89 protein-coding genes and 2 tRNA genes (2 of these 91 only partly in view) are annotated in these 115343 nt (G+C 46.1%); 64 read left to right on the top strand and 27 right to left on the bottom strand.

The features are described 5' to 3' along the window. The 8 genes from bamJ to secF all read left to right on the top strand — a co-directional run. On the top strand, nt 1–113 hold the end of the coding sequence (gene bamJ, locus SSED_RS17805) for a BamJ family beta-barrel-assembly machinery protein (protein ID WP_012143740.1). The gene continues 505 nt to the left of window position 1, outside the view; only the last 113 of its 618 coding nucleotides appear in the window; its start codon lies beyond the left edge, outside the window; its stop codon occupies nt 111–113. A 114-nt stretch (nt 114–227) separates the two neighbouring features. After that, entirely contained in the window at nt 228–1040 is an 813-nt protein-coding gene (gene dapB / locus SSED_RS17800) for a 4-hydroxy-tetrahydrodipicolinate reductase (RefSeq protein WP_041421781.1), read from the top strand. 177 nt (nt 1041–1217) lie between these two features. Continuing rightward, nucleotides 1218–2375, top strand: coding sequence for a glutamine-hydrolyzing carbamoyl-phosphate synthase small subunit (gene carA, locus SSED_RS17795; RefSeq protein WP_012143738.1), 1158 nt, complete (start codon nt 1218–1220; stop codon nt 2373–2375). Nucleotides 2376–2395: 20 nt separating this feature from the next. Next, on the top strand, nt 2396–5614 hold the full coding sequence (carB, locus tag SSED_RS17790; RefSeq protein ID WP_012143737.1) for a carbamoyl-phosphate synthase large subunit: 3219 nt from the start codon (nt 2396–2398) through the stop codon (nt 5612–5614). 407 nt (nt 5615–6021) lie between these two features. Next, nucleotides 6022–6498, top strand: a complete 477-nt coding sequence (gene greA / locus SSED_RS17785) for a transcription elongation factor GreA (RefSeq protein ID WP_041421779.1) — start codon at nt 6022–6024, stop codon at nt 6496–6498. A 92-nt stretch (nt 6499–6590) separates the two neighbouring features. After that, entirely contained in the window at nt 6591–7151 is a 561-nt protein-coding gene (locus SSED_RS17780) for a hypothetical protein (RefSeq protein ID WP_012143735.1), read from the top strand. 149 nt (nt 7152–7300) lie between these two features. After that, entirely contained in the window at nt 7301–9115 is a 1815-nt protein-coding gene (secD, locus tag SSED_RS17775) for a protein translocase subunit SecD (RefSeq protein WP_012143734.1), read from the top strand. Between the two features lies 1 nt (nt 9116). Beyond that, nucleotides 9117–10043 (top strand): protein translocase subunit SecF, encoded by a 927-nt coding sequence (gene secF, locus SSED_RS17770; protein ID WP_012143733.1) that lies wholly within the window; start codon nt 9117–9119, stop codon nt 10041–10043. Between the two features lie 212 nt (nt 10044–10255). Here secF and yhbY read toward each other — a convergent pair whose 3' ends face one another. Then, nucleotides 10256–10555: a ribosome assembly RNA-binding protein YhbY gene (yhbY, locus tag SSED_RS17765; RefSeq protein ID WP_012143732.1), complete on the bottom strand. Its 300-nt coding sequence runs from the start codon at nt 10553–10555 to the stop codon at nt 10256–10258. A 91-nt stretch (nt 10556–10646) separates the two neighbouring features. Between yhbY and rlmE the strand changes: the two genes are divergently transcribed. From rlmE to rpsO, 14 genes are all read left to right on the top strand, one after another. Next, nucleotides 10647–11276: a 23S rRNA (uridine(2552)-2'-O)-methyltransferase RlmE gene (gene rlmE / locus SSED_RS17760; protein ID WP_012143731.1), complete on the top strand. Its 630-nt coding sequence runs from the start codon at nt 10647–10649 to the stop codon at nt 11274–11276. 45 nt (nt 11277–11321) lie between these two features. Further along, a complete protein-coding gene (ftsH, locus tag SSED_RS17755) occupies nt 11322–13301 on the top strand; it encodes an ATP-dependent zinc metalloprotease FtsH (protein ID WP_012143730.1) in 1980 nt (659 codons plus the stop codon). Between the two features lie 135 nt (nt 13302–13436). Further along, the gene (gene folP / locus SSED_RS17750) at nt 13437–14279 is read left to right on the top strand and encodes a dihydropteroate synthase (protein WP_012143729.1); all 843 of its coding nucleotides are present in this window, start codon (nt 13437–13439) and stop codon (nt 14277–14279) included. A gap of 431 nt (nt 14280–14710) precedes the next feature. Further along, on the top strand, nt 14711–16048 hold the full coding sequence (gene glmM, locus SSED_RS17745) for a phosphoglucosamine mutase (protein WP_086022453.1): 1338 nt from the start codon (nt 14711–14713) through the stop codon (nt 16046–16048). Between the two features lie 209 nt (nt 16049–16257). After that, a complete protein-coding gene (gene tpiA, locus SSED_RS17740) occupies nt 16258–17040 on the top strand; it encodes a triose-phosphate isomerase (protein ID WP_012143727.1) in 783 nt (260 codons plus the stop codon). Nucleotide 17041: 1 nt separating this feature from the next. Next, the gene (gene secG / locus SSED_RS17735) at nt 17042–17389 is read left to right on the top strand and encodes a preprotein translocase subunit SecG (protein ID WP_012143726.1); all 348 of its coding nucleotides are present in this window, start codon (nt 17042–17044) and stop codon (nt 17387–17389) included. Between the two features lie 110 nt (nt 17390–17499). Further along, a tRNA-Leu gene (locus SSED_RS17730) sits at nt 17500–17586 on the top strand. A 103-nt stretch (nt 17587–17689) separates the two neighbouring features. Next, nucleotides 17690–17766 (top strand) — tRNA-Met (locus tag SSED_RS17725). A gap of 162 nt (nt 17767–17928) precedes the next feature. After that, the gene (rimP, locus tag SSED_RS17720; protein ID WP_041421777.1) at nt 17929–18384 is read left to right on the top strand and encodes a ribosome maturation factor RimP; all 456 of its coding nucleotides are present in this window, start codon (nt 17929–17931) and stop codon (nt 18382–18384) included. 28 nt (nt 18385–18412) lie between these two features. Continuing rightward, nucleotides 18413–19912, top strand: a complete 1500-nt coding sequence (gene nusA / locus SSED_RS17715) for a transcription termination factor NusA (RefSeq protein ID WP_012143724.1) — start codon at nt 18413–18415, stop codon at nt 19910–19912. Between the two features lie 26 nt (nt 19913–19938). Continuing rightward, nucleotides 19939–22629: a translation initiation factor IF-2 gene (gene infB, locus SSED_RS17710; protein ID WP_012143723.1), complete on the top strand. Its 2691-nt coding sequence runs from the start codon at nt 19939–19941 to the stop codon at nt 22627–22629. 88 nt (nt 22630–22717) lie between these two features. After that, nucleotides 22718–23149, top strand: coding sequence for a 30S ribosome-binding factor RbfA (gene rbfA / locus SSED_RS17705; protein ID WP_012143722.1), 432 nt, complete (start codon nt 22718–22720; stop codon nt 23147–23149). After that, the gene (gene truB, locus SSED_RS17700) at nt 23149–24114 is read left to right on the top strand and encodes a tRNA pseudouridine(55) synthase TruB (protein WP_012143721.1); all 966 of its coding nucleotides are present in this window, start codon (nt 23149–23151) and stop codon (nt 24112–24114) included. Before rbfA ends, truB begins: the two co-directional genes overlap by 1 nt. A 151-nt stretch (nt 24115–24265) precedes the next feature. Further along, nucleotides 24266–24535 carry a 30S ribosomal protein S15 gene (gene rpsO, locus SSED_RS17695; RefSeq protein WP_012143720.1) on the top strand — a complete coding sequence of 90 codons (270 nt, stop codon included), beginning with the start codon at nt 24266–24268 and terminating at the stop codon, nt 24533–24535. Between the two features lie 460 nt (nt 24536–24995). Here rpsO and SSED_RS17690 read toward each other — a convergent pair whose 3' ends face one another. Next, the gene (locus SSED_RS17690) at nt 24996–27029 is read right to left on the bottom strand and encodes a putative bifunctional diguanylate cyclase/phosphodiesterase (RefSeq protein ID WP_012143719.1); all 2034 of its coding nucleotides are present in this window, start codon (nt 27027–27029) and stop codon (nt 24996–24998) included. Nucleotides 27030–27226: 197 nt separating this feature from the next. Here SSED_RS17690 and pnp point away from each other — a divergent pair, with 197 nt between their 5' ends. From pnp to deoD, 11 genes are all read left to right on the top strand, one after another. After that, on the top strand, nt 27227–29332 hold the full coding sequence (pnp, locus tag SSED_RS17685; RefSeq protein WP_041421776.1) for a polyribonucleotide nucleotidyltransferase: 2106 nt from the start codon (nt 27227–27229) through the stop codon (nt 29330–29332). Nucleotides 29333–29503: 171 nt separating this feature from the next. Then, complete coding sequence (gene nlpI, locus SSED_RS17680; RefSeq protein ID WP_012143717.1) at nt 29504–30412, top strand: lipoprotein NlpI; 909 nt, start codon at nt 29504–29506, stop codon at nt 30410–30412. A 286-nt stretch (nt 30413–30698) separates the two neighbouring features. Next, nucleotides 30699–32279: a peptide chain release factor 3 gene (prfC, locus tag SSED_RS17675; protein ID WP_012143716.1), complete on the top strand. Its 1581-nt coding sequence runs from the start codon at nt 30699–30701 to the stop codon at nt 32277–32279. Between the two features lie 161 nt (nt 32280–32440). Beyond that, nucleotides 32441–32617, top strand: coding sequence for a DUF5363 family protein (locus SSED_RS24870; RefSeq protein WP_190273169.1), 177 nt, complete (start codon nt 32441–32443; stop codon nt 32615–32617). Nucleotides 32618–32690: 73 nt separating this feature from the next. After that, entirely contained in the window at nt 32691–33455 is a 765-nt protein-coding gene (locus SSED_RS17670) for a TatD family hydrolase (protein WP_041422273.1), read from the top strand. A gap of 177 nt (nt 33456–33632) precedes the next feature. Continuing rightward, complete coding sequence (locus tag SSED_RS17665) at nt 33633–34892, top strand: NupC/NupG family nucleoside CNT transporter (protein ID WP_012143714.1); 1260 nt, start codon at nt 33633–33635, stop codon at nt 34890–34892. Nucleotides 34893–35284: 392 nt separating this feature from the next. Beyond that, the gene (locus SSED_RS17660; RefSeq protein WP_012143713.1) at nt 35285–36121 is read left to right on the top strand and encodes a nucleoside-specific channel-forming Tsx family protein; all 837 of its coding nucleotides are present in this window, start codon (nt 35285–35287) and stop codon (nt 36119–36121) included. Nucleotides 36122–36598: 477 nt separating this feature from the next. Beyond that, entirely contained in the window at nt 36599–37372 is a 774-nt protein-coding gene (gene deoC, locus SSED_RS17655; protein ID WP_012143712.1) for a deoxyribose-phosphate aldolase, read from the top strand. A 184-nt stretch (nt 37373–37556) separates the two neighbouring features. Then, nucleotides 37557–38888: a thymidine phosphorylase gene (gene deoA / locus SSED_RS17650; protein WP_012143711.1), complete on the top strand. Its 1332-nt coding sequence runs from the start codon at nt 37557–37559 to the stop codon at nt 38886–38888. 13 nt (nt 38889–38901) lie between these two features. Continuing rightward, nucleotides 38902–40119, top strand: a complete 1218-nt coding sequence (locus SSED_RS17645) for a phosphopentomutase (protein WP_012143710.1) — start codon at nt 38902–38904, stop codon at nt 40117–40119. Between the two features lie 149 nt (nt 40120–40268). Continuing rightward, on the top strand, nt 40269–40979 hold the full coding sequence (deoD, locus tag SSED_RS17640; protein WP_012143709.1) for a purine-nucleoside phosphorylase: 711 nt from the start codon (nt 40269–40271) through the stop codon (nt 40977–40979). Between the two features lie 178 nt (nt 40980–41157). On the opposite strand, the gene SSED_RS17635 is transcribed toward deoD, so the two are convergent. After that, nucleotides 41158–41904 (bottom strand): YtjB family periplasmic protein, encoded by a 747-nt coding sequence (locus SSED_RS17635; RefSeq protein WP_012143708.1) that lies wholly within the window; start codon nt 41902–41904, stop codon nt 41158–41160. A gap of 77 nt (nt 41905–41981) precedes the next feature. Between SSED_RS17635 and serB the strand changes: the two genes are divergently transcribed. Both serB and SSED_RS17625 read left to right on the top strand, forming a co-directional pair. Beyond that, nucleotides 41982–42974: a phosphoserine phosphatase SerB gene (serB, locus tag SSED_RS17630; protein ID WP_012143707.1), complete on the top strand. Its 993-nt coding sequence runs from the start codon at nt 41982–41984 to the stop codon at nt 42972–42974. Nucleotides 42975–43204: 230 nt separating this feature from the next. Beyond that, complete coding sequence (locus SSED_RS17625) at nt 43205–44149, top strand: alpha/beta fold hydrolase (protein WP_012143706.1); 945 nt, start codon at nt 43205–43207, stop codon at nt 44147–44149. Between the two features lie 81 nt (nt 44150–44230). Here SSED_RS17625 and SSED_RS17620 read toward each other — a convergent pair whose 3' ends face one another. Next, nucleotides 44231–46645: a PilZ domain-containing protein gene (locus tag SSED_RS17620; protein ID WP_012143705.1), complete on the bottom strand. Its 2415-nt coding sequence runs from the start codon at nt 46643–46645 to the stop codon at nt 44231–44233. Nucleotides 46646–46979: 334 nt separating this feature from the next. Here SSED_RS17620 and radA point away from each other — a divergent pair, with 334 nt between their 5' ends. Then, the gene (gene radA, locus SSED_RS17615; protein WP_012143704.1) at nt 46980–48353 is read left to right on the top strand and encodes a DNA repair protein RadA; all 1374 of its coding nucleotides are present in this window, start codon (nt 46980–46982) and stop codon (nt 48351–48353) included. Between the two features lie 739 nt (nt 48354–49092). Next, the gene (locus tag SSED_RS17610; RefSeq protein WP_012143703.1) at nt 49093–51261 is read left to right on the top strand and encodes an Ig-like domain-containing protein; all 2169 of its coding nucleotides are present in this window, start codon (nt 49093–49095) and stop codon (nt 51259–51261) included. A gap of 428 nt (nt 51262–51689) precedes the next feature. On the opposite strand, the gene SSED_RS17600 is transcribed toward SSED_RS17610, so the two are convergent. Next, complete coding sequence (locus SSED_RS17600) at nt 51690–52061, bottom strand: PilZ domain-containing protein (protein ID WP_012143702.1); 372 nt, start codon at nt 52059–52061, stop codon at nt 51690–51692. Nucleotides 52062–52302: 241 nt separating this feature from the next. Between SSED_RS17600 and torR the strand changes: the two genes are divergently transcribed. Further along, nucleotides 52303–53013 carry a two-component system response regulator TorR gene (gene torR, locus SSED_RS17595; protein WP_012143701.1) on the top strand — a complete coding sequence of 237 codons (711 nt, stop codon included), beginning with the start codon at nt 52303–52305 and terminating at the stop codon, nt 53011–53013. A 222-nt stretch (nt 53014–53235) separates the two neighbouring features. On the opposite strand, the gene torT is transcribed toward torR, so the two are convergent. Further along, on the bottom strand, nt 53236–54363 hold the full coding sequence (torT, locus tag SSED_RS17590; RefSeq protein WP_012143700.1) for a TMAO reductase system periplasmic protein TorT: 1128 nt from the start codon (nt 54361–54363) through the stop codon (nt 53236–53238). Between the two features lie 150 nt (nt 54364–54513). On the opposite strand from torT, the gene torS reads away from it, so the two are divergent. Both torS and SSED_RS17580 read left to right on the top strand, forming a co-directional pair. Then, entirely contained in the window at nt 54514–57543 is a 3030-nt protein-coding gene (gene torS / locus SSED_RS17585; RefSeq protein ID WP_012143699.1) for a TMAO reductase system sensor histidine kinase/response regulator TorS, read from the top strand. Between the two features lie 131 nt (nt 57544–57674). After that, nucleotides 57675–58934, top strand: a complete 1260-nt coding sequence (locus SSED_RS17580; RefSeq protein WP_012143698.1) for a DEAD/DEAH box helicase — start codon at nt 57675–57677, stop codon at nt 58932–58934. Nucleotides 58935–59121: 187 nt separating this feature from the next. Here the strand turns inward: SSED_RS17580 and SSED_RS17575 are convergent, their stop codons facing one another. After that, on the bottom strand, nt 59122–60744 hold the full coding sequence (locus tag SSED_RS17575) for an ethylbenzene dehydrogenase-related protein (RefSeq protein WP_012143697.1): 1623 nt from the start codon (nt 60742–60744) through the stop codon (nt 59122–59124). A gap of 371 nt (nt 60745–61115) precedes the next feature. Between SSED_RS17575 and SSED_RS17570 the strand changes: the two genes are divergently transcribed. Then, nucleotides 61116–61367: a DUF3624 domain-containing protein gene (locus tag SSED_RS17570; RefSeq protein WP_012143696.1), complete on the top strand. Its 252-nt coding sequence runs from the start codon at nt 61116–61118 to the stop codon at nt 61365–61367. A gap of 116 nt (nt 61368–61483) precedes the next feature. Here the strand turns inward: SSED_RS17570 and torD are convergent, their stop codons facing one another. From torD to torE, 4 genes are all read right to left on the bottom strand, one after another. Further along, nucleotides 61484–62131: a molecular chaperone TorD gene (gene torD, locus SSED_RS17565; RefSeq protein WP_012143695.1), complete on the bottom strand. Its 648-nt coding sequence runs from the start codon at nt 62129–62131 to the stop codon at nt 61484–61486. Beyond that, nucleotides 62128–64620, bottom strand: a complete 2493-nt coding sequence (torA, locus tag SSED_RS17560) for a trimethylamine-N-oxide reductase TorA (RefSeq protein ID WP_012143694.1) — start codon at nt 64618–64620, stop codon at nt 62128–62130. The genes torD and torA overlap by 4 nt, the downstream gene beginning before the upstream one ends. Before the next feature lie 105 nt (nt 64621–64725). Next, nucleotides 64726–65904 (bottom strand): pentaheme c-type cytochrome TorC, encoded by a 1179-nt coding sequence (torC, locus tag SSED_RS17555; RefSeq protein ID WP_012143693.1) that lies wholly within the window; start codon nt 65902–65904, stop codon nt 64726–64728. A 55-nt stretch (nt 65905–65959) separates the two neighbouring features. Next, a complete protein-coding gene (torE, locus tag SSED_RS17550; RefSeq protein ID WP_012143692.1) occupies nt 65960–66130 on the bottom strand; it encodes a trimethylamine N-oxide reductase system protein TorE in 171 nt (56 codons plus the stop codon). Between the two features lie 212 nt (nt 66131–66342). Between torE and SSED_RS17545 the strand changes: the two genes are divergently transcribed. Together SSED_RS17545 and SSED_RS17540 are read left to right on the top strand one after the other, a co-directional pair. Beyond that, the gene (locus tag SSED_RS17545; RefSeq protein ID WP_012143691.1) at nt 66343–66810 is read left to right on the top strand and encodes a SecDF P1 head subdomain-containing protein; all 468 of its coding nucleotides are present in this window, start codon (nt 66343–66345) and stop codon (nt 66808–66810) included. 342 nt (nt 66811–67152) lie between these two features. Next, complete coding sequence (locus tag SSED_RS17540) at nt 67153–68583, top strand: NCS2 family permease (RefSeq protein WP_012143690.1); 1431 nt, start codon at nt 67153–67155, stop codon at nt 68581–68583. Between the two features lie 29 nt (nt 68584–68612). Here the strand turns inward: SSED_RS17540 and SSED_RS17535 are convergent, their stop codons facing one another. The 3 genes from SSED_RS17535 to SSED_RS17525 form a co-directional block, all read right to left on the bottom strand. Beyond that, on the bottom strand, nt 68613–69017 hold the full coding sequence (locus tag SSED_RS17535; protein ID WP_012143689.1) for a CBS domain-containing protein: 405 nt from the start codon (nt 69015–69017) through the stop codon (nt 68613–68615). 98 nt (nt 69018–69115) lie between these two features. Further along, entirely contained in the window at nt 69116–72790 is a 3675-nt protein-coding gene (locus SSED_RS17530) for a two-component regulator propeller domain-containing protein (protein ID WP_223295923.1), read from the bottom strand. Nucleotides 72791–72993: 203 nt separating this feature from the next. Beyond that, entirely contained in the window at nt 72994–74349 is a 1356-nt protein-coding gene (locus tag SSED_RS17525) for a YjiH family protein (RefSeq protein WP_041421772.1), read from the bottom strand. A 512-nt stretch (nt 74350–74861) separates the two neighbouring features. Here SSED_RS17525 and SSED_RS17520 point away from each other — a divergent pair. Continuing rightward, a complete protein-coding gene (locus tag SSED_RS17520) occupies nt 74862–75590 on the top strand; it encodes a hypothetical protein (protein WP_012143686.1) in 729 nt (242 codons plus the stop codon). 27 nt (nt 75591–75617) lie between these two features. On the opposite strand, the gene SSED_RS17515 is transcribed toward SSED_RS17520, so the two are convergent. Together SSED_RS17515 and ubiU are read right to left on the bottom strand one after the other, a co-directional pair. Further along, on the bottom strand, nt 75618–76478 hold the full coding sequence (locus tag SSED_RS17515; RefSeq protein WP_012143685.1) for a U32 family peptidase: 861 nt from the start codon (nt 76476–76478) through the stop codon (nt 75618–75620). A gap of 31 nt (nt 76479–76509) precedes the next feature. Continuing rightward, complete coding sequence (gene ubiU, locus SSED_RS17510) at nt 76510–77511, bottom strand: ubiquinone anaerobic biosynthesis protein UbiU (protein ID WP_012143684.1); 1002 nt, start codon at nt 77509–77511, stop codon at nt 76510–76512. A 174-nt stretch (nt 77512–77685) separates the two neighbouring features. On the opposite strand from ubiU, the gene ubiT reads away from it, so the two are divergent. From ubiT to SSED_RS17490, 4 genes are all read left to right on the top strand, one after another. After that, on the top strand, nt 77686–78198 hold the full coding sequence (ubiT, locus tag SSED_RS17505; protein ID WP_012143683.1) for a ubiquinone anaerobic biosynthesis accessory factor UbiT: 513 nt from the start codon (nt 77686–77688) through the stop codon (nt 78196–78198). Nucleotides 78199–78281: 83 nt separating this feature from the next. Next, a complete protein-coding gene (locus SSED_RS17500) occupies nt 78282–80048 on the top strand; it encodes a hydrogenase maturation protein (RefSeq protein WP_012143682.1) in 1767 nt (588 codons plus the stop codon). A 267-nt stretch (nt 80049–80315) separates the two neighbouring features. Then, nucleotides 80316–82118: an acyl-CoA dehydrogenase family protein gene (locus SSED_RS17495; protein WP_083758956.1), complete on the top strand. Its 1803-nt coding sequence runs from the start codon at nt 80316–80318 to the stop codon at nt 82116–82118. Nucleotides 82119–82271: 153 nt separating this feature from the next. Further along, nucleotides 82272–83525 (top strand): GGDEF domain-containing response regulator, encoded by a 1254-nt coding sequence (locus tag SSED_RS17490; RefSeq protein ID WP_012143680.1) that lies wholly within the window; start codon nt 82272–82274, stop codon nt 83523–83525. Between the two features lie 100 nt (nt 83526–83625). Here the strand turns inward: SSED_RS17490 and SSED_RS17485 are convergent, their stop codons facing one another. Next, on the bottom strand, nt 83626–83898 hold the full coding sequence (locus SSED_RS17485; protein ID WP_150104359.1) for a hypothetical protein: 273 nt from the start codon (nt 83896–83898) through the stop codon (nt 83626–83628). A gap of 441 nt (nt 83899–84339) precedes the next feature. Between SSED_RS17485 and SSED_RS23740 the strand changes: the two genes are divergently transcribed. After that, nucleotides 84340–87507 (top strand): bifunctional diguanylate cyclase/phosphodiesterase, encoded by a 3168-nt coding sequence (locus SSED_RS23740; RefSeq protein ID WP_012143678.1) that lies wholly within the window; start codon nt 84340–84342, stop codon nt 87505–87507. Between the two features lie 176 nt (nt 87508–87683). Here SSED_RS23740 and SSED_RS17475 read toward each other — a convergent pair whose 3' ends face one another. Then, complete coding sequence (locus SSED_RS17475) at nt 87684–87941, bottom strand: YfhL family 4Fe-4S dicluster ferredoxin (RefSeq protein WP_012143677.1); 258 nt, start codon at nt 87939–87941, stop codon at nt 87684–87686. 17 nt (nt 87942–87958) lie between these two features. Continuing rightward, nucleotides 87959–89344: a prephenate-dependent tRNA uridine(34) hydroxylase TrhP gene (trhP, locus tag SSED_RS17470; protein ID WP_012143676.1), complete on the bottom strand. Its 1386-nt coding sequence runs from the start codon at nt 89342–89344 to the stop codon at nt 87959–87961. A 292-nt stretch (nt 89345–89636) separates the two neighbouring features. Between trhP and SSED_RS17465 the strand changes: the two genes are divergently transcribed. Then, on the top strand, nt 89637–90479 hold the full coding sequence (locus tag SSED_RS17465; RefSeq protein WP_012143675.1) for an HDOD domain-containing protein: 843 nt from the start codon (nt 89637–89639) through the stop codon (nt 90477–90479). A gap of 69 nt (nt 90480–90548) precedes the next feature. Beyond that, nucleotides 90549–92051, top strand: a complete 1503-nt coding sequence (locus SSED_RS17460; RefSeq protein ID WP_012143674.1) for a putative bifunctional diguanylate cyclase/phosphodiesterase — start codon at nt 90549–90551, stop codon at nt 92049–92051. A 38-nt stretch (nt 92052–92089) separates the two neighbouring features. Here SSED_RS17460 and SSED_RS17455 read toward each other — a convergent pair whose 3' ends face one another. Beyond that, nucleotides 92090–92536, bottom strand: a complete 447-nt coding sequence (locus SSED_RS17455) for a thioesterase family protein (protein WP_012143673.1) — start codon at nt 92534–92536, stop codon at nt 92090–92092. Between the two features lie 131 nt (nt 92537–92667). Then, nucleotides 92668–93495, bottom strand: coding sequence for a substrate-binding periplasmic protein (locus tag SSED_RS17450; RefSeq protein ID WP_223295922.1), 828 nt, complete (start codon nt 93493–93495; stop codon nt 92668–92670). A 257-nt stretch (nt 93496–93752) separates the two neighbouring features. Here SSED_RS17450 and SSED_RS17445 point away from each other — a divergent pair, with 257 nt between their 5' ends. Continuing rightward, a complete protein-coding gene (locus SSED_RS17445) occupies nt 93753–96815 on the top strand; it encodes an EAL domain-containing protein (RefSeq protein WP_012143671.1) in 3063 nt (1020 codons plus the stop codon). A 52-nt stretch (nt 96816–96867) separates the two neighbouring features. Then, nucleotides 96868–98157, top strand: a complete 1290-nt coding sequence (locus SSED_RS17440; protein ID WP_012143670.1) for a DEAD/DEAH box helicase — start codon at nt 96868–96870, stop codon at nt 98155–98157. 88 nt (nt 98158–98245) lie between these two features. Here the strand turns inward: SSED_RS17440 and SSED_RS17435 are convergent, their stop codons facing one another. Continuing rightward, nucleotides 98246–99637 carry an endonuclease/exonuclease/phosphatase family protein gene (locus SSED_RS17435; RefSeq protein WP_012143669.1) on the bottom strand — a complete coding sequence of 464 codons (1392 nt, stop codon included), beginning with the start codon at nt 99635–99637 and terminating at the stop codon, nt 98246–98248. A gap of 319 nt (nt 99638–99956) precedes the next feature. Between SSED_RS17435 and SSED_RS17430 the strand changes: the two genes are divergently transcribed. The 3 genes from SSED_RS17430 to SSED_RS17420 all read left to right on the top strand — a co-directional run bounded on the left by SSED_RS17430 (nt 99957) and on the right by SSED_RS17420 (nt 103648). Then, entirely contained in the window at nt 99957–101012 is a 1056-nt protein-coding gene (locus tag SSED_RS17430) for a CobW family GTP-binding protein (protein ID WP_012143668.1), read from the top strand. A gap of 53 nt (nt 101013–101065) precedes the next feature. Next, complete coding sequence (locus SSED_RS17425) at nt 101066–102412, top strand: MATE family efflux transporter (protein ID WP_012143667.1); 1347 nt, start codon at nt 101066–101068, stop codon at nt 102410–102412. Nucleotides 102413–102559: 147 nt separating this feature from the next. After that, entirely contained in the window at nt 102560–103648 is a 1089-nt protein-coding gene (locus tag SSED_RS17420) for a TonB family protein (protein ID WP_012143666.1), read from the top strand. Nucleotides 103649–103711: 63 nt separating this feature from the next. On the opposite strand, the gene nadK is transcribed toward SSED_RS17420, so the two are convergent. Next, entirely contained in the window at nt 103712–104590 is an 879-nt protein-coding gene (gene nadK / locus SSED_RS17415; RefSeq protein WP_041422269.1) for an NAD(+) kinase, read from the bottom strand. Between the two features lie 93 nt (nt 104591–104683). Here nadK and grpE point away from each other — a divergent pair, with 93 nt between their 5' ends. Then, nucleotides 104684–105313, top strand: a complete 630-nt coding sequence (grpE, locus tag SSED_RS17410) for a nucleotide exchange factor GrpE (protein WP_012143664.1) — start codon at nt 104684–104686, stop codon at nt 105311–105313. 99 nt (nt 105314–105412) lie between these two features. Here grpE and dxs read toward each other — a convergent pair whose 3' ends face one another. The 3 genes from dxs to xseB are packed head-to-tail and all read right to left on the bottom strand — an operon-like array spanning nt 105413 to nt 108420. Continuing rightward, nucleotides 105413–107278 (bottom strand): 1-deoxy-D-xylulose-5-phosphate synthase, encoded by a 1866-nt coding sequence (gene dxs / locus SSED_RS17405; RefSeq protein WP_012143663.1) that lies wholly within the window; start codon nt 107276–107278, stop codon nt 105413–105415. 20 nt (nt 107279–107298) lie between these two features. Next, a complete protein-coding gene (ispA, locus tag SSED_RS17400; protein ID WP_012143662.1) occupies nt 107299–108180 on the bottom strand; it encodes a (2E,6E)-farnesyl diphosphate synthase in 882 nt (293 codons plus the stop codon). Beyond that, entirely contained in the window at nt 108181–108420 is a 240-nt protein-coding gene (gene xseB / locus SSED_RS17395; protein WP_012143661.1) for an exodeoxyribonuclease VII small subunit, read from the bottom strand. A 434-nt stretch (nt 108421–108854) separates the two neighbouring features. Between xseB and pomA the strand changes: the two genes are divergently transcribed. The 3 genes from pomA to thiI all read left to right on the top strand — a co-directional run bounded on the left by pomA (nt 108855) and on the right by thiI (nt 112255). Then, on the top strand, nt 108855–109622 hold the full coding sequence (gene pomA, locus SSED_RS17390; RefSeq protein WP_012143660.1) for a flagellar motor protein PomA: 768 nt from the start codon (nt 108855–108857) through the stop codon (nt 109620–109622). 4 nt (nt 109623–109626) lie between these two features. Beyond that, on the top strand, nt 109627–110604 hold the full coding sequence (locus SSED_RS17385) for a flagellar motor protein MotB (RefSeq protein WP_012143659.1): 978 nt from the start codon (nt 109627–109629) through the stop codon (nt 110602–110604). 196 nt (nt 110605–110800) lie between these two features. Beyond that, nucleotides 110801–112255, top strand: a complete 1455-nt coding sequence (thiI, locus tag SSED_RS17380; protein WP_012143658.1) for a tRNA uracil 4-sulfurtransferase ThiI — start codon at nt 110801–110803, stop codon at nt 112253–112255. A 267-nt stretch (nt 112256–112522) separates the two neighbouring features. Here thiI and SSED_RS17375 read toward each other — a convergent pair whose 3' ends face one another. Beyond that, nucleotides 112523–112750, bottom strand: coding sequence for a hypothetical protein (locus tag SSED_RS17375; RefSeq protein WP_012143657.1), 228 nt, complete (start codon nt 112748–112750; stop codon nt 112523–112525). Nucleotides 112751–112931: 181 nt separating this feature from the next. Here SSED_RS17375 and SSED_RS17370 point away from each other — a divergent pair, with 181 nt between their 5' ends. The 4 genes from SSED_RS17370 to rlmM form a co-directional block, all read left to right on the top strand. Further along, complete coding sequence (locus tag SSED_RS17370) at nt 112932–113843, top strand: transcriptional regulator GcvA (RefSeq protein ID WP_012143656.1); 912 nt, start codon at nt 112932–112934, stop codon at nt 113841–113843. Then, nucleotides 113824–114498 carry an alpha/beta fold hydrolase gene (locus tag SSED_RS17365; RefSeq protein ID WP_012143655.1) on the top strand — a complete coding sequence of 225 codons (675 nt, stop codon included), beginning with the start codon at nt 113824–113826 and terminating at the stop codon, nt 114496–114498. The genes SSED_RS17370 and SSED_RS17365 overlap by 20 nt, the downstream gene beginning before the upstream one ends. Further along, complete coding sequence (locus SSED_RS17360) at nt 114491–114880, top strand: DUF423 domain-containing protein (RefSeq protein WP_012143654.1); 390 nt, start codon at nt 114491–114493, stop codon at nt 114878–114880. The genes SSED_RS17365 and SSED_RS17360 overlap by 8 nt, the downstream gene beginning before the upstream one ends. Before the next feature lie 210 nt (nt 114881–115090). Next, nucleotides 115091–115343, top strand: partial view of a 23S rRNA (cytidine(2498)-2'-O)-methyltransferase RlmM gene (gene rlmM, locus SSED_RS17355; RefSeq protein ID WP_012143653.1) — the 5' end (the start) only. It continues 830 nt past the right edge of the window; only the first 253 of its 1083 coding nucleotides appear in the window; its start codon is at nt 115091–115093; its stop codon lies off the right edge, out of view.

The following is a 115343-nucleotide window of genomic DNA, read 5'->3' as shown; positions in this document are numbered from 1 at the left end:
AGTGGAAGTTATATGTTCCTCATCACTTAGCTTACGGCGAGCGAGGTGCTGGCGCATCTATCCCGCCATATTCGGCTCTCGTATTTGAAGTTGAATTGCTCGACATTCTGTAATTCTAAAAGCCTAAGCCAATGCTTAGGCTTTTTTTTGAATTAAATATAAGTGCTGCATCGATTCGGTCTAAGTGGCAGTGTTAAGTAAGAATGAGTTACATAAGGAAACAGATGATGAGTGAACCAGTAAGAGTGGCTATTACGGGCGGTAGTGGCCGCATGGGACGAACTCTTATCGAAGCCGCCAGACAACAACCAAGTATTTTGTTGGGAGCAGCCATCGAAAGGGCTGGTTCGACATTAATTGGTGTGGATGCTGGTGAGCTTGCTGGTGTGGGGGCAATGAATGTCGCTATTACGGATTCGCTCGATAAGGTTGTCGATGACTTCGATATCCTTATTGACTTCACTTCTCCTGAAGCGAGCATAGTCCATACCGATTGGTGTGCTAGAAACGGTAAAGCCATAGTCATTGGCACTACCGGTTTCAATCATGCTCAAAAAGAGCAGATTTCTGCTTACTCAGAATCAACACCCATTGTGATGGCACCTAATATGGCTGTCGGTGTTAACCTTATGTGGAAGTTACTTGAGGTCGCTGCAAAAGTGATGGGTGACTATACCGATATCGAAATTATCGAGGGTCACCATAGGTACAAGAAGGATGCGCCTTCAGGTACTGCGCTTAAAATGGGTGAAGTCATTGCCGAGGCCTTAGGCCGTGATCTTGAAAAATGTGCCGAGTATGGCCGGGAAGGGATCACGGGTGAGCGAGATCGTGAAACGATAGGTTTCTCTACCATTCGTGCCGGTGATCTGGTTGGTGAACATACGGCTATGTTTGCCGATATCGGTGAGCGAATAGAGATCACTCATAAGGCGTCGAGTCGAATGACCTTTGCCAATGGTGCCATGCGCGCGGCATCCTGGTTAGCTGAGGAAGATCCTGGTCTTTATGACATGCAGCAGGTATTAGGACTCAATTAGAGTCAATGAAAAACCGTCAATATGGCGGTTTTTTTATGCAAATAAAAAATAGAAAAAAATAGACGAGTCGGCCAAAAGCATATATGCTTGTCCGAATTTGTCAAAATTTCGTATTTATGCGAAAGTTGGTATTTTAAAAACAAACAAAACCATTATATTTCAGTGGCTTGGCTCTTTATGGAGGTCGCGTTGACAAAGTCTGCCTTACTCGTACTCGAAGATGGAACTGTATTCTCTGGCACAGCAATTGGTGCCGATGGACATGCTGTTGGTGAAGTGGTTTTTAACACTTCAATGACCGGATACCAGGAGATACTGACTGATCCGTCTTATTCTCGTCAAATTGTAACTCTAACCTATCCTCATATTGGTAACACAGGTACCAATGATGAAGATACAGAATCTGATTCAGTTCATGCTCGTGGTCTGATTATTAGAGATCTTCCTTTAATTGCTAGCAACTTTCGTAATAAGCAAAGCTTAAGCGATTATCTTAAAGCCAACAATATTGTTGGTATTGCAGATATCGATACACGTAAGTTGACCCGTATTTTGCGGGAAAAAGGAGCATTGGCTGGATGTATTCTGGTCGGTGAACAGGATGTGGCTAAGGCTCTTGCCGAAGCAAACGCATTTCCTGGTTTAAAAGGCATGGATTTAGCCAAAGAAGTAACGACTGAAACCAGTTATCAGTGGCGAAGTGGAAGCTGGCGTTTAGTCGGTGGTCTGCCGGATGATACGCCTGAATCTGAATTAAAATACAAAGTTGTAGCTTATGACTACGGTGTGAAACGTAATATTTTACGTATGCTTGTTGACCGTGGTTGTGATGTGACGGTTGTACCTGCAAAAACTCCTGCATCGACAGTGTTAGCCATGAATCCTGATGGGATCTTCCTATCGAATGGACCTGGCGATCCTGAGCCATGTGACTATGCCATTGCTGCAATTCAAGAGATCTTAAAGACGGATATCCCAGTCTTTGGTATCTGTTTGGGTCACCAGCTGTTGGCATTAGCCTCTGGAGCTAAAACTTCTAAGATGAAGTTTGGTCACCATGGTGCTAACCACCCCGTCAGTAACATCGAGCAAGGTAACGTTATGATCACCAGCCAGAACCACGGTTTTGCGGCGGATGAGGATAGCCTACCTGATAATATTAAAGTGACACATAAGTCGCTGTTTGATGGTTCACTGCAAGGAATACATTTGACGGATAAGCCAGCCTTTAGCTTCCAGGGACACCCTGAAGCGAGTCCGGGTCCCCATGATGCCGCTCCTTTGTTCAATCATTTTATTGAGCTTATAGAGCTGTATCGTCAACACGCCAAATAGTCCGGGAGAAGGTTTAAGAGATGCCAAAACGTACAGATATAAAAAGTATTCTTATCCTGGGTGCTGGCCCGATTGTTATCGGACAAGCATGTGAGTTTGATTACTCTGGTGCCCAGGCTTGTAAAGCGCTGCGTGAAGAAGGTTACCGGGTCATCCTCGTTAACTCTAATCCTGCAACTATTATGACCGATCCAGAGATGGCCGATGCGACTTATATCGAGCCAATTCACTGGGAAGTTGTTCGTAACATTATTGCCAAAGAACGCCCCGATGCGATTCTTCCGACTATGGGCGGTCAGACGGCACTTAACTGTGCTCTTGAGCTAGAGAGCAAAGGCGTCCTCGAAGAGTTTAATGTTGAGATGATCGGTGCGACTGCCGATGCGATTGATAAAGCTGAAGATCGTAGTCGTTTCGATAAGGCAATGAAAGCAATTGGCCTCGAGTGTCCTCGTGCCGGTATTGCCCATACATTGGATGAGGCCAACGCCGTAGTGGCAGAGCTTGGCTTCCCTTGTATTATCCGCCCGTCATTCACCATGGGTGGCAGTGGTGGTGGTATCGCCTACAACAAAGAGGAGTTCGAGGAGATCTGTTCTCAGGGTCTTGAACTTTCACCGACGAGCGAACTGCTTATCGATGAATCTTTGATTGGTTGGAAAGAGTATGAGATGGAAGTGGTACGTGATCGCAATGACAATTGCATCATCGTCTGTGCTATCGAAAACTTTGATCCTATGGGCGTTCATACCGGTGACTCTATTACGGTCGCCCCCGCACAAACCCTAACTGATAAAGAGTATCAGTTGATGCGTAATGCATCACTTGCTGTACTGCGTGAGATTGGTGTTGAGACCGGTGGGTCAAACGTACAGTTTGGTATTAACCCTGTTGATGGCCGTATGGTTATCATCGAGATGAACCCGCGTGTATCACGTTCATCTGCACTCGCGTCTAAAGCGACGGGTTTCCCAATCGCTAAAATTGCGGCAAAACTGGCTGTTGGTTTCACCTTAGATGAGCTTAAAAATGACATCACAGGTGGCAACACACCAGCATCATTTGAGCCTGCAATCGATTACGTAGTGACTAAATTACCACGCTTTAACTTTGAGAAGTTTGCCGGTGCGAATGACCGCCTCACGACTCAGATGAAGTCAGTGGGTGAAGTGATGGCCATTGGCCGTACTTTCCAGGAATCACTTCAAAAAGCCCTTCGTGGTCTTGAAGTTAGCAAAAATGGTTTAGACCCGATAATCGATATCGATGAACCAGAAGCTATGGCGCGTATTCGTCATGAACTTCAAGAGCCGGGTGCCGAGCGTATCTGGTATATCGCAGACGCATTTCGCGCCGGATTAACCGTCGATGATATCTTTGGTTTAACGAAGATTGACCCTTGGTTCTTAGTACAGATGCAAGATCTGCTTCAACTTGAATCTGAAGTGAAAGAATCGGGCATGTCTGGCATGAACGAGACATTCCTTCGCCAGTTAAAGCGTAAAGGTTTCTCTGATATTCGTCTTTCACTTTTATTGGGTGTTAGTGAATCTGAGATGCGAAAATTGCGTCACAGACATGAGATATTCCCAGTCTACAAGCGCGTCGATACCTGTGCTGCCGAATTTTCAACTGATACGGCTTACATGTACTCTACCTATGAAGAGGAGTGTGAGGCAGCACCGTCAAATCGTGACAAGATCATGATATTAGGTGGTGGGCCAAACAGAATTGGTCAAGGTATCGAGTTTGATTACTGTTGTGTTCATGCGGCGTTAGCGCTGCGTGAAGATGGTTACGAAACCATCATGGTTAACTGTAACCCTGAGACTGTATCGACCGATTACGACACTTCAGACAGACTCTATTTTGAGCCTGTTACCCTTGAAGATGTGCTGGAGATCGTCCGTATTGAAAAGCCGAAAGGTGTTATCGTTCAATACGGTGGTCAGACGCCGCTTAAGCTGGCTCGTGAACTCGAAGCCGCGGGTGTGCCTATTATCGGTACCAGCCCGGATGCGATTGACCGCGCCGAAGATCGTGAGCGTTTCCAACAGGCGATTCAGCGTCTAGAGATGAAGCAGCCTGAAAATGACACGGTTACCACTGTTGAAAGAGCTGTGATTTCTGCCGAGCGTATCGGTTACCCATTAGTGGTTCGCCCATCTTATGTACTGGGTGGCCGCGCGATGGAAATTGTTTATGATGAGCAGGACTTGCGTCGTTACTTCAACGAAGCGGTTAGCGTGTCAAATGCATCGCCTGTACTACTGGACCGCTTCCTGGATAATGCGATTGAGATCGATATCGATGCTGTCTGCGACGGTGAAACCGTTGTTGTCGGTTCTATCATGGAACATATCGAGCAAGCGGGTGTTCACTCGGGTGACTCAGGATGTTCACTACCGCCCTATAGCTTAAGCGACGATATTCAAAATCGTATGCGCGAGCAGGTTGGTAAGCTAGCGATGGAACTGGGCGTTATCGGTTTGATGAATGTCCAGTTTGCGGTGAAGGATGATGAGATCTACATGATCGAAGTTAATCCACGCGCAGCGCGTACCGTGCCATTTGTCTCTAAAGCTACGGGCGTGCCTTTAGCTAAGATTGCGGCGCGAGTGATGGCAGGTCAAAGCCTAAAGTCACAGAACTTCACCAAGGAAGTTATCCCACCCTATTACTCTGTTAAAGAGGTGGTATTACCTTTCAATAAGTTCCCGGGTGTGGATCCTCTGCTTGGCCCTGAAATGCGCTCAACTGGTGAAGTGATGGGGGTCGGTGAAACGTTTGCCGAAGCCTATGCAAAGGCTCAACTCGGTGCCACCAGCGAAGTCCCTAAGTCTGGCCGCGCGTTATTGTCTGTTCGTAACAGTGATAAGGCACGTGTTGTTGATTTAGCGGCTAAGTTAATTGGCTTAGGTTATGAGATCGATGCGACTCATGGTACCGCGGTTGTACTAGGTGAAGCGGGTATCAATCCTCGTTTGGTAAACAAGGTACATGAAGGTCGTCCACACATTCTTGACCGTATAAAGAATGATGAGTACACCTACATAGTTAACACAACCGAGGGGCGTCAGGCGATTGAAGACTCACGCCAGTTGCGTCGTGGTGCCTTGAGATACAAGGTTAACTACACGACAACCTTGAATGCTGCATTTGCGACCTGTATGGCTCACTCGGCAGATGATCGTAGTAATGTAAACTCTGTGCAAGAATTGCATAGTAAAATTAAGTGATAATAATTGCTTAATTACAAAAGGCCGCATTTGCGGCCTTTTTTGTACCTGTTTTTAACTGAGAGTTTTATCGTTAAATCCCATTTGGAAGTTAATCAATATTTTTTTAGTTATCTTTCGATTAGCAAGGGAGAGTCATGGAAGAATTTTGAATTGTTGAATCGGGTTTAAGAAAGAATGGTGAACTTGTGATTCAACTATTTTTTTGAGATGGTTTTAGCTTGATTACATCCAGAGTACTGGAATCTGTTTAAAAGGTTAGGTAGTCTCACAGATTGATTTATACCGATTGGTATTGGCCGATGGCATAGAAGGCGTTCAGCGTATAGAATGGCCTTATAGTATTTTGACCTGTGGACTCGAAGTCTACATGGCGGCTTTTGTTTTAAAGGAGACGAAAGAGGATTATGAACAAGGTTCCGATGACAGTTGTGGGTGCAGAGCGACTGCGTAAAGAATTAGATTATTTAAAGTTTGAAAAGCGTCCAGTGATCGCTCAGGCAATTGGTGAAGCGAGAGAGCTTGGCGATCTGAAGGAAAATGCCGAATATCATGCAGCACGTGAAGAGCAAGGTTTGTGTGAGGCGCGTGTACGCGATATTGAAGGCAAGCTCTCTAACGTGCAGATCATCGATGTGACTAAAATGCCAAACACCGGCCGCATCATTTTCGGTACTACGGTGACAATTTTAAACATTGATACCGATGTTGAAGTGACTTACCGCATTGTTGGTGAGGATGAAGCCGATATCAAAGAGAACCTTATTTCGGTAAGTTCACCTATTGCTCGCGGTTTGATCGGTAAAAACCTGGATGATGAAGTTAACATCGCAACACCAGGTGGTATTACCGAGTATGAAATTACCGCTGTCGAATACATTTAATCCTTAAAATGTTGTTAAAAAAACCGCTTATGTAGCGGTTTTTTTGTATCTGCTCTACTGCTGTTGCGCTGTGAACATGGTGAAAAATTCATTTGTTTCTGATTGCAACACTCTCTATCATGTATCTCTCATATAAATCTTTTTCAGGGGCGAGAGTGCTGGCTTATCTACGTTTTGGATTAATCATCTTGTTCATAGGGGGTATTTTTCTCACTCCTGTGTCGGCCGGTTTTTCTGAAAACTTAACCCTGAGCCAAGAAATTGCACAAAACGATCTCCACAATCAAACAGATAACAGCTTTACGGTTAAGGTTATAACGGCTCAATCTCTGCCGGATAGCGCTCTACTTGGAAATCAAAAACACCCGCGGAAGCGAGCTCATGGGCAAGATCAAGATGACTCAAGGTTCGTTCCCCTCATTTCACAACGGTTAATCAGTTTTGCTCAGCATGATCCTCGAGAGAGTAAGCCCGAATATTTACTCGTCTTTGAATTTGTATCACCGCCAATTCCCTCCTTTAGCATCGGCTATCGTATCGACCTACCTACAACATTAGATTGGCCCCTCCACATAGGGAGCGCGCCATCCAGAGTTTCGGGGTGGAAAGAATCCAATCTCTTGTATCGTTTTACGCAAACGACCTCATTTTAATTAGCTCTAACTAGCCATTTCTTCGATGGCTTGATTCTATTGTCTTTTTGCCTTTATAGCATTCGAATTAGGAATGCCATTTTCTGTGTCTGATCCACGGCAAAAAGAGAATTTTATAGCGCTTAGCAAATATAAAATGAGCAAGAAACATGAGAAAACGTAGCAATAACAAAGTATTAAATCATTATTCAGTGTGGAAGTATGTTGTGCTGGTGATAACTTTCATCATCATGCTTTTCAGTGCCTTACCAACCTTGTATGGAGAAGATGCGGCTATTCAAATTGGTGCCAAAGCTGGCTTAAATCTAACACCACAGGCCCTCAATAGAGTATTGACGGATGAGGGGATTCAAGTGAAAAGAATCACCCAGGCTGAAGGTGAAACGGTTGTCGTACTCGAGCAAGAAACTCAGCAGAGCCAGGCCAAAGCGCTCTTAAATAATGCCGTTGAGGATGATTCACAGCTGACACTTTCCTTGGCTCCTGCGGCACCCGACTGGCTACTCTCCATGGGTTTTACACCGATAAAACTTGGGCTTGACCTTCGTGGTGGAGTGCAGTTTTTGTTGGATGTTGAGGTTGAACCTGTATACCAGCTACATTATGACGCCTTCGTAGATTCAGTCAGACAGTTTACCCGCATGCAGGGGCTAAACGGTGTCAGTGTCCGCCTGGACAGCGAGGCGGGAGTTGTCATCACTATGCCGGATACCAGCCACAGAGGAGATATTAGGCAGTTCATTAAAACTAATTATCCGATTTGGCAGGTAACGAACTTAGAAAACCGTTCTCTGAAGGCTGATTTTAAGCCGGACGAGAAGGTTAAAATTCGCGATCTCACCGTAAAACAGAACTTGCAGATCATGCGCAGCCGAATCGAGCAGCTGGGGATCACCGAAGCCTTAGTTCAGCGCCAGGGGGAACACAGGATCAGAATCGAACTGCCTGGTGTTCAGGATCCGGCAGCGGCAAAGAGTGTTATTGGCGCGACGGCGAGCCTGGCTTTTTATGAAGTGAAAGATGCCGGGTCGGTAAACGCTAAAATCTTAAAGGATAAATCAGAACTTCCTGTCTATGTGGCCAGAAAGCCGGTACTCGGTGGGGAGCATATTGTCGATGCCAGGGCGAGTCTGGGAGAGATGGGGATGCCTGAGGTGGTGATCCATCTGGATCGAGCCGGTGGAAAAGTGATGTCCGACTTCTCTCGTGACAATATCGGTAAGCCGATGGCGACATCCTATAGCGAATACAGCCGTGATGAGCAAGGCAAGGTGACTCAAAGTACAGAGGTTATCAGCGTTGCGACGATTCAATCTCAACTTGGTGATCGCTTTAGCATCACCGGGGCAGGCGATTATTCACAGGCGCAGCAGTTAGCGTTATTACTTCGGGCCGGCTCTATGACTGCTCCGGTTACCATAGTAGAGGAACGCACCATTGGGCCGAGCCTCGGCGCGGAAAATATCACCAATGGGTTTTCCGCCTTGGGGCTGGGAATGGCGATGACCTTACTCTTTATGGGACTCTGGTATCGCCGCTTAGGTTGGGTTGCCAATGTGGCTCTGATTGCCAATATGGTGATTTTATTTGGCCTGCTGGCATTAATTCCCGGCGCCGTGTTAACCCTACCGGGTATCGCTGGTTTAGTGTTAACCGTGGGAATGGCGGTCGATACCAATGTACTTATCTTCGAGCGAATAAAGGATAAATTAAAGGAGGGAAGAGGCTTTGCTCACGCAATCGACCGAGGTTTTGATAGCGCAATTTCGACGATTTTTGATGCTAATTTTACCACTATGATCACCGCCGTGGTGCTCTACTCCATCGGTAACGGACCCATTCAAGGCTTTGCCTTAACCTTAGGGCTTGGGCTACTCACCAGCATGTTCACAGGCATTTTCGCTTCTCGAGCATTAATTAATTGGGTATATGGACGTGACTTTAGCCGCGATGTGAAGGTGTAATATGAATACAAATACAAATACAAATACAATGAACAGACTAACAAAATGGCGCTACTTTTCGAGCTGTATCTCTCTGGTATTGATGATTCTTTCCCTGACGGTAATTTCTGTCAAAGGGTTTAATTGGGGACTGGATTTTACCGGCGGTGTGGTTACAGAAGTCCGTATTGACAGTGATATTAAAGCGAACCAAATTGAAAGCTTGTTGGGTAAAATGTCCGAACAGGAGGTGAGTGTTATCTCCGCCGGTGAACCAGGCCGTTGGGTATTGCGGTATAGTCAGGCGGAAACCTCGGGGGATGTAAGTGCTAACGCCTTAGATATTGAGCAGGTGCTCGCCTCGTTACACAGTGGTGTTGAGGTACTTAACTCGAGCATCGTTGGCCCACAAGTTGGTCAGGAGTTAGCAGAGCAGGGCGGATTAGCCTTGTTGGTTGCTATGTTATGTATCTTAGGGTATCTGAGTTTTCGGTTCGAGTGGCGCCTCGCCAGCGGAGCGCTATTTGCGCTGTTTCACGACGTTATCTTTGTTCTGGCTTTCTTCTCACTGACTCAGATGGAGTTTAACTTAACTGTCCTCGCCGCAGTGTTGGCTATTTTAGGCTATTCACTCAACGACTCTATTATTATCGCCGATAGGATCAGGGAGTTATTAACTTCAAAACCTAAGATGGCCATCTCCGATGTGTGTACCAGTGCGGTGAAGGCAACCTTCTCGCGGACGATGGTAACCAGTGGTACGACGTTGATGACGGTGAGTGCACTGTGGGTGATGGGAGGTGGACCGCTGGAAAGCTTCTCTATTGCGATGTTTATCGGAATTTTGACAGGAACCTGGTCATCGATATCGGTGGGGACCTGTTTACCTGAGCTCTTTGGGGTTAACTCGGAACATTATAAGCTCATACCTATACCTGAAACGCCGTAAAGCGCGAGGGGTATACCGATTGGTATAATTGCTACAGATAAAAAAATGGAGCCACTGAATCTCAGTGGCTCCATTTTATCTTCTACTCTGACTGTTTACTTCTCAGGAAGGAGTGAAATAAACGATTAGAGAAAGAGTAAGACTGACTTTTACAAGTCAGATTAATGCAGATGAACACCCTGCATTAATCTTGGTACTGTGTTCAAAAAAGATTACTTTGCTTTTGGAATAGCAATTTTCATCTCTTCAGATTGACGAAATAGTACTAACACGTGACCGATAAGCTGTACTTTTACAGCTTGAGTTTCACGAAGAATGGCATCAACGATTGCATTTTTTAGCTCTCTGTCACCAGCAGCTACTTTCACTTTGATCAGCTCGTGATGAGTGAGTGCGCTATCAATTTCCGCCAGTACACCTTCAGTCAGACCATTGGAACCAAGCATCACTACTGGCTTTAAATTGTGCGCTAAGCCTTTTAAGTGCTGTTTTTGTTTGGTTGTTAAGTTCATTTCTACCAACTTTATGCTGAGTTACTGTTGAAAAAACGCTATTCTACCCTTATATAGTCTTTATGTAACTCTCATTTGTTGCGGATTTTGAATGTCAGGTAAAAAACGAACAGCGAGTTCCTCACGTTGGATGCAGGAACATTTTGATGATCACTATGTCAAATTAGCTCAAAAACGGGGATTTCGTTCGCGAGCCGCGTTTAAAATTGAAGAAATTCAAGAGAAAGATAAATTAATTCGACCGGGGATGACTGTGGTCGATTTAGGGGCAGCCCCTGGTGGTTGGTCTCAAGTTGCCGTTAAACTAGCTGGAGACAATGGTAAAGTTATCGCTTGTGATATTTTACCTATGGATCCAATTGTTGGCGTCGACTTTCTTCAGGGTGATTTTAGAGAGGAAAAGGTGCTCGATGCTTTGCTTACCCGAGTGGGTGATGCAAAAGTCGATGTTGTCTTATCTGACATGGCACCTAATATGAGTGGTACTGGCGGGGTCGATCAGCCTCGAGCTATGTATTTGGTCGAATTAGCATTAGATATGTGTCATCAAGTTTTGGCACCTAACGGTTGTTTTGCTGTAAAAGTCTTTCAGGGGGAGGGCTTTGAAGAGTACATGAAGTCAGTTAGAGAGGCGTTTAAAACCGTCAAAACACGTAAGCCAGACTCTTCGCGAGCTCGTTCGCGCGAAGTCTATCTTGTGGCGACAGGGTATAAGTTGTAGTACCCTAACGTCAGTAATCGCAAGACTCTATGAGGTCTAGTAATTTTGAGTGATATGGCAAAAAATTTAATTCTCTGGGTAGTCATCGCCGTTGTGTTGATGTCTGTGTTTCAGGGTTACTCCCCCTCTTCATCCACAGCGTTGAAGATGGATTATTCCGCTTTTTTAGATGATGTTCGTAGTGGACAGATAAATACTGTCGAAATAAAAAGCGATCAACGTACGATCGAAGGGACTAAGCGTACCGGAGAGAAGTTCACTACTATCATGCCTATGGAAGATAAAGATCTGATTAATGATCTCGATCGTAAAGGCATAACCATGAAGGGGCAGGAAGCTGAAGAGTCTGGGTTCTTAACTCAAATTTTCATCTCGTGGTTCCCTATGTTACTGCTCATCGGTGTATGGATATTCTTCATGCGTCAGATGCAGGGCGGTGGTGGAAAAGGCGCCATGTCTTTTGGTAAGAGTAAAGCTAAGTTGATGAGTGAAGACCAGATTAAAACAACTTTCTCAGACGTCGCCGGTTGCGACGAAGCTAAGGAAGACGTTAAAGAGCTGGTTGATTACCTGAAAGAGCCGACTAAATTCCAAAAGTTGGGTGGTCGAATTCCTACCGGTGTGCTTTTAGTCGGTCCTCCTGGTACGGGTAAAACCTTGCTGGCTAAAGCCATTGCCGGTGAAGCAAAGGTGCCATTTTTTACCATTTCAGGTTCTGATTTTGTCGAGATGTTTGTTGGTGTTGGTGCCTCTCGTGTACGTGACATGTTTGAGCAAGCTAAAAAGTCTGCCCCATGTATCATCTTTATCGATGAGATCGATGCCGTAGGTCGCCAGCGTGGTGCGGGTGTCGGTGGTGGTCACGATGAGCGCGAACAGACACTGAACCAGTTGTTGGTTGAGATGGATGGTTTCGAAGGTAATGAAGGTGTCATCGTTATTGCTGCGACTAACCGTCCGGATGTACTGGATGCTGCACTGCTTCGTCCTGGCCGTTTTGACCGTCAGGTGGTCGTTGGTTTACCTGACGTTCGTGGTCGTGAGCAGATCCTTAAAGTGCATATGCGTAAAGTGCCTCTTGCCGATGATGTTAAAGCGAGTGTTATTGCTCGTGGTACGCCCGGCTTCTCTGGTGCCGACTTGGCAAACTTAGTGAACGAAGCCGCGCTGTTTGCTGCGCGTGGTAGTCGCCGTATCGTTGGTATGGAAGAGTTTGAGAGCGCGAAAGATAAGATCATGATGGGTGCAGAGCGCCGCACTATGGTGATGTCTGAAGAAGATAAAGAGATGACGGCTTATCATGAAGCGGGCCATGCCATCGTTGGTTGCCTCGTACCTGAGCACGACCCTGTGCACAAGGTGACGATTATTCCACGCGGACGTGCCTTAGGCGTGACTTTCTTCTTGCCTGAAGCCGATGCGATAAGTCAGAGTCGACGTAAGTTAGAGAGTCAAATTTCTGTGGCTTATGGTGGACGTTTGGCCGAAGAGATCATCTATGGTAGTGAGAGAGTCTCTACCGGTGCTTCTCAGGATATTAAGTATGCGACTTCGATTGCCCGTAATATGGTGACTCAGTGGGGCTTCTCTGAGAAGTTAGGTCCGGTACTTTATGCCGAAGATGAAAATGAAGTATTTCTGGGTCGAAGCATGGGTAAGACTCAGCATATGTCTGATGAAACTGCCAGCATCATCGATGCGGAAGTCAAAACGATTATCGATAGTAACTATGAGCGAGCACAGAGCTTCCTCAATGATAATATGGACATTCTTCATGCGATGAAAGATGCGTTGATGAAGTATGAAACCATAGATTCAACGATGATCGATGATCTGATGGGGCGCCGAGAGGTTAGTGCACCAGCGGATTGGAATATGGATGATAATGGTTCAAGCAATGATGATACCGGTGGTAAGCCTGCTGAAACTGATAAAAAGGATTCATCTGAAGATGAAGTTAAACCTGAGTCAGAGCAGTGTGCCGCTCCCGATGTTAAAGACATTGATGAGTCAACGGCTAAATAATTGATATTTAGTTGAATGAAGAAAACCCCGTCATGGGGTTTTCTTGTTTTCGGGATCTATACCCAAACGACCTCGAAATGCAGAATTCAGCATTTTGAAGTGGCTTGAGTATAAGTTTTATAGGTTGAACGCTTAGTGTTTCAAATTATCAGTGGTAACAAAAGCCTCTCTCTCGAAAAGCCATTAGTGATGGGTATCCTCAATGTCACCCCCGATTCGTTTTCCGATGGTGGTGAATATTCCAGCTTCGAATTAGCATGCAAGCATGCCGATGAGATGGTCGAACAAGGTGCGAGCTTAATCGATATCGGTGGTGAGTCGACAAGACCCGGTGCCGCCGATGTAAACCTATGCGAAGAGCTTAGCCGAGTGATCCCTCTGGTTGAGTATATTGCTCAGCGTCATGATGTTTGGATATCTATCGATACCAGCAAAGCCGAAGTGATGAAGCAAGCAGTAGAAGCGGGCGCTCATCTTATCAACGACGTACGTGCGCTACAAGAACCCGGCGCTCTAGAGATGGCGGCCAAGTTACGAGTCCCTGTTTGTTTGATGCATATGCAAGGGCAACCCAGAAGTATGCAGACAGCACCTGTCTATAGCGATGTTGTGGATGAAATAAAACTTTTTTTTGAACAGCGTATTCAGGCGTGTTGCGATGCGGGACTGAAACGAGAGCAATTGCTTATTGACCCGGGGTTTGGTTTCGGCAAATCTTTAGCGCATAATTATGAGTTACTCAACAGGCTCGAGGAGTTCAAGTCATTGGGTGCACCAATACTTGTCGGCCTATCTCGTAAGAGTATGATGGGGAACCTGCTTAGCCGTGATGTGTCTGGGCGTCTTGCTGGAAGTTTGGCTGGTGCCATGCTCTCGGCTCAGCGAGGTGCGGACATTCTCAGAGTACACGATGTCCCTGAGACGGTGGATGTGTTGAAGGTGCTGGATGCGACGCGTCATTTCGGTCAGTTGCAATAGACGATTTTAATCGCTAAGTATCTACCCGCACATCGAGGCGGGTGTGGGCATTAATACCAATCGGTATAAGAAAGTGATCTACTCAGAGTTTTTTTTGCAAACTAATTCAAGGCGAATGGTTGATGGAATGGTGCTCCCTTTTGAAGTCATTCAACGCCGAAGTAGGCAGCAAAAAAACACTCCTGAAAGGCGAGTTTTAGCGCATCTGATGCAGTGTTAACGAGCTTAAACGTAGAATAACTATGTTCTTCACTCGTTGCCTTGCCTCAGAAGCGCTAAACTCTCGCTGAGCGATCACGTCTTTATACTGATTGGTATAACAATCGAGAATTTATTATTCAGCTTCAGTTATGAATGAAGCGGTAGAGTAAGAGATATTATTATTTTCATATTCCGGTTTCGGCTTTGAATCCGGAATACTTGATGGGGTTATTTACGTGAGAAAATTTTTTGGAACTGACGGCATTCGAGGTAAGGTCGGTGCGGGTAAAATGACGCCCGAATTAGCGCTAAAGCTTGGATGGGCTGCGGGGCGAGTATTATCCAGATCCGGTACTAAGAAAGTCATTATCGGTAAAGACACCCGAATTTCAGGTTATCTTTTTGAATCGGCGATGGAAGCGGGTTTATCGGCTGCCGGACTTAACGTGATGTTGATGGGCCCTATGCCCACGCCAGCGGTCGCCTACTTAACGCGTACCTTCAGAGCCGAGGCCGGTGTGGTGATCAGTGCATCTCATAACCCCTACTATGATAACGGTATTAAGTTTTTCTCAAACGACGGTAGTAAGCTCGATGATGAGGTTGAGCTGGAGATCGAACGTGAACTCGATAAGCCCCTGACCTGTGTCGAGTCGCATCTGTTGGGCAAGGTGTCACGTATAGACGATGCACCGGGACGTTATATCGAATACTGTAAGGGGAACTTCCCTGCCGAGCATACTCTGCATGGTTTGAAGATTGTTGTGGATTGTGCCCATGGCGCAACCTATCACATAGCACCAAGCGTATTTAGAGAATTGGGCGCCGAGGTGATAGCCATAGGTGATAAGCCAGATGGTCTGAATATCAACCATGAAGTGGGTGCCACTTCTATGGGGAAAATCCGTGAAACCGTTATTGGTGAAAATGCCGATCTGGGTATCGCGCTAGACGGTGACGGCGATCGGATCATGATGGTTAACCGTCATGGTAAAGTCATCGATGGTGATGAAATCCTCTATATTCTGGCTTATGATGCCCAATCGCGAGGTGTCTTGCGCGGCGGCGTGGTTGGAACACTGATGTCAAACTTAGGTCTGGACCTTGCTCTGCAGGAGCTGGATATCCCGTTTGATCGCTCTAACGTGGGCGATCGCTATGTGATGACCATGATGAAGGAGAAGGGCTGGCGTATCGGTGGTGAAAACTCGGGTCATATCTTGAATCTGGACCATGGCACTACCGGCGATGGTATCGTTGCCGGTATTTTGGTATTAGCTGCGATGCGTCGACGTAACGCCACGTTAGAGGAGCTGACCGAGAACATTAAGATGTTACCTCAGGTGCTGGTCAATGTCCGGTTCGAGGGGGCACACAACCCACTCGAGTCAGAACAGGTCCTGGCTGCAAAGAGTGAAGTCGAAGCACTACTGGGTGAACGCGGTCGTGTATTGCTGCGTAAGTCAGGAACTGAGCCCCTGATTAGGGTCATGGTCGAGGGCGATGTCGAAGCCGATGTGATAAAACACGCCAATTATATTGCCGATGCGGTTAGAAACTTAGTTTAACCGGCAATCAACCCAAATGTGATTGTTATGGCTAAACATATTCAGATATTCCATGTTTAGCCTGTTTTTGAATCACACTTGATTAATAAATGGGTCGGAGCGTGTAAAAAAACATCGTTCCGACCAGAGAATCAAAATATTACCACTTTTGCTATTGTAACTTCATGAGTGGTTCGCTATTATTCTCGCCGCTTTCAGAGGAGACAGAGATGGCACTCAGACGTCCAATGGTCGCTGGTAACTGGAAAATGAATGGCAGTGCGCAATTAGCGCTGGAGTTATTCAATAAATTCGCTACTAAGCTTCAAGATGATTCAGCGGAAGTGGTCTTATGCCCACCAAGCATATATCTAGAAAGTGTACGTCAGCAGTTAGACGCTAATAAAGACGCTTTAAATGGTTGTCTTGTCAGAATGGGCGCACAAAACCTGAGTCAACATGACTTCGGTGCTTATACTGGTGAAGTGTCAGGGCAGATGTTAAAGGATTCAGGATGCCGATATGTTATTATCGGACACTCCGAACGTCGCCGTATGTACGGAGAGACGAGTGATATCGTTGCTGAGAAGTTTGCAGCAGCACAAAAACATGGTTTGACCCCAATACTTTGTGTTGGTGAGTCCGGTCCAGCTAGAGAAGCGAGAAGAACTTTTGAAGTTATCGCCGAAGAGTTAGATGTGGTCATTGAAAAAAATGGCACCATGGCATTTGATAACGCGATTATCGCCTATGAGCCTTTATGGGCTGTAGGAACCGGTAAGAGTGCTACGCCAGAGCAGGCACAGGAAGTTCATGCGTTTATACGCAAACGCCTCTCTGAAGTGTCTCCATATATTGGAGAAAATATCAGGATTTTGTACGGTGGTAGCGTAACACCGAGTAATGCTGCAGATCTATTTGCACAACCTGATGTAGATGGTGGATTGATTGGCGGTGTGAGCTTAAACTCTACCGAGTTTCTAAGTTTATGTTCCATAGCGATGAGCGCATAATATGTACGAAGTATTAATGGTTGTTTACTTGGTGGTTGCAATTGGTCTAGTAGGACTGATTCTAATCCAGCAAGGTAAAGGTGCTGACATGGGAGCCTCTTTTGGCGCCGGTGCATCAGCTACTCTGTTCGGTTCATCAGGTGCTGGTAACTTTTTGACCCGTTCAACTGCAGTTTTAGCGATTGGTTTTTTTGCTCTTAGCCTGACTATCGGCAACTTGAGCGCTAACCATACTAAGTCTGAAGATGCATGGAAAGATTTGAGCTCAGATGCTGCTCAAGTTACCGAACAGGTAACAGAGCAAGTTAAGCAAGAGAGCGAAAAGTCTGAAGAGAAAATTCCAGACTAAGCCAAATTCTCTGGAAGTTGGTAGGGACTAAATAATTAGTTCCTTTTATCAAGGTCGTGATCACCTCAATGTCACAACAAAGGCCTGATAATAAAGAGTAACAATCACATGCGGATGTGGTGGAATTGGTAGACACGCCAGCTTGAGGGGCTGGTGAGCGCAAGCTCGTGGGGGTTCAAGTCCCCCCATCCGCACCAAATTTTTGGTTTCTTAATTTGAAATCAAAGATAATAATGCAAACATCAGTTTTGCTTTATTATTGCAAGTAGAGTGAAATCTCAATATACTTGCACCAGTTGACGCGGGGTGGAGCAGTTTGGTAGCTCGTCGGGCTCATAACCCGAAGGTCGTCGGTTCAAATCCGGCCCCCGCAACCAGCTTCTCAGTAACAGGCTATAATAGTCTCTTATTGTTTACAGGTTCTAAACTCAACGACCTCGTTATTACGGGGTTTTTTGTTATCTGGGACTTAAAGAATGCCGTTTTTACGGCGTTATACTGGGGCTATATGTCCCTTTTTTGTTTTTCGGGGGGTAACCTTGGCAACTATAGAAAATAGACTGGAAGAGATGCTTAAATCTCCAGTTGAAGCACTTGGCCACACGCTTTGGGGTTTGGAGTATGTTCAAGCAGGCAAACACTCAATCCTACGAGTATATATAGATAATGAAAAAGGCATTTTCATCGAAGATTGTGCCGAAACCAGCCGTCAGGTCAGTGCTGTGCTCGATGTTGAGGATCCCATTTCAACCGAATACACATTAGAAGTTTCCTCTCCCGGTGTAGACAGGCCGCTATTTAAAGCTGAGCAATATGCTGCTTACATCGATGAGACTGTAAAGATTCAACTGACTATGCCTGTTGCGGGTAGTCGTAATTTAAAGGGGACCATCACAGGTATTGAGGGGCAGATGCTCTCATTGACAGTCGATGGTAACGAACTGATTATTGCTTTGGATAATATCCGTAAAGGCAACCTAATCGCTAAGTTTTGATGGATTCAAAAATCAACGAGGCAAGAGGATGAATAAAGAGATTCTGCTAGTCACTGAGGCGGTTTCAAATGAGAAAGGTGTTCCTCGCGAAAAGATTTTCGAAGCGCTGGAAATAGCCTTAGCTACAGCAACTAAGAAAAAGTATGAAGGTGACATCGAAGTTCGTGTCGAGATCGATCGTAAGACGGGTGCTTATGAAACTTTCCGTCGTTGGATGGTTGTTGAAGACACAGGTGAGCCTTTAGAGAACCCTTTTAGTGAAATTACACTGGAAGCCGCTCAATTTGAAGAGCCTGAAATTCAGCTTGGCGAGTATATCGAAGACGATATCGAATCAGTGGTATTCGACCGTATTACGACTCAAACTGCGAAACAAGTGATCGTACAGAAAGTACGTGAAGCCGAACGAGCTCAAATAGTCGATCAGTTTAAAGACAAAGAAGGTGAGTTAATCACCGGTGTCGTTAAGAAGAGTAATCGCGAAAGTGTCGTGGTCGATTTGGGCAGCAATGCAGATGCAGTGTTGTTTAAAGAAGATCTGATTTCTCGTGAAAGCTTCCGTCCTGGTGACCGTGTTCGTGCATTGCTATTTGCCGTTCGTCCTGAAGCTCGTGGCGCTCAACTGTTCTTGACTCGTACTAAGCCGGATATGCTGATTGAGCTTTTCCGTGTAGAAGTGCCGGAAATTGCCGATGAGATGATCGAGATCATGGGTGCCGCTCGTGATCCTGGTTCACGCGCAAAGATCGCTGTTAAATCCAATGACCGTCGTATCGATCCAATCGGTGCCTGTGTTGGTATGCGTGGTGCTCGTGTACAGGCCGTTTCGAATGAGCTTAATGGTGAGCGTGTCGATATCGTGCTTTGGGACGATAACCCAGCTCAGTATGTGATCAATGCAATGGCTCCGGCCGATGTAGCTTCTATCATCGTTGATGAAGATAACCACTCGATGGATATCGCCGTTGAAGCCGATAGCTTAGCGCAGGCAATTGGCCGTAATGGTCAGAACGTTCGTTTGGCGACTCAACTTTCTGGTTGGGAACTTAACGTGATGACAGTTGCCGATATGCAAGCTAAGCATCAAGCTGAAAGTGCAAAAGTTGTGAACTTGTTCGTTACTTCTTTAGAAGTCGATGAAGATTTCGCACAAGTGCTTGCAGATGAAGGCTTTACCTCGCTGGAAGAGGTTGCTTATGTGCCAGCATCTGAGCTTATGGACATTGATGGATTCGACGAAGATATCGTTGAAACCTTAAGAGAGCGCGCTAAGGCTGCGATCTCTACTCGTGCACTCGCTTCAGAAGAAGCCCTTGATGGTGCCGAGCCAAGTGAGGACCTACTTGCACTCGAAGGTCTAGAGAGACATCTAGCGTTTGTATTCGCGAGTAAAGGCGTTATTACACTAGAAGATTTAGCCGAACAAGGCATTGATGACTTGATCGACATTGAAGAATTGACAGAAGAAAAGGCTGGTGAGCTCATCATGGCAGCCCGTAATATCTGTTGGTTTGGCGACGAAGAATAACTCGCTCAACAGAGGGGATTTTACAGATGGCAGATACAACAGTAGAAAAGCTGGCCAGTGAAGTAGGAAAAAGTGCAGACAGATTAGTTGAGCAGTTTTCCGAGGCCGGTATTAAGAAATCTAAAGCTGACACGGTTTCCGAGTCAGAAAAGCAACAATTGCTAGAATTTTTGAAGAAGCAACATGGCGGCGAATCGGCTCCAACTAAAATGACACTACAGCGTAAGTCAGTGTCTACCTTGAGCGTAGGTTCTGGTAGTGCTTCAAAAGACGTAAAAGTTGAAGTTCGCAAGAAGCGTACTTTCGTTAAGCGTGATCCTGCTGCAGATGCTGAAGCTGAAGCGGCTGCGAAAGCGGAAGCAGAAGTTAAAGCTGCTGAAGAAGCGGCTTCAAAAGCGAAAGCCGATGCCGAAGCTAAAGCTAAAGCAGAAGCCAAGGCTAAAGCCGATGCCGAAGCGAAAGAGAAGGCTAAAGCCAGCGCTGCTGAGAAAGCTAAGCCTGTAGCGGTTACCGCCGAAGAGAAAGCGGCGCAAGATGAAGCCGACAAGCTTCAAGCTGCAAAAGATACAGCTGCTAAAGCTAAGGCTGATGAAGAAGCCAAAGCGGCTGCAGAAATCGCGAGAAAGCTTGCTGAAGAAAACTCTGCTCGTTGGGCTGAAGAAGAGAAACAACGTAAAGAATCAGAGAAGACTGGTGATCATCACGTAACGACTTCTACAGAGGCGCGTGCAGCGGAAGATACTGCCGATGCTAATGCCGAGAAGCGCGGTCGTCGTCCTCGTAAAGCTACGCCTGCACCAGCGGCTGCACCAGCAAATACTGGTAAAGGCAAGCGTCGTGGCGGCAAAGATAACCGTCGTGATAGCCGTAATGCACGCGGTGGACGTAATGCCCGTAACAATCGTAGTGTCGCGCCTGAGTCTATGGACCATGCATTCACTAAGCCTGTTGCCGCAGTTAAAACTGATGTAAGCATTGGTGAAACGGTTTCAGTTTCTGAACTGGCATCTAAGATGTCAATTAAGGCCACTGAAATCATCAAGCAGATGATGAAGATGGGCTCTATGGTTACGATTAACCAGGTGCTTGATCAAGAAACTGCTCAACTTGTTGCCGAAGAGATGGGACATAAAGTTGTTCTGACACGTGAAAACGAACTAGAACATCAAGTGCTTGCGGATCGTGACGCTAATATTCAAGCCGAATCACGTGCTCCGGTTGTGACTATCATGGGTCACGTTGACCACGGTAAGACCTCACTACTTGACTACATTCGTCGTGCTAAAGTTGCCTCAGGCGAAGCCGGTGGTATTACCCAGCATATCGGTGCATACCACGTTGAAACTGACAATGGCATGATCACTTTCCTCGACACTCCTGGTCACGCGGCATTTACTGCCATGCGTGCTCGTGGTGCGCAGGCAACTGATATCGTTATCTTGGTTGTTGCAGCAGATGATGGCGTTATGCCACAGACAATTGAAGCGATTCAACACGCGAAAGCGGGTGGCGTACCTCTGATTGTTGCAGTGAACAAGATTGATAAGCCAGAAGCCGATCCTGAGCGTGTGAAGAGTGAACTTTCACAGCACGGTGTTATGTCTGAAGACTGGGGCGGAAACAACATGTTTGTTCACGTTTCAGCTAAGAGCGGTGAAGGTATCGATGAGCTGCTTGAAGGTATTCTTCTTGAAGCTGAAGTACTCGAGCTTAAGGCTATTAAAGAAGGCATGGCTGCAGGTGTGGTTGTTGAGTCTAAGTTGGATAAGGGCCGTGGCCCGGTTGCAACTGTATTGGTTCAGGAAGGTACACTTAAGCAAGGCGATATCGTTCTTTGTGGTCTGGAATACGGTAAAGTTCGTGCTATGCGCGATGAAAATGGCAGAGCTATCAAAGAAGCCGGTCCGTCAATTCCTGTAGAGATCTTAGGTCTTTCAGGTGTACCGTCTGCAGGTGATGAAGCGACAGTGGTTCGTGATGAGCGTAAAGCTCGTGAAGTTGCACTCTATCGTCAAGGTAAATTCCGTGATGTTAAGCTTGCACGTCAGCAGAAGTCTAAGCTTGAAAACATGTTTGCTAACATGGTTGAAGGTGAAGTTCAGGAACTAAACATCATCCTTAAGGCTGATGTACAAGGTTCACTCGAAGCGATTGCAGACTCGTTGAACAAGCTTTCAACTGATGAAGTTAAAGTTAATATCATCGCCCGCGGCGTTGGTGGTTTGACTGAGACTGACGCTTCACTCGCTGCAGCTTCTAATGCCATTATGATCGGTTTCAACATTCGTGCCGATGCACAGGCTCGTAAAGTTATTGATGCTGAAAGTGTAGATCTACGTTACTACAGCGTTATCTATCATTTGATTGATGAAGTCAGAAATGCGATGAGCGGTCTACTTGCTCCTGAATTTAAGCAAGTGATTCTTGGTCTTGCTGAAGTTCGTGATGTGTTTAAGTCTCCTAAGATTGGTGCTATCGCCGGTTGTATGGTTACTGAAGGTACCATCAAGCGTAGCGCACCAATTCGCGTACTTCGTGAAAACGTTGTTATCTATGAAGGTGAGCTAGAGTCACTTCGTCGATTTAAAGATGACGTTGCTGATGTTCGTAACGGAATGGAATGTGGTATCGGTGTGAAGAACTATAATGATGTCAGAGTTGGCGATCAGATAGAGGTCTTCGAAACAATCGAAATAGCACGCTCCTTAGAAGAGTAAAGCGTTAAGGGGGCGGCGTTAGCCGCCCTTTTTATTTAGATAGCTTTCATGGGAAAACTATTTATTTACAACATAATGGCAAATTATTATGGCAAGAGAATTTAGTCGAACACGTCGTATTGCACAGCAGTTACAACAAGAGTTGGCTCAAGTGTTACAGCGTGATATGAAAGACCCTCGTATCGGTTTTGTTACAGTCAATGACGTTGATGTATCACGTGACTTGAGCTACGCGAAGGTTTATGTGACTTTCTTTGAAGAAGACGAAAAGCTTGTTCAAGAGAAGGTTGAGGCGTTAGATGCTGCTGCCGGTTACATACGTTCATTAGTCGCAGGGCGTATGAAATTGCGGGTCATGCCTGAACTTCGTTTTATCTACGACAGCTCGTTGGTAGAAGGCATGCGTATGTCTAACCTGGTTTCTCGTGTGATCAGCGATGATGAAGCAAAGCAGAAGCAACATGGTGATCAGCAAGATGTATCGCAAAGCAGCGATGACAAGTCGGAAGGTGAAGACTAATGGCTCGTCGTCCTCGTGGTCGCTTTATCGATGGAATACTACTCCTGGATAAAGATACAGGCATGAGTTCGAACTTTGCTCTGCAGAGGGTAAAGCGCATTTTTAATGCAGCTAAAGCGGGCCATACCGGTGCGCTGGACCCATTAGCAACGGGCATGCTTCCTATCTGCCTTGGAGAGGCGACAAAGTTCTCTCAGCATCTTCTTGACGCCGATAAGCGATATACCGTAACGGCTAAGCTTGGGGAACGAACGGATACCAGTGATTCTGACGGCGAAGTGGTACAGACCCGTCCCGTTAATTTTAGCCAAGAGCTATTGATGGAGTCATTGGATTACTTTCGTGGTGAAACCATGCAAGTCCCTTCCATGTACTCGGCGCTCAAGTATCAAGGTCAACCTCTGTATAAATATGCCCGTGAAGGCATAGAGGTTCCCAGAGAGGCACGTCCAATCAATGTATTTGAGCTTAACTTTATCAGCCTGGAAGGCGATGAGTTAACGCTGGATATTCATTGCTCTAAAGGGACTTATATTCGCACTATCACCGATGATCTTGGTGAGATGTTAGGTTGTGGCGCTCATGTGATCATGTTACGCAGAACGCAGGTTGCTGAATATCCTTACGAGCGTATGGTCAGCCTTGAGCAGCTTAACGAGATGGTGGCCAAAGCCGAGGCTGAAGAGATAGAGCCTAAAACTGTGCTGGACCCCCTGTTATTGCCTATGGACACGGCTGTCAGCAAGTTTAAGGAAATTAACTTATCTGACAACGTTGCGCCATATTTGATGAACGGAAACCCTGTTCAAGCGCCTGTAATCGATGGGCTTGATGACGGGGAAATAGTTCGGATCACCATTGGCGATGAACATAAATTTGTTGGTATTGGTTCTATGAATGGTGATGGCTTATTAGCACCTAAACGCTTGATTGTGGTGCGTGATCCATCTTCTGAGTCAAACTGATTATATCGAATTCTATCTGTATTGGGCTTTATCTAGCTTAGGTTACAGATAGTTATTGCGTATCTTATCTAGAATAGGTAAAATGCCGCGCTCACTTTAGCTGAGTTAGTGATTGGCTAAAGCTTATTAATGCATTATTTGGAGAGACAAAATGTCACTAAATGCTGAACAAACTGCAACAATCCTGGCTGAATTCGGTCGTAGTGAAGGCGATACTGGTTCTACTGAAGTTCAGGTAGCTCTTTTAACTGCACAGATTAACCATCTGCAAGGTCACTTTAAAGAGCACAAGCATGATCATCACTCACGTCGTGGTCTTTTACGTATGGTAAACACACGTCGTAAACTTCTTGCATACCTGAAGCGTACTGAAAATGTTCGTTACCAGGAACTAATCAAGAAGCTAGGTCTACGTCGTTAATATCGACTGGATTTAGATAAAGGAGGCTTAGGCCTCCTTTTTTATTGCCTGTAAAAAAGGGAAGGAAGACAAAGTTCCTAGGTACGAGGTAGGGTCGACGAAATTCCTTATGTAGGAGCGGCTTTAGCCGCGAATGTTTAAAGTCAAAGAGTCGTAAGCTATAAGTGGTAAGAAAGCTACCTTGCTGGGCTAGAGATAGAGCGGTAAGGCTGTACTGGGCTAGGAGATGGACATAAAAGATGTGGACGGTGAAGCAAGCTCGGATGACATTTGAAGTCACAAGCCAGAGGGGGAGATCTTCAAGTTAGCAGAAGGTTGCAAATACTTAAGAGCTTATTAAACTATTCTGCTCGACCCTCGACCCTCGACCCTCGACCCTCGACCCTCGACCCTCGACCCTCGACCCTCGACCCTCGACCCTCGACCCTCGACCCTCGACCCTCGACCCTCGACCCTCGACCTAGATATGGCTGATACTCGCAGTTTGAGGTTTAATATAGCTATCTTCAAACTCTTTCTGTGTTACAGGCTTGCTGAAATAAAACCCTTGGCCTATCTGGCAATTATTACTGTTTAACCAATCCAACTGCTCTCGAGTTTCAATTCCCTCGGCAACGATGTTTAAGTTGAGCTGTTGACCTAACATCAAAATGGTCGATGCGATCGCACTCTCATTCGGAAGGTCGGTGACGAAACAGCGGTCGATTTTCATCGTAGTGATGGGCAGATGTCTCAGATAGGAGAGTGAAGAGTAACCCGTTCCAAAATCATCCACTGCGATACCAAACCCAGTTGATTTAAGTTGCTGAAGTTTAGATATGGCAAGCTCAATATCATTCATCAGTGAGGTTTCTGTTATCTCAATTTCAAGCAGATCGGGACTAATTTGATACCTGAGTGCTAACTGTTTGATGTCGGGCACTAAGCTGGCGTCTGCAAACTGCTGAGAGGCAACGTTGACAGCGATGGGTAAAGCGAAGTTATATTCCTTTTTCCATTTTCTGATTGTTTTACAGGCTTCTTCGATGACCCAACGCCCGATAGGGATAATAATTCCAGTCTCTTCAGCCACGGGAATAAAGGACATTGGACTGATTAAGCGGCCATCTTTTTGCCATCTGATGAGGGCTTCACAGGCGACAACCTTGCCGGTTTTAATATCGAACTTAGGCTGATAATGAAGTACAAACTCTCCATTTTTCAGTGCGTCATGCAGTGAGGCTTCGGTACGGAGCCTTACCGCCGCACGTTCAGTCATCTGCTGTTTGAAAAACGCCCATTGATTAGAACCTGCAGCCTTGGCGCTGTACATAGCGATATCGGCATGACGAATAAGATCTTCTGCGCTCATTCCATCATCTGGATAGATGGATATACCTACTGAGGCGGCAGGATGGATAGTATGCTCATTGAGCTGCATGGGAGTATTGAGCTGGAGCAGAAGCTTGTCGACAAAGTCCGCTGCTTGATCCGGAGATCGGATCTCGTCGGCTAAGATAACAAATTCATCCCCACCGAGTCTGGCTACGGTCCCGTTATCCCCGACTACGCGTTCGAGTACCCGAGCAATTCGTGCTAAAAACTGGTCTCCAATCGCATGTCCGAGTGAGTCATTGATATTTTTGAATCTATCGAGATCGATAAACAACATACAGAATTGATGTTTATGAACACGCGCTCTTTGAATCGTGACTGCAATCGTTTCCAGTAATAAAGTACGATTTGGTAGGCCAGTTAATGGATCTCGGGTCGCCATTTTTCTGAGCTTACTTTGTGTCTGACCAAATTGAATAAGAATTTGATTAAACTTGGATGTGACCAAACCTAATTCATCATCAGTATGTGATTTAGCCATGGGGAGTAAGTTTTCATCGGGAGATTCAGGATCAATTTTGTCGATCGCTTCACTGATCTCAGCAATAGGTTTAGTTAAAAAACGGTGAAAGACGATGGAGAGTACTAATGTGATAAGTAGTGCTCGAGCTAAAGTGGCGATCAAGCTGAATTTGAGTTGAGAGAAAAGTGAATCTGTCAGCCCTTGGGTATCATAAAAAACCGTTAATGTGCCAATAAGCTGCTGTTTCTCTGTGCCTTCAAAATAAAAAGGTCGATAAAGAGAACGAGAGATCTCCTTCAGGTCACCAAAGAGTTTGTTGCTGAAGTCTTCAAAGATATTTGGATATGACTTCTTACTTAGGACCGAAACAAACAGTGAGCCATCATCGAGCTCTATTACAGCCGAACCTACGTGTTCAACTTTTAGTACGCCCTCTAATGTTTGTTTGGCCAAATTGTCATCGAGTGCCCAGACGGCATTGGCCGCAGGTTGCTCCACCGAATCGAGCAATTCAGTTTGTGAGTCCTTAAGACCATCTCTAGCAGACACTCCTACCAGTGCAATTTCGACAATAAAAATCGCAATCGCAAAGAATAGTGCGGAAAAAACGACAAGACTCGTCTGTTTCCAAGTAAGAGATTTAAAGCCTGCATTCATTTGACCATCCTTTATACCAGTGAACTGATACCAAAAATTCAGGTTTTACGGCTATTCCAAAAGGAATTTTTCCAGATACTACTCACTTTAGAGAAAAGTTTCTGCTTTGTCATCACTATGTGCTCTTTATCTATTGATTAGAGATGAAGTATACTTGTCCGCGAAATTAAGGTAATTAAAATTAAGGAATGGTTCACGTGAATCCAATCGTAAAGAGTTTTGAATATGGTCAGCACACAGTCACGCTAGAGACTGGTGTTATTGCACGTCAAGCCGATGCCGCCGTTTTGGCAAGTATGGGTGATACCACAGTATTGGTTACTGTTGTTGGGAAGAAATTTGAAGAGCCAGGTCGTGACTTTTTTCCACTAACTGTTAATTACCAGGAAAAGACTTACGCTGCGGGTAAGATCCCTGGTGGTTTTTTCAAGCGTGAAGGCCGTCCATCTGAAAGCGAAACATTGATTGCCCGCCTTATTGACCGTCCAATCCGTCCACTATTCCCAAATGGCTTCAAGAATGAAGTTCAGGTAATTATCACAGTAGTTTCTGTCGATCCTGAAATCAACCCTGATGTTATTTCGATGATTGGTACTTCAGCTGCATTGGCTATATCTGGTCTGCCTTTCAATGGCCCACTAGGTGTGGCACGTGTTGGTTATACTGACGGCGAATATGTTCTTAACCCGAATGTCAGTCAACTTGTTGATAGTGATCTTGACCTGATTGTTGCCGGTACTCAAGGTGCTGTCTTGATGGTTGAGTCTGAAGCGGCTGCACTTCCAGAAGAAGTGATGTTAGGTGGTGTTGTTTACGGACACGACCAGCAGCAAGTTGTTATCAGTGCCATTAACGAGCTAAAAGCTGAAGCAAGCAAGCCTGCATGGGATTGGACAGCTCCAGTTCAAGACGCAGACCTTGTTGCTAAAATTAAAGATTTAGCCGAGGCCGAGATGGCCGCTGCTTACCAAATTGAAGTTAAGCAAGATCGTTACACTCAAGTTGGCGTTGTAAAGTCTGCTGCTAAAGAAGCATTATTGGCTGAAAACCCAGAAGCTGATTTGCGCGAAATCGACGGCCTTCTTGGTAGCTTAGAGAAGCAAGTAGTACGTAGCCGTATTATTGCCGGCAACCCGCGTATCGATGGTCGTGAACCTGATATGGTTCGTGGCTTGAACGTGATGGCTGGTGTACTGCCACGTACCCACGGTAGTGCTTTGTTCACTCGTGGTGAAACTCAGGCACTAGTGACTTGTACTCTAGGTACGGAGCGTGATGCTCAGAAAGTTGACAGCATCATGGGCGAGTACACTAACCGCTTTATGCTGCACTATAACTTCCCTCCATATTCTGTTGGTGAAACAGGTTTTGTTGGTTCACCTAAGCGTCGCGAAATTGGTCACGGTAAGCTAGCATGGCGCGGTATCAATGCCGTTATGCCTTCTGCTGAAGAGTTCCCATACAGCGTTCGTGTTGTATCTGAAATCACTGAATCAAACGGTTCAAGCTCTATGGCTTCTGTTTGTGGTACTTCACTTGCTCTTATGGATGCGGGTGTACCAATTAAGACCTCTGTTGCTGGTATCGCTATGGGTCTGGTTAAAGAAGGTGACGATTTCGTCGTTCTTTCTGACATCTTGGGTGATGAAGATCATCTTGGTGATATGGACTTTAAAGTTGCTGGTACTCGTGATGGTATTACTGCACTGCAGATGGATATCAAGATTGAAGGTATCAATAAAGAGATCATGCAGATCGCATTGCAGCAAGCCTATGGCGCACGTGTTCATATCCTGAATGTTATGGACCAGGCTATCGGTGAGCACCGTGATGATATCTCTGATCACGCTCCACGTATCACAACGCTTAAGATTAACCCTGAGAAGATCCGTGACGTGATTGGTAAAGGTGGTGCAACTATCCGCGCACTTACCGAAGAGACGGGTACAACTATCGAACTTGAAGATGACGGTACCGTTAAGATCGCATCTGCAAACGGTGATGCAACGAAAGAAGCAATCCGTCGTATCGAAGAGATCACTGCAGAAGTTGAAGTCGGTACTATCTACAATGGTAAAGTTGTTCGTATCGTTGATTTCGGTGCGTTCGTTACTATTCTTCCGGGTAAAGATGGTCTGGTTCATATCTCTCAGATTGCTGAAGAGCGTGTAGCTAACGTATCTGACTACCTACAAGTAGGTCAGGAAGTGAAGGTTAAGGTGATGGAAGTCGATCGCCAGGGCCGTGTACGTCTTTCTATGAAAGAAGCTGCGCCTAAAGCTGAAGCAGCTCCAGCCGAGTAAACCTATCTTGTAAAGATATGTTGAATATGAAAGGGGACCTTAGGGTCTCCTTTTTTATGCCTGAATTTCACTAATCGCTAACTGATTGATGAAATAATTAAATCCTTGATAGCCGTAGTGATAGGGGATTGCTATGATTACAAGCACTGGTGAACTCAAAGGGTTAAATGGATGATTCAAAAGATGCGGACAGTCGCAGTAGTGTTTTTGGCTGGTATGAGTATTTTGCTAACAGGATGTGTCTCAACTCAGTCTGGCGCGAATGAGCAGGGCAAGGTCATGGTTGAACCTGTGATGCCTGATTATAAGCTTGAAATCACCTTAGCTAAATTAAATGAAATTTTGTCATCCGCCGAGTTAACCGATGAGCAGAGAGCCAGGTTTCACTATGACCGCGGCGTTATCTATGACAGCGTCGGGCTGCGTATTTTGAGTCGAATAGATTTTCATCAGGCGTTGAAATTACAACCTAACCTTGCCGATGCTTACAACTTCATTGGAATTTATTATACTCAGGAAGGTGAATTTGAAAGTGCCTATGAAGCGTTCGATGCGGTTTTAGAGCTTTCTCCTGATTACGATTACGCCTTTCTTAACCGTGGTATCGCCCTGTATTACGGTGAACGCAACATGCTTGCCGTATCAGATATGGAGTCTTTCTACTCCCTGGATCAAAAAGATGGCTATCGCGCACTTTGGCTCTACCTGACCGAAAGTGAGATAAGCGTTGAACAGGCTAAAATAAGACTCGAATATAACCGAACTCAACTGGCGCCAAATGCCTGGTCTAATGAATTGGTTGATTTCTATTTAGGGAAAAAGAGTCGGGAACAGGTTTTCGCGGCCGCTAAAGAGGGGCTTTCTCATCCCAATGAGTACGCCGAACGCCTTTGCGAAGCCTATTTCTATATCGCCAAAATTGCCCAGCAGCAGGGAAACAACAGTGATGCGGCAAATTATTTCAGGCTCGCATTAGCAACCAATATCTATGATTTTGTCGAACATAGATATGCCAGAATAGAGCTGGCTAAAATTAATGCCAAACTTTATGCCGAAGAGTCAGCCAAGAACCCTCATTAAGACCTATCTATAGTGCAATAAAGCCATGCAATCTTTTATTCAGGTTGCATGGTCATTCAGACCATTCCCCTATTGGGAACATAACTTTCTTTAAACCCAGTCTCTACAATTTCGCTATGATTTGAGACTCCCTATGCTAGCTTTCACGCACTGTGAGGCATTCAGAATGAAATATTTTTTGTATTCGCTCACTCTGCATGTTTAATCTAGCTGTCACTGTCTAGCCAAGTCTTGGTCTAACCGCTATAATTGCCGCCTTTTAGAACACCAGAATCTGCAGGTTATCATGTCAGGCAATAAAGTTGAGGTCGACAAGCGTCGTACTTTCGCCATTATCTCTCACCCCGATGCGGGTAAAACCACCATTACCGAGAAGGTACTTTTATTTGGCAACGCGCTGCAGAAGGCTGGTACTGTAAAAGGTAAGAAGTCCGGGCAACATGCGAAATCTGACTGGATGGAGATGGAGAAAGATCGTGGTATTTCGATCACAACCTCTGTGATGCAGTTCCCCTATAACGGTGCGCTCGTTAACCTTCTCGATACTCCGGGTCACGAAGATTTCTCTGAGGATACTTATCGTACTCTTACTGCCGTTGACTCATGTTTAATGGTAATTGACTCGGCGAAAGGTGTTGAGCAACGTACGATTAAGCTGATGGAAGTGACACGACTTCGTGATACGCCTATCGTCACCTTTATGAACAAACTCGATCGTGATATACGTGATCCATTAGAGTTGATGGATGAGGTTGAGAAGGTACTGAATATTGCTTGTGCCCCTATTACCTGGCCAATTGGTTGCGGTAAAGAGTTCAAGGGTGTTTATCATCTTCTACGTGATGAAGTGATCCTCTATCAGAGCGGTCAGGGCCACACGATTCAGGATTCGACAATCATTAAGGGGTTAGATAACCCTGAACTGGATGCTGCCATCGGCACTTACGCAGCAGAGGTGCGTGAGGAGCTGGAGTTAGTTCTTGGCGCATCGAACGAGTTCGACCTTGAGCTGTTTCTTGCCGGTGAGTTGACTCCCGTTTACTTCGGTACAGCCTTAGGTAACTTTGGTGTGGATCATATTCTCGATGGTATCGTTGAATGGGCGCCTAAACCACAGGCACGCGAGACCGAAGTCAGAGAAGTGCAGCCTGAAGATGAAAAATTCAGTGGTTTTGTATTTAAGATCCAAGCCAACATGGATCCTAAACATAGAGACCGGGTGGCATTTATGCGCGTCTGTTCCGGCCGTTACGAACAAGGCATGAAGATGCATCACGTTCGTCTGGGTAAAGATGTGAACGTCAGCGATGCTTTGACCTTTATGGCGGGCGATCGAAACCGCGCCGAAGTTGCCTACCCGGGTGACATCATAGGTCTACACAATCACGGAACTATGCGTATCGGTGATACCTTTACTCAAGGTGAAAAACTGCGTTTTACCGGTATACCTAACTTCGCACCAGAAATGTTTCGTCGTATACGTTTGAAAGACCCTTTGAAACAGAAGCAGTTGCTGAAAGGACTGGTTCAGCTTTCCGAAGAGGGTGCGGTTCAGGTCTTCAGGCCTATCGATACTAACGACTTGATCGTTGGTGCCGTCGGTATACTCCAGTTTGAGGTCGTTGTTGGCCGCTTAAAATCTGAGTATAAGGTTGAAGCAATCTACGAAGCTATCAGCGTCTCGACCGCCCGTTGGGTGTATTGTGATGATGAAAGAAAACTTGAAGAGTTCAGACGTAAGTGCAGCACCAACTTAGCACTCGATGGTGGTGATAACTTGACTTACATTGCGCCTACTATGGTTAACCTGAATCTCTCCATGGAACGCTATCCGGATATTAAGTTCGCGAAGACGCGTGAGAATTAAGAGTCATATCTGAGCTCCGGACTTCAAAGTCAGCGCTGAAAGTTTGTTTCACAATTTAGTCTTGTTAAAGCCCCATACGAAAGTTTGGGGTTTTTTTATACCTTATATATGATGATAGATACGTATCAAGTGATATAAGTCAGCTATCGGGAGGGGGAATAATGAACTGGATTGTTAGATTGTGGAGTCGCTATATTGGCTGGTGTGATCGTATGGGGCTCACACCTGAAAATCGACGTAGCTGCGCTCCCAGGCTCACAGACCCAGAGTTGAGTGTCGATAGTGATATCGATAGGCCTGATTCAAACTCTGCTAATAAGAGCAAAGGGGAGTCATAGCGTGCCAACTCCTACCTCACATCTAAAGCATACTTCACCTCAAGTTAATGGCTCATCACCAACAAAACTGAGAATGATTGACAGCCACGCCCATCTGGACTTTCCTGAATTCGATATCGACCGTGAACAGGTATTTGATGCAATGAGAAGCGCCGGAATAGAGTCCGCCATCATTCCCGGGGTGTCACCCGAGCATTGGGATAATCAAATCGCAGTAGCAAGGCAGTTTAACTGCCCTTATGCGCTGGGGATCCACCCCTGGTATTGTCACTCAGATTCTTTAACGTTATTCGATGACCTAAAAGAGCGGGTCTCAAGGTGCTGCGATGATGTAAAACTGGTCGCTATAGGAGAGTGTGGTCTGGATAAGTTACGAAAAAGTAATTGGCAGGCACAGTTGATTCAGTTCGAACGTCAACTGACACTGGCAAAAGAGCTGGAATTGCCTATTATTTTACATGTTGTTAAAGCTCACAACGAGATGCTCACGCTATTAAAGCGCTATGCTCTGCCTAAAGGTGGCGTCATACATGGTTTTTATGGTGGGGTTGAGCTTGCTAACGAGTATATTCGACTGGGTTACAAGTTGGGGATCGGTGGGTTAATTTTGAACGATAGGGCCTTGAAGCTTAAAAATTGCATTGCAAGCATTTCTTTAGATTCTATCCTTATCGAGACAGATTCTCCCTCTATGGCACCCGAAAATTCGGCTGAAACACGCAATACACCGCTTGTTTTGCACTCAGTCGTGAAAGAAATAGCAAATTTACAGAAAAAAACTAGTGTTCTAATATCAGAACATGCTTTTCTCAATGCGGCGCAACTCTTTGACCTTTAATTTATTTTTAAATAAACAGGTGCTAATCGCATCGGAAGTTGTGAGTAAATCGCTGAAATTAAAGTTCAAAAATTTGATCGGAACGACCCTTTTCGCTACTTGGTCGGGTATAATCGGTCTCGAAAAAGGTTGGTTAACAACATAATTAAAAAGTATTAACAAATAGGGTGATGGTTAATGGATATTTTAATGAGTTTGGTAGGGGTGGTCACCCTACTTGCGATAGCGTTCGGGTTATCGAATAATAGAAAAGCAATTAACAAGCGTACCGTTTTTGGTGCATTAGCAATTCAGGCCGCTTTCGGTGGTTTCGTTTTATATGTTCCAGTCGGTAAAGATATTCTAAAGACTATTTCAGATGGCGTGTCTAGCGTTATCGGTTATGCTCAAAACGGTATCGGTTTCTTGTTCGGTGATTTGGCTAACTTTAAAGTTGGTTTCATTTTCGCCATCAACGTTTTACCAGTCATTGTTTTCTTCTCTTCTCTTATTGCTGTTCTTTATTACCTTGGCGTAATGCAGTGGATTATCCGTATTATCGGTGGTGCACTACAGAAAGCTCTTGGTACAAGCCGTACAGAGTCTATGTCAGCAACAGCTAACATCTTCGTTGGTCAAACTGAAGCACCACTAGTTGTACGTCCGTTTATCGCGACTATGACTAACTCTGAGCTATTTGCCATCATGGTAGGTGGTTTAGCGTCTATTGCTGGTTCAGTAATGGCCGGTTATGCGCAGATGGGTGTACCAATCGAATATCTAGTTGCCGCTTCATTCATGGCAGCACCAGGTGGTCTATTAATGGCTAAGCTGATGCACCCTGAAACTGAAGAAGCTAAGAACGATATGGAAGACCTTCCAGAAGACCCTGATAAGCCAGCTAACGTTATCGACGCTGCTGCTGCAGGTGCTTCTTCAGGTATGCATCTAGCACTTAACGTTGGTGCAATGCTTCTAGCGTTCGTTGGTTTGATTGCTATGATGAACGGCATTATCGGTGGTCTTGGCGGACTAGTCGGTATGGAAGGTCTAACTCTTGAATTGATTCTTGGTTATATCTTCATGCCTCTTGCATTCCTTATCGGTGTGCCTTGGAGCGAAGCACTCGTTGCCGGTTCTTTCATTGGTCAGAAGATTGTTGTTAACGAATTCGTTGCCTACTTGAACTTCGCTCCATACATGAAAGATATCGCTGATGGCGGCATGGTAGTTGCTGAAACAGGTCTTGCTATGACAGATAGAACAAAAGCGATTATCTCTTTTGCTCTTTGTGGCTTCGCTAACCTATCTTCAATCGCGATTCTTCTCGGTGGTCTAGGTGCTATGGCGCCAACTCGTCGTCACGACTTAGCTAAGCTAGGTATGCGTGCAGTAGTTGCAGGTTCTCTTGCTAACTTGATGAGTGCGACACTAGCGGGTCTATTCCTGGCACTATAACTCAACAGTTATAAACGTTAGGTAATCCAGGGGGGTGCCCCTGAACTATGACTCTGCTCAAACAGAGCAGAGTCTAAGTTAACACAGCCATTTTTCAGATTTAAATTTGTAAAACATATAGCTAATCTTTAACAGATTAATGATTAGCTGTGTGAGGATAAACACAATTTCAATTTCAGTTTTTGTCTAAAATACGATACGAATTTGTGTGATAGAAATTTTGTAATAGTAGTAATAGTTAGTTATTTGATTCAATGTTAAAACTTAGTGTTCGCAATTTTACATCAATACAGTTGTGCTTTGGCACAAAGTGAGTAAAATGCGGCACGATAAAAAGAAACGCTGACTCTTTCTCAAAAGAGCGGCACACCATAAAATAAATGGGGTTGATGATGAAAAACGTTAAAACTTTAGCACTAGCAGCAGCAGCTGTAGCAGTAATGTCTGCACCAACTTTCGCTGCTGACCGTGGTGACGATATCCGCGCTGGCGATTACAGCTGGATGCAGTTCAACGCAATGTACGCGTTTGACGAGCTTCCTTCTGCTGGTGAGAGTGGACACGATTACCTGGAAATGGAATTCGGCGGCCGCGCTGGTGTTGTTGACCTATACGGTTATGTCGATGTATTCAACTTAGCATCTGGTGATTCAGGCGATAAGGCTGAAGGTTCTGGTGCAAGCAAGATGTTCATGAAGTTTGCTCCACGCTTCTCTATCGATGCAATCACAGGTATGGATCTTTCAGCTGGTCCAATCCAAGAAGTTTACATCTCTACTCTATTCAACTGGGGTGGCGGTGTTATCGGTGAAGATGTAAACAATGTTGCCGTAGGTATCGGTGCTGATGTAATGGTTCCATGGTTAGGTAAAACTGGCATGAACCTTTACGGTTTCTACGACATTAATGATAAAGATTGGAACGGTTACCAATTCTCTATGAACTGGTTCAAGCCTTTCTACTTCCTAGAAAATGGCAGCTTCGTTTCTTTCCAGGGTTATGTTGATTACCAGTTTGGTGCTGATGACACTAAGGGTGACGAGTGGGTTCCTATGACTTCTAGCGGTGGCGCTGCATACTTCGGTGTTCACTGGCATTCAGACAACTACGCACTGGGTTATGGCCTGAAGGGTTACAGCGATGTATACCTTCTTGAAGATGGTGCTGGTAAAGTTGGTCTAGAAACTACAGGTTTCGCACATTACCTGACTGCTACTTACAAGTTCTAAGACCTGCTCTCAGAGTAATATCTTAGACTCTCTTCTTAGAGATAAGTAAGCATCTGTTAGAGCCGTGCAATGCACGGCTCTAAATTTAATTTTTACTTAAGCATGAGCTATATTTACTTAGTCTGTTTAATTAAAAGTTAATCTGTAAGTTATAAAGCTAAAAGATAAAGTTTTACGCGCTAAAATGGATTTTTCGCGGAAAGGCAGAAACCTTGCATTTCAGTTTCCCCTTCCCGGTCTTCAAGGATTCAAGTCGTGACCTAGTGTCAGGATGGCAGTTATTGAAGTTTGAACTATGAACATTCAAATTCAATAACTACACTGAATACCTGAATAAACAGATATCGCCAATGGTGATATCTAAGGCGACGCCCGAAGGCCCGGCCATAAAAATAATCAAAAATGCCACTTCCAGGCGCTGCCTTACGTAGATTTCTATTTCATCTTATTATTTGAATTACGTTTCGGAGAGCTATTATGAGCGATTTAAAAAAAGCAGCACAAAAAGCCATTGAATTGATGGATCTGACCACCTTGAACGATGATGATACCGATCAGAAGGTGATTGAACTTTGTCATAAGGCTAAGACGCCTGCCGGCAACACTGCAGCAATCTGTATCTATCCTCGCTTCATTCCAATCGCACGCAAGACACTGAACGAGATGGGCTGCGAAAGCATCCGCATCGCGACAGTGACTAACTTCCCTCACGGTAACGATGATATCGCTATCGCGGTACTAGAGACTCGTGCTGCCGTTGCTTACGGCGCAGACGAAGTCGATGTGGTTTTCCCATACCGTGCACTGATGGCTGGTAACGAGACTGTTGGTTTCGAGCTGGTTAAAGCCTGTAAAGAAGCGTGTGGCGAAGGTGTACTGCTTAAGGTGATCATCGAGTCTGGCGTACTGCAAGACCCTGCACTTATTCGTAAGGCTTCTGAGTTATGTATCGATGCAGGTGCTGACTTCATTAAGACTTCTACCGGTAAAGTTCCGGTTAATGCAACCATCGAAGCTGCTGAAATCATGATGACAGTGATCAGCGAAAAGAACACCAAAGTCGGCTTCAAGCCTGCTGGCGGCGTTCGTGATGCAGCTGCTGCCGGTGAGTTCTTAGGACTTGCTGCGCGTCTTTTAGGTGATGAGTGGGCGACGCCACGCACCTTCCGTTTTGGCGCGTCTAGCTTGCTAATAAACCTTCTGCATACCTTGGAACTAGGTGAAGCCGCTAAGGGTCCTCAAGGTTACTAAATAGTGTTGCCCTATTTTACTATTGGAAAATAGGGCCATCTTTTTTAGGTAAGTGTGATCTAAATCTATTTGGAAACACCAAAACTTGGTTAATATGTTTTGTAATTAAATTACGTTTTTTGGTGTTTCATTAAAGAGATTGTAACTATTTACTGAAAACTAGTTACACTCTGGAGGCAGTACCATGTTTCTAGCTCAAGAGATTATTCGTAAGAAGCGCAATGCTGAGGCGTTGTCAAAAGAAGAGATTCAATTTTTCGTTAAAGGTATTACCGATAACACGGTTTCAGAAGGTCAGATAGCAGCGCTGGGTATGGCGGTCTATTTTAATGACATGAACATGGATGAGCGTATTGCGTTAACGACATCTATGCGTGACTCGGGTACCGTTCTAAACTGGAAATCACTGGACCTTGATGGTCCTATCATCGATAAGCACAGCACTGGCGGTGTTGGTGATGTTATCAGCTTGATGCTTGGCCCTATGGCTGCAGCATGTGGCGGATATGTTCCGATGATCTCAGGCCGTGGCCTTGGTCATACCGGTGGAACGTTAGATAAGTTTGATGCTATTCCCGGTTACCAAACCGAGCCAGATAGTGCACTGTTCAGAAAAGTAGTTAAAGAAGCCGGTGTCGCCATTATTGGCCAGACGGGCGACTTGGTTCCTGCCGATAAGCGTTTCTACTCGATTCGTGATAACACCGCGACTGTCGAGTCTATCTCACTCATTACCGCTTCAATTCTCTCTAAGAAACTGGCTGCTGGCCTCGATGCTCTTGCTATGGACGTTAAAGTCGGTAGTGGTGCGTTTATGCCTACCTATGAAGCATCTGAAGAGTTAGCACGTAGTATCACCGCCGTTGCAAACGGTGCGGGAACTAAGACTACAGCGCTGCTTACCGATATGAACCAGGTATTGGCTTCATGTGCGGGTAATGCCGTTGAAGTTAAAGAAGCGGTCGATTTCTTAACGGGTGCATACCGTAACCCTCGTCTCTATGAAGTGACCATGGGCCTATGTGCAGAGATGCTGCAGTTAGGTGGCATCGCTTCGAGCGAAGCTGAAGCGAGAGAGAAGCTAAATCGCGTTCTCGACAACGGTAAGGCGGCTGAGATATTTGGTCGTATGATCTCTGGTCTTGGTGGACCTGCAGATTTTATCGAAAATACGGGTCTGTATCTGCCAGAATCTAAAATTATCCGTCCTGTCTATGCTGACCAAACCGGTTTTGCTTCGGCGATGGATACTCGTGAGCTCGGTCTTGCGGTTGTTACCTTAGGTGGTGGCCGTCGTAAGCCAGGTGACGCACTCGATTACAGTGTCGGTCTGACTAAAGTTTGTGCTTTAGGTGATGAGATTTCTGCTGATAAGCCAATCGCCTTCATTCATGCGCAAACTGAGAATGCGTTTGCTGAAGCTGAAGCTGCGGTTAAGAAAGCCATCCACGTAGGCGAGACGAAACCAGAAAAGACTCCTGAAATATATCGCTATATTCGTGAGTCAGATCTGTAACGGAGCATTAAGTATGAAACGTACATTTATTATGATGTTGGACTCATTTGGTATCGGAGCGGCGGCAGATGCTGAAGCGTTCGGTGATACCGGGTCTGATACCTTTGGCAATATCGCAAAAGCGTGTGCCGAAGGAAAAGCAAACGAAGGTCGTGAAGGCCCGTTGAAGCTACCTAATCTTGCACGTCTGGGCCTTGCCCAAGCATCGAAAGAGAGCACGGGCCAGCTTCCAGCCGGTTTCAGTGACGATGTTGAGATCATTGGCGCCTATGGCCATGCCGATGAACTCAGTACCGGTAAAGATACGCCTAGTGGACACTGGGAGTTAGCGGGTGTACCTGTTCTGTATGAATGGGGATACTTCAGCGACCATACCAACTCTTTCCCGAAAGAGCTGACTGATAAAATTCTAGCCAGAGCCGGCTTGTCAGATTACTTAGGTAACTGCCATGCATCGGGTACTGCGATTTTGGAAGAGCTCGGTAACGAGCATATGACCAGTGGCTTGCCAATTTTTTACACTTCGGCAGACTCTGTATTCCAGGTGGCGTGTCACGAAGAGACTTTCGGACTAGAGAATCTTTATACTTTGTGTCAGATCGTTCGTGAAGAGCTTGAGCCATATAACATTGGTCGCGTAATTGCCCGTCCTTTCGTTGGCACGGGTCCTAGCGACTTTGCTCGTACGGGTAACAGACGCGATTACGCGGTTGAGCCGCCAGCAAAGACGGTACTCGATAAACTTAAAGATTCCGGTGGTGAAGTGGTGAGTGTCGGTAAGATTGCCGACATCTATGCACACTGCGGTATCACTAAGAAAATCAAAGCATCTGGCCTCGAAGCATTGTTTGATGCAACGCTCGAAGAGCTGAAAGTCGCAGGTGATAACACGATAGTGTTTACTAACTTCGTTGACTTCGATTCTCACTTCGGTCACAGACGTGATGTTGCCGGTTACGCGAGAAGCCTCGAGTATTTCGATTCTCGCCTGCCTGAACTGATGGCGCTGATGGGCGAAGACGACCTATTACTGCTAACTGCAGACCATGGTTGTGATCCGACTTGGCCAGGAACTGACCATACTCGTGAACGTGTGCCAGTATTGGCATACGGAGCAGGACTAGAAGCTGGCTCATTAGGCCGCCGTAAGAGTTTTGCCGACATGGGTCAATCCATAGCAAGTTACTTTAAACTTGAGCCTATGGAATATGGCGAGTCGTTTATTAAGTAAAGATTAATAGCGATAAGATAAAATCTTATCGCTAGCTTTAGTTTTTAAGTGAAAATTTTGGCGGTTAGATGATGGCCGCCACATACAAAGGCTTAGGTATGCTTACTTTTTAGTAACGCTTAAGTTTCATTATATAAGGGGTTATATAGATGGCTACACCGCATATTAACGCACCAGAAGGCGCATTCGCTGATACAGTGCTATTTCCAGGCGATCCACTACGTGCTAAGTACATTGCAGAGACTTTCCTGGAGAACGTTGAGCTAGTTACCGACGTTCGTAACATGTTCGGCTACACCGGTACTTATAAAGGGACTCGTATCTCTGTTATGGGTTCAGGCATGGGTATTCCTTCATGTTCTATCTACGCGACAGAGTTGATTAAAGACTACGGCGTTAAGAACCTGATCCGTGTCGGTACTTGTGGTGCGGTTAGCACTGACGTTAAAGTTCGTGACGTTCTAATCGGAATGGGTGCTTGTACCGATTCTCAAGTGAACCGTCTGCGTTTTAAAGGTCAAGATTTCGCTGCTATCGCCGACTACAGCCTACTAAGTGCCGTAGTTAAAGCTGCTGAAGCTAAAGGTACTAAATTCCGCGTTGGTAACGTATTCTCTGCCGATCTTTTCTACACTCCAGACCCAGAAATGTTCGACGTTATGGAAAAGATGGACATCTTAGGTGTCGAAATGGAAGCTGCCGGTCTTTACGGTGTTGCTGCTGAGTTCGGTGCTAAAGCATTGTGTGTTTGTACTGTATCTGATCATATCCGTACCGGTGAAAAGACCTCTTCTGATGAGCGTCAAACTACCTTCAACGAAATGATCGAAATGACACTGGAAGCTGCAATTACACTTTAATGATTAACTCACTATTCATTAGTGAGACTGATCGGGTGTAACAGCTAAGTGTTATGTAAAATCCCCTCCATCGCTATCCGTGCGATCGGGGATAAGCAGATCCATATACAAAAGGGCTCATCAGAGCCCTTTTTTGTTATCTGATGTTCTTGAACATGGGCTAAACCTGGTTTATCTCTTATTCAGTTTTATCAATTTCTTCGCTTTTTTCGGCGTTCTCGCCATTCGCCTTACCTTTACCCGCTTGCTTCTTTTGACTCTTAGCCAGTGCCTTCCTGAGTTTTTCCTGCTCTCTCTTCCTTAACTTTCCAGGCTTCTGTCTTAACTTTGCCCGTGTTTTACGGCGGTCGAAATCGGCCCTCTTGAAGGAGAGTGAGCGGGATAGCAACATGCCGATTAAGCCTGCGATGATCAACATCATCTGCTGCTGTTCCATATTGATCTGGTGAGCCTCTTTAATCTCGTTAAAGAATAATCTGGGCTCTAGCCTGACCTCGATAAAACCTAAATTAATGTCATCTTGTGTTACCGCCTCAACATAGGGAGGGTAACGTTCCAGCAGTTTATTGAGCTCATCAGAGTCAGGCTCAAGCTCCTCATCGGTGACACTCTGCGCAAATGATAGCCTCTGTCCATCCTCACTGAAAATACTGGCCGACATCACCTTGGGGTCTTCTACTAAGGCGCTGGCGAGCCATTGCAACTGTTCATCATTTTGCAATTGGAGAGCCGGTGCCGCCCCGTAGGCCGTCTGCTGAACGAGTAATCTTGCCATCTTTTGCGTTTGGGACTTTAGAAGCTGCTGCCCTTGTAGTAGGCTGGTTTCCCATAACTGAATCAGACCCACAGCGAGTGTCAGCGCTATGGCCATCTGCAGTAGTCTGCTAATTCTATGGCTCTTTTTCAGTCCTTTAAGAAAAAACACTTTATACCTGAATTTATTTGGGTTTACCTAATCATAATTGATTATGGCCTTACCCGGTAGTTGGAGATGCGTTACTAATGGAAAGTCTGAGCCACACTTCACTGTTTTCATGGTTAATTAATGAAGAGACAGCCAGTTATCAATTTCATGGCCAGGCTCTGTCACGCCATGTCGAGTGCCAGGCTCCACAAGGAGGAGCCAGACTTAGACTCATCTATGCAATGCGAGATGTTGAGGCTGAGATAGCGAGGGCGATTTCTCAGTCGACCTTACCCTTCAGTTTAGCGTTCATCGACAGAAAGAGCGGGCTTAACTGCATCGAACTATGCAGTGATGAGCCACTTACCCAGACACATCTGCAGTTGTTCTCCTCCCTTGAGAAGGTTGAAGCTTTTTCAATGGCTGCAGAGCCGCCGACCCTCAATAGCCCGGGTTTATTGGTGATGGATATGGACTCGACCGCTATCGAGATTGAATGTATCGATGAGCTGGCAGCCATGGCTGGGGTCGGCGAAGCCGTTGCCGAAGTCACAGAGCGGGCGATGCTGGGGGAGCTCGACTTTGAGGAGAGCTTGAGGGGCAGAGTATCTCAGCTAACCGGGGCCGATGAATCAATTATTCAAACCTTGTGCGATAAACTGCCTTTAATGCCCGGGTTAACCGAGATGGTGAGCGAGCTGCAGTCTCATGACTGGCGTGTGGTTGTCGCCTCGGGTGGTTTTACCCCCTTTGTCGGGCACCTTAAGGAGTTATTAAACCTCGATGCCGCCTATGCTAATAAGCTGGATATCGAGGGGGGGAAGCTGGTCGGCACCGTTTCCGGACAAGTGGTCGATGCGCAGTTTAAAGCCGATACCGTGCAACGATGCGCGCAGTTGTGGGATATCCCTCAAGGGCAGAGATTAGCCATAGGTGACGGTGCTAACGATATCCCCATGATAGAGGCGGCAGATTTCGGCATCGCCTATCATGCTAAGCCTAAGCTAAAACAGGCTGCCGATGTCTCTATCAGTCAGCTGGATTTAAGGGTGCTGCCGTATCTGTTACTGCTAGACTCAATCTCTTCCTAGAATCGCAATCTCTATAATACTAACGGTATAAGGCTATAAGGCTGCTTGGTGCAGCTTTATGGCCCACTGTTTAGGCGTTATTTTTATGTTTAAAACGACGTTTATCTTTCTGAACTTAATCCTGTTATTTTATGCCTTGCGTTTTACCTTGTGTAAGTTGAGTAATTACTCTTGTTTTTCCTATACTGACTCAGTAAATTAATCTCTAAATTAGAAAAAGTGATTCGCTCGTGGCCATAAAACAAGACTCGCATTTTATCCCATACCTCGGCGGTAGACTCCATTTGAGGCAGATTCGTTCGAGTGATAGCGACATCAAAGAGATGTCAAAACCACCGATCCTGATGCTTCATGGTGCCATGTCCAATGGACGTGTCTTCTACAGTGAAACCGGAAGGGGGCTGGCGTGCTTTTTAGCCGAGGCAGGATTTGTTGTCTATGCGCTCGATACACAGGGACGCGGCCTGAGTACGCCAAAATTGCAACGCGGCTTTACTGGCGGCCAGGGGGAGGTTATTCGTGACCAGCTTCCCTTGATCCATCACTATATTCTCGGGTTACACCCTAAAGTATCTAAGGTTCATTGGTGCGGCCATTCGTGGGGCGGCGTGCTTATGGCCAGCGCGATTAGCCGATTCCCCCTGTTTCAGGACAGTGTGGCCTCACTTCTTACTTTTGGCAGCAAGCGCAGGATTAAAATCAGATCGCTGAAGAAGTGGATGATGGTCGATCTGGGGTGGAACAAGTTGGCCCAAGCTATAGCATGGAGTCATGGCTATCTGGCTGCCGACAAGTGGCGAATGGGAATGGATAATGAGAGTCGTCAGTCACTCGCTCAAAGCATCGATTGGGTGAGGGGAGATTGGATAGACCACGATGACGGTTTCGATTACGCAAGGGCCGCCAGAGATGTTGCCGAGCAGGGAAAGTGGCCCAAGTCCTGGTTTATTGCGGGCTCAGGGGATCATGTCTTAGGAAACCCCGCCGATGTGCGACGCATGGTTGAGGAGTGTCAGCTTAAGGATGTGAACTATACCCTGTTATCTAAATCCAAGGGGTTTAAACACGATTATGGCCATGCCGATATGTTGACCCATAAAGATGCGGTGGACGATCACTTCATTCAGGTCAGACAATGGTATCTGAACTGTAAGCCCGAGCGAAGACACTGTTGATTAGTTGGTCCCCTAGCTTTCGCGGCTGAAGCCGCTCCTACATGGAGGTTTACACCTCCATTTATTACCATCATCTCTGGCTCAGGCCGAAACCTCAAGTTGCTGCTCAGGGTATTCATAAAGGTCGGGGTATCTCAGCTGAACCTCTTCGGTAATATCCAGCAGCTCGCCAACTCCGATGATCCGCCATAACAGCTCCTCTAATTTCTTAGATTTATGGGGGGCGTGTGCGTTGATATATTCGAGCTCCCGACGAATGTAGCCCAGATCCGGTTTTCCCGATGCTCCACGATAGACTCTCAATGCCATAAAACGTCCCAGATTATTACTCTGGTTGATGAAGTGCTGTCTGGCATTGTTATCACCGATCTCCGTTGGCGGAAGACACTTTACCCTGACCTGGCCCTGAGATTGTCTCGATACCTGAAGATAGACTTCAAAGTACTCTAAACCGTTTTGGGGCTTCATGGCTCTGATAGGATCGATGAACTCTCTCTTCAAGCGCCCATCTTTAAGTAGAGACTCTAAGTTGTACTCTAAGTGTTCAGAGGCTGACGCGGCGAAGAGATCCATGATGACATTTTTATGGGTGCCTATCCCCAGAGTTGAAAGCTGTGCCGACTTGGCCGTTTTTTCGATAAAGAAAGGCACCGAATCTAAATGGCGCATAAACAGGTTTTTTAAACCGTCAGCCAACTCTTTGGTTTCACTGTGGGCCTCAGTGACCTTTTCCAGCTTCTCTTCGTTATGGATGATGAGTTTATTTAAAAACTCAACCCCCGCATGGGGGCTATGCCCCATCGCCGCAGCCAGATGAATGGTGACGTTATTCTTTCTGGTTCTTATCAGTCGATAAGCGAGATGGTTGAGTTTAGTTTTCCCGGCAAGCGGCTGTAATTTAGGGAAGCTCAACAGTAGTGGTGCTGTTTTATTAAATTGAACCGGACTTTCTAGGGTCAGTTGCAGCCCTTTACTCGATATGTCATGGGTGAAGCCTGTCGCCGTAAGCTTGCCCTGGTTTATGTTTACCTGAGTTTTGAAGGCGAAGCGCGCCTCATTTCTTCTCTCGCTAAATTGAAGTGAAAGCAGTTTTATCGGGTTGGCGGTGACTTTCTGTTGGCCAAATATCTTCAGTTCGTTGACTTTTTTATCACTCTTACCACCCCAGGTCTGATAATCGACCTGAGCGTGTTCGGCCGTGAGGTCTATCAGTTGTAATACATGAGTGAATCGCTTGAGTTGTGCCTCGGTCAGTGACGAATAGCCACTATCATCACCGGGGAGAATGCTGGCTTTGTAGCATTGGCTATGGTCTATCTTGTGATGCGCTAACTTAAAGACTTTCCATGAAGCTTTGGTGGCGCCAAAGCTGAGAAACAGCGCCAATAGTTTTTTGCTTTTAAGTTCGGCTAATGTCGCCGAGTAAAAAAAGACGCAACCTTGAGTCTGAAAGGTGAAGCAGAAGAAGAGGCTGTGATCTTTATTGTCAGGCTCACCGAGCAGTGCGTGTAATCTCCGGCTAGACAACATACCCGACAGTTGACTGATATCCCTCTCATCCCGGAAGAAATATTGTAGCTGCTGATTATCGCGGCTGAGGAGCTTATGAGTGATTTTATACTGACCCTCATCGGATTCGACAAATAACGGCAGGTGAGGAAGATGAGGCAGATAGTGACGCTCAAAACCCAGGCCGGTCGCAGCCACTAAAACGTCATTGATATCGACCTTATAGCGGTACTTGTAACCTTTAATCAGGTTCGACAGCATTTTTGCCAGCTCTTCTGTGCCGCCGACGCGTTTGAGACGCATCCAGCAATACTCAGAGCTGGTCTGTGTATCGACTATTTCGTAATCGACCCCTTTTTGAAGGTCTTCATAATAATACTCTTCGCTCAGCTCCAGCAGTTTGACTCTTATCGGTTTATCGAGATCGAAATTATGTGCCAGCGGCAGTCTTATCCGTGCGCCACCTACCGATAGGTCGACGGTGATCCCGGGGATCTCGGCTCTTCCCGATTGCAGTGTCGAGATCCGAATGCTGTAATTCATCCTCTCTTCACAGCGATTAAAGTAATTACCTAAGACGACGCCCTTTGCGATGAAGGGGGTGAGTTGCCCGTTGTCTTGACTGTTTTCACCGCTACGTAGTTTTAGCTTGCGCTGCTTATGTGCTTCGATGACCTGCTCATAAACCCCTAAGGTATATTGATCGCGATAAAGCGCCATAGATTGCATAAAGCTCTCTTTAGCGGGACTGTCGAGATAGTGATGCTGATTGTTGTGGATCACCTCTTCACAGGGGAGTTCAGACTTGTCTCTGAGATCTATGATACGACTGCAAGGCGAAGAGATTCGATTGAGTTCCATCTTCAGCAAAAAGCGGGTGGAATTCGATTCATCTGCTGTCAGCTGCTGAAATAGCTCCTGAAAATCGGGTTCCATTAACAGGGGCTTGAGCTGCTCAATTAAGGCGCTATGTTCGTCTAAACTCATCTACTCGCTTCTTCTTATGGGATCTATTCTATCTTGGGCTGCTGTTATGTAGCTGATAGTATTATGTCGCTGATAGCATTTAGTCACAGTTAGCGTTCGGTTACTGATAATATTATGTCGGCAGGTAACGACACTACTTGATAGCTAACTGGTAAAACCATCATATTATAACTCCTTATTCTTAGACACTATCATTTAAGTTTTGGATTATAGATCTCCACTTGTCATTGCAGGAATTTGGCTGCAAAGGAAAAGTCGCTTTCTCAAGCTCATATCTTACGTCATAATCGACCTTTCGGGTTCAGTAACTATCTATCTTCCTATATAAAGAGCTATGGCTAAAATTAAAACAGCATATGTGTGTAATGAATGTGGTCAGGACTTTCCCAGGTGGCAAGGCCAATGCAGTGCATGTCATGAATGGAATACCATCACCGAAGTTCGCCTAGGTGCGGTTAAGTCTGCCGGCGCTTCGGTGTCGGGTTATGCCGGTGCGGTTGGCGGTGGCTCAAAAAAACTCAATGAAGTTAAGGAAGTTGAAGCCGAAAAGATGCTGACCGGCATAGGTGAGCTGGACCGCGTTCTGTGCGGCGGGTTAACTACCGGCTCGGTGAATATTATCTCCGGCGACCCCGGGGCGGGTAAGACCACCATACTGTCCGATCTCGTCTCTCGCATGTCACAGTTGATGCCGTCACTCTACTGTACAGCCGAAGAGTCGCTGTCACAGTTTAAAAACCGTGTGAACCGTCTTAAGCTGAGCTGTAATGAAGATAACCTGTACCTGATGGCGGAAACGAGCGTCGAAGCCATCATTGCCGAACTCGAGGCAAAGCAGGTTAAGTTTGCGGTGATAGACTCAATTCAGGCGGTCGTCACCGACCTGGCTAATGGCAGCCCGGGTTCCCCTTCGCAAGTTAAAAGCAGCGCCCAGTCACTGACGCAATACTGCAAGCAGAATAACGTCACCATGTTCCTTGTGGCGCATGTGAATAAAAATAATGAAACCGCCGGCCCACAGACCTTGATTCATATCGTCGACTGTCTTACCCACCTGGAGTGCAACGACGGTCAGGTGCGTACCCTCAGAGCCAATAAAAACCGTTTCGGGGATGTCGACACCGTCGGTATCTTCAAGATGACCGAGCGCGGCATGCTCAGTGTCGATAACCCCAGCGAAATTTTCCTCTCCGGCTCGACGACTCAGTCTCCGGGAGCGGCTATCACCTGTATCCGCAAAGGCAACCGTAACCTGCTGCTTGAAATTCAGTGCTTAACCACCGAAACCGAGGGGGAGTTCCCCCAGCGCGTCTGTGTCGGGCTTAATATGAACCGTATTAAGATGCTGACGGGGATCTTGCGTAAACACACCAAGACGAAGATTTTTCACGATACCTATTTCAACTTAGTCGGCGGGCTCAAAATCGATGAGTCAGAAACTTGTATCGATCTGGCGTTGGTCACAGCACTGCTAAGCAGCCTAAATGATTTCGTTGTCCCAAGAACCACCTGCATCATGGGGGAGCTGAGTCTGAATGGTGATGTCCGCCCGATAGATAGTGGCGTGCCGCGGGTGAAAGAGGCCGTTCAACATGGGTTCACCGAAGTGTTTATCCCTTTCCGTAACTACCACAAGTCGATGGAAGGGCTAGGGGCTAAGATCAATCCGGTAAAGACTATCCATGAGTTGCTTGAGTTAATAAATTAACTCTACTAATTTCATTTTTCAGATGTGGGCGGGACTTGTCAGATAACAAGTTTCAAATATCCTATTAGTTAATCAAGCTTCGCTTGAATCTTTATCGTTAGACTGCGTCTAACAACTAACGTCGTGGAATTCCATTCCACACCAGGGCAAGGAGGACTGCTCGTCCTTATCCTCCTTGCATCCTCCATGACGCCCCGGCGAAGTTACATGCATTAAGTACAGGCCTCCGGTCTATCTTGAAAATAACTAACGTTTTCGATGGGGCATCCAAGCCCCCCGAAAACTAACTCCACATCCATGTGGAGTTCACGATGTTTTCTACGATACCCTCCGGCAACTTCCAACGGGGAACCGTCGAACCGGGTAGCGATGAGTTGGAAGGTTGCTCAAATTTCTTGGTCAATTTCGCCAATGCCCACTGCTGCATTTCACCAGCTCTGGTTTCGAGGTGTTTTTTTCTTCTATTAAAGTGGGTGAGATAGGTTTAAGCATTGTGCTTTACCTGTAGGAGCGGCTTTAGCCGCGAAGCTCTTAATGATGTATTGCTTGAATTCCAGCTTACTCCCCCATTTCACATTACAGAAAGTAGGAGTAACGCGATTTAAACCTGTTAAAAATTGTTGGCGAAAATGGAAGGACGCTTACCAAGCTCGAAACCATAGTACTATTATCGATACTATGATGTGAAAACAAGTTAGTGGTATATTAAGTAAAATCTAGTCCAACGGAAGGATTAAATATGAATTTATTAAAACTATCTCTTATTGGATTCATGCTTTTATGGAATCAAGCCCATGCACAAAATTCAGTAATCAGTGGTGGAAATTTTACCGAAAACATTAACATCGTTGACGGAAAATTTGAGCATCAATTTGTTATTCCACAATCAGCATCTTTAGTAGTTAATGTAATGCTTCCTGAATCGACTGAAGTACAGAATATCAGCGTTACCTTGGCTGATGGGACGGTTGTGACCACTGAAAATGCGGACGAGCACAATGTCTCAATTAAAAGCTTCATACCAGTAGGTGCCGAAAGTATTTGGGTCTTTCCAGTTAGAACGGTATTTATTAAATTAGCAGGTGTCCCAGTTGGTGCCACTACTATTGCCGGGGATGTGACAGTAAACAACTCCAAAAGCATGATACCAATAGCATTTTCGTACAAGGGAGGGGGGCTTTCTTTCGAAAATGATGTGAGCCCTATCATTGCAGTAAATACTTCTACTACCGTTTCATTGACACAAACGATATTAGAAGATGGTTTACAGACACTTAATCCAGCAAATGCTGTTTTAACTATTCACCACAAGGATTTACCATCTGTAACTAAGCAGATGTTCGACGATGGGGCATTAGGTGATCTGCTGGCAAATGATGGCATTTATTACACCGGTTATATATTTCCTCAAACTGGGAGGTATAGCTTATTTTTCGAATCAACAGTTGTAGATATTAATGGCGTTACTCACAAAGACAGTTCATATTCGTCTATAAGAGTAAATTCTGTATCGCCATTTCAATTAGCAGGTAACTTTACCGATCAAGGAGTTGATACAGATGGTGATGGGTATTTCGATCAGTTAAAAATAGTTATAGAGCTGGAGGGAAGTATTCCGTTAGATAAGCAGTATTCTCTTGCTGTACAGATAGGTTCATCTGAGAAATCCTATAACACTAGCTACTCAAAAATCGATCCTCTAAGTTCAGAGCATAGCGTATATTTCGATGGGTTGAAGTTAAGGAAGTGGCATAATTCAGGCCCTATCAATCTAGAAATTGTAAAAGTATTTGATGATACAAACCATAAGCTTGTGAGTTACCATGAAAATCTCGGGTCTACAAAACAGTATGACCAGAATGATTTTGCCCGAAAGAAAGAAATTATCGACCAAAAATCCGCTACATTTTCATTTGTTGACGAAGACGGAAATAATATTTATGAAGGGATAAAAGCTTCATTTATTGTTGATGTGCTTGAAGATGGCGTATACGAGGCTAGAGCGCGACTCAAGGAAGCTGCCATTCACAACGTATGGGATTCAAAGCACTTTCAAAGTAAAGCGAGGCAGACACTTACGGCAGGAATCCATACTTTTGATATTATCTATCCTGCCAAAGATATAATCGAAACGAATCTCACAGGCCCTGGAGAACTCGCTTTATTCACATTCTATAGGTATGACGATAAGGTTTTTAGAAGTGTAGATAAAAATCTTTTTGGTATAACTCCCCCATTCGTATGTTGGGATTTTGGGGACTGCTCAGCATCAGGACATAATACGAGCCCAATAGCTTCAGATGATATTTATTTTTATATCGAAGGTTTCTTGGATAACTCTGGAGAACCTAGAGTTGTATTAGACTTGTTATCCAACGACGCTGACCCTGACGGGGATGATATTAAGTTGGTCAATTCCAATTTAATTGAACCCACTAATGGTACAGTCAGTTATTGTAACTCAGGTGGTAAGCATTGCTATATCCCTAATCCGGGCTTTTCAGGAGTCGATACTTTTACTTATAATATAATTGATTTTTATAGCAAAAATGGTATCGCAAAAAGCGGTTCTGATACCGGAACAGTTACAATTAATGTTAGAGCAAACAACATGGCTACTCCAGCCAACGATTACGCAGATGGAACATCTGGCCAACTCATAACAATTGATGTTTTAGCGAACGATACTGACCCTGATGGAGATAACCTATTTATTGTTTCTGTAGACCAACCCTTAAATGGCTCTGCCAATGTAGTTAATAATAAGGTTGTATATACTCCCGCTGCCGAGTTTGTTGGTACTGAGCTATTTAACTATGATTTTAAGGAACAAGATCTTGCTTCAGGAATGACTGGTGGCTATATCTATTCAGGAACTATCGAAGTAACGGCTAAGCCCCAAAATTAAAAGCCGATAACAACGCTAGAAATTAAAATGTACAACTGGCTACTATCGAGTTGATTCAGACTTGCTTTGTGGCATTTTCTTATTAGTAATCTCAACCAACATTCCAAAATCGAAGAGGTATCTTTCTTTTGAATCACCAAGTGTAGATGTGGCTGAGGGTATCGAAAACAGGGAAGTTTTCGCTAAGCGGCCACGGACGGCTTTACAACGATATCCGTATCTAAAAGCCAGTTCGGCATCCATGCCTCTCGTTCATAAGCTCAGAAACCTGAGGTTTCTATTCACCGTCCCGAAGGAGTATCTGCACATCCCCCGCCGGAGGCGATAGATAACAACGAAGGTTAAACCTTCAACCATCCACCCAATATCAAAGAAACAGACTGAAAATGTAAAACCACCTTCATTCGAAGGTGGCAGATGTTGATGGGTTAGTCTTTTCTGTCATGCACATCGATAAAGTGTTCCAACTCTCTGTTAAGTAGGGCCGAGTCCCCCAGATTTAGCTCCAGCATTCGGCGCAGGTGGCTGATGCTGTCGACGTCGATATGGATGCAGCTTAATCCGAGTTGCCCCTTTTCCTTATAGGCGAGTTCGGCTTCCATGGTTAGCTCGATATCAGAGTCGGGCAGAGAGAAGCTGAGAAACAGGGCGCCGTCACCGAGAGTGAAATCGGCGGGCTTCTCGACTAAGGCACCGTTTAGGCTTAAGTCATGAATTTTCGTGGTCCATATATTTCTGCCTTGGGTGAGACTGGCTTTAGTATCAAACAATATACGGGAAAACTGACGTCTCTCATCCATACGCTATCCTTAATCTGGTTGTCAGAAAAGATCTTGAAAAAATTTATACGCTTAGGCCTAAGCATAAGCCAGTTTATAGTCAGAGTAAAAAATCTACGACTATAAATCTGCTTTCATTGATCTCAGCGCTAAAAATTGAACAATAAATGCCACTAAGGGTGAATATTTTACGCATTGCTTATATGCAAATATGAGAAAATGTGAATAATGTAGGAAGTGTTCTGAGGTGGGGTTAGATACCGTGGCGTATAACGTACTGGTTGTTGATGATGAAGCGGTAATTCGCGCAAGACTGAAAGGCTATTTTGAGAAAGAGGGCTATCGGGTTCATGAAGCTCAAGATGGCGAACAGATGTGGAATGAGTTCAATCGTCAGCACATCGATCTGGTGATGTTAGATATCAATCTTCCCGGTGTCGATGGCCTGAGTTTGGCCAGAGAGTTACGTAGCCGCTCCGATGTCGGCATCATCCTGGTGACCGGACGCGATGAAGCTATCGATAAGATCATCGGTCTAGAGATGGGCGCCGACGATTATGTGACTAAGCCCTTCGAGCTGCGTGAGCTGCTTGTCAGAGTTAAAAACTTGCTCTGGCGGATGTCGTTAGTGAAAAAAGCGGAGCAAGCCGTGGTTGAGCAACTCGACCAGAAGGATGATGAAATTGCCTTCGATAATTATGTGCTAGAGCTCAATAGTCGTAAGTTGAGGCGCGGCGATGAGCTGATAAAGCTGACTAAAGCCGAGTTTGAGTTATTAGCCGCATTTGCCCTTCATCCACAGCAGGTTCTGTCTCGTGAGCGGTTGATGCAGCAGACTAGTCATCGAAATCAGGATGTGAATGACAGAACCATAGATGTGATCATCAGGCGTCTGAGAAACAAACTCGATGCGGATCTGTTTGTCACCGTACACGGGGAAGGTTACCTCTTCTCTGCGACAGTGAGTGGATAAGCTGTAAGCTTGCTTGTATACCTCGCTTGTATGCTTGAGATGTAGGAGCGGCTTTAGCCGCGAATGCTCCTGCTCTTGAGGGCTAGATCTTGAATGCTCGTCATCCTGAATTCATTTCAGGATCCAGCTTCAACGCCTTCGAGTCCGGGATACTCATTATTCGGGCATTGCTTTTGTCATGAGCTCATTACTTACAACTCACAACTTTCTTAGCTTTCAAAATCAGTTAACTCTGTAAATGGGATAAAATTCGGCGGGAGCCAGACTGTCGCTCAATATGTTATCGCTCAACACATCTTTTTGTAGCATCTGAATGGCGGGGCCGATATCACCAAACTCCCCCGCGCCTTCCAGTACTCTCACCATAATATCTATGGCCAGCTTTCCCTGCAGAACCACCAAGTCATCGCTACTGAAGGCGACTTTATTCCTGAATAAACCGCGCAGAACGGCGGGAGAGAGGTAGCTGCTGACCAGTTTGACCCGCTCCTCAACCTTCTTATGTTGGATCTCCCCGATTGCGGCTTCAATGGCTACGGCGCTGCCTAAGATATAGTCTGGGGTTTGGTCGTTGAGTAGGTGATGCAGTTGATCCCGGTAGAGATTACGGTTGTTATCGGCGTGACGAATGGATGAGATTGTCACTTTACTGTTTTCGAGAGCGGCCATTATCCCCTGTTCGACCCAATCACTGCCCCCCTGTTTCTCCGGCCCGGTCAACAGGGCAAGGGTGGTATTGGCTTGCTCCTTACTAATACTCTTGTGATGGGGCTTGTCATGATTCTCAAGACGGCTCTTTTCTACCTGATCTTTAATGAAGTGACCGGCATGCCAGCCCATCTGATACCAGCTGACGCCGACTCGGGTCTTAATTTTCGGGCTGTCGATGCGGTTAACCAGCGCGATGACAGGCTTAGTGATAGGGTCGTAGTAATAGGATAAAAGCTTAGGGTCGACACTGCCGAGTAAAATAGCGTCGTAGTCATGGTTCATGCAGTGAGAGAGTTGGCTTAACTGCTTCTTTTTTCCATAATAACTCCCAGCCTCAAATAGCTCGAGTTTAATATTGAGGGCTTTAGCATGTTGAACTAAGCCGTAATCGATGCCAATCCAATAGGCATCTTTAAGATGAGGCACTAAGGCGCATATTTTCCATGGTTTTATGGTATTTTTAAGAGGATGATAATCCAGAGCTGAAGCGTGTTGAATTTTGGCATTATAGGGAGTGCGTTGCTCTAATGACCAGTTTAATGAGGACGGCGTGCTATGTACGTTCATCGTAAAAAAAAGCGGCAATAAACAGATTATAAATAAGTTTATTTTGCTCTGTAGGCACTGTTTCACAATCATGGACCTGCGTCATTTTGAGTTTTATATCTAAATCGCATTGTATCATTAAAACATTCAAGAAATATGAGTGAGTCATTTATCACCATCTGTATTATTTCAAGTTTGATATTTAAAGCATATTTGTATTATTAAATCATAGAAGGAATATGAGTGAGTAATTTATCACTATCCAGAAAAAGCCTGGTCGGCCGCCTAATGTTGGCTTTTTGCCTGCTGGGTTTCCTGTTATTGCTCTTAGTCTCTCTGGGCAGCCTGAGCCTCTACTGGGTTAAGTTAGCCGATAAATACCTCTATGATGAAGCGCTTCCGGCTTCTCAAGCCGCACGTTCACTGGTTCAATCTTCAAATGCATTGGCCGAAAATGCCACCGCTTTGGGTAGGGTAGAGGAAGAGCCACAACGACAGTTTATCGGGAGAACCCTGTCGATAAACAGTGCCAACATGCTGGGGGCGATTGCGAGCCTTAAGGTGCTGGAGGTACAGAGTGCTCGTCGTTTAGAGTTATCTGCCGGCGAGATTATTCATGATATGTCCCAGTTAGGCCTGCAAGTGGGAAAACGCCTGGCCGTTGCCGGGCAGCTCTCGACTCAGGGAGAGGCGTTAGCCAGGGCGGCAAGCCATAGCACTGCTTTACTTGAGGCCGAGTTGGCCGTGGTCGATTCTGCCATCCTGGCTAAATTGAGTTTGGCGTATCCCGAGGTTGCCGGAAATTCTAAGAGTGCTTATCTGCTCGATACCGTTATCGAACAAGACTTAGATATTCAGGAGCGACTCAATCGAGCCCTGAAACTGATCCATAATATTGCCTTGGTAGGTCAGCTACTTCAGTCTCCTGAGCAGGAGACCGGGCTGTTAAAAGTACTCAGCGGTATGTCGCAAATGCCGGCAATGAGCAGCTCATACCAGATCCAGCCTTTAGCTCCGTCATCGACTTCTCCAACGTCATCTCCAATGTTCAATATCGGTCCCAAAGTTGACTTGATGGCTCTGGAACTGCTCAAGGGCTTAATCAGGGACCCCGCCCGGGCACTGGAGCTCGATAAGGAACTGGTTATATTGCGTCAGGTGTCTCAGGGACTGGCTGCACAAAAACAATACTCTCAGCTGCTAAAGGAGCAGGACAAGCAACTACAGGCGCTGTCCGATAAGTTGTATGGACTCAACGAGGCCGTCGACAATGCGATGGCGACACAACAGCAACAAGCTGAACTTGCCCGAATCGATTATCTGCAGCAGCTGTCCTGGGCTAAGGCGGGTCTGTGGAGCACCGGAGTTCTTATGTTCCTGGTGATATTATTAGTCATCTACAAGGTGATATACAAAGGGATCGCACTGAGGTTAAACGAAGCCACCGAAGCCTTGTCCCGACTGAGTCTGGGGGATACCCAGGTGACGATTAATTCACATGGTGATGATGAGCTGACGGCGATGGCTAATGCGTTGAAGGCATTCAAACAGAAGACGGCCCATAACCAGAAGTTACAGGCTGAGTTGAGGGACAGTGCCGCCGAACTGACAGAACATAAAGCGGCGCTGGAGATCACCGTCGAGGCTCGAACCCAGGAGCTGGCAATAGCAAACAGACAGTTGGATGCGGAGGCCAAGGGTCATGCTCAGGCCCGAACGATGGCAGAGCAGGCCAACCAAGCTAAGTCGCTGTTTCTTGCCACCATGAGTCATGAAATTCGAACGCCGCTCAATGGATTATTGGGTACCCTGACTTTGTTGAGCCATTCGGATCTACCGGTGGCTCAAAAGCAGATGTTAGCCCTGTCGCAATATAGCGGCACACTATTGCAAACGGTGTTAAACGATATCTTAGATTTCTCCCGCCTCGAACAAGGGAAGCTGACTAATGAATGCCGCCCGGTTGCCATCAATGATCTGCTCGATGAGGTCGTGGCGATCATGTTGGCCGGCGCCGGGTTAGCAGGGTTAAAGCTGGTACTGGATAGCCCCCAACTGCCACAGTGTATCAGTATCGATGGCCCTAAGCTGAGACAGGTTCTGTTTAACTTGTTGGGTAACGCCATCAAGTTTACCCCTGAGGGAGAGGTGCGTCTGAAAGTTTATATCGAGGGAGAACGGCTCTATTTCGAGGTGATAGATACCGGGGTAGGGATCAGTCTTGATGCCAAAACCCAACTGTTTAAGGCATATAGTTCGCAACCGAATCTTGGGCGCTCAAGAGGAACCGGCTTAGGGCTGGCCATCAGTAAAGAGCTGGTGGAATTGATGTGTGAGAATTGCGAAGGAGACACGGACAGCGACTGTGGTGAAACAACTGAAGTCGTTGACCGGCTCTGGGTGGAAAGTGAGGTTAATAAGGGCAGCCGCTTTGGCTTTAGTTTACCTTTGCATGTTTGTAAGCAAGCCATCAGTACCTGCGACCAGGCGTTGAATGAAGTAAGTAAGAAGCAGGTATTAGTGATTGAAGATAATAAAGTGAATGCCATGGTGGCGCAGGGGTTCCTGGCGCACTTAGGTCACGAGTCCACCCTTGCCAATAGCTGCGCTGAAGCGCGCGAGTTATACCGCCCGGATACGGCTAAAGGCTTTGATGCCATCATGCTGGATATTCAATTGGGGGACGGATCCGGGATCGAGCTGCTCGAAGAGTTGCAGAACATCAACAAACAGGCATCTCACCGATTAGAGATTGCCGCATTCACCGCCCAGATCCAGGCCGATGATATTGTCAGTTATCAGAGGGCCGGTTTCGATATCGTATTGGGTAAGCCGCTGAATATGCAATCGTTAGCGGCTTGGATTGGTGTCGCTCAAATCCAATCACCGAAGGAGGCATCTGTACCGCCTCTGGGCAGTACCGTAGAAGAGCAGAGTAATGGAAGCACTGATGTCGATAAGGCTGAGTCACTGATCGATTTGAACCAGATACAGCAGGATATCGATTACCTCGGACTCGATGCGGTCACTGAGATGCTCGAGCTGTATAGAGAGTCCAGCCAGATTCAAATACAGGCCTTAGGTGAATACCCCAAGCATACGGGAACACTCCTGCACGCGCTTAAGGGGAGCAGTGCGAGTATGGGCCTTATTGCCATGGCTGAACGGTGTAAGGCGTTGGAGGGGGAGGCTTATCAAGTCAGTGAACACCAACAATTATCGCAGCTATACCGAGAGTCGATCGATAAGCTGGAGAGGATACTTACGCCATAATTCAGCCGAGGGGCGGACTCGCCCCTCCACCTCTCGGTCGTCAGCGGCTCCTGATAAGCCATTCTCACCTTATAGGGAATTCTGTTAAACTCCCCGGCAACTATTTATGTCGTTTTCTGTGGTGCCGTGTCATGTCTTTTTCATCTATGGCTTTGAGTCAAAAACTTATAACCCTGCTGTCTGAGTTAGGTTATTCATCACCTACGCCGATACAGGCTCATGCCATTCCGGTTATTTTAGCCGGACAGGATATTATGGCCGGCGCACAAACGGGAACCGGGAAAACCGCCGCATTTGCCTTGCCCATTTTGCAAAAACTTAGCGAGTGTGATGTTGAACTGTCGGATACGAAGCAAACCGTGAGTCTAAAACCTGTGCGGGCCTTGGTGCTGACACCGACCAGAGAGTTGGCGCTACAGGTTAATCAAAGTTTCGCTAAGTACGGCAAGGACTCGGGGTTAAATACCGCGATTGTCTACGGCGGTGTGAGTATCGATGCTCAAGCCGATGCCTTAAAAGCGGGTGTCGATATTCTGGTTGCGACGCCGGGTCGCCTTTTGGATCATCTCAGGCGCGGCTCGCTGACGTTGAAACAGCTGAATTTCTTAGTCTTCGATGAAGCCGACCGCATGTTAGATATGGGCTTTAAGGATGAGATTAACGCCATTTTAAAACAGGTACCCTCGAAGAGGCAGACTCTGCTGTTTTCCGCCACATTCGATCCCAGTGTATTTGCCCTGAGTAAACGTCTGCAGCAAGACCCTAAGCTGATTGAGGTGGATAAACGTAATACGCTAGCCGCTAAAGTGGAGCAGGTCGTTTATGCCGTCGATGCCGACAGGAAGAGTGAGCTTATCTGTCATCTGGTCAAGTCAAAGCTGTGGCAGCAAGTGCTGATATTCAGCCGTAAAAAGCAGGGCGCCGATAATATCGCCGCTAAGATGGTTAAGGCCGGCATTAAGGCGCAGGCGTTTCATGGTGACCTGTCACAGGCGGTAAGGGAAAAAGCATTGCAGCAGTTTAAGCAAGGCGAGATTCAGGTCTTGGTCGCGACCGATGTTGCGGCGCGGGGACTCGATGTCGAGGAACTGAAGGTGGTGGTGAATTATGAACTGCCCTTTATTGCCGAAGATTATATTCACCGGATTGGTCGCACCGGCCGTGCGGGAAATGCTGGGCTTGCTATCACCTTGTACAGTGAAGAAGATGCACTCCTTCTCGAAGAGATCGAGGCGTTACTGGACTCGCGGCTGCCCCAGCAATGGCTGCCGGGGTTTGAACCTGATTTAACCAAAGCCGAGCCAGTTACCCGAAAGAACAGTAAAGCGGCGCAGAAACAGAGAGCTAAGCGAAGAGCCTCAGGTGGCAAGAAGCCGGGTTCGAGGCGTTAAATGAAGTCGGTTATGTTTATACCGGTCGGTTTTATACTGATTGGTATTAGCACATTCGATAATCTGTGAGAAATAAAAAAATCCCCCCGCGAAGCAGGAGGATTTTATCGTTAGGCGGGCACTTTCTCCATCTAAACAGGGCCAATCTTATCCCTGTTCTAGTACCCCTCCTTTTACTTAAGCATGATTAATCGACGGGAGTATCGGTCCAGATCCCGCCTCGTTGTTTGGTCAAGGCTTCCATGGAGCCAGCATCAAATAGTGGTGGCGGTGTCGGATCATTCGCCAGCACGTTATGACAATCGCTACATGCGGCGCCGGCCGTAACGCTTCCCGCTCCACCATGGACCTGGTCGACAGGGCTTCCCGTTACAGGATCGGTATAAACCAGACCCGCAGTTGCATTCGCGCCGTTGAGGAAGTCGATACTATTGATACCTGGTTGGAACAACCAGATACGTGTCGCAGGAATAGCACTCCAATTTGGCAATGTATCCCGGCCCGTTCCAGCAAGAGACTGAGCAACGATAGCGCCGGGAACACCAAGGTCACCTAAGGTGATCTTCTTAGGGAAAGAGACATAGTGGTCCCGGGTGGTGTACTCCCAAAGATGCACTTCGAAACCTGCATCGTAAGTTCCACCCGCTACCATGGCGATATCATCGGTAGCACTACCGGTATCAAGCGCTCGTTGCATCTGAACATTCCATACACCTAAATTGCCGTCACCCGACTCAGGGGTATAGCTTGTTCCGTATGCGGTGATATCCGCCCGGCTACCAGCACCGGCTCTAAGAATTCGTCTAGGTACTGTATCGCCATCTACAGGAACGAAATCGCCGGAAACGTCGGCATAAGGAACAGCAAGCGGATTAGGCGTAGTGTGTCCCAGTTGCGCTGCGTCAGGCATGCTCATGTAATAAAATGGTGTGGTCCAGAAATCGCTCCAGGCGAAAGTACGCTCCCCGAATGTGGTTGTAGGATCCAGCAGGTATTGTGGGTTGCCATCGACATCGAGACCCTGGTTGAAGAATACACTTTGACCTCCGTCGCCTTTACGTCCACCGTTATCTGAACCGTCGCCGGGAGCATTACCGCCACCTCCGCCGGGGAAGTCGGTCGTCTTGATCCACTGATCGTCAGCCATGGCAATCGGATTACTTCTGGCGCCACGCCAATGCCATAGATCGGCCGCTATATCACCTTCGGCGCCTGCATCGCCAGGCAGAATATATTTACCGTCGTGACCGTTCGCCGCCGTCCACTGAGGCATATGGCGGCTATCGTCATGACAGCTCAAGAAACAACCTTGTTCACCGAAGGCGCCCGCAGCTTCCGCACGAGTTGGATCGCTGAGCATGATAGAGGTACGTTGCTCATAGATGGTAGATAGCAGCCCCATGTCGCCTTGATCGACATCACCGTCTATGGTTGCCTGGGCATCACGCCTGTCACCGCCTTCCTTCTGCCAAGCGGTGCCGTCATAGCGTAAATACTGATGGCGTTTGCCCTCATTGCCTCGATAAGATAAGCGCCAGAAGAAGGTGTCACCGTTATAGGCCGCTTGTACGTCATAGGCCATGATGGTGCCATGATCGCCATTATGGCCCTCTAAAGTCGGCAGAGGCAGAGTACTTCCGCCGACACCATCCGCGCCATCGGCACCGTCGACGCCGTCCGTTCCATTCGTACCATCGGCTCCTGCTGGCCCCGCTAGGCCATCTGCACCATCGGCACCATCATCTCCACCACAACCCCCAAGTAGAAATAACGAGGCGAATAGCCCGGAAATTAAAAATTTCTTGTTCATTTTGTCTCTCCTTAACAATCTGTTTTGATATGATTTATTTGCCACTGCGCAAGCTTACTTATTGTTTTATTTCTTCTTCTCCGATTTTAGTTATAAAGCGGTAAATTTAACAATGTGATAACAGTAGACTATGGATTAGATGTTGGTTTTTAAAGGTGACTCTTACTTGCACCTTAATTGATGGGGATCAATTTTTGACCGCTAAAGAGGTGATTTTTGTGATGAGGATTTGATCGGTTAGCCGCTCAATTTATGGCTAGCTAAAGTGAGTGACTTTTGAATCACTAGGAGAGAAAGCGCTTTGTCCTTGTCATATTACTGAGTATCATTGTGATGGTTTGATAATCAGTTTGATAAAGAATGAGGTTGAGATGGGGTGCCGTTTTTGCAACACATCTGTGTTTAAAGAGAAGATTGGTCGTTGTAAAACCTGTATGTGGCAGCTCACCATACTGTCTTTGATTAGCTGGCCGTTATGGTTCAGCTTCTATTATGAGCAGCCCTTAGTCGTCGAATCTATCGCCTTGCTGTTTTTCTGTGTGAGCTTTTCGGGGTTACTGCTATTGCACCTGCTGGTGTGGGCGTATCGACATTTCATTTTGGGTGAGCGGGAGCTTAAATAACCCGGCACTCATTTAACCTAAGCTCGGGTTAAATAAAAAAAGCGCCGGGAGACCCAGGCGCTTTCTCTATTCTTTTCTTACAACTTACAACTTACAACTTACAACTTACAACTGCTTTACTGCTCTGCCCGCAGACCTGTCACTTCGGCCTGTATCCAGCTCTGTGTTAAGCGGGTAAGCGCACTGTAAAACTGGCCGCTATCACATTGAGTGACCTTGGCGGCGAAGTTTCCTATCCAATTATTGAGATATGACTCAATAAATTCGAGTTGTGCAGCCTCATCACTGGTATTACATAGGTGTGCGGCATAAGCCAAGATCACGGCTAAGTGATCGGCCGGCTCCGGGAAGCTGCTCTGCACCTGAAGCTGGCTCTGTTTCAAAAACTGTAGCATCAGCTGATGTTGCTCTCCAAACAGAGTCGGCTCATCATCGGTTCCAGTCTGAGCATCATCCAGATAGAGGCTCGCGTAGGGAGAGGCGCTGTGCTTGGTGCCGACCAGAAACAAGCCACAGTAATCGGCGGCAAGCTCCAGCAGGGCTTTATCCGATTTAAGCGTATTGAGTACCGACACAAGAGTATCGACATCACTTTTAAATGCCTGCTCGCTGGCCAGTTGTGCCAAGAAACCTTGAGCTCGCTCACCGGTGAGCTCATGCAGAAGTTGATGATCGACCTCTTTGGCAAACAGGGAGGATAGCAGTTGATAGACCATCCCCCTTGCTTGATTGATAGCACTGTCCGTTACCGGCTCTCTATTCATATCTGTGTCTCAACAGGTCCATTGAAAGAACTTACTTCGGGTACTTTACCCTGATATTTCTCAAATTCAACCAGACAGGTATAGGCAGAGCAGGCCTGAGCCAGTTTTGATGTGCCGATATCCTGAGTCAGGGTATTTGGATCGCCATAGCTGCATAGGGCACCAATTTCTGCGCCGCCCTCTTTGCTGCCATCTTCGCCGACAGGGCCATACCAGGCACCCTCGTGGATACGTATGACACCCTGTGGGAAGCTGTCACTGACAACAGCGCCGGCGAGTAGTTGACCACGGTCGTTAAATACACGAACGATATCGCCATCTTTGATGCCACGTTTTTTCGCGTCGACGGGGCTCAGGTACACCGGCTCGCGGCCCTGTACGCTATAGGTTTCGCGATACTCTTTGGACTCACACATCTGAGAGTGCAAACGCTTGTCGGGATGGCAAGATTGCATCCAGACAGGGAACTTATCGGAGCCGGGTCCGCCGTGGCTACGTTCGAGTTTTTCCATCCAGGTCGGGTGACCCGGGCAGTCATCGTAACCATACTGGGCGATCTTACGGCTGAAGATCTCAATCAGACCCGAAGGGGTACCGAGAGGATTGATCTCAGGATCGTCCCTGAAGTCCGCATGACGTGTCCATGGCTTACCCTCACCGAAGTGGACGTAACCCTCTTTCCAGAAAGATTCGAAGTCCGGCATATCAAACTTACCGGCATTGGCCGCTTTACAATCGTTGTAGAGTTTAATGAGCCAATCTTTCTCCGTCATGCCACGAGTGTATGCTTTCTCTTTGCCCATGATGGCGGCGAAACGGGTAAATATTTCAAAGTCGGAGAGACTCTCAAACAGCGGCTCGACCATCTTCTGCATGGCGAGAATACCGCGGTTTGCGTAGCTGCCATAGACGTCGATATCGTTACGCTCGAAAGTCGTACAGGCTGGCAGTACGATATCGGAGAAACGACAGGTCGCGGTCCAGTTCATGTCTATGGTGACGACGCATTCAAGCTTCTGGAAAGCTTGCTTCATCTTGTTTCTGTCCTGGTGATGGTTCCAGGGGTTGTTACCCGAGAACACCATCATCTTGATGTCAGGGTAGGTGACTTTCGAGCCATTGGCATCGATAGTCTTTCCCGGCTCCATGATGGCGTCGATCCAGCGGGCGACAGGAATGGTACTGCTTGCGCCTTTAAAGTCATTGCTATCGAACAGTGGCTTCTGATCTTCGTCTAAGTTACGCGGGAAGGCCCCCGGCGCCGCGGCACCTGAAGAGGGTACGCCAATGCTTGAGTAGTGGTGACCATAACTGATGCCGCCACCGGGCAGGCCAATCTGGCCTATCATGGTAGCCAGTACGGCAGCCATCCAATAGGGCTGCTCGCCATGTTGTTGACGTTGAATACACCAGCCCATCATCATCTGAGTGCGACCTTTGGTCATCACTTTGGCTAAATCACGGATGATCTCTGCCGAAACGCCGGTGATCTCGCTTGCCCATTCAGGCGTCTTAGCGACGCCGTCGCTCTCACCCATGAGGTAAGGCAGGAATCGGTCGAAGCCTAGGCTATAGCCTTCGATGAACTTCTGATCGTGCAGCTTTTTGCTCACCATCTCATGGGCAATACCCAGCATCAAAGCAACGTCGGTTTGTGGATTGACGTAGAGCTGTTCACAGCCCAGATACTTCTGTGTCTTGGTGACCACGGGATCTATGCTTATCACGCGGATCTTGCCCTGCTTTACCTTCTCTTTCAGTTGAGCAAGATAGGCAAATGACTCGTGAGTCTCGGCGTTCCAGCCCACCTGAAGGTTCTTATAGGGATCGTTTGACCATAAAATAATGGTGTTCGATTCTTCGAGGATCAGTGGCCAGGAAGTACCCTGCGCATAGACCTCGGTGGAGCCTAAGATGTAAGGCAGAATGGTTTGCCCTGCACCCGTTGAGTAATCACCCACCTTCTTGACGAAGTTACCGTGCATGCCTATGGCACGTTGCATATGGCTGGTGCTGGAGTGTAGCTGACCCGTGGCGCGCCAGCCGGTTTGACCTGCATGTAGCCCAGATGGACCATATTTAGACTGCACCTCATCGAGTGAGTCTTTAAGCAGGTTGAGGGCCTTATCCCAGGTTACCCGAACGAAGCGAAAATCACCGCGTTGTGTGGTGTCACTCTTATGTCCCTTAAGCAGGAAGTCTAAACGCACCATAGGGTAGCGAACGCGAGATGGATTATAGACCAGCCCCTTAATACCATTGATCATATCCGTTGGATATTTATCAAGGTCGAAGGGTTTTACCTGGTCAATGACGCCATTCTTACGCTTCATCTTGAACGCACCGAAGTGCGACCCCGTTGTTAACCAGCCATCTTTTGACTTGGCGCCAGACGCGGCTAAGGCATTGAGTGGAGCGAGTACCGAGGCTCCGCTTAGGACAACATAAGATGTTGATACTAAGCCTTTTAGAAAGTCTCTTCTGTTCATTATTCGTGTCCTTTATTAGTGCGCTGACTTGTCAATGTTTATGTAAGAATGCGCTGCACTCAGACTGTTAATCAGTAATTTGTTATTCATGACTCCAGTCCTTTATTAGTGCGATGTTTTGACAAACGTCGATGAATGCTCTTGCAGGTATTTTTGAACCAGCGCCTGGGTATCTTGGTCCATATTGACGAACGCGATCATGCCCTGGAACATACCCGGCCAGGTGTTGGCATCGAAGTGCGCTTCATCCGGCTGCGTATGACATACGCTACAGCTGGTGGTATATGTGTCACGTGCGTAGTCCCAAAGTGGTTGCAGGTCACTCACCAGGTAGTCTTTATCTGTCCAGATTTGTGCTTCGACGCGTTGCCATTTTAGGCCTGTCATCGGATCTTCCTTCTCTTCGAAGGTTTCGATGACACCCTCTTCCAGAGCCGCATCTTTAGTCAGTTGTGCTGAGAGAATGTTGAGACCGAAGTCATAGTAGATCACGCGGCCCGCACCAATCTTCTTACGCCAGCCATCGATACCGATCTTTACGCGATTACCCTTGGTCTCTAATACTTTGACCTTGGTTGCTATATTCAGGGTGCCGGCTTCTACATCCGTTTTATCGTTATAGAAAAGTGGCTTGGTTAGTGCTGTGAAGTAGGTTTGTTCACTCTGTGGCGCACTTTCGCCTGATCCTACCTGCGCGATCAGTTCAGGTGCACGAGAGGTGCCCATGTCAGGCAGTTTATGAGCGATACCCTTATGACAATCGATACAGCTTTGATCCAGCTCTGCCGCTCGTTTCATCTGCTTCTGTGCGAGCTTGGACATGCTGTCCCATTTCATCGAGTCGTAGTTGTGGCAGTTTTTACAGGCAAGCGAGTTATCACGGTCGAAACGTTTCCATTCGCGGCTCGCCATCTCCAGGCGTTTAGCTTCGAACTTTTCACTGGTATTGACGGTTTGCAGTAACCAGCCCCACATATCATGGGACGCTTCAATTTTGCGACCTATCTTGCGGCTCCAGTTGTGTGGTACGTGACAATCCGGACACGTCGCGCGAACGCCGGAATGATTTGACCAGTGAACGGTCTCCTGTAGCTCTTGGTATGGCTTGCTCTCCATACTGTGGCAGCTAATACAAAACTCTTCGGTATTGGTCATCTCGAGTGCGGTATTGAAACCACCCCAGAAGATGATGCCCATCAGGAAGGCAGATAGACTGACCGTACCTAAGGTGAGGAATTTGGCTGGCTTGTTGAGTGTGCGCCAAATATTGATAAACCACTTCATAACAGCATCCTTTAAAAATCTTTAATTTGTTTTTGACTGACCGTGTCAGGAAAAGTTAATGGGCGACGACGCCACCAAATGCCTGGATCATCCAGATAATAAATCCGTAGGCACTGATACCTGTGATGGTGAGAATTGGGAAAAGCAGGAATATGATGACACTCAGGGCTTTAAGCTCCTTCGATTTCACTTGTTTTGCTGATTCTGAGGCTTCTTGATGTGCCATAACTGACTCTCTTTGATGATCTTATCTCTGATATAACTAATATAGAGCATGGTTGTGAATGGCTGTCATGCCTGCAATGAATGGTTTTAGTTAAATTATGAAAAAATATGAACAAGGTGAGGAGGCAGTATCGTTCCGGATTCGATGGCATCAGTAGGGACTGTGAGCGGGAGATGATATATTTGTATTTAAATCGTTTTTTTGGGGTATTTATGAAAGGTTTTTCTAACTTTGGACTTATCTTATTTTTTGCTGTTTTTTTCAATACGGCTTGCAGCAGCTCAGAAGTAGAGGGCGAAGTTGTGACTCAGCCTCCGGTAAAGGGAGCACAGGTAGGTTTTTATCTGGTATCAGATACAACAGATGTTGATAGCGAGCCAAAGTTAGTGAGCTACATGGGTCAGTCGCTGCAGTTGAAACAACCGGCAATTATTGGCAACGAAGATATCGCTTCTGTGAAGCCCCATAGCCCGACTAGTCTACTCCTGCAATTAACTCCCGCCGGTGGCGAGAAGCTTTTTGCGGCCACCAGTCATCATATTGGCAATCGAATGCTTATCATGCTTGATGAGGAGGTAGTTAACGTCGCGACCATTCAGATGGGGTTAGGGGGAAGCATGGTTATCACCGGATTGAACGAGAAGCTGATCTCACATCTGCTCTTATCTTTTGGTGATTAGAAAACTAGCCTTAAATTAATTGTTTAAATCACAGTTTGTTCTCAATCCTCTTTGTGCTATTGGGCTATTGCTGTAGAATCCGCCGCCAACAAAGGCTGTGTTGCCAGTGGATAATCTGTTCTTGATGGAATGAAATACTAATCCAGATGGAATGTAACTATTGGCATAGTTTCATACCGTTAGCGCTCAATGTTTCAAAGTAAGAGTGTTAAATCGAAAGTGTTAAAACTTGCAGGTCACTATAAATACAGAAAAGTATTAGTGGATCTCTCACCCGCTTTTTGCGGGGCTCTCACCTGCCATAGCCTTCCAAAATTTAAGAGATCAATAAGGTATAATATTATGCAGTCTGAACAGACAAGCCCTACCCCAGTACTATCTACAACTCAAGAATCTACAGTTCAAGAATCTACAGCTCAACCCTCTACAACTAAATCAGCTTCTGGCTCGGCACCGACTTCGGTATTAGACCGATACTTCAGCATCTCACAGCGTGGCAGCACCATAAAGTGTGAAGTGATAGCCGGTTTAACCACGTTCCTCGCCATGGTCTATTCGGTCATTGTGGTACCTAATATGTTAGGCGCCGCAGGCTTTGACCCCGGAGCCGTGTTTATTTCGACCTGTTTAATTGCTGCTTTCGGCTCCCTGTTAATGGGGCTGTGGGCCAATTTGCCGATGGCGATCGGTTGCGCTATCTCACTCACGGCATTTACTGCATTTAGCATGGTATTAGGGCAGGGGATCTCCATTCCCGTCACCCTTGGTGCCATCTTCTTGATGGGAATTGTATTTACCTTAGTCAGTGTTACCGGCATTCGTCAGTGGGTACTAACAAACTTACCCAAGGGTATCGCTCACGGTACGGGTATAGGTATCGGTTTGTTTTTATTGTTAATTGCGACAAATAGTGTGCAGTTGATTGTGGGCAATGATGCGGGGCTACCGGTAAAACTGGGTGATATTCATAGCCTTCCGGTCATCGCGACGATTGTCGGCTTGGCTGCGACTATTGGCTTAGAGCGACGCGGTGTGCCTGGTGGCATATTGCTCGTTATTATAGCGCTGTCTGTGTTTGGCTTGATATTCGATCCTTCGGTTCAATATCAAGGTCTTTTTGCCTGGCCAAATCTAATGTCTGAGCAATCACTTATCGGTCAATTGGATATTATGGGGGCGTTAAACCCTGTCGTGCTTCCTATAGTGCTCGCCTTAGTCATGACCGCGATATTCGATGCCACCGGAACAATTCGTGCGGTCGCCGGACAAGCTGAGCTACTCGACGAGAAAGATAATATTGTCGGTGGAGGGAAAGCACTAACCTCTGATTCTGTCAGCAGTATCGTCGCCGGCGCCGTCGGTGGCGCTCCTGCCGCCGTATATATCGAGTCTGCTGCGGGTACTGCGGCCGGTGGTAAAACGGGTCTGACAGCGACAATCGTTGGCATCCTGTTTCTGCTGATGATGTTTTTGGCACCCTTAAGTTATCTGGTCCCAGCCTATGCGACTGCGCCGGCTCTGATGTATGTGGGATTATTGATGCTTAGTAATGTGACTAAGCTGGATTTCGATGACAAAATTGATGCCATGGCGGGACTCACCTGTGCGGTCTTTATCATCTTAAGCTGTAATATTGTCACCGGTATTATGTTGGGCTTCGTGACGTTAGTCGTCGGGCGTCTCGCCAGCGGAGAGTGGCGTGCATTAAAGCCGGGTGTGGTAGCGATAACCTTAGGGCTTGTCGTCTTCTATATGGGCGGTTGGGCAATCTAACGTCCGAGACGAAGAGGGCCTGGCACTATTTAATGTGAATAGGCCCTTAATAGATCCTTCCAGGTGATGATCCCCACTATCTTTCCCCGTTTCAAGACGGGTAGAGAGCCTATATTGTGCTCAAGCATTAGTCGACTGGCTTCATTTAGTGTTTTATGTGGCGCAATCGTGACCGGGTTTCTCGACATCACCTGATGGGCCCTTCTCTGCAGGGTTTCACTATCTCGCTCCGTTTCATTGATGTTGCCAACATGGGGGCTCAAGGCTCGCAAATAGTCACGTTCGGACAGGACACCCTGCAGTTCATCGTCTTCGATAACCAGTAGATGGTGAAAGGGCGCATTTTCAAATATCTCTTTGGCAACAGACAGCCTGTCATCCATCTCTATGGTGACCACTCTGGTACTCATAATTTCCGATATTTTAATCTTCATATCAGGCCCCCTCATTCCCGTAAACGATTCATCACAAAGAATAAATAATTCCTAGTGTACATATTTATAGCAGTAATTGAGAGCGATTGAAAAGAGAATTATTTTGTATTAACTAAAATGCTTTTAGGAAGGGATATATTGAATTGACAGCCTTTATCCTTTTCTGAGTGCAAGGTTATTTCACCACCTAGCATCTGCGTCACTAAGTTATAGACTATATTCATGCCTAACCCGCTACCGCCTTTACCCCGTTTGGTGGTAAAGAAGGGATCGAATATTTTATCTTGAACCTGTATGGGTATTCCGCAACCATCATCTCGGTAGCTTAAGTCGATACCATGTCCTGTCTTGGTTATATGGAGGGATAAGTGACCCGAGTGTCCATCGGGGAATGCGTGAATGACGGAGTTATTGAATAGATTGCTCACAATTTGATAGAAGGTCCCCGGATTACTCTTAATGAAAAGGTCATCCGGACAGGTGTATTCATACTCATGCACAGTACGTGAAAGCATAGGGTTGAGGGAGAGAAATATCTCATCTAAATAGGTCTTAAGGTTAAATTCCCGGATCTCTTCATGGGACTGATCGACCGAGACCTGTTTAAAGCTCTTGATTAGTTTGGATGCTCGTTCCAGGTTGGTGAGTATTAGCTTTGAGCAATCATGAACTTCAGTTTGATACTCTTCAAAATCTTCATGGGATACCTCACCATCGGCATAGTGTTTATTGAATAGCCTTACGCTCTCCTGAAGATGGGATGAAGCGGTGACACTGATACCTATAGGGGTGTTAACTTCATGTGTGATGCTGGCGACCAGTCCGCCGAGGGTGGCCATCTTCTCTTTATCGAGGAGTTCAGTTTGAGTCAGCTTTAGCTCTTCGAGTGTCTCTTTGAGTTCATCGTTTTTATGTTGCAGCTCACTCGTTCTTTCGAGCACTCTGGTTTCTAAGTCACGATTGAGCGCTGTTAATGTGGCTTCATTATCTTTTTGAGCCTGAATGTTTTTGATCGTACCGGCTATTCGTGTTGGTTTTCCAAGCGGATCTCTGGTGATCACCTGGCCTCTATTCAGGACCCATAGCCAGGTTCCATCCCCCAGTATTGAACGGTACATCAACTTAAATTTATCTTGGCCTTGATTCATGCAGAGATCAATTTCTGCTGCAATTTCACGGTAATCGTCCGGATGAATACATTGTTTCATGGTGTCATTCAGGTTGGTCTCCCTATCGGGGTATTTCAGGAAAGTATTACTCCGTATCACCTCCTGAGTATCGATATCCCAATCCCAGAATTCATCACCGCTTCCCCATAGAGCCAGCTGAAGCCTCTGTTCACTCTTCTCAATTTCTGTGAATAATCGACTCTGTTGACGGTATTTTTTCGACTTAGAGTAGAGCAACAAAAAAAACAGAGAGATGAATCCCGTGATGTATAGACAGTAGGCCCACCAAGATAACCAAGGCGTGGGAAGTATTTGAATATCCACTCGTCTGACCGGGCTGTATTGGCCGTTAATATCTTTGGCTCTTAAGAGAAAAGTGTAGTCTCCCGATGCTATACCCGTGAAGCGGGCTACTTGGTCCGGATGGCCCGTGATCCATTTGTCATGCAAACCTATCATTTTGTATTCATAGGTTAATCTATTGGCTCTATGTAACTCAGGACTAAGATAATAGAGAGAGAAAATATCATCGTGATGGGATAATGTAAGCTGGCTCTCTTCAGGTATTGAGCTGTTTTTATGTCGCATATCACTCGATTGGTCTTTATTTAGAATCGATAGGGTATCAATTCTTGGTTCCCTGGGTGGGTGTAGAGTAGGGAGTTGATTTGCCCTGAATTGGTTAAAACCATTAATTCCCCCGAGGTAGATGCGGTTGTCGTCATCGAGAAAACCTGCTCCGAAATTAAATTCATTATCCTGAAGTCCATCGATGTTAGTGTAGTTTTTAACGCTAAAATCATGGGTATCAAACATACTAAGGCCCGATGCCGTGCCTACCCAGAGGTTTTGTTTGTTATCCATCAGAGTCAGGTAAGCGAGGTTTCCGATGAGCCCCTTGTCAGTATTAAAGAGCTGGGTGTCATGGGTGCGGGGATTGAAAGAGAAGATGCCATTACTGGAGCCTATCCATAAGATGTTATTTTCACCCATGAAGACGGACATCAACTGATCATCGGGAAAGTCTGCCTGAGTGTCGGTGTTGAAGCGAGTAAAGACTCCATCGATGGATAATCGGGTCAGTCCTGCGTCGTAGGAAGTGAACCAGTAGTTTCCCTCTTTGTCTTGGGTTAAGTTAGTTACCTCGTTACTTGCCAATGAGTTCGCGTCATTTTTGTCATATTGGAAATGGGTAAACCCTCTGGCCTCGCTGATATATTTTGCGACGCCGGCATCCATAGTCGTTATCCAGGCACTATTATCGCTGTCAAAATAGAGGCTAAAAAGATGATCACTGGGTAAGCCATTACTGTTGGCCAGATTGTGTTTGTAGTGAATGTAGCTCTGTTTATCCGGGGTGAAGATAAACAAACCTTCCCCTCGTGTGCCAACCCAAAATCGAGCGAATTTGTCCTCCTTCATGAAACTGATAAAACTCTGAGATAGTTTAGAACCCGGTACCACGAAAGGTTTAAAGCCGATAATCTGTCTGTTCTCATCCTCCTGGGCCTGATATAGCCCCTTGGCCGTGCCTATCCAAAGCTGTTGTCGATGGTCCCTGAATATGCTTCTGACATTGCCGTTACTAAGGCGGTTATCGGCAAAACTCTGCGGGTGCATATGACCAAAACTTTCGGCGTTTAGAAAGGTTTTATTGAGCCCGCCCCCCTTAGTGCCAATCCAAAGTTGATGAGCACTGTCTATGGCCAGAGAGGTGACCAAAGGGCTATTGAGTTGATGGCGATTTTTAGCCGCACCGGAGAAGAACTCGATAGTTTTGTGCTGGGGGGAGTATCTTGCTACCCCTTTTTTCTCTAGTCCTATCCAGAGCTTACCAAGTCTGTCTTTTTTTAAATTGGTTATTCGGTTGCCTTCGAGTCCGATAGCTGTGTCGATGTGCTTGAAGCTGTTTGTGTGAATGTCTAATAAATATAACCCCTTACTCTTGGTTCCTATCCAGAGAGTGTTACTCTGCCCGCTCTCTACACTGGTGATTTGCCCCTCAATTAAGGTGTTGTCGTTAGGAAAGTGAGTGAGGTTTAATTCCGGGGTCAGCAGGGAGAGGCCTCTGTCCGATGCTATCCACAGGCGCTCGAATTTATCGGTAAAGAGTCGGGTGATCCGGTTACTGATAAGCTTGTTTGCTTGACTGTTTTCTTGAGAGTCATCGGTGAATCGATGAATAATTTTATTCTCTGTGGGTGAGTAATGAATAAGGCCATCGGCCTTTGTTGCCAGCCATATATTGCCATCGCTGTCCTGACTGAGATCGGTAAATTCAGTATCGGGTAGTGGACTGTTTAAATGGTGGTAGAAGCTAAAGGTGTCGTGACTTGGATGATATTGGTTTACTCCATCGTTTTTTGTGAGTAACCAGAGTTGTTTTTTCTGCCCATAAAACAGTCGGGTGATGTGCTTTCCACTTGGTCCATGTTGGTCATTGGTGACGTCGTAAACCTTGAAGTTTTTACCGTCAAAACGGTTGAGGCCTGCCTGAGTTGCGGCCCAGAGAAATCCATCACTGTCGGTAACGATATCGTTGACCGTATTCATAGACAGACCATCTTCGGCTTCATAGAAGTCGAAGTCTGGCTGTTTGGCCATGGTGAGAGGTATACACCCTAATAGCCATGTCAAAATGAAGATGTGAATTCTCATTCCGGTGAGTTTTTCTTTAATTATTTGTGTCTGTTAAGTCTTTAAGTTTAGAAGTAAATCGTAAAAGTGCGAGGCGAAGTGATGGGATAAAAAAAAGAGTGGCAAAGCCACTCTTTTTTTTACTTAATACCGATTGGTATAAAACTTATCTAGAAGATCAGGTGAGCAACACCGGCAATGATAGGTAAGGTGACCAGAGTACGTAAAATGAATACGACAAATAGCTCGAAGATATTGACCGGTATTTTACTGCCAAGAAGTAAGGCACCCACTTCACTCATGTAGATAAGCTGAGTGACTGACATTGCCGCAATGACAAAACGCGTCATATCTGACTCGATTGAGCTTGCCAGAATTGAAGGAATAAACATATCAGCAAAGCCAACCACGATGGTTTTTGATGCCTCAGTCGCCTCCGGAACTTGCAATAGCTCGAGTAGTGGGATGAAAGGCATACCCAGATAATCAAATATCGGCGTATATTCGGCGATAATCAAGGCAACTGTGCCTATGGCCATAACGACTGGTATGACACCAAATACCATATCGATGACATTTTTAAGGCCATCTGTGAGCGTATGTTTGATCCCGCCGGCTTTCGATGCCTTATTGAGCGCCTGATCGAGTCCCCAAGAGAAAACACCGTGCCCGTCAGGGATCACTTCGTCATCAGGATGCCTTGGAGTATCGTCAATATACTTGTCTTTTTTCCAACATAAGGGGGGCAGCTTAGGCACGATAATAGCCGCCATAATACCAGCCAAACAAACCGTCAGGTAGAAGGGGACGAACATGTGTTCTAATCTGACCTGGGAGATAACCACTAAAGAAAAGGTAATAGACACGGCCGAGAATGTGGTACCAATTACCGCAGCTTCCCTTTGAGTATAGAGACGAGATTCGTACTGCTTGCTCGTCATCAAGATCCCTACACTACCGTCGCCAAGCCAGGAAGCCATACAGTCGATGGCACTACGTCCCGGCAGATTGAATATGGGTCTCATTATTTTGGTTAACATGGTGCCGAATAGCTCCAGCAAACCAAAATTAAGCAGGAGTGGCAGTAACATTCCAGCGAATATAAACACACAAAACAGTACCGGAAGTAGGTCGTTCAAGACCAGCGCGCCGGTATCTCCTGAGCGAATCGCTTCCGGACCCACACCTGAAAATGTCAGTAAGATAAACACTGCACCTAATATTCTGGTTAATAGCCACATAGGTGAAATGTTGAGCAGAGAGTTTAAAAAGGCATTGCTAGTGATAAATGCAGGTTTCAGTAACTTGGTCATCGCTGATGCCAGCGCGGTGAAAACAACCACGCCAGTCACTATGGCAGTTAATGCATCACCAAGGAGAGCCTGCAGGCCTTTTGAAACGATAGCGATAGGAATGGTAATCGCGTCCTGATAGCTGATAGGTGTCATAAATAGTAATAGCCCTATTAATGACGGAATAATAAATGTCAGTATCGTTTTTATGTTATGGGTTTGTTTTTCAGCCACTTTTTTTACTCTAAATTGTCGGTTTGGCACAATTGCAATAAGTTATCATTTCATCCAATTTGAAATATGCTATGAATATCCATTCAAATTAAGGCTGGCAAGGTTACCCCCTTAATTACAGTATGTAAATCGTTTCTCTGGGCGGATTAGGTTAACCACGAAAAGAGAATAGTTATTACATCTTTTTGAGTATTTATATTGTAACTCACTGGCGGGATAATGCACCATGTACTTTTTGGTGAATAGCTTGTTAAAACATATGGATAAACTTGTTTCGCGAAAAAGGTTGGTGCTGTTGTGTAGCGGAGGGAGACTTGGGAGCGGCATAAAAACTCTCATGCCGCAGTTGTTATCATCCGAAAGAGTCTTGTTTTTTATTCCAATATTAAAGTAGGTTAGTAGAGGGCAAGCGATTCTTGAAAGATAATTGTAAAAAATCTGAGCTAGACCTCGTTAATAGAACATGATTCCATATATGTTATTCGGCTAGTGTATTGGTGAACTAAGGAAATATGATAGAGAAGAGTATAAAGCTATCCAGTCTTGCGTTTAAGTTCGGGACGCTGGGAATTGTCGGGCTTTTGATGGGCGTTATTCTATCCGCCTTAGGCTTTCAAGACTTTGAAGGCCATAACTTCAACTTCTTTAATCATACTCTCAGTGAGCTTGGTCACTATGGGCATTCAACCTTTGCTGTGGTGATTAATGGTGGGCTCTTCTTTGGCAGTTTAAGTTTGATTTTATTTTGCCTTTTCTCTATTCAACTGATCGACAGCAAACTACTTTATTCATTATTTCTCTCCTTGGTACTAACGTTTATGTCACTTGCGGCAGCCGGATTATTTCCTGTCAACGTATACCATCTGCATACCATGGCGATTAAGTATTTTTTCTATTTCGGTAGTTTTAGCTCTTTTCTCTATCTCGTATACCTATCGATGAAGGGGAGACTGTTTTACTCGAGCTGGAATGCCGTTACCGGCATATTAACCTTTATCAGCTTCTTATGTTTCTTAGTGCTTTCCCATATAGACTTAGGGTTGATAGCGGGAGACAAGCAGTTTTACCAAGAGATGGTGATGGAGTTACCCAGACCCGATATCTGGTGGCCGGCAACTCTTGAGTGGTTAAGTCTGACTCTGTTTATGCTTTGGGGAATGGGCATGGTACAAAGCCTGAGAAATCAAGCACAAATCAAGCAGGTTGAGGAAGGTGAGAAGAGCAAGGCCATAAGGAGTTAATCCCTACAGCCTTGTTTGACGTTGCACTTAACTCAGATTATTAAAGCCAGCCTCTTGATACCAGTAGCCGTTACAGCGATCTTCTGTATTCGCTACACGCCCCGAAACATCGGCTTCAAAAAGCTGCTCCGCAAGCGAAATACACTGCATGCCGGAAGGCGATACCCTGAAGTAATCCACTCCCATTTTTGCCATCTCACCAATTTCAGGTGAAAGATCGATACAGGCCGCCGATTGTGTCTGTATACCGTTCAATCTCAGTAGCGGTTGAGATTCCTGAGTTTGGGCCAACAGCCCCTTTGGGTTTGAGAGACAGATGGTTTGACATTTATCCTTTGCCAGCCCTTGATGCCGGGCTGTAAAACAACGTGCAGAGAGTGCAAGAGGCAGATACCCGTGTCCGAATACTTCAACCTCGAATCCTGGTTTCTCGACCGAAAGTACCGTATTTAGCCAGTTTTTTGATAACTCAACGGGCATTACGAATCGCTGCATGCCCCAAGCATGAAGTTTTTTTAAGCTGGCCAGATTATAGTTATTTACCGTTGGTCCGCAAATAAAGGGCAGGCCTTTTTCCTTGGCAGCCTGAACGGCCCCCATATCATTGGCTTCGATGATAAACTCACCATTAGCGACCTGTTTCTTCAATTCGCTATATTCAGAGGGGGCTTCGAGTAGGGCCAATGTAGAGATAACGACCTCTTTACCCGACTCTCTCAACATATTCGCTATTTCCATATAGTCAGAAAATTTGAGTTCTCGTCGTCGACTGCATATGGTTTCGCCCAAATAAACTAATGGGATCGAACTATCGGCAACGGATTTGTAAAACTCCATTACCTTCTCTTTTGGCCAGCAATAAAGCAGAGGGCCGAGTGATGCTTTCATTTTATCTTCCTGTGTTCGAACACCAATTTTATCACTGCCAGGTACGCTCATAGGCACCCAATGTTGTGGTCTGCCCTTCGGATACTTTAGAGAGTGCTCTGTCCCACTCTGCTTGCGTTTGATAATTTTGTGGGTCTCTGAGATAGGTATCTATGGCGTTGCGCCATACTTTCGTAACCTGCTCTACATAGGCCGGGCTACGTTGTCTGCCTTCGATTTTTAACGATACGACATTTGCTTTGGCCAATTCTGGCAGTAGGCTCAGGGTATTAAGGCTGGTTGGCGACTCGAGCAGGTGTGATGGAGCGTTGTCACCTTCTGTGATGTAGCGCCCCTTACAGACGACGGGGTAACCCATCTGTTCATCAATGCCTGACTTATCGATTAATACCTCGTTAAGACGAGTTAATCTGTCTTGTCCCTCTTCCTGCCAACGTACATGTTTTGCCGGGGAGCAAGACCCGCCGGTATTCGGGGACTGACCCGTGACGTAAGATGAAAGATGACAGCGTCCTTCGGCCATGATGCACAGGCTACCAAAGGCGAACACCTCAAGATCAACCGGCGTGACTTTAGCAAGATCTCTCACCTGTTTCATCGAAAGCACTCGTGGTAAAACGGCGCGCTCGATATTGAACTCCTCTTTATAGAGCTGCAATGCGCCCAGGTTGGTCGCGCTGGCCTGGACCGATAGATGAAGAGGCAGGTGCGGGTAGCGGCTATGAGCGTAATCGAGCAGTGACAAGTCTGCCACAATCAAGGCATCGATCCCCGTATTGGCTGCAATATCTACCGCTTCATACCAACGCTTCTCCTCACCCGGTTTTGGAAATGTATTGATGGTGAGGAAGATCTTTTTACCCTGCTTCTTGGTAAATTGTACCGCTTCTCGTAGCTTTTTCGGGGTAAAGTTCAGTCCCGCGAATGATCTGGCGTTGGTATCATCCTTTAAGCCCAAGTAGACGGCATCGGCACCGGCATTCAATGCCGTTTTTAGTGATGCCAGGTTACCTGCTGGACACAGCAGTTCCATATTCGTGCTCCGAAGTACTCCCAAAATAATAAAATGAAGTTTAAAAGGGAATGGATATCGAATTCTTGATATAAAACATGTTTGCGATCATAAATTTTGGGTAAAATTATTTTCTTTTTTACTCTCCTGTTGTAGGTAGAGAAATCACTTCCTATGTTAAGGAGCGCGATCGAAATGCAAAAACCACTTCTGGGTAATGTAGCCAGTCAGCTGTTAGAGCTGGGCCCCAAGCTTGTTCGGAGACCATTAGCCTTAGTGCCTTTTCGATTAAAGGCGGATGTTCTGGAGCGGTTACTCGGTTTACTGCTCGCTCAGCAAGCAGAAGATGAGGAGCTGGATTTTCTGCAGGATAGTTGGGTCGCCATACATGTCGAAGATATGGGGCTCGAGTTTGAGGTCAGCTTCGATGGCCGCTGGCAGGTTCGTCAACCAACAAATGCCGAAGTGACATTTACCGGTCAATCTAAAGAGTTGCTATTGATCGCGGCAGGTAAAGAAGATCCCGACACATTGTTTTTCCAGCGTAAGCTATCTATCGAAGGTGACACCGAGCTGGGGCTTGAGATCAAAAACCTACTGCTCAGTATTGAATTCGATACCATGCCCTCTCCGATAAGGCACAGCATCGAGAAGTTGGCGCAGCTTATTCAGCAGTTACAGCTCAAGGCAAACCCTGAAACGGCGTAATTTGTATTTGTAAAATAACGGAACCCTTTGGTTCCGTTTTTATTATCTTCATTCTCTAAGTTGGGAGTTAAGTTAGGAACTTTATGCGAATCTTGTTATTGGTAACGGCATTTAATGGATTAACTCAGCGTGTATTTGAGCAGCTCAGGCTTCAGAGTCATGAAGTGAGAGTGATATTTGCCGGCTGTGATGATGAGGTTCGTGACACTGTCAGCGTATTTCGTCCGGATATCATTCTCTGCCCGTTTCTAAAACAGCGGATCCCAGAGGATATCTGGAATAAACATCTTTGCATCATCATTCACCCGGGGATCTCCGGCGATCGTGGCCCATCATCGCTGGACTGGGCCATCTTAAATCGTGAAAGTGAGTGGGGGGTGACCGCATTACAAGCCGATAGCGAAATGGACGCCGGAGATATCTGGTCGACGGGGAACTTCCCTATGCGAGCGGCTTCCAAAGCGAGCCTCTACCGTCAGGAAGTGACTGAGATGGCCGCTCATCTGGTTGATGAGATAATCGAGCTGTTTAAGCTACGAACGGATGCTCTCCAATCAAACCCGTTAAGTTCGAGGTTTAAGCCCCAAGCCTTAGATTATTCCCGAGCCGATGTAAAAGGAGAGCTGCGACCACTGCTCAAGCAGCCTCAGCGAGCGATCGATTGGTCCAGAGACAGCACTCAAACCGTTCTGGATAAAATTCGCGCCGCAGATAGCTTTCCCGGCGTATTGGATGAATTTTGTGGCCTGCCGGTTTATCTCTATGGTGCTCATAATGAAGGGGCGCTGAAAGGGGATAAACCTAAACAGATCTTAGGACAGCGCCATGGTGCTATCTGCGTTGCGACAATCGACGGGGCTGTGTGGATCAGCCATTTGAAACGACAAAAGAGAGAGTCTCAATCCTTTATTAAATTACCCGCAACTTGGGTATTGGGTGAGGCTGTCGACACTGTTCCTGAGTTAAGTCTGAAGGTTTTACCCGATAACAATACAGATACGTTCTCAGAGATAACTTATAGTGAGTCGGGAAGTGTCGGCTATCTGTATTTTAATTTTCACAATGGTGCCATGGGTACCGAGCAATGTTATCGCCTGCTCAAGGCCTATAAAGCGGCACTCGTACGGGATACCCGGGTCTTAGTGCTTATGGGAGGGGATGACTTCTTCTCTAATGGTATTCATCTCAATCATATTGAGGCGTCAGAAGATAAAGCCGAATCATCCTGGTTAAATATCAATGCTATAGATGATCTCATTGAAGCCATACTGGAAACACGCAACAAGATCACCGTCGCAGCGGTTCGAAATAATGCCGGTGCCGGTGGCGCGATGATGGCCTTAGCCTGTGATTATATTTTTGCCCGCGACGGTGTCGTGCTTAACCCGCACTACAAAGGGATGGGGTTATATGGCTCCGAGTATTGGACCTATACACTTCCTAATAGAGTCGGCATGGAGAAGGCGGCAGAGTTGACCGAATCTTGCTTACCTTTAGGAGCTCAAGCCGCTGCCAATATCGGTTTTCTCGATGCAATTTTCCCAGGTGATTTCACCGCCTACCAGTTTGAGCTCAACAAGCATGTCACCGATATTGCTGCCGATTATCAATTTGAGCAACTGCTGGCAAATAAGCTCCAAAGGCGGGACAGGGATGAGGCAGAGAAGCCGCTGGCGGCATACCGTCAAGAGGAGTTACTTCAGATGGAGCTGTGCTTCTGGGGAGAAGGCTCACAATACCACGCCAAGCGCTATAATTTTGTCTATAAAGTCAGTTGTGGAAAGACGCCTGCCCACCTTAAATATGACAGCAACAAACCGGAAATAAAGACAAGTTCAGTATCCGTTTAACATCGATAGGGTCAATAGTCGGTATTAAACGGATTTAAGGCAATGTGCCTCACAGTTCCGGGTTCTCTCTCTTGGTCGAAAGAGGCTAGATGGTACGATATGTTGTTAAGGCCATGTTGGGTGGTTGTTTTTATTGTTGCGCTTTCGGGTGTGAATGATGAGTCTCATCCCCCATCTTTCAGGGGAACGCTATCCTGTGGTCATTGGTGACATAAGTAATTTTCTCTCTGCTTATCAAGCAGATAAAAGCAACTGAGAGCACGCAATATGAAACAGGCTGAACCCATCAAAAACAGTCAAGCCAGCAAGGCCGAACCTGACCCCTCTTCCACACCTCCGGTTCCTGCTTCGAATGGAAGTGTGGGGAGACGAACCCTTATCCTGAATCCAAAGCTTGAAAGTTATGACCATCTGGATCCCCGTTCAAAAGCCTTGATTAAAAAGACGATTGCGTTTTTTGAGAGTAGGGGAAAGGCTAAACTCAAAACCGATGACCATGAGCGAACCTGGTATGCCGATTTTCTCGAGTTCGAGAAGAAAGAGCAGCTGTTTGCCACATTCCTGACCCCCGAAGGCTACGGAGGCGAAGGGGTCCGTTGGGACACCTTTCGTAACTGTGCGCTCAACGAAGTATTAGGCTTCTACGGCTTGGCTCATTGGTATACCTGGCAGGTCTCGATACTCGGTTTAGGGCCTATCTGGATAAGTAACAATGAAGAGGCAAAACAACGTGCGGCACAACTGTTAGATGAGGGGGGGATCTTCGCGTTTGGCCTGTCTGAAAAAGAACACGGCGCCGATATCTACTCCACCGATATGTGTCTCACCCGGCAAGATGACGGCTCCTATCTGGCCAGCGGCAGTAAATATTATATCGGTAACGGCAATAAGGCGGCATTGGTGTCAACCTTTGGTAAGCTCACGGACACCGATGAGTATGTTTTCTTCGTCGCCGACTCTCAGCATCCAAATTATGAGTTAGTGCAAAACGTCGTTAACTCTCAAAATTATGTCGCCGAATATCGTCTCAATAATTATCCGGTCGCTAAAGCGGATGTCTTAGCGACTGGCCGTGATGCATGGGATATGGCGCTCAATACCGTCAATGTGGGCAAGTTTAATCTGGGGTGGGCTTCAATTGGTATCTGTTCACATGCTTATTTCGAAGCGATAAACCACGCATCCCATAGACGACTGTTCGATCATTACGTTACCGATTTCTTCCATATTAAGCAGTTGTTTATCGACTCCTATGCCCGTCTTAGTGCTATGAAATTGTTTGCCCAGCGGGGTGTTGATTACATGCGTTGTGCCAACCCGGATGATCGCCGTTACCTCTTATTCACCCCTATGGTTAAGATGAAAGTCACCACGCAAGGGGAGGAGGTGATTAACGAACTTTGGGATGTCATGGCCGCTAAAGGGTTTGAGAAGAACATGTATTTCGAGATGGCGGTGAGAGATATTCGGGCATTGCCAAAGCTTGAAGGGACTGTTCACGTTAATATGGCACTCATCTTGAAATTTATGGCCAATTACTTCTTTAAGCCTGCCGAGTATCCTGAGACTCCGACGATGGATGAACCGGTCAATGATACATTTCTGTTTAACCAGGGAGCGACTAAGGGGCTGGGTAAGACTCAATTCCATGATTACCGTAAAGTCTATAATGGCGTAAACCTGCCTAATGTAAATATCTTCAAAAAGCAGATCCGGTTATTAAAAATACTGCTGATGGCAGCCAAACCGAGTAAGGAACAGAGCAAAGATTTCGATTTTCTGCTGATCTTGGGCGAACTCTTCACGCTTGTGGTTTATGGTCAGCTTATTTTAGAAAATGCGAAGATAAAATGGATAGAGGATGATCTAATAGAGCAGATTTTCGATTTTATGGTGCGTGACTTTTCAAAATTTGCGCTGCAACTGAGTCAAAAAGGCAGCGCTACCCGTGTTCAACAGATGATATGTAATCGAATGATTAAGCGTCCGGCCGTCGATGAGGCGCGTAATACCCGTGTGTGGGAAAACTACGTTTATACCATGAAAGATCAATATGAGATGAACCCGTAAACTTATTCCTGTTCGTCTCTGCAGCCTAAGGTTATTGAGGTAATATTTTTCGTGAGAAGCCTAAAACCAAGTCATCGTTTGGTTTTAGGCTATATTTATTGTTAGTTCATAGACACGAGGTAAAGGTTTTCAGGGAGCGAGACAGTGAAAGGAATGCTGGTCATTGAGGACAATAAAGCGATTGCATCTGTTATCGAACACATAGGTAAGTCGTTAGGATTTCAGGTCACAACTGCACACTCTTTTTCTGAAGTAAAAAAGCTTCTGGTTAGTCATCAGGAGTTCTTCGTTGCGACCGTCGATTATGGTCTTCCTGATGCCCCTGAGGGGGAGGTCATTCCCTACGTGCTGGATCATGGCATTCCGAGCGTGGTCATGACTGGCAGGATGAATGATAAGATACACCAGACACTATTGAACTTACCCATCATCGATTACATCACCAAAGAAAGTTCTCAAGCTTACCATTACCTGTTAAGAGTCCTGCATGGTCAATTAGTTAACCACAAAACCAGCGTATTAGTGGTCGATGATTCACTTTCGGTGAGAAGTTATGTTTGTAGCCTTTTAAAACGGAGAAACTTTACCGTTTTTGAGGCTGCTAACGGCGTTAAAGCGTTACAACTCCTGAAAGAAAATGCTGAGATAAAGCTATTAATTACCGACCAGGAGATGCCTGAAATGACGGGTATTGAGCTGGTTCAGGCAATTCGTAAACGGTTTACTGACAGAGATTTAATTATTATCGGGTATTCGGGGATCGACAAAGTTTACCAATCGGCTCGCTTCATAAAAAGTGGCGCCGATGATTACTTGAAGAAGCCTTTCTGTCCTGAGGAGTTTTATTGCCGCATTTTTAAAAACATTGAGCAGTTACATTATATTGAAGAGATCAAAATGGCTGCCAATGTCGACTATCTGACCTCTTTATCGAATCGACGTTATTTCATCGATCAGTTCGATGAGCTGTTTGCAGAGATCCTGGATAGCCATGACAATTATATTTTGGCCCTTTTTCATGTGGATGATTTTATGACCATTAATGATGACTTCGGCCATAGCGCGGGGGATCAGGTGTTAATTGAATTTTCCAGGTTGTTAAGTTGTCATTTTAATGGGCAATTACTTGCAAGATTTGGCGGAGCGGAATTTGGCTGTTTACTCTCTGGGGAAGATTTTTCTAAAAACGAGCAGTGCTTATTAGCATTTAAAGAGAGTGTGAGTAAGCACTCATTTGCTTTTGAAGAGAGAGAAATTAAGTGTTCAATTTGCATCGGTGGCACCATTATTTCTGAGCAATCATCGGTCCATCAATGCCTTGAACAGTCAGATGAAGCCTTGCAGCAAGCGCAGGCGAAAGGACAGAATCAGATGGTATTAAATGGTTTTGTTGAGCTGTCAGAATAGATCTGTTTAAAAAGATTTGTTTAAATAGAAATCAATTGCTTGTGACGATGCTAATCATTGCTGGTATAGGTTAATCACACACTTTCATTTTTGTAGACAGCTACATATAACGTGCCACCTTCTTAGCTTTATCCCGTCTGATTTTTTGCTGAAAAAGTGTTAACTGTTGAGGCGATAGCACCTGTTTTAGCTCATCATTTCTCGCCTGTTGCAGTGCTTTCTTGTGCTGAGCCTTCTTTAGTATTCGCATACCTTGTATACAGGAACTTTCGAGTCGTTCATCATACCTCTTATTGATTACCGAGATATTCTGTATCTGCTGCTCGGTAAGTTTAAGGTACTGAATCATCTCTTCAGTACTGTTATAGCTCATTGGCTCTAACTCTTTCATACTCGAGCAACCGCTCATAAATGAGAGGATAGTTATAAGCAATGTCAGGCGCGACTTAACTGATGCCATTCTACGATTTTAACTCCTGTTATTTTAAGCATAGCTATAAAGCCATATTACCCTGAAAGTATTTTTGAAGTTAGACGGTTTACTGCTGGATACCAAAAAATAGGTCTAAATTTTGTTACTACTTTACGCACCCAGGCCATTGGGAGGTAACATAAGCCTTCCAAGCCTACATTCTACTCTTATTCTACTCTGCCGCGTATTAGTTGACCTCTCTTACCCTAAGTCATTAAGCGATATAAATGTTGGTGTGATACTTGTAAGGCAGACGCTTATATCACTGCTATTCTTAATTAAGGAGTATCGAAAGCAGTGATAATGCTTTTCGCATAGCAGATATGGACATGGGTAGAAGATATGGATATCGAAAAACTAAAACATCACCTCAGATACCTGGCACTGTGCGCTACCTTGTCCTTCGTTTATTATCTCTCCGGTCGACTCGGTCTATCGCTGGCATTTGAGCAAGCCGGCGTCAGCCCTGTCTGGCCCCCTACTGGTATCGCGATTTCGGCCGTTCTTATTTTTGGTTTCCGGGTCTGGCCGGGGATCATGCTCGGGGCTCTATTGGTCAACTTGTCGATAGCTTTGCCTTTTAGTGCCGCTATCTTGATAGCTTTGGGTAATACACTCGAAGCCATAGTCGCCGGATATCTACTGATCCGCTGCGCCGAACGTTACCCATTTACTCAAGTGAATCATACCGCCTGGTTTATTGCCATCGCAGTGATGGCCCCCATGTTCAGCGCGACGATAGGGCTTGTTAGCCTGTCTATGCATAATCTTATCGAGGCGAGCGAATTGGGTATAGTCTGGAGTACATGGTGGCTCGGGGATATCGTCGGCGCTCTGGTTATCGTACCTCTGCTTTTAACGTGGTTTCGACCTCATGAATCAATGAATGGTGGGGTTCCGGTCATGGCATTATGGGGGACTTGCCTGGTTAGCCTGGGACTGGCTTTATTGATCTTCTCGCCTTGGCATACCGAGTATGATCCGCATCAGCTGCTTATTTTTATGATGTTGCCACTTTTAATATGGACGGCGCTACGTTTTCATCACCGTGGTTCGACCCTGTTGGTGACGGTTTTTTCAGGTATTGCCATATCGGGAACGCTGGTCGGTTATGGTCCATTCGTAATGGAGTCGACGAATCAGTCTCTATTGACCCTTCAGGCCTCCGTTGGGGCTATCATGGTGACCATACTGATACTCATCGCCAGTCAGGAGGAGCGCAAGCGAGTCAATCGGCGATTGCTACAGGTACAGCAAGACTTGGAGGCTAAGGTTGGCCAGCGGACCCATGAACTCTATACATCCAATAAACAGCTGGCGCAGGAGGTCACCAGGCAACACCAACTGGGTGAAACATTGAAGTCTTTGCTCAATGCCACGAACTTCACCTCTAATGATCAGTTTCTGCAATCATGTGTCAAAGATCTGGCCAATGCCTATGGTGCTTATTTTGCTTTTATAGGCATATTTTCCGATAAAACCTGCCAGAGCATCAAAACGTTAGCGGTATGGGCTGGGGATAAAGTTGAGGATAATTTTAGCTATCGTCTCCGTGGTACTCCTTGTGAAGACGCCATGAATCATAACGTTGAGCTTATCTCCAGTCGTGCGGCTCTACATTATCCGGAAGATAAGTTGTTGAATGAGCTCGAGGTCGACAGTTATTTTGGGGCTCCACTCGTCGCACCGTCGGGGGAAACCATCGGCATTATCGCCGTCATGGACAAGAAGGCCATGGATATCGAGGAGTGGGTGAAACCTGTATTGGGACTGTTTGCTAATCGTGTGGCGTTGGAGTTACAACGTCAGTCTACACACAAAGAGATGGAGATGGCGGCCAGTGTTTTCAAGGAGAGTGCCGAGGCGATAGTCATCTGCGATAGTGAAGACAAGATACTTAGGGTTAACCCGGCATTTTATAAGATCACAGGTTATAGCCAAATCGAGGTTGTCGGGCAATCCCCCCAGCTTTTACAATCAGATCGACCCATTCAATCAATGCTCCACAATCGTGAAGCTGCACTGAAGAAGAATGATATCTGGCAATGTGAGGTTTCCGGATATAGAAAGAATGGGGAGCACTTTCTGAGCTGGCAAACGGTTATTCCGGTGAAGGATGAAAATGGCGACACTCAACAGATTATTTATATATTCAGTGATATTACCGAGCGAAAGTTATTTGAAGAGCACATCTATAATCTGGCGCATCATGACAGCCTAACTCAGTTGCCTAATCGAGTTGCATTTCAATTACAGATGAATACGGCGCTTGAGCGTGCGAAGCGGTCGAAGACTCAGATGGCGGTTATGTTCATCGACTTAGATCATTTCAAGATGATCAATGATACTTCGGGTCATCCTGTGGGGGATCTGTTGTTGCAACAGGTTGCCGAGAGGTTCAAGAGGGCGCTTCGTAAAGAGGATGTGATCTCACGATTCGGTGGCGATGAATTTACAGTATTGCTCTCCAATACCCGAACCGATAATGCCACAACAGTGGTCGCCAGAAAGCTATTGGCCTGTTTTTACGAGCCATTTAAGCTGCCTAGTAGTGAGGTGGTGATATCGGCCAGTATAGGCATTGGAGTGTTTCCCGATAATGGTGATAGTGTCGATAGTTTAATGATGAATGCTGACAGCGCCATGTACAGGGCGAAGGAGAAGGGGCGTAACTGTTTTCAATTCTATACCAAAGAGATGAATCAATATGCTCAGGAGAGGCTTGAGTTAGAACTGGATCTGAGAAAAGCGTTGGAGCGCGATGAGTTTGTACTCCACTATCAGCCTCAATTTGACCCTAATGGACGTATTATCGGTTGTGAGGCTCTCATTCGTTGGCAGCATCCGGATAAAGGCTTGCTCTCTCCCGGAGAGTTTATCAATATGGCTGAAATCACAGGCTTAATCGTCCCTATAGGTAAGTGGGTAATCGATACCGCTTGTATGCAGCACAAGATGTGGCTTTCGCAAGGCTATCCGGCGCTTAATATTTCAGTCAACCTGTCGGGGAGGCAGTTTTTACATCATGATCTTCTCGAGACGGTCAAAAATGCCATTACAACTTCTGGTATTACCCCCTCTTGCCTGGAGTTGGAGCTCACAGAAAGTATTATGATGGTGAATGTCGAAGAAACCATACGGACCCTCAATGCCATCAGTAGTTTGGGGATCCATATGTCGATCGATGACTTCGGTACAGGTTACTCCTCTATGTCATGCCTGAAACGCTTTCCTGTGAATAAGCTGAAAATTGATCAGTCATTCGTTCGTGGCTTGCCTCAGGACAAAGAGGATGTCGCCATCGTCAAATCCATTATTGTTATGGCTCATGCACTCAACTTGACCGTTATCGCCGAGGGCGTCGAAACTCTGGAGCAACTCGAATTTCTTAAATCATCCAGATGTGAAGAGTTTCAGGGATATTATTTCAGCCGTCCGATACTCGCCGCCGATATTGAGCAATACCTACAAGCGCTCGCCGATGAAGATGTACCTAAAGTGGTGAACTAAATTGGTATGTAAGTCACTCTCGTCGATGTTATCGATGTTATCGATGTTGAAGCTGTTGAGGTTAAAAGGCGGGTTTGAGTGAGTCTGAATTGTCGGGCAGGGTCTTTTTTAATAAAGCACCAGTGCGGAAATAAGATGAAACCTGTGAAGGGTGTTCTCACAGGTTTCAATTATTTTTACACGACCGGCTTACCTGTAATGAGGTGGTACTTCACCAATAGCTCATCTTCTGACTCTTGATGAGCGGGATCCGGATCGATGCAATCGATGGGACACACCGAGATACAGGTCGGTTTATCGTAGTGCCCAACACATTCGGTGCAGAGATCGGGATCAATTTCGTAGATCTCTTCACCCATAGTGATCGCCTGATTGGGACATTCAGGCTCACACATATCGCAGTTGATACAGCTATCGTCGATTATTAATGCCATCTGGTTTAAGCGCTCAGTTATGCCGGTGAGTGCGGGTTACGGGTATCTTGACCTTGTGGCAAGTTACGCAATAATACAGCTTTATCTAACTCTACGTTAGCCGGCACCGACAAGAACACAAAGTGTCCGGAACCTAACCCGGCCTCCACACTTTCACCCTTACGGTTAATGAGTGAGTCAATAGTGAGTGTCAGGTTACCCTGAGGAGTCATCACTTCGACACTATCGCCGACGCTAAATTTATTCTTCACGTCGATTTCAGCCATGCCTTCGTCGTTACGCTTACCCGTGAACTCACCAACAAACTGTTGGGTATCGCTGATAGAGTAGCCATAATCGTAGTTCTGGTACTCATCATGGACATGACGACGCAGGAAGCCTTCGGTATAGCCTCTATGTGCCAGGCCTTCCAGGTTATGCATCAATGTACGGTCGAAATCCCTGCCCGAAGCCGCATCTTCGATAGCCTGACGATAGAGCTGAGCGGTACGCGCAACATAATAAAATGATTTAGTACGACCTTCGATCTTTAATGAGTCGATGCCCATCTTACTCAAGCGCTCGACATGCTGAATGGCGCGAAGATCTTTAGAGTTCATGATGTAAGTACCATGCTCATCTTCGAAGGCGGGCATATACTCGCCCGGACGTCCGGCTTCTTGCAACAATACAATTTGATCGCTTGGTTGACCTTCACCTAATGTTGGCTTCTCAAATTGCACACCATTTTGATCAACAAGCCCTTGAGGGTTCACTGCAACGATGTCGCCTTCCATGGTCTCTTTGGCTTCGTGGGCATCATATTTCCAGCGGCATGAATTGGTGCAGGTCCCCTGGTTTGGATCGCGTTTGTTGATATAGCCGGAAAGCAGGCAACGACCCGAGTAAGCCATGCAGAGTGCACCATGAACGAATACTTCTAACTCGATATCGGGGCAACGTTGGCGGATCTCTTCAATCTCATCGAGTGAGAGCTCACGAGAGAGGATCACACGCTTTATGCCTTGTTGCTGCCAGAACTTCACCGATGCCCAGTTGATGGCATTGGCCTGAACTGAAAGGTGGACCACTTGATCGGGAAAGGCTTCTCTTACCATCATGATCAAGCCTGGATCTGACATGATTATGGCGTCAGGGTTCATGGAGACGACAGGTTCCATGTCCTTGATATAGGTCTTAAGCTTAGTATTGTGAGGCGCAATGTTGCTGACCACGTAGAGCTTTTTACCTAAGCCATGAGCTTCTTGAATACCCGTTGCCAGATTTTCCATCTTAAAGTCATTATTTCGCACCCTAAGGCTGTATCTGGGCTGGCCTGCGTAGACAGCGTCAGCGCCATAGGCGAAAGCGTAACGCATATTTTTCAGTGTCCCAGCAGGAGACAATAGCTCAGGTTTAAACATAATTACTCTCAGTTAGCGATAACAAGCGGGCGGGCATTTTACTCAATGCCACGCCTGTTATCAAATTTAGAGTAAAAAATGTCACATAGCGAAGCGGGTATAATATTAATCGTCGAATGAGGGCGTGAAATTTGGATTTTTATTCCCTAATAATCTTAAAGTTAGCTAGAATCTAAACAAGATGTTAACTATCTGAATACTTTTTACACCTACACTTAACTCATCAGCTGATATACTCATCGAGCTCATTGAGTCGGTTTATTTTTGAAAGAAAGAGAGAGTGGGAGTCCAAATGTCTACTGAACATCAACTATTGGTCGGGCTTTTAAAGAAATTAAAGGCTGATTCCTTAGTGCTGCCTACGTTACCTGAGGTCGCGATGAGAGTTCAGGAGGTCGTTTCCAGACCCGATTCGAGTCCTAAACAAGTTGCTGAGATCATAGGTCAGGATGCCGCGATTTCGGCAAGAATGATTAAAGTGGCTAATAGTGCCCTGTACAGCCGTGGTGTGAAAGCCGAAAACGTCAACAGTGCGGTCACCAGAATCGGATTAACTCAGATTAAAGCGATTGCGACCTCTGTTGCTATGGAGCAGTTGTTTATCTCGACCAATGAGATGGTGTGGGAGGTGATGGATGAAGTCTGGACCTGCTCTATCGAAGTGACTTCGGCGGCCTGTGCCATGTTACAGATCTATAATAAGGCTCATAGGGGCAGTGGACTTAACTTTGACACCCTGACATTAGCGGGCTTGGTTCATAATATTGGCGCCTTGCCAGTGCTCACCGAGGCGGAGTCTCAGCCTGAGTTGTTTACCAGTATCGTTCAACTTAGGGCACTAGTGCGAAAGATGCAGGGGCCGATAGGCCGTGCCGTCTTAAAAAGTTGGGATTTTGCCCCGGAAGTGATGGAAGTTGTCGAAAGATGGTCGGATCTTCATTATCTTCCTGATAATGTCGGTTATCTAGACTTTGTTCGCGCCGCCGCATTTTATACCGGTGAGTTAAGGTCTGGAGCGGAGCTCGAAGAGCGGTTGGATGTATTTGCACAACGTGGGCTGCCGGTTTCTGCCGAAGAGTTGGCCGGTGATGAGTTTCTTGATAAATACCACTCTATTAAACTGAGTTATGAGTAGGTGAACAGAGGACTTATTGTCTTCAGCTTTTAATTGATAAATAAACTAACATAGGGTTGACGGACTCGCGTGGAAAGCGACTGGTATATCTGGTTTTTACTCATTTTATCTGTCGCTGGTATCATCTATTGGTACCGGCATAAAAAAGGTGACACTGAGTTCATTCAAGCTTTAGTACAATACCTGAAAAGGCCTCACGGCTATCATCAGTTGCATGTTTCAGAGGTTCCCACAAAATACATTCAGCTTTATCAAGCATTACAATACTTTATTGCAACCCTTCCTCTTCCGAGTGATAAAGATAAGTTAACTGGTTTTTCTAACCGTTTAGGACTGAAATCAAAACTTATGAGTCTGATGCCATTAACACAGGGAACCTTAGTGTTAATCGATGTCTATCGCTTTCGGTTCGTCAATGATCTGTTTGGCTTCTCTGTCGGTGATAAATTACTCCTCTCACTATCAAAGCGCCTCACCGCTCTCGATGAAGAGGTGACGTTTCTGGCTCGCATGAACGAAGATGAGTTTTTGCTTTATTTTGACAGTGCCCAAGCGGAAGATACACTGCTTTCTATCCGTCACGAGTTACAAGTTCCTTTTGAGATAGATGATACCCCGATAACGGTTCAAATTCAGATGGGCTATCTGGATTTGGAGCAACATCATACAGATATGAGTCAGCTCTTAAGACGGCTGGATCTTGCCCTTATTAAAGCCAAACAAGATAAATATTTCTTCGCCAGCTATGTTAAAGGTGACGATGTCAGTCAACACCGCCAGCTCAGTATCATTAACCGACTTCCTAAGGCCTTAGCGTTAGGGGAGTTGTATATGGTTTACCAACCAAAACTAACTCTATCTGATGGGCGATGTGTACAGGTGGAGGCGTTAATGCGCTGGGAGCACCATCAATTAGGCGTGTTATCGCCGGCTGAATTTATTCCGCTTGTAGAGTGTGCCGGGATGATAAAGGTTGTGAGCCAGTGGGCGCTGGATCAGGTTATCTCTCAACAGGCCAAATGGAAGCAGTCGGGCTTACATCTGCAAGTCGCGGTGAATCTTTCTACTCAAGATCTTATCAGCGGCACACTATGTGATGATATTCAGGCTAAGTTACACCGACATAAGGTCGATGCCAGTGCACTTTCCATTGAGATAACCGAGAGCACACTGATGGACGACATGGAGACTGCGGTTCAAACGATTAAGAGATTGAAGCAGGTTGGTGTTGACGTTGCTATCGATGATTTCGGTACGGGTCACTCTTCTCTGGCTTATTTGAAAAACTTTCCCGTGGATGAGGTGAAAATTGATAAGGCGTTTATCGATGACCTGTTAGTCGACTCTCGTGCATTACACATCATGAAATGCAGCATTGAGTTGGCAAAGGGGCTTGCCTTTAAGGTGACGGTTGAGGGAGTTGAAACCGAGGAGATATATTTGGCATTGACGAATATGGGGGTCGATAAAATTCAAGGCGATCTCTTCGCGAAGCCGATGAGTGCCAAGGAGCTCGAAGAGAGTTGGGGACTGCTTCAGCAGAGCTGTCTGCCCCGGATAAGCGAGCGTTAACTTACCCGATTATCTTACGGGGATTTATTTTAATTATTCTATGAAAGTGCCGGTGAGTCGAAAGACTGACTGAGCCGCTCGATTAAATCTGCCGACATGGGGGCAAGCTGACGGGCCTTATTCATACAGACCATCTCGATTTGAGCGGTAACCGCAGGTTTCTTAGCATTGGGACGCCAAATTTCCTGTTTCCAAACCGTCCTGTATTTGCTTTCGAAGTAGAAGCGGGTTCGAACATCGATAATATCGGCAAATTCTACACCGTCATGACATAACATATCGCTTCGATATACCGCAAACCCCAGACCATCCTCTTGCCACAACGCCGAAAGAATATCGGCGCCGATGACATGTTCTCTTGCCCGTTCAAAATACTTCAGAAAATTGGGGTGGTAAACCACACCGGAAAAGTCTGTATCTTCGTAATAGATCTGTACCGGAAAGTGAAATGTTGAGCTGTAATTCATCTCTTTAGTGTTTTGCATGTTCGGAGTATCGCGGTGAAAAATTAGCGCTAGTCTAGCACAGCGATGTATTGAAGAGGTGCTACCTCTATACCTGATATCTTTAAGTTATCTCAAGTTGTATGCTCAGAGGGTACCATAGACTTAGCCTGCTAAGGCTTTAACTTCCCATTCGAATGATGAGCCGTTTCGAGGCTGGAAGTCATAATTTGCTGGTAACTGCCATCATGTTTTAGGGCTGTTAATCCTGTGTCCAGCATCTCAGCTAAGTGTTCTGCCTCGGGGTTCTTCTTGGAGAATGCGAGATAAACTTGCCCGGTATGGTTTATGAATGTCGAACCGATCTCAGATGAAACCCGCATCCGTGCTATATACTGTTCGGCAACCAGATCATACATGATCGCAGTATCTATTCTATTTAATAGCAGCAAGTTAATCAGTTGGTTGTGATTCGATAGCTTAATGACCTGTATGTTTGGCAATTCTGATAATTCATCTCCGTACTCATAGCCATCAATGACGCCGACTCTGGTATTTTTGGGGAGCAGCCATTTGCTTTCCACGTTAAGTGGAGACTGCTTGTTTTGATAAAATGATGCAGTGGCGGAAAAAAGAGCTTGCTTGCCGAAGATAAACTGATCTTGAGTGCTTTTCTCTTTTATTAAGTTAAAAACACCGTCGACTATCCCCTTTTTGGCCATAACAACGGCGCGAGCATAGGGAACAACAATGCTGTCGACTTCGATGCCAACACGCGAGAAGGCAGAATTGATCAGAGAGTGGGAAAGTCCGCTTCCGGAGGATTCGGCATAAGGAGCCCAATTGTCTTCGGCGGCTAACTTGATGGTCTTAGCCATGTCATCGGCGGCAAGATTATAGCTGATGAGACACAATAGTAGTGAAAGTGCTCGCGGGAGTAGGTTGAGGTTTGGCATAAAATCCTTTAAACCATGAGTATCCATATGACTCTTAAAAATCATGATAATCCAATTTTCTAATGATATGACAGTTATTTATCTGTTTTAAGCTGTTTATTGTGACCTGGATGTGAATATCTCTTGGTTTCCGCCATTAGTTTCGTTCAACCTGAGTCTGCACTCTCCTGCTGAGCTTATGAATGGTACCTCTTGCCAGTAGAGTAAACTTCAGACTTAATAGTTACTTGTCTCATTTCTATAACGATTCTGCTACAATCAAAGTTTGCAATTCCCTATTTTTAAGAGATTCGTTCCGTCATATGGATTCTGATGTCATTTTTTCTTTAGTGCAGAATGCGGCGCTGCTTCTGGCTATGGTATTTGTGTACGATGCCGTTCCCAGAAAGCAGAGACATGAGTACTTTTTTCTTTGGCGGATTTCCGTCGGAACCGTCATAGGTGGGATCACCGTGACGACCATGATGACTCACTGGGAATATCAGCCTGGGGTCTTTTTCGATGCGCGTTCCATTATCCTGGGGATTTCCGGGCTCTTCTTCGGCGGTTTACCCACTTTTGTTGCCATGGTTATCGCATCCGTTTATCGGTTCTTAGAGGGAGGAAGTGGCTGGTGGGCCGGAATCGGCATCATTTTTTCCTCTGGCCTCCTGGGCAGCTATTGGCGATATTATCGAAAGAGTTTCATTGCTGATCTCTCCTTTAAAGAACTCTATGCTTTTGGTTTTATCCTACAAGTCATTACCCTTCTATGGATGTTTGTACTGCCCTTTGAGATGGCGATAAGCATCTTATCTCGAATTAGTTTTCCGGCATTAATCGTTTACCCCATCGCGTTTGTCTTGCTTGGCCTGTTGCTCTCCAGGCGATTGGAGATTGAACGAGACGCCAAGATCCAGCTTCAGGATGACTTCATTTTTCGCTCCCAATTTAATGTTGGCAATATTGGTATTGCGATCTCTTCGGTGGATCAGCATTGGATAAAGGTGAATCCTCGCATGTGTCAGATGTTGCAATATACCGAGGAGGAGTTGCTGTTAAAAACCTGGGCCGAAATGACCTATTTCGATGATCTGCAAACGGATCTTAACCTGTTTAACCGCATGTTAGATGGTGAGTTTGATGAGTATGAGATGGATAAACGTTATGTGGCTAAAGATGGCTCGATTGTCTATACCCACTTAACGGTAGCGTGTCAGAGAGTGAATAACCAAGTTCAGTTGGTGATAGCGGGCTTATTGGATATCACCTCTCAGAAACAAGCAGAGTCAGCCATGTCTAAAAGTCAGGAGCAGTTAGCACTGGTATTAGACAGTAGTGAACTTGGGCTATGGGATTGGGATCTTAAATCGGATAAAGTCGACCGTAATGACTATTGTGCCAAGCTTTTGGGCTCTGGCGTTGAAGAACTTAATGATGATGGACGATTATGGATTAATGCGATTCACCCCCAGGACAGGCTGGAGGTATTGCATGCGATGGATAAACACCTCAAGGGAGAGAATCCTCAATACACAGTCGAATATCGATTAAATACATTCAGCGGTGAAACCCGCTGGATACTCGACCGTGGCAAGGTGGCGAGTAAAGACGCTAATGGTGCTCCCCTTCGCGTGTGCGGTACGAATACGGATATCACCGACAGGAAGCGGGGAGAGGAGTCATTACAACTCGCGGCATCTGTGTATAACAACTCGAGTGAGGCGATGAGTGTTCAGGATAGCTTGGGTAATATCATCACCATCAACTCTGCCTTTACCGATATAACCGGCTATTTGGAGGGCGAGGTCCTCAGTAAACATATTCGAATACTGGAATGTGATAGAACCAGTAAAAATCAATATGAACAGATGAATATGCAGATAACCCAAACCGGTCGGTGGCAGGGGGAAGTGTGGTTGAAGCATAAGAGTGGAACCGAATTTATTGTCTGGCTGACTATCAATACCATTTTAGATAACAAGGGGGAGGTCTATCGCCGAGTCGCACTGTTTTCCGATATTACCGAGAAGAAACAGGCCGAACATATTATCTGGAAGCAGGCGAACTATGATCCTCTAACCGGTTTACCTAATCGAAGAATGCTGTTGGAATATCTGGGCACCGAATTACTTAAGTCAGACCGAAATAAAAAACATTTTGCACTGATGTTTCTCGATTTAGATTATTTCAAAGAGGTCAATGATAGCTTAGGTCATGATATTGGCGATCTGCTCCTTGTGGAAACGGCTAAACGCCTCAAGGGGTGCATTCGTGAATCAGATGTGGTGGCAAGGTTAGGAGGTGATGAGTTTACCGTCGTACTTTCGGCGATACAAGATCACAAAGGGGTTGAAAGAGTTGCCGAAAACATTCTCTCCAGGCTGGCAGAGCCTTTTAACTTAGATAATGAAAGTGCTTATATCAGTGCGAGTATCGGGATCACCCTCTATCCTGACGATGCCTCAAGCATTGATGGTCTGCTCAAGCATGCGGATCAAGCCATGTACGCCGCAAAAGAGCAGGGAAGAAATCGATACCATTATTTTACCCCTTCCATGCAGGAGTATGCCAAATATCGGATGCTGCTTATCCGAGACTTACGCAAGGCCATAATACGCAAAGAGTTTGAAATTTATTATCAACCGATCATTGAGTTAACCGATTCCAAAGTGTTTAAAGCCGAAGCGCTGATCCGTTGGCATCACCCCGTCAGAGGGGTCGTATCACCCGGTGAGTTTATTCCCGTAGCCGAAGAGACGGGCTTAATCATCGAAATCGGCAACTGGGTATTTGAGCAAGCTGCGAAACAGAGTGCAATGTGGCGTGAACGTTTTGGCGTCGCGATACAGATCAGCATTAATAAATCTCCGATCCAATTCAGGGATGAGGGAGAGAGCTTCGTCGATTGGATTGAGCAGTTAAAAAAGCTTAACCTCGAGAGCAACGGGATCTGCGTGGAGATAACCGAAGGTCTGTTACTGGATGCGAGCATGGGCGTCTCAGAAAAGCTGCTCGCATACCGGGATGCTGGGGTTCAGGTTTCTCTCGATGATTTTGGTACGGGTTACTCGTCACTGGCCTATCTAAAAAAATTCGATATCGATTATCTTAAAATTGATCAATCCTTCACCCGTAACTTAGAGACTGACTCTAATGACGTTACCCTTTGCGAAGCGATTATCGTGATGGCTCACAAGCTTGGAATGAAAGTTATTGCCGAAGGCGTCGAAACCGAGTACCAGAAAAAAATCTTGTTTGAAGCGGGTTGTGATTATGGTCAAGGCTACCTTTTTTCAAAACCGATTCCGGTCGCAGATTTTGAAGCGAAATATCTTATCGGTTTAACAGAGTTACCCAATGAAAAGGGTTCGCCTAGCCAGTGATGACTGATTTTGATAGACTCCGCGCTCATTTATTATCCCCTGTGAGTTTTTCATGAAATTTGACGCACTCGAATTGAACCCCTCAATTCTTGAAGCCATCGATGTCTGTGGCTATCAACAACTGACTCAGGTGCAATCTGAGGTTATTCCTGTTGCATTAACGGGCGTGGATCTTATGGCTTGTGCCGAAACAGGTACAGGCAAAACCGCAGCGTTTGCACTGCCTCTAATACAGAGGCTGATCTTTGATGAGGTGAACTTAGGTTCGCTCAGGGGCCTGATCTTGACACCGACTCGGGAGCTGGCGATACAGGTGGCCGAGAATATCTCTCGCTACTGTCAGTTTACAGCGCTGAAAACCTTAGCGGTTTATGGCGGTGCCAATATGAACCCTCAACGAAAAGCACTCAATGCCGGGGTTGATATTTTAGTGGCCACACCTGGCCGATTATTCGACTTTATCGGCCAGCATGGATTAGACCTATCGGATGTGAAGACACTGGTCATCGATGAAGCCGATAGAATGCTGGACATGGGGTTTGTCCGTGATATCGAGCGAGTGAAAGCGCTTGTCGCAGCTGAGCACATTACGCACTTTTTCTCAGCTACCTATAGTGACGATGTGAAGGCGCTGGCGCAGAAAATGTTGCAATCTCCCCAGTGGATAAATGTCGCTCAAAGCCGATCGGCATCCAGTGTTGAACAGGAGATATACCTTGTCGATAAGCGCCGCAAGGCGGAGCTGTTATCTGAGTTAGTCGGTCGTAATAATTGGCAACAAGTATTGGTATTTGCCAGTAGTAAAGAGAGCGCTGAGCACCTGCAGAACGAGTTAAAGCTCGACGGGGTTAAGAGTGCGGTATTCCACGGCGATAAGACTCAGGGCGCTCGAAATCGTGCCCTCGAAGAATTTAAAAATGGTATGTTGAGAGTGCTGGTGGCCACCGATGTCGCCGCAAGGGGGCTGGATATTCAGGCCCTGCCTCTGGTTATCAATCTGGAACTTCCCTTCGATGCCGAAGACTATATCCATCGTATCGGTCGAACAGGAAGAGCGGGTCTTAAGGGGCGGGCCATTTCGTTTGTATGCCCATCTGATGAGAAGATGCTTGAAGAGATTGAAACCTTAATTGAGCTTAAGCTACCCCGTACTGTACTTCCCGGGTATGAACTCGGAACGCCACTGCCTGCTCGCTATAGAGAGACTCAAGAGTCGACCAAGAAGCGTGTAGAGAGACGCAAGGGTAAGCCCAAGCATGGGAAGAGAGGAGCAAGCGGCGATGATCGCGCAGATAAAGGTAAGTCGAGTTACGCAAGCCGAAGAGCCGATAAGAAACGTTAACCAGATTGGTTTACAAAGATAAAAAAACCGCCCCTATTTATATAATAAATGGGGGCGGTTTTTTAGTAACTGGTGTCTAGCTTAACAATTAAAGCTCTGCTTCAATCCATACCAGGCGGTGATCGGAAGAGATATCTTTACCGTTACCCCATTTCCCTACACGCTCATCGTTCATCAATAAACGACCTTCTTCGAAGGTTGCCGGCCAGAATACGCCTGAGTCGATGATGTTTAGATCATTTGATGGGATAGCGTGATCGACACGTAGTCCAAAGGTACTGGTAATACGATCGGGGTAGATGCTATCACCACAATCACCAAGTGCAACACACTCAGTTGAACCCAGGCTGTTTGGCGCGTAAACACCATCTGTAGCAAGCACGTTTACACGCTCATGATTCATTAGATCCTGAATTGACTCCAGAAAGCCATCACCATTTTCAGGGTCGGCGTTAAGATCGCCCATAACCACGAAAGATGCATCCAAACCTAAACCACCTTTAACGCCAGCATCATCGTAGATGTAGTCGGCATTTGATACATATTCACTCCAGAATTTGATCTCAGCACTGTTTAACAACTTGTTGTTTTCAGTGATGTAATCGAACACTGGTGGTGTTGGGTGAGATAGTAGTAGGTGAACAACTTTCTCACCATCGGCGGTTGGGATAAGAATTGGCGCATCGACATGGTTTTTAGAAGAAAGTGGCTTCTGTGCCCATGCTTCGGCTGTGTACCACTCATCTCCACACGCTAATCCATCAGGAATAGGCTTGTCTGGATTATCACAAACAGTGATCACAGGGTTAGTTTCGCCAGGCATATCTTTCCACTTAAAGTCTTGGAAAGTACGGATGTTATCTGTATCAATTGGGTACTGTGATAGTAGGCCAAATGCATACTGTCCGTGGTAGTTACCATAGCCCCAAGCATCGCCAGGAAGTGCGACAGTACCATTACGGTCTAGATCAAATTCACTTAACAGGCCTGTATTTGTTGAGAAGTTCTCAGTATAAGCAAACTGAATTGGCTCTAACATCTTCTTCTCATCAGAGGTTGTGCCCAGACCATTTTGTGGCACTGCAAGATAGTTTAAACGGAAGCCATTAATTGCATCCTGGTTCTCGCCCAGGCCATCGTTGTTAAACTCACCCATCATCAATACCGCTGGACGCTCAGTTTGAATTACGGCTGCAACGTTACGGATCTGAATGATTTTTTCGATAACTTTTAATTCATCTTCAGTTAGTTCATCTTCAAACCATTTGGTCATCAAGGCTTCTTGCTCTGGTGCAGAGAACTGCATTTCAGTGACAAGGTCTTCAAAGGTATAACGATCGAAAGAGAGGTTGTATGTCGCGAAACGAACGTTCGTTGGTTCGGTTGGCTCTGGTGGATAGATGTTGTTAGTTTCGTCATTACATCCAGCTAATAACGCCATTGATATTGCAGCCGCAGCTGCTGTTTTCAGTAGTTTCATATTGTGACCCATCATTATTAATTGTTATCTTTAGCTCATTTAGTTGAGCTTTCGATGGCATCATATACAGGTGTACATTAACTGGCTATGAAATCGCTCGGTTTACCCGTTTTTTTGCGGCTATTTCACGCAAAATTTACTTTGTTTAATGGCTTGTTGTGGTTATGTTGTACTATCGTGCATGTTTTCTGGGGGCTCATTTCTACATTTTTTTTGGCACATATTGTTCCGTGTTCAGATCCGCAGTCGACTTGTTATTGAGACTCTCATGATTAATGCCTACACTGTGCTGCTTTCTTTGTGCTATTGAGATCTCTCTATGATAATCAAACCTATCGCTACCAATGTGATCACAGGCTTTCTGGGGGTTGGAAAGACCAGCTTTATTAAGCAGCTTTTCCTGAGTAAACCCGCCGATGAAAAGTGGGCCGTGTTGATCAACGAATTTGGTGAGGTAGGCATAGACGCGGCTTTACTTGGAGGTGGCGAGAAGGCTATCGAGATCCGGGAAGTCGCTGGCGGATGTATGTGCTGCGCGGCTGGTGTGCCTATGCAGGTGGCGATAAATCAGTTGATAGCTAAAGCTAAACCCGACCGGTTATTGATCGAACCTACGGGGCTTGGGCACCCCAGAGAGGTGCTTAAGGTACTCAGTGAGCCTCATTACCACAATATCATCGACCTAAAGTCGACAGTTTGCCTGGTCGATGCCAGAAAAATTGAGGATGCCCGATATCGGGAGCATGAGATCTTTAATCAGCAACTGGAAGTTGCGGATATTGTGCTGGCGGCTAAATCAGATCTCTACTCAGAGCAAAGCTATACAAATTTAGTCTCATTTCTTGAGCAGAACCATAGAAGCTATGAGTCCGAGCATGGCGTATTGATGCAGATGAGTATAGAGCAATCTCAATCGACGGGGCTGTCCGGTGAGTTACTTGACCTGTTAGACAGGAAAGCGCAGATTCCTGCGCCTACCGCCGGAACCAAACAGAGCATGCTCAGGCCTCAAGCCCATGACCTGTTTGCTCTCGAACCATCGGTTATCGAGAGTGAGTTTAATGAGGTCGGTCTGATAAAAAAGCTCAATAAGGGAGAGGGGTTTTATAGTTGTGGTTGGATATTCGATCTCAGTTATGAGTTTTTATTCGATGAGGTCATTAGTCTGGTGAAGTCGTTGGATGTGACTCGGCTTAAGGCGGTATTGATCACCGATGAGGGGATAGCCGGGCTTAATTTAATTGATGGTGAACTCAGTGTTATCGAACTCGATGATGTGATGGACTCGAGAATAGAGATTATTACGTTAACTTCAGCCGATAGCGAGGCGCTGGAGAAGAGGCTGCTCGCTATATCTAAGCGGTTAAGTTTTTGATATCTTGCTGTTCTATAAAAATAACAATAACAACAAATAAACGGTAAGTCTGAATGAGTGCTGATGTGTCTTCCCAAGACCAGGCTTTAGTTAACGATCCAATTCATAAGCTTTTTTGGCGATATACCATTCCCACTATTGCTTCGATGTTGGTGACGGGGATCTATGTCGCTATCGACGGCATGTTCATTGGTCATTACCTGGGAGAAACCGGTCTGGCTGGGATGATACTGGCTTATCCCATCGGTGCTGTACTCTATGCCATAGGCGCCCTGTTTGGTATGGGCGGTGCGGCGCTGGTTTCCATAAATTTAGGTCAGGGAGAAGTTGCTAAGGCTCGAAAAATACTCGGAAATACTTTCAGTTTATGCCTTATTTCAGGAACTGTTTTTGCTCTATTTGGAACCCGTTACTCTCGTGAACTGTTACAACTTCTGGGGGCGGAGGGAGAGGTATTAAACAGCGCCTATGATTACCTCTTTTGGTATTTTGCTCTCGGCTATTTTCCTATAATCTCGATGGCCTTCAGCGCTTTATTAAGAAATGACGGCAGGCCAGGTTTCGTCACTTATGTGCTTATCTTGGGTGGCTGTCTGAATGCGGTATTAGACTGGCTGTTTATCGTCGTTTTTCCCTTCGGGTTAGTGGGGGCCGCCATCGCAACCATGATTTCGCAAGCGGTCACCGGCTTACTCTGCTTACAGCATTTCTTTACTGCTAATACTCGTTTACGTATTAACTGGCAGCAGATGTCGCTTAAACTCGACCATTGCCTGAATATCCTCAGGGTCGGTCTGCCTAGTTTTCTGTTGAGCCTCTACCTAACGATAGTCTTAACGCTGCATAACATGGCCTTCTTGTGGGTCGGTACGCCTATTCATGTGGCGGCTTATGGTGTGGTGAGTTATACCGAGGCATTTTTCTACCTTATTTTTGAAGGCATCGCCTTCGGTACTCAACCTATCTTCAGTTTTAATGCGGGTGCCGGGCGCTATGACAGGGTCTTTAAAACCTTGAAAATTGCGTTTGGGATCGCCTTGGTAACGGCTTTTGTCGGTTTATTGTTCATCTACATCAAGCCCTTTTGGATGGTCTATATCTTTGCCGGTGATAACCCGCAACTAACCCCCTATGCCATAGAGGGGATGCGACTCTACTTCTGGGGCTTGCCGATGGAGGGGCTGCTATTGGTCGGGGCGAGTTTTTTCCAGGCGATTAACTGCTCCAGAGAAGCCTCCATGTTGACCGGCATGAAGCTTGTCTTAATCGCTTTAGTTATCTGTCTGTTTGCCTGGGCATTCGGCGTTAAGGGAGTCTGGGTCTCTCTGGCGTGTTGCAGCACGATATTGGTGTGTTGGATGATGTTCGCCCTGAAAAGGGTATCGGCACGATTGAATTAGGCCGCTAATCTATACTCGGATCGATAAATCAGATAGATTTAAGGGCTGAGATATAGAATGTGACCAACATGGAAGATTACTTCGTCTCTTAACTATCTCGGACAGTTCGATCTGCCGATAAAGAAGTATTAATGAATAAGGATATTTATGACGTCATCAATTCGTCTTCGCCATCTGTTTGCAGCTGTTACGCTAAGTTGCCTGAGTATGAGCTGTTTCAGTGCTTTCGCCTCTGAATTTTCACAAAGCTACACCGCCTACAAGCAAGCCGTCGCAGAGAAAAACAGTGAACTGGCGCTCAAGTATGCAGGAGAGGCTTATGAGCTAGGCTCAGTGCAGTTTGGGGCAAAAAGCCTGGATACGGCAACCTTAGCGTTAAACTATGCCACAGCACTCGAAGTGCAAGATCAAAAAGAGCAGGCGAATTCACTCTATCTGTTGGCACTTGAAGTTTATCAATCGAGCCATGGTGAAGATGCTCTTGAGGTGTTAGACCCTCTTATCGGCGCTGCGCAAACGAGTTCAAATCCTAAAACGGCCAGGTCTCTGTTTGAAGATGCTATCGATATCTCCTCCGATGCAGAAAACCGGATACTGCATGCCGATACCCTCAGCGCTGCATTTACTACCCTCTCCAAAACCCGTCTCTATAACAGAAAAATTCGTAACTACGCACTGGATGGTTACGAGATCTATAAAGAGGAGTTGCCACAAGACTCGCTCACCAGAGTGAAAGCGGCATACATAGCCGGCTCAATTCATTTCGTCGAGAAGAAAAACAGCAGAGCGATCCCCCTGCTGAATGAGGTGGTGAAACAATTCTCAGCGCTCAATTATACCCACCCCTACGAGTTGAAGGCTCACGCATATCTGGTGGAACTCTATGAGCGTGAGGGGGAGAGTGATAAGTCTACCGAGCACTGCATCGCTATCGGTAGTATGCGTCCCTGGCTCGATGATCAAGAGCAGGTGCCGCTGTATCGTCAACCCCCTGAATATCCTCTCTCATATGTTAGGCGGGGCAAGAGTGGCTGGGCCGAAGTGTCATTTCTTGTCGATGAATTGGGTTTTGTGAAGGAGCCTAAAATACTCGACTCTGAAGGTGGGAGTAAATTCAGTGATGAATCGATCAAAGCCTTAAAACAGTGGCGTTATGCGCCAAAGTTTGTCGATGGCTCGCCCATTGCTGCAGAGACAAGAGTCAGAATGGAGTTTACCATCGAGCGAAAAAGATAGCTTATCCTAGTAAAGAAAAGCCGCTAAGTTAGCGGCTTTATATACAGCATCGTCGAGCCCAGATTAAAACAGTTTACTTCCCCAGCCGAGCTTACTTCTTAATACGTGGAAATAGTTATGCCCTTTAGGGTGAATAAGTCTGAGGCGCTCATGGCTTCTTTTTATGATAATTTCATCCCCCGGCAGTACCGCTAAGGTGACATGACCATCACAACTCACCTCCAGGTTATCACCGTTATCCGGTGATACCACCAGTTTTATGGTGCTACAGGCATCGACCACGATTGGGCGACAGGAGAGGGTATGAGGAAACATAGGGACCAGGATTAGCGCTTCAAGGTTCGGTGTCAGAATCGCTCCTCCAGCCGACAGTGAATAGGCGGTAGAGCCTGTAGGGGTCGACACAATCATGCCGTCGGCGCGTTGGCTATACATGAAGTCGTCATCGATATAGACCTCAAATTCGATCATGTGAGCCACTTTTCCCGGGTGGAGCACGGCTTCATTCACGGCTGTGTTGCTCGCTTTCATATGGCCGTGGCGATGCACCTCGGCTTCGAGCAGAAACCGGTGTTCGGTCTCGAATTGTCCATCGAGCACCTTTCCTAGTTCGGCTTCGAATGAGTCGGGGGGCAGGTCGGTCAGAAATCCCAGATTGCCACGGTTGACACCAATGACACCGATATCAAACCTGGCTAACACTCGCGCCGCACCCAGCATATTGCCATCACCGCCAACGACGATGGCGAGATCGCATCTATCGCCTATCTCGAGTAGATCGACTGACACAGCCTGAGGTCCGATATCGGCAGCGACTCTCTCCTCTACCAGGATGTCGAAACCTTGCATCGTTAACCAGTGATGCAAACGTTTTAGGGTCAGGTTTGTGCCGTGGTGGTTAGGCTTGCCAATCAGGCCAATAGATTGAAACGTTTTAGGCATATTTATCTTAGTGCTAGGGCTTGAAACCTTGAATGTGATCCCCATATTATCCTCAGAGCACGCAGAAACAAAGTATTTTTAGCTGGAGTTAGAATGAGCAACGATTCGAGTAAAGCGAAACAGAACCAAGTAGATGAAGCTGTTGAGGGTGAAATCATCACAGATAATGAAAATGAAACTGTTACAGGTGAAGCCAGTTTGATGGATGAACTTACTCAGGCAAACTTTCGTGTTGAAGAGCTTGAGCAGGCATTAGAAGCCGCGACAGCCAAAGTTGATGAGCAAAAAGATTCTGTTATCAGAGCCGCTGCCGAGGTTGATAATATTCGTCGTCGTGCCGCTATCGATGTTGAGAAAGCCCGTAAATTTGCCCTTGAAAAGTTTGCTAATGAACTTCTGCCGGTGATTGACAATATGGAGCGCGCGCTTCAGGGAACCGATGCTGAAGCTGAGGCGACTAAAGCTGTCTATGAAGGTGTGGAGTTAACACTGAAGAGCTTTATTGGTACGGTTGAAAAGTTTGGATTGACAGTGGTTAACCCTCAGGGGGAAACCTTTAATCCAGAGCATCATCAGGCTATCGGTATGCAACCAAGCCCGGATTTTCCTGCTAACACAGTCATGATGGTTATGCAGAAAGGCTACATCCTTAACGAGCGTCTATTACGACCGGCTATGGTCATGGTGTCTCAAGGCGGAGCCGCTGTAGATACACAGGCTTAAGTTATATTGAGAGTAAAAAGATTGATAAAAAAAGGACTGCATCTGCAGTCCTTTTTTATTGAGCGTTATCTAAGATATGCCCAAAGGTAAGCCTGAAGGCTACTTTAAGTACTCTTCAATCTGCTCCAGTATACCCGCAGCATCGAGTCTTAGCTCCGCAAGAATTTCACCCGAAGCCCCATGCTTAATAAACTCATCGGGTAGACCGATTTGCAGTACCGGCATCGGCTGTTTAAGTTGCTGCAGAAGTTCCAGGACTCCCGAGCCTGCACCGCCCATGATGGCATTTTCTTCGACGGTAACGAGCAGGTCATGGGAACTGGCAAGCTCTTTGACCAACTCAACATCGAGAGGTTTGACAAAGCGCATATCGGCAACCGTCGCATCGATAGATTCGGCGGCGGTTAACACATCGGCAAGCAGAGTACCGAAGTTAAGAATTGCGACTTTCTGCCCCTGACGCTTGATTAAGCCTTTACCTATGGGTAATGCTTGCATCTCTTCAACCTGAGGCTCACCCGTCGCGCTGCCTCTGGGGTAGCGAACTGCGGTGGGGCCTTCTCTGTAGCAATAACCGGTATAGAGCATCTGACGACACTCATTTTCATCCGATGGCGCCATTATGACCATATTAGGCACAGTACGCATAAAGCTAAGATCGAAGGCGCCTTGGTGTGTGGGGCCGTCGGCACCGACAATACCACCTCTGTCGATGGCGAATAATACGGGTAACTTCTGTAGCGCGACATCGTGAATAAGCTGATCATAACCACGTTGCAGGAAGGTCGAATAGATAGCCACTACGGGCTTTAACCCTTCACAAGCAAAACCGGCACCTAAGGTGACTGCGTGCTGCTCTGCAATGGCGGCATCGAAATATTGCTTCGGAAAACGTTGAGAGAACTCAACCATCCCGGAACCTTCACGCATGGCTGGTGTAATACCCAATACCTTGTCATCTTTCTCGGCGACATCGCACAACCATTTACCAAATACCTGTGAAAAGGTTGGGTTACTGGGTTTAGAAGCAGGCTTCTCAAACGTCGAGGGATCAAATTTAGGTACGGCGTGCCAACCGATGGGATCTTTCTCTGCCGGCTCATATCCACGACCTTTCTTGGTCATGATATGTAAAATTTGCGGGCCGGACAGGTTACGCATATTGCGCATTGTTTCGACCAATGCATCAACATCATGGCCATCGATAGGGCCAATATAGTTAAAGCCCAGCTCTTCAAACATAGTGCCGGGAACCACCATGCCCTTGAGATGCTCTTCGGTACGCTTTGCCATCTCTTTGATGACTGGCATACCTTCAAGGACCTTCTTACTACTTTCACGAATCGTAGTATAGAAACGTCCCGACATAAGTTGAGCCAGGTGATTATTCAGCGCACCGACATTCTCAGAGATAGACATCTCGTTGTCGTTGAGCACGACTAACATATCATTGTGCAGATCTCCTGCGTGGTTCATGGCCTCAAACACCATGCCGCCGGTCATGGCACCATCGCCAATGACTGAAACCACTTTGCGTCCGGCTTGCTCTTTTTCAGCTGCTACAGCCATTGCGAGCGCCGCGCTGATAGAGGTACCTGAGTGTCCCACACTGAAGGTGTCGTACTCACTCTCTTCACGCCAAGGGAAAGGGTGTATTCCCCCTTTTTGACGTATGGTGTGCATCTTGTCACGGCGACCAGTCAGGATTTTATGTGGGTAGGCCTGGTGGCCTACATCCCAAATCAGACGGTCGAAGGGGGTGTTATAAACATAGTGAAGCGCTACGGTGAGCTCGACAGTTCCAAGCCCTGAAGCGAAGTGACCACTAGATTTACCCACAGATTTCAAAAGGAAACCTCTAAGCTCGTCTGCCAATTGAGGCAATACTGCTTGAGGGAGCTGTCGTAGCTCATCAGGGGTATTAGCCTGTGCTAACACAGGGTAGTTAGATATATCCAAACTCATCGAGATAACTTGTCTCTTTATTATACTCTTCGCTCAATGATAAAACGGGCGAATTCGGCAATTAGCTGACTATTGTATGGTAATTTTGTCAGCGCTGATAGGGCATCATCAATCAAACTTTGGGCAGTGGCTTGTGCTCCTTCTAATCCCAGTAGTCTGGGATAGGTGCTCTTGTTGGAGTCACAATCGGAACCCTGAGGTTTCCCCAGCTCTTCGGTACTGGCGATGATATCGAGTACGTCATCCTGCACTTGAAATGCCAGCCCAATGGCGTCAGCAAAATCCATCAACAAATTTTGCTCTTCTACAGTGACAGCCGCTGCGATCATCGGTAGTTCAACTGCGCAACGGATCAGGGCGCCGGTTTTTAATCTATGCAGCTTGGTCAGTGTCGCTAGATCGATCTGCTTGTCGGTTGCATTGAGATCCATGGCTTGACCGCCACACATCCCGGAATATCCTGAGGCTTTAGCTAAGGCTCTCACCATGGCCAGATTTTGGCTTGGTGTAATACCATTTATGGGCTCACAGATGCTTTCGAAGGCTAAGGCTTGCAATGCATCACCCGCTAAAATAGCGGTGGCTTCATCGAAGGCAATATGAACAGTTGGCTGCCCCCGGCGCAGAGCATCATCGTCCATAGCCGGAAGATCATCATGAATTAATGAATAAGCATGAACACATTCGATGGCGGCCGCGCAGGCGTCGAGTTTTTCTGGCGCAACATTCAGCATATCGCCGATGGCATAGACCAAAAATGGCCTGATACGCTTACCACCAATTAAAGCCCCATGTTTCATGGCCGCTTGTAATTTCAGATCTGTGGTAGCTTGAGAGTCGATAATAGATTTAATTTGTTCATCGACACGTTGCTGATATTGAGAGATGGCTCTGGCTAACAATTATTCGCCCTCAGTTGCATAGGTCGCTAATGAGGCATTTTCATCCTCTTGCAGGAGGATCGTGACCTTTTGTTGAGCTTGTTCGAGTTTACCTTGGCTATTGCGAACAAGTTTTATACCGCGTTCGAACTGTTTAAGTGCATCATCGAGGGAAACGTCGCCTTGTTCAAGATCTGAAACAATACGTTCAAGTTCGCAAAGGGATTCTTCAAAAGTGAGGTTTTCAGGTTTTTTAGCCACGGTAACGTTTCCTAGAAAATTGCGTGTGACAAGGTATCTCAGGCGGCGACTAGGGTCAAATCGGGCTGCGGTATATTTGTGCAATAGCACGCTTTATCGAGGTTTTTTTATAAAAAATTGAATTTGTAGCTAAACTTGCGTGTAAGCTGTCCGATAATTGAAAGTAGGGCTTTTATTTTTTGAATAATTATTGAATCGACATTTTCGGACTCGGTTCGGTCCCTTTAATCACTTTACCCAATGCAGCACAGTCACTAACACTCTCATTTTGATGATTATACAAAAGGTATATACGATGAGATTAGTGTTAAAGTTGGGTATATTAAGGTGTAAAAATACTTTGTGATATGGCACTTCTTGGCCGTATCAATAAAAACAACTTCATACTGATCGGATGGACCGCATCCGGAATCAGTTTCATTTAAGGAGCAGTTGTGGATTTAGCAACCCTGATAGGACTCATTGGCGCGTTTGGTTTTGTCATCATGGCGATGGTCAGCAGTGGTGGTATTGCCATTTTTATCGATGTTCCTTCGGTGCTGATTGTAATATGTGGTTCTCTTTTTGTCGTCATGATGAAGTACAACCTTAAACAGTTTCTTGGTTCAATAAAAATTGCCGCTAAAGCCTTCATTTTTAAGATTGATAAGCCCGATGCCTTGATTGAGCAATCGATCACTATGGCCGATGCCGCACGTAAGGGGGGCTTCTTAGCGTTAGAAGAAGCCGAAATCGGCAATAGCTTTATGCAAAAAGCGGTCGATATGCTTGTCGACGGTCATGATGGCGATGTGGTACGCGACGCACTCGAGAAAGATATCGCACTCACCGAGGAGCGGCATAAACTGGGGGTCAGTATTTTCCAGGCCCTGGGAGACGTCGCTCCGGCGATGGGAATGATTGGTACCCTGATTGGTTTGGTGGCCATGTTGTCGAATATGGACGATCCTAAATCTATCGGGCCAGCGATGGCCGTGGCCTTGTTGACGACACTCTATGGTGCCGTTGTGGCAAATATGGTTGCGATCCCTATCGCAGGTAAACTTGAACTACGAATGAAAGAGGAGATGATGAATCGAAACCTCATCATGGATGCGGTGTTGGCGATTCAGGATGGGCAGAACCCTAGGGTCATCGAAGGCTTCCTAAAGAACTATATTTCAGAGAAGCAGCGAGAAATAGACACAACGGACGGGGAATAGCCCCATGGCAAAGAAGGAAAAGTGTGACTGTCCACCACCCGGAGCGCCGCTCTGGTTGGCGACCTTTGCCGATTTGATGTCACTCTTGATGTGCTTCTTCGTTCTGCTGTTGGCCTTCTCCGAAATGGATGTGATGAAGTTTAAGCAGATCGCCGGTTCGATGAAGTACGCATTTGGTGTACAGAATAAAGTCGAAGTAAAAGATATTCCTAAGGGAACCTCAGTCATAGCACTCGAGTTCAGACCCGGCCGCCCGGAGCCGACTCCCATCGAAATTATCAACCAGCAAACGAATGAGATGACAGAGCCTGTGCTTGAGTATCAAGCCGGAGATGACGATAGCTCGGGTGGTGTGCAGCAACAAAGGGGTGAGCAGCGTGGGGGAGAAGCCTCAGCGACTGCTCAGGAAGAGGCTGAGTCAAAGTCTGAGTCCAAATCTGAAGCAGAGGCGAAAGCCAAATCTGAAGAGGAGTCAAAGGCTCAAGCCGCGGCGCAAGATCAAATTAACGACGAAGTTAAGAAGATGGCTCAGGAGCTCAATAAGGAGATTGTCGATGGCGCTATCGAAATTGAATCTCTGGGTCAGCAGATCATCATCAGGATCCGTGAGAAGGGCGCTTTCTCATCGGGCTCAGGCTTCCTACAACCCAGATTTAAACCCGTTATACGCCGTGTGGGTGAGTTGCTCAAAGATGTGCCTGGGATTGTCACCGTATCGGGTCATACCGATGACATGCGGATCAGTAATGAGCTCTACAGTTCCAACTGGGATCTTTCCAGTAAACGAGCCGTGGCCGTTGCCCATGAACTCATTCGCGTCAAAGGATTTGATCAACGTAGAATGAAGGTCGTTGGCATGGCTAACTCAGATCCTTTGGTTGCCAATGATTCACCGGGAAATCGTGCACGTAATCGCCGGGTAGAGATTGCCATCGAACAGGGTAAACCCAAAGAGTCTGATGAAATTTTGGTAGGTCAGTAGCCTCGCCACTAAGCTTTATTCTTAACACTGCACCAGAAAAATAATAAGGCTGGAAAAGGTAAACTTTCCAGCCTTATCTCCCTTATTGAAGTGGACTCATCGCTGTTTCTGCCATTTCCCGATAGTCAAACATTCATTGATCTTGGTATAATGCGCGTAATATTGTTTAAACCCCACCCCCGTTCGGAATACCCTGATGAAATTTATCGTAAAACTATTTCCTGAAATCATGATGAAGAGCAAGCCGGTAAGAATGCGTTTTACCAAGATGCTTGAAACCAATATCCGAAATGTGCTTAAAAAAGTGGATGAGTCTGCCAAGGTTAAGCGTGAGTGGGATAAGATCATGGTGTTGGTTCCAAGCGATAGACCCGACTTGGTTGAGGCTTTTGCCGACCGTTTATCTTGTATTCCGGGTATTGCACACGTACTTCAAGTCAACGAAAGCACCTTTGAATCTGTTGATGACATCTATCAGCAAACCTTAGCTCTGTATAAAGAACAACTCGTTGGAAAGACGTTTTGTGTGCGTGTAAAGCGTGTGGGTAACCATGACTTTAAGTCGATCGAAGTTGAACGCTATGTTGGTGGTGGTTTAAATCAATTCACTGAGGCTACCGGTGTTAAACTAAAAAATCCCGATATGACCATCAACTTAGAGATAGACAGAGAAAATCTCTATCTGGTTGTTAATCGTATTCAAGGGCTGGGTGGTTACCCTATGGCGACTCAGGAAGATGTACTGTCTCTTATCTCGGGTGGTTTTGACTCGGGCGTTTCCAGTTACCAGTTTATTAAACGTGGCTCCAGAACTCACTATTGTTTCTTTAACTTAGGTGGCGATCAACATGAGATTGGTGTTAAGCAGGTAGCGTATCATCTGTGGCAGAAATACGGTGAGTCTCATAAGGTTAAGTTTATCTCTGTGCCTTTTGACCCGGTCGTTACCGAGATTCTGGAGAAAATTGATAATGGTCAAATGGGAGTTATCCTTAAGCGTATGATGATGCGCACGGCGGCAAGATTGGCTGACAAAATGGGGATCCAGGCGCTGGTAACCGGTGAAGCCATGGGGCAAGTGTCCAGCCAAACATTAACGAATTTGAATGTTATCGATCGTTGCACCGAACAGTTAATATTACGCCCGCTGATTGCGATGGATAAGCAAGATATTATTAACCTGAGTCGTAAGATAGGTACCGAAGATTTTTCTAAATCGATTCCTGAATATTGTGGGGTTATCTCGCAAAAACCAACGGTTAAAGCGGTACTTTCAAAAATTGAAGCCGAAGAGCAAAAGTTCTCTGACGATCTTATTGAACGTGTCCTGGAAACTGCCGAAATCATCGATATCAGAGAGATAGCAACCAGCATGGATACAAAGATAACAGAAACTGAAACGGTTGGTGACGTCAACTCTAATGAAGTTATCATTGATGTCAGAGCACCGGAAGAGGAGGAGAAAGATCCTCTGAAGCTTGAAGGTATTGAGATTAAAACGATTCCGTTTTTTAAGCTTGCAACTCAATTTGCGGATCTGGATAAAGCTAAAACCTATCTGCTGTATTGCGATCGCGGCGTGATGAGTAAATTACAGGCCCTATACCTGCAAGAGCAGGGTTATGAGAACGTGAAGGTGTATCGTCCTTAAATCGTCTCTCACAGACCTGTATCGATTGTTATGGGTCCTTTAGATGACACAGATACTGAATTTAAAAAGCCGCAACTATTTTATGGTCGCGGCTTTTTTTATATCTGCAGTAACATTCGCGGCTAAAGCCGCTCCTACATAGAGAACATCGTAGCTCGTAACTCTCTGTGCTCTGTCATGAACTTACCCTTTCCCCTTTATTACAGACACAAAAAAACCGCGATGCTAGTATGAGTAGCGACGCGGCTTTTAACGAAGAGAGTTGATTTACTCTGCGCGAGTAACTACCACAGTCGTTTTATCTGTAGTCTCTTCTGCGACTAAAATAGTATTCATGTCTTCAGTCAGGTTGTTTTGCATCATCTCCATGCCTTCAGCCAGCTGAGCACTAATTGTTGCGTGTAGGTCAGCCGTATCGATAACCACTTCATCGGCGCTAACGGTCGTCGCAGTAGAGAGAAGAGCGAGAACAAAAACAGTTTTAAGGTTTAGCATATGGGTCGCCTCCGGGCGGACATTTCGGGTTGTCAGACACTCCCCGATTACGTCGTAGAGGCTGCCTAACTTTATTCATTTCGTTGGCGCATAATTTAATCAAAATCACTTCCCTTAACAAACGATAAAATGTAACAATACGGATTAGAAAAACTAATCAAAAGATGGGATCCGGATCACTATGTCTAGACGTTTACCGCCATTAAATGCAGTGAAAGCATTCGAAGCAGCTGCGAGGCATCTAAGCTTTACCCGGGCAGCCGAAGAGCTCTTCGTAACTCAGGCTGCGGTGAGTCATCAAATAAAGGCTTTAGAAGAGTATTTAGGCCTGAAATTATTCCGTCGAAAGAACCGCTCTCTGCTATTAACTGAAGAGGGGCAGGGGTACTTTTTAGATATCAAAGACATCTTTGTTCAGTTGGCCGATGCAACAGACCGACTTCTTGCCAGAAGTGCCATAGGTTCACTGACAGTCAGCACTTCACCCAGTTTTGCTATTCAATGGTTAGTGCCTCGTTTGGCCAAATTCAGTGAGAATAACCCCGATATCGATGTTCGAATTAAGGCCGTCGATAATGAAGATAGCTCGTTGACTGATGATGTCGATGTTGCCATCTATTACGGACAGGGGAGTTGGGCCGGATTAAGAGCCGATAAGTTAAAAAATGAGGTGTTAATTCCCGTTTGTTCGCCCATGTTACTCAATGGTCCCAAACCACTGGAGAAACCCAGTGATCTTAAAAATCATACGCTTTTACATGATATGAGTCGCCATGATTGGCAGGCGTGGTTTAGGCAATGTGGGATTAATGATATTAATGTGAATCAGGGGCCCATATTTAGTCATTCTTCATTAGTCCTGCAAGCGGCGGCTCATGGACAAGGTGTTGCGCTGGGTTATAGCGTACTTGCCAGGCCCGATATTAAGGCGGGCAGACTGGTTTGCCCCTTTCAGGAGGTATTGGTGAGTAAGAATGCTTACTACTTGGTTTGTCAGCAAAATCATGCAGATATAGGTAAGGTTGCGGCCTTCAGAGAGTGGATGCTAGATATGTTTGAAGAGGAGTCTCGCAGTGAGCTACTTCCTGGTTAAAGCGTCTCTGGAAGCGCAAGAATTGCTCCAGAGTGAGTGTGTAATAGAGGGTGACGTGAATGGAACTGTCGTCATATTTACTCACGGAGCCGGGGCAAATATGCAATCTGACTTTATGGTTGAGATGACAAAGGGGTTATCGAATGCAGGCTTTGGGGTGGTACGTTTTAATTTTCCCTATATGCGTGCCAATGCCATTGATGGTAAACGTCGACCACCCGATCGAGCCCCTAAGCTGATTAAAGACTTCAATCTGCATATCGAGGCGATTAAAGCTGAGTACTCCCCAAAGCGAATTATTCTGATGGGAAAATCGATGGGAGGACGCATGGCTGCCATTGTTGCCGGGGACACCAATGTCGATGGTGTTATCTGTCTCGGGTACCCCTTTATTCCATTGAAGGGAGGGGAGCCAAGGCTGGAGCCCATAGAGAACAGCAAGGCACCTATCTGTGTCATTCAAGGTGAGAGAGACAAATTTGGCGGCAAAGGTTTAGTCGATACCTGGCCTGTGATGAATAAGGTGAGCCTGCATTGGTTAACGGATGGCGATCATAGTTTTGCACCAAGAAAGTCGTCAGGTACGACGCAAGGAGCTAACCTAGCCACTGCGATCACACATTGTACTGATTTTATTCGGGGGTTAGATGCGTAAAGGTTTTCTATTGCTAGCGGCGCTGAGTGGTTTTATGGCGGTTGCTTTAGGTGCATTTGGTGCACATGGGTTAAAAAACGTCACGACCCCGGAGATGATTGCCATCTTTAACTTAGGTGTCGAGTATCAGTTTTATCATACCTTCGCTCTGATAGCCGTGGCCTTTTCGGGTCATTGGTTAAGATCCAGGTTGATCGATTGGGCCGGTTACCTGTTTATTGCCGGGATAGGGCTATTTTCGGGATCTCTTTATCTCTATGCCCTGGTAGGAAGTAAATGGACCGGCCCCATCACACCTTTAGGAGGAGGCTGTTTCCTACTCGGTTGGTTATTTATAGCCTTGGCCGTGTGGCGAAACCGGGTAGTAGAGTTAAACGATTAAACTTAGTTTATTTGTGAACTTAGCCGCTTTTAGTTATCCGCTTTGCATTGGCCGTTTGGACGGTAACAGATAGATAGAGTTAAAGGGTTGAACATACCTGTGGTTTAAACCATAGAAACAGACTTGTTTAGAAAACTGCATATACAGTGTAGAATGGCGGCCATTATATCGATTGTCGCCATTTTTTATTGGCTGGTTCCAGGAATTCCAATGATTAACCTATTTTTGTTTTGCCGTGCAGGCTATGAGAAAGAGTGTGCCGCTGAGATACAGCATCGCGCGGCTGAACTTGATATCGGTGGTTTTGTTAAAACCAATAAAAACGATGCTTATGTGATTTTTCAGTGCTTTCAAGCCGGTGATGCGGCTGTCTTAGCGCAAAAGATCAAATTGGATTCTCTGATCTTTGCCAGACAGATGTTTGCGGCAAAAGCATTGCTGAAAAACCTGCCGGAAAATGATC

It is taken from the genome of Shewanella sediminis HAW-EB3, from assembly GCF_000018025.1.
In the GTDB taxonomy this organism is placed as follows: Bacteria; Pseudomonadota; Gammaproteobacteria; order Enterobacterales; family Shewanellaceae; genus Shewanella; species Shewanella sediminis.
The sequence above is the reverse complement of the archived record's forward strand: the minus strand, read 5'-3'. Positions and strand labels throughout refer to the sequence as shown.

Bases quoted from the DNA above. Each gene is read 5' to 3' on its own strand.
- dapB (WP_041421781.1), top strand. From the start codon at position 228: ATGAGTGAACCAGTAAGAGTGGCTATTACGGGCGGTAGTGGCCGCATG.
- carA (WP_012143738.1), top strand. From the start codon at position 1,218: ATGGAGGTCGCGTTGACAAAGTCTGCCTTACTCGTACTCGAAGATGGA.
- carB (WP_012143737.1), top strand. From the start codon at position 2,396: ATGCCAAAACGTACAGATATAAAAAGTATTCTTATCCTGGGTGCTGGC.
- greA (WP_041421779.1), top strand. From the start codon at position 6,022: ATGAACAAGGTTCCGATGACAGTTGTGGGTGCAGAGCGACTGCGTAAA.
- secD (WP_012143734.1), top strand. From the start codon at position 7,301: ATGAGAAAACGTAGCAATAACAAAGTATTAAATCATTATTCAGTGTGG.
- secF (WP_012143733.1), top strand. From the start codon at position 9,117: ATGAATACAAATACAAATACAAATACAATGAACAGACTAACAAAATGG.
- yhbY (WP_012143732.1), bottom strand. From the start codon at position 10,555: ATGAACTTAACAACCAAACAAAAACAGCACTTAAAAGGCTTAGCGCAC.
- rlmE (WP_012143731.1), top strand. From the start codon at position 10,647: ATGTCAGGTAAAAAACGAACAGCGAGTTCCTCACGTTGGATGCAGGAA.
- tpiA (WP_012143727.1), top strand. From the start codon at position 16,258: ATGGCACTCAGACGTCCAATGGTCGCTGGTAACTGGAAAATGAATGGC.
- secG (WP_012143726.1), top strand. From the start codon at position 17,042: ATGTACGAAGTATTAATGGTTGTTTACTTGGTGGTTGCAATTGGTCTA.
- nusA (WP_012143724.1), top strand. From the start codon at position 18,413: ATGAATAAAGAGATTCTGCTAGTCACTGAGGCGGTTTCAAATGAGAAA.
- infB (WP_012143723.1), top strand. From the start codon at position 19,939: ATGGCAGATACAACAGTAGAAAAGCTGGCCAGTGAAGTAGGAAAAAGT.
- rbfA (WP_012143722.1), top strand. From the start codon at position 22,718: ATGGCAAGAGAATTTAGTCGAACACGTCGTATTGCACAGCAGTTACAA.
- truB (WP_012143721.1), top strand. From the start codon at position 23,149: ATGGCTCGTCGTCCTCGTGGTCGCTTTATCGATGGAATACTACTCCTG.
- rpsO (WP_012143720.1), top strand. From the start codon at position 24,266: ATGTCACTAAATGCTGAACAAACTGCAACAATCCTGGCTGAATTCGGT.
- SSED_RS17690 (WP_012143719.1), bottom strand. From the start codon at position 27,029: ATGAATGCAGGCTTTAAATCTCTTACTTGGAAACAGACGAGTCTTGTC.
- nlpI (WP_012143717.1), top strand. From the start codon at position 29,504: ATGATTCAAAAGATGCGGACAGTCGCAGTAGTGTTTTTGGCTGGTATG.
- prfC (WP_012143716.1), top strand. From the start codon at position 30,699: ATGTCAGGCAATAAAGTTGAGGTCGACAAGCGTCGTACTTTCGCCATT.
- SSED_RS24870 (WP_190273169.1), top strand. From the start codon at position 32,441: ATGAACTGGATTGTTAGATTGTGGAGTCGCTATATTGGCTGGTGTGAT.
- SSED_RS17670 (WP_041422273.1), top strand. From the start codon at position 32,691: ATGATTGACAGCCACGCCCATCTGGACTTTCCTGAATTCGATATCGAC.
- SSED_RS17665 (WP_012143714.1), top strand. From the start codon at position 33,633: ATGGATATTTTAATGAGTTTGGTAGGGGTGGTCACCCTACTTGCGATA.
- SSED_RS17660 (WP_012143713.1), top strand. From the start codon at position 35,285: ATGAAAAACGTTAAAACTTTAGCACTAGCAGCAGCAGCTGTAGCAGTA.
- deoC (WP_012143712.1), top strand. From the start codon at position 36,599: ATGAGCGATTTAAAAAAAGCAGCACAAAAAGCCATTGAATTGATGGAT.
- deoA (WP_012143711.1), top strand. From the start codon at position 37,557: ATGTTTCTAGCTCAAGAGATTATTCGTAAGAAGCGCAATGCTGAGGCG.
- SSED_RS17645 (WP_012143710.1), top strand. From the start codon at position 38,902: ATGAAACGTACATTTATTATGATGTTGGACTCATTTGGTATCGGAGCG.
- deoD (WP_012143709.1), top strand. From the start codon at position 40,269: ATGGCTACACCGCATATTAACGCACCAGAAGGCGCATTCGCTGATACA.
- serB (WP_012143707.1), top strand. From the start codon at position 41,982: ATGGAAAGTCTGAGCCACACTTCACTGTTTTCATGGTTAATTAATGAA.
- SSED_RS17620 (WP_012143705.1), bottom strand. From the start codon at position 46,645: ATGAGTTTAGACGAACATAGCGCCTTAATTGAGCAGCTCAAGCCCCTG.
- radA (WP_012143704.1), top strand. From the start codon at position 46,980: ATGGCTAAAATTAAAACAGCATATGTGTGTAATGAATGTGGTCAGGAC.
- SSED_RS17610 (WP_012143703.1), top strand. From the start codon at position 49,093: ATGAATTTATTAAAACTATCTCTTATTGGATTCATGCTTTTATGGAAT.
- SSED_RS17600 (WP_012143702.1), bottom strand. From the start codon at position 52,061: ATGGATGAGAGACGTCAGTTTTCCCGTATATTGTTTGATACTAAAGCC.
- torT (WP_012143700.1), bottom strand. From the start codon at position 54,363: ATGATTGTGAAACAGTGCCTACAGAGCAAAATAAACTTATTTATAATC.
- SSED_RS17580 (WP_012143698.1), top strand. From the start codon at position 57,675: ATGTCTTTTTCATCTATGGCTTTGAGTCAAAAACTTATAACCCTGCTG.
- SSED_RS17575 (WP_012143697.1), bottom strand. From the start codon at position 60,744: ATGAACAAGAAATTTTTAATTTCCGGGCTATTCGCCTCGTTATTTCTA.
- SSED_RS17570 (WP_012143696.1), top strand. From the start codon at position 61,116: ATGGGGTGCCGTTTTTGCAACACATCTGTGTTTAAAGAGAAGATTGGT.
- torD (WP_012143695.1), bottom strand. From the start codon at position 62,131: ATGAATAGAGAGCCGGTAACGGACAGTGCTATCAATCAAGCAAGGGGG.
- torA (WP_012143694.1), bottom strand. From the start codon at position 64,620: ATGAACAGAAGAGACTTTCTAAAAGGCTTAGTATCAACATCTTATGTT.
- torC (WP_012143693.1), bottom strand. From the start codon at position 65,904: ATGAAGTGGTTTATCAATATTTGGCGCACACTCAACAAGCCAGCCAAA.
- torE (WP_012143692.1), bottom strand. From the start codon at position 66,130: ATGGCACATCAAGAAGCCTCAGAATCAGCAAAACAAGTGAAATCGAAG.
- SSED_RS17545 (WP_012143691.1), top strand. From the start codon at position 66,343: ATGAAAGGTTTTTCTAACTTTGGACTTATCTTATTTTTTGCTGTTTTT.
- SSED_RS17540 (WP_012143690.1), top strand. From the start codon at position 67,153: ATGCAGTCTGAACAGACAAGCCCTACCCCAGTACTATCTACAACTCAA.
- SSED_RS17535 (WP_012143689.1), bottom strand. From the start codon at position 69,017: ATGAAGATTAAAATATCGGAAATTATGAGTACCAGAGTGGTCACCATA.
- SSED_RS17530 (WP_223295923.1), bottom strand. From the start codon at position 72,790: ATGGCCAAACAGCCAGACTTCGACTTCTATGAAGCCGAAGATGGTCTG.
- SSED_RS17520 (WP_012143686.1), top strand. From the start codon at position 74,862: ATGATAGAGAAGAGTATAAAGCTATCCAGTCTTGCGTTTAAGTTCGGG.
- SSED_RS17515 (WP_012143685.1), bottom strand. From the start codon at position 76,478: ATGAAAGCATCACTCGGCCCTCTGCTTTATTGCTGGCCAAAAGAGAAG.
- ubiU (WP_012143684.1), bottom strand. From the start codon at position 77,511: ATGGAACTGCTGTGTCCAGCAGGTAACCTGGCATCACTAAAAACGGCA.
- ubiT (WP_012143683.1), top strand. From the start codon at position 77,686: ATGCAAAAACCACTTCTGGGTAATGTAGCCAGTCAGCTGTTAGAGCTG.
- SSED_RS17500 (WP_012143682.1), top strand. From the start codon at position 78,282: ATGCGAATCTTGTTATTGGTAACGGCATTTAATGGATTAACTCAGCGT.
- SSED_RS17495 (WP_083758956.1), top strand. From the start codon at position 80,316: ATGAAACAGGCTGAACCCATCAAAAACAGTCAAGCCAGCAAGGCCGAA.
- SSED_RS17490 (WP_012143680.1), top strand. From the start codon at position 82,272: ATGCTGGTCATTGAGGACAATAAAGCGATTGCATCTGTTATCGAACAC.
- SSED_RS17485 (WP_150104359.1), bottom strand. From the start codon at position 83,898: ATGAGCTATAACAGTACTGAAGAGATGATTCAGTACCTTAAACTTACC.
- SSED_RS23740 (WP_012143678.1), top strand. From the start codon at position 84,340: ATGGATATCGAAAAACTAAAACATCACCTCAGATACCTGGCACTGTGC.
- SSED_RS17475 (WP_012143677.1), bottom strand. From the start codon at position 87,941: ATGGCATTAATAATCGACGATAGCTGTATCAACTGCGATATGTGTGAG.
- trhP (WP_012143676.1), bottom strand. From the start codon at position 89,344: ATGTTTAAACCTGAGCTATTGTCTCCTGCTGGGACACTGAAAAATATG.
- SSED_RS17465 (WP_012143675.1), top strand. From the start codon at position 89,637: ATGTCTACTGAACATCAACTATTGGTCGGGCTTTTAAAGAAATTAAAG.
- SSED_RS17455 (WP_012143673.1), bottom strand. From the start codon at position 92,536: ATGCAAAACACTAAAGAGATGAATTACAGCTCAACATTTCACTTTCCG.
- SSED_RS17450 (WP_223295922.1), bottom strand. From the start codon at position 93,495: ATGATTTTTAAGAGTCATATGGATACTCATGGTTTAAAGGATTTTATG.
- SSED_RS17445 (WP_012143671.1), top strand. From the start codon at position 93,753: ATGGATTCTGATGTCATTTTTTCTTTAGTGCAGAATGCGGCGCTGCTT.
- SSED_RS17440 (WP_012143670.1), top strand. From the start codon at position 96,868: ATGAAATTTGACGCACTCGAATTGAACCCCTCAATTCTTGAAGCCATC.
- SSED_RS17435 (WP_012143669.1), bottom strand. From the start codon at position 99,637: ATGAAACTACTGAAAACAGCAGCTGCGGCTGCAATATCAATGGCGTTA.
- SSED_RS17430 (WP_012143668.1), top strand. From the start codon at position 99,957: ATGATAATCAAACCTATCGCTACCAATGTGATCACAGGCTTTCTGGGG.
- SSED_RS17425 (WP_012143667.1), top strand. From the start codon at position 101,066: ATGAGTGCTGATGTGTCTTCCCAAGACCAGGCTTTAGTTAACGATCCA.
- SSED_RS17420 (WP_012143666.1), top strand. From the start codon at position 102,560: ATGACGTCATCAATTCGTCTTCGCCATCTGTTTGCAGCTGTTACGCTA.
- nadK (WP_041422269.1), bottom strand. From the start codon at position 104,590: ATGCCTAAAACGTTTCAATCTATTGGCCTGATTGGCAAGCCTAACCAC.
- grpE (WP_012143664.1), top strand. From the start codon at position 104,684: ATGAGCAACGATTCGAGTAAAGCGAAACAGAACCAAGTAGATGAAGCT.
- dxs (WP_012143663.1), bottom strand. From the start codon at position 107,278: ATGAGTTTGGATATATCTAACTACCCTGTGTTAGCACAGGCTAATACC.
- SSED_RS17385 (WP_012143659.1), top strand. From the start codon at position 109,627: ATGGCAAAGAAGGAAAAGTGTGACTGTCCACCACCCGGAGCGCCGCTC.
- thiI (WP_012143658.1), top strand. From the start codon at position 110,801: ATGAAATTTATCGTAAAACTATTTCCTGAAATCATGATGAAGAGCAAG.
- SSED_RS17375 (WP_012143657.1), bottom strand. From the start codon at position 112,750: ATGCTAAACCTTAAAACTGTTTTTGTTCTCGCTCTTCTCTCTACTGCG.
- SSED_RS17370 (WP_012143656.1), top strand. From the start codon at position 112,932: ATGTCTAGACGTTTACCGCCATTAAATGCAGTGAAAGCATTCGAAGCA.
- SSED_RS17360 (WP_012143654.1), top strand. From the start codon at position 114,491: ATGCGTAAAGGTTTTCTATTGCTAGCGGCGCTGAGTGGTTTTATGGCG.